This window comes from Pantoea latae (genome assembly GCF_002077695.1).
Classification (GTDB): domain Bacteria; phylum Pseudomonadota; class Gammaproteobacteria; order Enterobacterales; family Enterobacteriaceae; genus Pantoea; species Pantoea latae.
In genome coordinates this window covers 1-112469 of sequence record NZ_MWUE01000004.1, presented here as the reverse complement: position 1 = coordinate 112469, position 112469 = coordinate 1, and the positions used below count along the sequence as shown (strand labels likewise).

Sequence of the window (112469 nt, the reverse complement as noted above, 5' to 3'; positions counted from 1 at the left end):
ATGCGGCGCAGAGCCTGCTGGCGACCTATATCCGTCTTAACGTGGCGCGCCATCAGCAGGGCCAGCCGCTGTCGCTGCCGCTGCACGTTGCCGACGCCTTCCGCGCGGTGCTGCTGGACGACGGGCGCGATCCGGCGCTGACCGCGCTGATCCTGACGCTGCCGAGTGAGAACGAGATCGCCGAGCTGTTCGACGTGATCGATCCGCTGGCGATTTCAGTGGTGCGTGAGGCGCTGGTGCGCACGCTGGCCACCGAGCTGGCGGATGAGTTCTTCGCCGTGTACAACGCGAATCAGCAAGGGGAATACCGTATCGAGCATGAGGCGATGGGGCAGCGCGCGCTGAAGAATATCTGTCTGAGCTATCTGGCGTTCGGCGAAACCGCGCTGGCGGATAAGCTGGTGCAGACGCAGTATCACCAGGCGAACAATATGACGGACGCGCTGGCGGCGCTGGCGGCGTCAGTGGCGGCGCAGCTGCCGTGTCGCGGCGCGCTGCTGGCGCACTACGACGAGCGCTGGCATCGTGATGGTCTGGTGATGGATAAGTGGCTGATGCTGCAGGCGACCAGCCCGTCGCCCGACGCCCTGCAAAAGGTGCGCGAGCTGCTGCATCACCGCTCGTTCACCATGAGCAACCCCAACCGCATCCGTGCGCTGATTGGCGCTTTCGTTTCTGGCAACCCGGCGGCGTTCCACGCCAAAGACGGCAGCGGCTATCAGTTCCTGGTGGAGATGCTGACCGATCTTAATACCCGTAACCCGCAGGTGGCGGCGCGCATGATTGAGCCGCTGATCCGCCTGAAGCGCTACGACGCCGACCGTCAGGCGCTGATGCGTCAGGCGCTGGAGACGCTGCAGGGGCTGGATAAGCTGTCGGGCGATCTCTATGAGAAGATCACCCGCGCGCTGAACGCCTAAACGGCAAAGGCGGGAAATATTCCCGCCTTACAGGCCGCAGAAAAGTATAACACGCGGGTAGCAGAGACCGGAGAGCAAAGCGTCCCGCGCAAGGATGCAATGGACTTTGCGATCGGTCACTGCTACCCGCGTGGGCATCTGAACCCGGTGTTACCGCAAATATTTTTAGCGCTGGTGGGCGTAGCGCACCGGCTGCTCGCTTTCGCTGCGGCGCATCACGCGGTCCAGCACTTCCGCCTCCAGCTCCGGCAGCCGGGCCGAGCCGCGCCGCCGCGGACGCGGCAGGTCGACCATTAAATCCAGCCCAATCTGCCCCTCTTCAATTAGCAGCACCCGATCCGCCATCGCCACGGCTTCGCTGACGTCGTGCGTCACCAGCAGCACGGTAAAGTGATGCTGCTGCCATAGCGACTCGATTAAGCCCTGCATCTCGATACGCGTCAGCGCATCCAGCGCGCCAAGCGGCTCGTCGAGCAGCAGCAGGCCTGGACGGTGGATCAGCGCGCGCGCCAGCGCCACGCGCTGCTTTTGACCGCCGGAAAGCGCGGCGGGCCATTCGCTGGCGCGCTCCGCCAGCCCGACCGCCTCCAGCGCCTCGAGCGCCGCGCTGCGCCATGCGCGTCCCTTCAGGCCGAGACCAACGTTGTCGATCACCCGCTTCCACGGCAGCAGACGCGCGTCCTGAAACATCAGGCGCGTATCGTCGCGCGCCGTCTGCAGCGGCGCGTTGCCCGCCAGCAGTTCGCCCTGCGTGGTCTGCTCCAGACCTGCCAGCAGACGCAGCAGCGTACTCTTGCCGCAGCCGCTGCGGCCGACCACCGCCACGAACTGGCCGGAAGGAATATGCAGATCGATATTATTCAGGATGGTGCGGCTGCCGTACTGCTTGCTGACGCCGTTGACGCCGACCGGCGTGCCGGCATTCAGCCGCGCCGGAGAGAGTGAAGTGCTCATGCGTTCTCCTCCTTCAGTTGATAGGCCGGATGCCAGCGCAGCCAGACGCGCTCCAGCAGCAGCGCGGCGACGTCCGCCAGCTTGCCGAGCAGGGCGTAAAGAATAATGGCAACCACCACCACGTCGGTTTGCAGAAACTCACGCGCGTTCATCGCCAGATAGCCGATGCCCGAGTTGGCGGAAATGGTTTCGGCGACAATCAGCGTTAGCCACATCAGGCCGAGCGCGAAACGCACGCCGACCATAATCGAGGGCAGGGCGCCGGGCAGGATCACCTGAATAAACAGGCTCCAGCCAGAGAGACCATAGCTGCGCGCCATCTCCACCAGACCGCGATCGATATTGCGAATGCCGTGATAGGTATTGAGATAGATAGGAAACAGCGTGCCGAGCGCCACCAGAAAAATCTTCGCCGCTTCGTCAATGCCGAACCAGAGAATGACCAGCGGGATCAGCGCCAGATGCGGCACGTTGCGCAGCATCTGCACCGAGGTATCCAGCAGCCGTTCGCCCAGCCGCGAGGTGCCGGTGATCAGCCCCAGAATCAGCCCGATAGAGCCGCCGATGCTAAAGCCGATCAGCGCGCGCCAGCCGCTGATGGCGAGGTGCTGCCACAGCTCGCCGCTCGCCGCCAGATGCCAGAAGGTGATCACGATATTTTCCGGCGACGGCAGAATGCGCGTCGACAGCAGCCCGGTCTGGGAGGCGATCTGCCAGACCACCACCAGCAGCGCCGGGAAAACCCAGGGCACCAGCTGGTTGGCAATGCGTTTAGAGGTTTTCGCCATCTCTTTTTCCTCAGCTCTGCGACACTTTCTGCGGACGGAAATCATTGGCGACGGTTTCGCCGAACGCCTGCACGTCGCGCGGTTGCGGGATAGACGGCACGTTGAGATCCAGGTGCGGGAACAGCAGCTCGCCGACGCGATACGCCTCTTCCAGATGCGGATAGCCGGAGAGAATAAAGGTTTCGATGCCGAGATCGGCATACTCCTGCATGCGCGCGGCCACCGTCGGACCGTCGCCGACCAGCGCGGTGCCTGCGCCGCCGCGCACCAGACCGACGCCCGCCCACAGGTTAGGGCTAATCTCCAGCTGGTCGCGGCGTCCGCTGTGCAGCGCCGCCATGCGCTGCTGGCCCACCGAGTCGGTGCGGGCGAACGCCGCCTGCGCTTTGGCGATGGTGGCGTCGTCGAGATGGGCGATCAGCCGATCGGCGGCGCGCCAGGCTTCCTCATTGGTTTCGCGCACGATCACGTGCAGGCGAATGCCGAAACGCACTTTGCGTCCCTGCGCTTCCGCCTTTGCGCGTACCTGATCGATCTTCTCTTTCACCAGCGCCGGCGGCTCGCCCCAGGTGAGATAAACGTCGACCTGCTCAGCGGCCAGTTCCTGCGCTGGCTCGGAAGAGCCGCCGAACCAGAGCGGCGGTCGCGGCTGCTGCACCGGATCGAACAGCAGACGCGCGCCGCGCACCTTAACGTGCTTGCCGTCGTAGTCGACCGTTTCCCCTTCCAGCACGCGCCGCCAGACGCGGGTAAATTCCGCTGACTCCACATAGCGCTCATGATGATCGAGGAACACGCCGTCGCCCGCCAGCTCTTCCGGATCGCCGCCGGTCACCAGGTTGAACAGCGCGCGACCGTTGGAGAGACGATCCAGCGTTGCCGCCTGACGTGCCGCCTGAGTTGGCGAAATGACGCCAGGGCGCAGCGCCACCAGAAAGCGCAGGCGCTGCGTCACCGGGATCAGCGAGGCGGCGACCAGCCAGGCGTCTTCGCAGGAGCGGCCGGTCGGGATCAGCACGCCGCCGAAGCCCAGCCGGTCAGCGGCCTGCGCAATCTGCTGCAGATAGCCGTGGTCGACCGGACGCGCCCCTTCCGAGGTGCCGAGATAGTGTCCGTCGCCGTGCGTCGGGAGAAACCAGAATACGGATAAGCTCATTATTCACTCCTTACTGAAGAGGGGCGCTGGGATGCCAGATGCGATCGGCGATCGTCAGTTTCACCGGCACCAGATGACTGGCGTAAAACAGGTCGGCGGTATGCTGCTGCGCCGCTGCGGTTTGCGCGCTGACCGGCGTAATGCGGGTCGGCGGACGATGATCGAGGTAGCTGGCGAGCACTGGCTTCGGCAGGCCCATCGCGGCGGCGAGCAGTTCAATGCTCTGCTCGCGCTGGCTGAGCGTCAGCGCATCCGCCTGGCTAAAGGTGTCCAGCACCTGCTGAACGAAGGCGCCGTTGCGCTCGGCGAACGAACGTGTCGCCAGATAGAAAGAGCCGGTCAGGTTAAGCTGGCTGCCGTCGGCCAGCACGCGCACGTTGCCCTGCTGCTGCGCGGCGGAGTAGTAGGGATCCCAGATCGCCCAGGCGTCCACGTCACCCTGCTGGAAAGCGGCGCGCGCGTCGGCAGGCGTCAGATAAACCGGCTGAATGTCCTTAAAGCTCAGCCCTTCGCGCTGCAGGGCGCGCAGCAGCAGGTTGTGCGAGCTGGAGCCTTTCTGAAACGCCACCTTTTTCCCTTTCAGATCGGCGACGCTGTGCAGCGCGCTGTTCTTCGCCACCAGGATCACCTCGGATTTCGGTTTAGGCGGCTCTGAGCCGACATAGAGCAGATCGGCGCCCGCCGCCTGGGCGAACAGCGGCGGAATGTCGCCGGTGCTGCCCAGGTCGATGCTGTCGACGTTTAACGCCTCCAGCATCTGCGGGCCGGCGGGAAACTCAATCCACTTGATAGTGGTATGAGGAAAACGCTGCTCCAGCAGCCGATGCGATTTCGCCAGCACCATGCTGACGGAGCCTTTCTGGTAGCCGATGCGGATCTGCGCGGGGGCGTCCGCCGCCAGGGTCTGCAGGCTAACAACGGCAAGGGCGGCGAGAAGCCAGCCGATCATCCTTTTCATCTCGGTCGCTTCCTTTTATACAGCCTGAGCCAGGGGTTTGTGATGGCGAGTCAGCGCCAGCCAGAACGCCTCGACCGCTTCATCCAGTCGGCGCGCCAGCGCCGGCTGCAGCTCCGGTTGACGATCGTACTGGGTAATCTGGTGATCTTCGGCGAATACGCCGTGCAGGATCTCCTGCGCCTTAAGGGCGTTCAGCACCGGCTTCAGGGCGTAATCGACCGCGAGCATATGGGCGACGCTGCCGCCGCTGGCAAGCGGCAGGACCACTTTGTGCTCCAGTGCGCGTTCCGGCAGCAAATCGAGCAGCGTTTTCAGCGCGCCGGAAAAAGAGGCTTTATAGACTGGCGTCGCGACGATGACGCCGTCGGCGGCGAGCAGATCCTCGCGTAACGCCAGCAGCGCGGGGGCATCAAAACGCGCGTTGATAAGGTCGTCCGGCTGAAAGTTCTGAATATTCCACGGGATAACCTCAACGCCGCGCGCTTCCAGCGCGTGCTGGCAGAGGATCAGCAGCGAGGTCGAACGTGACGGGAAACGCGGGCTGCCAGCTAGCGTAATAACTCGCATCGTTACTCCTTATAACTGAAAGTTATTGATTAGCTATTGTTGAGAACTGATGCAGACATCCTGACAGAGCGATGAGGAGGGCTTAAATGATTTATCTGGCAATGGAAAGGCAAAATCCGCAAAAAGCACAGCATAGCTAATGAAAGCCGTGGCAGGCGCAGCGGCGGCAGAGTTACGAATAATCTTAAAAGGCGGGGTTAGATCCAGGGGGATAGTTTATAACGGCTAAATGAATAGCAGTGAAAGTATTGGGGAGGTTAAGCAGAAAAGAGAACGTCCTGGCGTGAAGGAAAAGAGGGAAATATGAAGCCAGTTATTTTGATGCCGCGTTTAAGATTCGGGCGATTTACATCGGCAAAAGCCGCAGCCGATGGCCATCGCACTGCCTGTTTATCAGAATATCGCTATCTGCTGGCGCATTATTTGCGCGTCACAATCGCGACAAGATGATAATAACGTCATCACTGTGCAACGTTTTATGACGGTTGTTACCGTTAGCCGCGAGGCAATGCGCGCGGCAGAGGTTAATCCGCGTTAACTAATAGCGTCGCTTTTCATCAGATACTTTACTCAGAGTGATACGTTAAGCGCGCAGGGTCTGACTGAATAAATCACTGGCCCTGTTAATAGAAAAAATCTTCTGCTTATACTAATCCACCATGGAGAGGTTGGTTGTTTAAGCTTCGTTATTTCTTTAGCGCATTGCTTTAACACAATTTTAAAAATTGTGTAACGCTCATGCCTTTTCTTCTAATTGACCCAGAGAAAGATGTATGGCAAAGACGCTATTATCAGTCGTTATTCCCACTTATAACGTGGAAAACTATATTGTCGAATGTGTCGACTCCTTGTTGCGTCAGATTGACGCGCCGAATGAAATCATCATCGTCAACGACAGTTCTACCGACGGAACCCTGGCGCTGGTGCAGCAGCAATATGGCCATCTGCCACAGGTGCGTATTATCACCACCCCCAACGGCGGCGCGGGCAAAGCGCGCGACACCGGCATTGAGGCGGCGCAGGGCGAGTTTCTCTTTTTCTGCGATCCCGACGACATCGTGCCCGACGGCTTTTTCGCCGAGCTGCAGCAGGTGACTGACGCGCATCCCGAGGTTGATCTCTTCTGTTTCAGTTCGCAGATGTTCGAAGATGGCCAGCAGAGCGTTACCCGGCCCAAAGTACGTCATGAGCAGTTCGGCCTGCATTCGCCGCAGGAGGTGCTGGCGCGCCTGCTGAATAACGGCTCCTATACCTCCGCCGCCTGGAACTACGCGGTGAAAAAAAGCATCATCACTCAGCATCAGCTGCGCTTTGTCGACCGCGTGCATGAAGATCATAAATTTACGCTGTCGGTATTTGTTCACGCGCGCCACGCCTGGGTTAGCCAGCAGGTTTACTATCGCCAGCGCGTGCGCAGCGGCTCGTTAACCAATAGCCGCAAAAACGACGACTATTTTCTCCAGCGCTACAACGCCTTTATGCAGACCTACGGCATACTCAAGCATAATTTAGATCGGTCGCCGCTGAAAAACGCGCTGGAAAAAGCCTATTTAATGCACTCTTTCCGCCTGATGATTTATTTGTCGCTCTATAACGGCACGCCGGTGCCAGAATATGTGATTAATGCGATTCGCTTTATGGGCGGCCAGTTCAAGCCCGCCAACGCGAAAGAGTGGCTGCTTATTAATCGCCCGCGCGTTTTTATCCTGCTGCAAAAATATAAAGTTACAAAAGAGCTAAAAAAGGCCGCCTGACCTTTTTACGCATTCTGGCTCGCCTGCCAGCCTGACGGACTCGCTCGCGGATAAAGCGTCGACGCTGGTCGACTTATCCGCGAAATGTCAGATTAAATCTGGCGCGCAGCGCCAGAGATAAATTTAAGACTATGTCTGGTAGGCAGGTCAGAGGATGTATGCCACGCTTGTGACCTCCGAGAAAATTGCCCAGATACAATCATACATATGTCAATAAAACGTAACGCGATCGCCAATTATGTCGGTCAGATTTACCTGACGCTGTCAGGCATTCTGGTCGTACCGCTTTATATTCAACATTTAGGGATGGAAGCTTACGGGCTGGTAGGGTTTTTCTCGATTCTGTTAACCTGGCTTCAGCTGCTCGACGCCGGCGTATCCACCACGCTGATGCGCGAAGCGGCGCGTTACCGCGCCAACCAGGCGGAGTTTATCTGGTTCCCGGCGCTCTTTTCCGCCCTGTCGAAGTTCTTCCTGATCTCCACGCTGATTCTGGTGGTGATCGGCTGGCTGGCGACCCCGTGGATCGCCCATAACTGGCTGGACGCGCGCCATCTGCCTTCGGCGGATGTCACCCTTGCCGTCGCCATTATGGTGATCACGGCGGCGATCCGCTGGCGCACCAGCCCCTATCGCAGCGTGATTGTCGGCTTTGAGCATCAGGTGTGGCTCAACGGCGTCAACCTGGTCATCGTGACGCTGCGCACCTTTGGCGCGGTGCTGGTGATCCAGCTCTTTTCCAATCCGGTGCTGAGCTTCTTTATCTGGCAGCTGGCGGTGTCGATTGCCGAGGCGGTCTGTTTGATCGCCAAATCTTACCAGCTGGTGCCCGCCGCCGCGCGTAAACAGAAGCACGAGAATTTAAAGACGGTCTTAAAGCCCTTTATTCGCTTCGCCCTGAGCGCCGCCTTTGCCAGCGCCATCTGGACCTTTATCTCGCAAATCGACCGTCTGGTGCTGTCGAAAACGCTGCCGCTGAGCGCCTACGGCTCCTTTACCGTGGTCGCCACCGCCGCGACCGGCATTATTCTGCTCAGCAGTCCGATTATGCAGGCGATCGTGCCGCGCATGACCGGCATCAAAACGCGCAAAGAGGGCGACGCCGAGTCTCTGACGCTTTATCGCTACACCACGCAGGCGGTGGCGATCTTTATGGCGCCGCTCAGCATCACCATCGCCATGTTCGCCACGCCGCTGCTGTGGGCCTGGACGCAGAACGCGCAGGTGGTCACCGATATGTCTTTCGTGCTGAGCCTCTATGCGCTCGGCAGCGGGGTGCAGGCAATTTGCGGTCTGCTTTACCACCTGCAGTACGTTAACGGCAACCTTAAGCTGCACCTGAAAGGCTTCTCCTGCTTCGCCGTAATCCTGGTGCCGCTGAATATCTGGGCGGCGATCCACTATGGCGCGCAGGGCACCGGCTGGCTCTGGCTGGGGCAGAACGTCTTCTATCTGGCGGGCTGGGCGTGGCTGGTGCACCGCCGCTTTGCGCCGGGCATCCACTTTACCTGGCTGACGCGCGACGTGCTGCTGATCTGGGCGGTGGCGGCGCTGATCGCCTGGCTCTGCAGCTTCCTGCCTATTGAGTGGAACCAGAACCGCTGGCTTAACCTGCTGTGGCTGGGGCTGATTGGCCTGGTGAACCTCGCGGTGTGCTGCTTGCTGCACAGCCTGGTGATCAAACGCCTGCTGCCCGCGCGCAACAGAGGCTTCAACGTTGAGGAAAGAGAATGAGCACAAGGAACCCTGACAGCCGCGCCGCGACGATCACCGTCATCGTGCCTAACTGGAACTGCGCGCCCTGGCTGCCGGAAGCGATCGACTCGCTGCTGGGCCAGTCCTCTCCGCCGGAGCAGGTGATCGTCATTGACGACGGCTCGACCGACGACAGCGTCGCCTTACTGGAGGCGCTGGCCGCCCGCCATCCGCAGCTGACGCTGCTGCGCGGCGAACGCGGCGGCGTCAGTGCGGCGCGCACCAAAGGGCTGGAGATTGCCCACGGCGACTTTATCTACTTTATGGACGCCGACGATTTCGTCGAAAAAGATCTCTTCGCCGACTTCCGCCGCACCCTGGCGCAGCATCCCGAGATGGAGATGTTCTGCTTCGGCGCGCGCATGTTTACCGATAAGCCGGTCGCCGAGCGTCAGTATGACCTGTTCCATCAGCGCCACGTCGACGCCGTCCTGCCCGGCGGCGCTGAGACGCTGCGCAGCATGATCCCGCACCGTTCGGCCCATCGCACGCTGTGGAGCAGCATCCTTTCACGCGATCTGATCGCGCGTACCGGCGTGCAGTTTCTGCCGATCCAGAACCACGAAGATGCGCCCTATATGTTCGCGCTCTATATGTCGGCGCGACAGATCGGCTTTACCCGCAAGAGCTACTACAACAAGCGCTTTATGCCCACCTCGCTGTCGCAGAGCAAGGCGACCTTCTCCTGGGTAGAGAACTACTATATCGCGCGGCGCAGCAGCGAAAGCTTCCTGCGCGAGCAGGGTCTGCCGCCGGAAGAGAAGCTGCTGGATATCTACTATCAGCCGGTGATGTACGGCTGCCTGATTGAGATCCGCAAAAACAATATTGCGGTGCCCGCCGACTGGCATCCCACCATCGATCAGCTGGTGCGCAAGGTGACGGGCGAAAGTAAGCGTCTCAAACTGCTCTGGTACTATCCGACGCTCTATAGCGGCCTGCAGGCGTGCCGTCGACTGGCGCGCTATGCCAGCAAGCGCTGATCGCGATCAATAATCTCGTCCCGTCAATAATTTACTTTTGCGCCAGAGGCCTTTACCATTCTGGCGCACATTTTCCTGTGCACCCTGACAATTCATCGCTTCCGATCTCCAGGAGAGTGCATGCTTTATCCAATCGTCCGACCCGCATTGTTTAAGCTCGATCCCGAGCGCGCCCACGAACTCACTTTTCAGCAGCTGCGTTTTATCAGCGGCACGCCGCTGGAGGCGCTGATCCGTCAGCGACTGCCTTCTCGTCCGGTCACCTGCATGGGGTTACGCTTTGACAACGCGCTGGGGCTGGCGGCCGGACTGGATAAGAATGCAGAGTGCATCGACGCCTTCGGCGCTATGGGCTTCGGCTTTGTAGAGGTCGGCACCGTCACGCCGCGCGCCCAGGCGGGCAACGACAAGCCGCGCATGTTCCGGCTGGTGGAGGCGGAGGGCATTATCAACCGCATGGGCTTCAACAACCTCGGCGTCGACCACCTGGTTGAGAATGTCAAAAAGGCGCGCTTCAACGGCGTTCTCGGCATTAATATCGGCAAGAATAAAGACACGGCGGTGGAAAACGGCAAAGAGGATTACCTGATCTGCATGGAAAAGGTGTACGCCCACGCCGGTTATATCGCGATAAATATCTCCTCGCCCAATACGCCGGGCCTGCGCTCGCTGCAATATGGCGAGGCGCTGGACGATCTTCTGGCGTCGATTAAAGCGAAACAGAAAGCGCTGGAGCAGCAGCATCTGAAATATGTTCCGGTGGCGGTAAAAATTGCGCCGGATCTTTCTGAAGAAGAATTAATACAAATTGCCGACAGTTTAGTGCGTCATAATATCGATGGCGTGATCGCCACCAACACCACGCTGGATCGCTCGCTGGTCAACGGCCTGAAATATGGCACCGAAAGCGGCGGCCTCAGCGGTCGTCCGGTGCAGTCGCGCAGCACGGCGGTGATCAAGCGGCTGGCGCAGGAGCTAGACGGCGCGCTGCCGATTATCGGCGTCGGCGGCATCGATTCATTAACCGCGGCGCGGGAAAAAATGGCTGCAGGCGCCTCGCTGGTGCAGATTTACTCCGGCTTTATTTATAAAGGGCCGGGATTAATAAAAGATATCGTGACCCATCTCTAAGACATTTCTAATAAAACGACGCCGGGGGGTTTATTTCTGACTTCGGCTCGTTTATATTTTTTCCCTGTTGTGCGTATTTTCAGCTTTTTACCCATAAACAGGGCTTCGCTGAGTCTGTGCAGAGAAACGCGGCGGTTAATGACGAGGCAAATTATGAAAATCAAACCTGACGATAACTGGCGCTGGTATTTTGACGCCGACCATGACCGCATGATGCTCGATCTGGCTGACGGTATGCTTTTCCGCTCTCGTTTTCCCCGCAAAATGTTGACGCCCGACGCGTTCAGCCAGAGCGGCTTCAGCGTTGACGACGCCGCGCTCTACTACACCTTCGAAGAACGCTGCCGGCAGTGCGCGCTAAGCGTCAATCAGCGCGCCGAGCTGACGCTCAATGCACTGGTGGCCAGCCGCTTTCTCAAGCCGCTGATGCCGAAAAGCTGGCACTTCACCGCCTGGACCTGCGTGCTGCAGCCTGAAGCGGGGGATATGGTCGAGGTGACGCTGGCGGAGAACGGCGAGCAGGCGCGACTGCTGGCGGTCGAGAGCGGCGGCAACGCCACGCTCTGCCTGCTGGCCCAGCCTTCGCTGACGCTGGCGGGCAAACAGATGGTACTGGGCGACGCCATTAAAATCATGAACGACCGCCTGGTGCCGCACCACGCCGACAGCGCGCCGCGCTTCGCCTACGCGGTCTGACGGTTACGCCAGTTCGATATCCCCGTCCGGAATACAGCTGCAGCTCAAAATCGTGCCGTCGCCGCGAATAGCGCTCTTCTTCAGCGGCCTGACGTCGCCTGACACCAGCGTCACTTTACAGCTGCCGCACAACCCCGCGCGGCAGGAGTAGGGGATCTTAAACCCCTGCATCTCCAGCTGCTCCAGCAGCACCTGCTGGTTGTCGCCCTGAAACTGCTGCCCCTGATACGCAATCGCCACCGTCGCCGTCGTTTGCTGCTGCGGCTTGAGGGTCTCCACTACCGCGCCTGGCCCATAGGCGCGCGGCGTATGGCGCGCCAGCACCTGCACCTCATCGCCGACGCGCACGATGCCGCTGCTGCGGGCAATAAGATTCAGGCCGAAGTCGATATCGCCGCTGCCATCCTGCGCGCTGCGGAACCTCTGCAGGGTGCTGAGCGGCTCGCCGTCGGGATGTTTGCGGCCGCTTTCGGTGCCGACGGTGGTAAAGACGCAGCGGCTGCACGGCTTCGGCACGTCGAATATCACGCCGCCGATCTGCACTGTCGCCCAGCTGTCCTCATCCCAGGCGGGCGCGCCGCTGACGATCAGGTTGGCGCGAAACTGCTCGGCGCGAACGCTGGCCGGGCAGCGCTGCTGCAGATCCTGCAGCGAGGCGTTATTGATCAGCAGAAAAGGGTAGCCGTCGGCGAACCCCAGCGGCACGTCGGTAAAGCGTTTCACCCGACGTGACGGCTGCGGGCCGACCCAGCGCAGCTGCACCGGGCGGGGGAAAAAGGTGCTCAGCCAGTGATTAACGGCGTCGGGTGCGATACGCGCGGTGAAGTGGTTGCCCCACACTTCGGTCGGCTGCTCCTGCGCGGCGAAATCGCTGAAGCGGATCATCGCCTGGCTGCCGTCGGGCGCCTGCAGAAACAGGCCATCAGTCAGCAGCGCCGGGGTAAAGCGCACCATCTCTGGATACTGACGCGCGGTAATAAAGGTGCCGTCCAGCTCTGTCACCATAAATATGCGGTCGAATGCCAGCCCGCTCTCCAGCACCTGCGCGTGAGAGAGGTGCAAACCGCGCATCGATTTGACCGGATGGATAAACAGACGGGACAGCGTAAGCATAAGAATCTCCAGAGAAACGGGCGGGCGCGACAAAAGAAGCTAACTTTATGATAGCTGGCGTCAGGACGCTATCCCCTTGTGATTGATCGGGTTGCTGCGACAGGCGCGCGGCTTTCCAACAATGGCGCTGATTTAGGGTATAATGCGCAGCAATTTTCTCAAGAGTAATAGTGACGATATGAATTCTCTCTTTGCCAGTACGGCGCGTGGGCTCGAAGAGCTGTTGAAAAGTGAGCTGGACGCGCTGGGCGCGCAGGAACTGCAGGTGGTACAGGGAGGCGTTCACTTTGAAGCCGATGACCGCACGATGTACCAGAGTTTGCTGTGGAGCCGTCTGGCGTCGCGCATTTTGCTGCCGCTCGGCGAATTTAACGTTTACAGCGATCTCGATCTCTATATCGGCGCGCAGAGCATCGACTGGACCGAACTGTTCGGCAGCCAGCACACCTTTGTGGTGCACTTTAGCGGCACCAACGACTCGATCCGCAACAGCCAGTTTGGCGCGTTAAGGGTGAAAGACGCGATTGTCGATGCCTTTACCCGCCAGAATCTGCCGCGTCCCAATGTGGATCGCGAGCAGCCGGATATCCGCATCAACGTCTGGCTGAATAAAGATCGCGTCAGCATCGCGCTGGATCTGAGCGGCGACGCGCTGCATCAGCGCGGCTATCGCCAGCAGACCGGTCAGGCGCCGCTGAAAGAGAACCTGGCGGCGGCGATCGTGATGCGCTCCGGCTGGCAGCCGACCACGCCGCTGCTCGATCCGATGTGCGGATCCGGCACGCTGCTGATCGAGGCGGCGCTGATCGCCTGCGATCGCGCGCCGGGCCTGCTGCGCGGGCGCTGGGGCTTTACCCACTGGCGTCAGCACAACGATGCGCTGTGGCGCGAGGTGAAAGGCGAGGCGCAGCAGCGCGCGCGCGCCGGCACCGCCGCTGCACAGGCGCGCTTCTTCGGCTACGACAGCGACGGCCGCGTGCTGGAGTGGGCGCAGGCCAATGCGCGCCGCGCCGGCGTCGCCGATCTCTTTACCTTCGCGCGTCAGGATGTGCTGCAGCTGAAAAATCCGCTGCCGGGCGAGCAGCGCGGCACCGTGCTGAGCAACCCGCCCTACGGCGAGCGTCTGGAGAGCGAACCGGCGCTGATTGCTTTGCACAGCCAGCTCGGCCGCATTATGAAACAGCACTTTGGCGGCTGGACGCTGTCGCTGTTCAGCGGTTCGCCAGAGCTGCTGAGCTGCCTGCAGCTGCGCGCGGAGCGCCAGTTCAAGGCGAAAAACGGCCCGATTGAGTGCGTGCAGAAAAACTACCAGCTGGCGGAAAACAGCAGCGAAAACGGCGGTCAGATCGCCGAAGACTACGCAAACCGCCTGCGAAAAAACCTGAAGAAACTGGAGAAGTGGGCGCGCCAGGAGGGCATCGCCTGCTATCGCCTCTATGACGCCGATCTGCCGGAGTATAACGTCGCCGTCGATCGCTACGGCGAATGGGTAGTGGTGCAGGAATATGCGCCGCCGAAAACCATCGACGCCGCTAAAGCGCGTCAGCGCCTGTTCGACGTTATCGGCGCCACGCTTAGCGTGCTGGAGCTGCCCGCTAACCGCCTGGTGCTGAAAACGCGCGAGCGGCAGAAAGGCAAGAGCCAGTATCAGAAGCTCGGCGAGAAGGGCGACTTCTTTGAGGTGCAGGAATTTAACGCGCGTCTGCTGGTCAACCTGACGGACTACCTGGACACCGGGCTGTTCCTCGATCACCGCATCGCGCGCCAGATGCTCGGCAAAATGAGCAAGGATAAAGATTTCCTCAACCTCTTCGCCTACACCGGCAGCGCCAGCGTGCACGCCGGGCTGGGCGGCGCGCGCAGCACCACCACGGTCGACATGTCGCGCACCTACCTGGAGTGGGCGGAGCGCAACCTGCGCCTGAACGGGCTGACTGGCCGCCAGCATCGTCTGATGCAGGCCGACTGCCTGGGCTGGCTGCGCGAAAGTAACGAAACGTTCGATCTGATCTTTATCGATCCGCCGACTTTCTCTAACTCTAAACGCATGGAAGAGGACTTCGACGTGCAGCGCGATCACATTATGCTGATGCGCAACCTGAAACGCCTGCTGCGCGCAGGCGGCACCGTGATGTTCTCCAACAACAAACGCGGCTTCAAAATGGATCTTGAGGGGCTGGCGTCGCTGGGCCTCAAGGCGCAGGACATTACCCAGAAAACCCTGTCGCAGGATTTTGCCCGTAACCGTCAAATTCACAACTGCTGGCTGATCACCCACGCCGGTAAGGAATAAGTTCAGATGTCATTAATCAGTATTCACGGCGCCTACCTCTCCTTCAGCGACGCGCCGCTGCTCGACAACACCGAGCTGCATATCGAAGAGAACGAACGCGTCTGTCTGGTCGGCCGTAACGGCGCCGGCAAGTCGACCCTGATGAAGATCATCAACGGCGAGCAGCCGCTGGACGATGGCCGCATCATCTTTGAGCAGGATCTGGTGGTGGCGCGTCTGCAGCAGGATCCGCCGCGCAATATTACCGGCTCGGTGTATGACTTCGTGGCGGAAGGGGTGGAAGAGCAGGCCGAGCACCTCAAGGCCTACCACGCCATCTCCCATGCGGTGATGCTCGATCCCAGCGAGAAAAACCTCAACGAGATGGGGCGTTTGCAGACCATTCTCGATCACCACAACCTGTGGCAGCTGGAAAGCCGCATCAACGACGTACTACAGCAGATCGGCCTGCAGCCCGATACCGAGTTGTCGTCGCTGTCGGGCGGCTGGCTGCGTAAAGCGGCGCTGGGCCGCGCGCTGGTCAGCAATCCGCGCGTGCTGCTGCTCGACGAACCAACCAACCACCTCGATATCGAAACCATCGACTGGCTGGAAACCTTCCTGAAGACCTTTACCGGCAGCATCGTCTTTATCTCCCATGACCGTTCGTTTATCCGCAATATGGCGACGCGCATCGTCGACCTCGATCGCGGCAAGCTGGTCTCCTGGCCGGGCAACTACGACCTCTACCTGGAGGGGAAAGAGGAGGCGCTGCGCGTCGAAGAGATGCAGAACGCCGAGTTCGACCGCAAGCTGGCGCAGGAAGAGGTGTGGATCCGTCAGGGCATCAAGGCGCGCCGCACCCGTAACGAAGGCCGCGTGCGCGCGCTGAAAGCGCTGCGCCGCGAACGCTCCGAGCGCCGCGAGGTGATGGGCAAAGCGAATATGCAGGTGGGCGAGGCGTCGCGCTCCGGCAAAATCGTCTTCGAACTGGAGCACGTCAACTATGGCGTGGACGGCAAGACGCTGGTGCAGGACTTCTCCGCACAGGTGCAGCGCGGCGACAAAATTGGCCTGATCGGCCCGAACGGCTGCGGCAAAACCACGCTGCTGCGCCTGATGCTGCAGCAGCTGAAAGCCGACAGCGGCCGCGTGCACAGCGGCACCAAGCTGGAGGTCGCCTACTTCGACCAGCATCGCGCCGAGCTGGATCCCGACCGCACCGTGATGGATAACCTCGCCGAAGGCAAGCAGGAGGTGATGGTCAACGGCAAGCCGCGCCACGTGCTGGGCTACCTGCAGGACTTCCTGTTTCATCCGAAACGCGCCATGACGCCGGTGCGCGCCCTCTCCGGCGGCGAGCGCAACCGTCTGCTGCTGGCGCGTCTTTTCCTGCGTCCCAGCAACCTGATGATCCTCGATGAACCGACCAACGATCTCGACGTCGAAACCCTGGAGCTGCTGGAAGAGCTGATCGACGGCTATCAGGGCACGGTGCTGCTGGTAAGCCATGACCGTCAGTTCGTCGACAATACCGTGACCGAGTGCTGGATCTTCGAAGGCAACGGCGAAATCGGCAGCTTTGTCGGCGGCTATCACGACGCGCAGCAGCAGCGCGCGGCCTATAAACAGCAGAAGAGCGCCCAGGCGAGCAAGCCTGCTGCCGCGGCGAAACCGGCCGCAGAGAAAAACGAGGCCGGCAAACGCGGCGGCGCTAAGCTCAGCTACAACCTGACGCGCGAGCTGGAGCAGCTGCCGCAGAAGCTGGAGTCGCTGGAGGCGCGCATCGGCGAGCTGCAGGCGAAAATGAGCCATCCCGATTTCTTCAGCCAGCCGCACGACCAGACCCAGCCGGTGCTGGATGCGCTGGCGCAGACGGAGCAGGAGCTGGAAACGGCCTTCGCCCGCTGGGAAGAGCTGGAAGCGCTGAAAAACGGCGCATAAAGAAAAGGGAGTCGGGATGTGTTCAGCCGCTGAAAGTCAGGCGTGGATGCTCTGTCCACAGTGCGATTTAATGGTAAAACTGCCCGATGTGCCGCAGGGCAGCCGTGCGTCCTGCCCGCGCTGCCACTCGGTGCTGACCACCAACTGGCCCGAGCCGCGCAGGCGTCCGACCGGCTATGCGCTGGCGGCGCTGTTTATGCTGCTGCTGGCGAACCTGTTTCCCTTTATCACCATGAAGGTCGCGGGTCTCAGCAGCCAGATATCGCTGCTGCAGATCCCGAAAGTGATGGTGTCGGAGGACTACAGCAGTCTCGCCACGCTGTTTCTGGTGTTTGTGCAGGCGATCCCCGGCCTCTGCATGCTGACCATTATTCTGCTGGTCAACCGCATCAGGATGCCAGCCAGCCTGCGTCTGGGGCTGGCGCGCACGCTGTTTCAGCTGCGCAGCTGGGGCATGGCGGAGATCTTTATGGCCGCCGTGCTGGTCAGCTTCGTCAAGCTGATGGCCTATGGCGATATCGGTCTGGAGACCAGCTTCTGGCCCTGGTGTCTGTTCTGCCTGCTGCAGCTGCGCGCGTTCCAGTGTGTGGATCGCCGCTGGCTGTGGAACCAGATCGCGCCGATGCCGTCGCTGCCCCATGCGCCGGAAAAGGGCGTCAGCGGGCTGCAGCAGAATCTGCGCTCCTGTCCCTGCTGCACCGCCATTCTGCCTGCGCAGCAGCCCGACTGCCCGCGCTGCGGCGTTATCGCCGCGCCGCGCCGCAAACACAGTCTACAATGGACGCTGGCGCTGCTCTTTACCTCGCTGATGATCTACATCCCCGCCAATGTGCTGCCGATTATGGTGACCGAAACCCTCGGCACACCGTATCCGTCTAACATTATGGCGGGCGTGATCCTGCTCTGGAGCGACGGATCCTATCCGGTGGCGCTGGTGATCTTTATCGCCAGCATCATGGTGCCGTCGCTAAAAATGCTGGCGATTGGCTGGCTCTGCTGGAACGCCAGCGGACGCGGCCACCGCGACAGCGAAAGGATGCACCTGGTGTATGAAGTGGTCGAATTCGTTGGCCGCTGGTCGATGATCGACGTGTTTGTTATTGCCGTGCTCTCTGCGCTGGTGCGCATGGGGCAACTGATGAATGTTTATCCCGCGACGGGCGCGCTGCTATTCGCGCTGGTGGTGATCCTGACCATGATCGCCGCCATGACCTTTGACCCGCGCCTGACCTGGGATCGCCTACGGGAACACACTACGAAGGAGCCGCGCCTTGACGGAAAGTAACCACGGCCATGCCAAAGTGGACCAGATAAAACGCTGGTCGCCGGTCTGGATTGTCCCCATCGTGACGCTGTTGATCGGCGGATGGATCCTGTTTTATCACTTTAGCCATCTCGGGCCGGAAGTGACCCTGTTTACGGAAAACGCGGAAGGTATCGAAGCGGGTAAAACCACCATTAAAAGCCGCAGCGTCGATGTCGGCGTGGTGGAAAAAGCGGAGCTGACCGACGATCTGCACCACGTGGAGATCACCGCGCGGCTCAATTCCGGCATGGAAAAGCTGCTGCACGGCGACAGCGTGTTCTGGGTGGTGAAGCCGCAGATCGGCCGCGAAGGGGTCACTGGCCTCAACACGCTGCTTTCCGGCAACTATATCGAACTGCAGCCGGGCACCAAAGCGGAGCCGAAAGAGCAGTATCAGCTGCTGGACGCGCCGCCGCTGGCACCGCCTGACGCGAAAGGCATCCGCATTACGCTCGACAGCAAAAAAGCGGGGCAGCTGAACGCCGGCGATCCGGTGCTGTTCCGCGGCTACCGCGTCGGCAGCGTGGAAACCAGCACCTTCGATACCGACAAGCGCATGATGACCTATCAGCTGTTTATCGCCGCGCCTTACGATCGGCTAGTGACTACCAACGTTCGCTTCTGGAAAGACAGCGGCATCGCGGTGGATATGTCCGCCTCGGGCATGCGTGTCGAGATGGGATCGCTGACCACGCTGTTCAGCGGTGGCGTCAGCTTCGACGTGCCGGACGGCTGGGATTTAGGCCAGGCGGCGGCGAACCACGCCGACTATCATCTGTTCGACGATCAGCGCAGCATTCAGGATTCGCTCTACACCAATCACGTCGATTTCCTGATGTTCTTCACCGACTCGATTCGCGGCCTGCAGGTTGGCGCGCCGGTGGAGTTCCGCGGCATTCGTCTGGGAACCGTCTCGCAGGTGCCGTTTATGACCGAAAGCGTCAATCAGGCGTTGAATAACGACTATCGCGTGCCGGTGCTGATCCGCATCGAGCCGGATCGCTTTATCGCCCGACTGGGTCAGGACTTTAATCTGGAGCAGCATCTGCAGGACGGTAAAAAACGCGGCCTGCGCGCCTCGCTGAAAACCGGCAACCTGCTCTCCGGCTCACTCTATATCGATCTCGACTTCTACGATAATGTGCCGGCCTATAAAGGCCCCAACAAAGTGGCTGGCTACGAGATCATTCCGACCACCAGCGGCGGCCTGAGCCAGATCCAGCAGAAACTGGTGGCGGCGCTCGACAAGATCAACGCCTTGCCGCTCAACAACGTGGTCACCGAGGCGACCGGCACGCTGAAAGAGAGCCAGCGCACGCTGCGTGAAATGCAGGGCACGCTGAAAAACCTCAATCAGATCACCGCCAGCCCGGCGATGAAAACCCTGCCGGAAGATATGCAGCAAACGCTGCGCGAACTGAATCGCAGCATGAAAGGGCTGCAACCGGGCTCTCCGGCTTACACTAAGCTGGTGGGCGATATGCAGCGACTCGATCAGGTACTGCGCGAACTGCAGCCGGTGTTGAAAACCCTCAACACCAAGAGCAACGCGCTGGTCTTTGAGGCCAAACCGGGTCAGGATCCCCAGCCAAAGAGGGCGAAACAGTGAGAAAAGGAGCCGTTTTGTGCGCCGCGCTGCTGTTAGGCGCGTGCAGCAGCACCATTGATAACACTTACTATCAGCTGCCGTCGAAACCGGCGGCGATGCAGGTGCGCACCGGCGGCGAGGCGCAGCCGCCGGCGCTGTGGGTGGAGCAGGTGGCGGTGCCCGATTATCTGGCGGGCAACGGGCTGGTTTATCAGACCAGCGACGTTAAATACGTTATCGCCGCCAATAATCTGTGGGCCAGCCCGCTCGATCAGCAGCTGCAGCAGACGCTGGTCGCCAACCTGAGCAAAGCGCTGCCGGGGCGGCTGGTCTCCGCCGCGCCGCTGGGCGAGAAGCATGACACCCTGAACGTAACGGTTACCGGTTTTCAGGGGCGCTACGACGGGCGCGCCGTGGTCAGCGGCGAATGGGTGCTGCAGCATAATGGCCATGTGGTGAAGCAGGGGTTCGATGTGGCGCTGCCGCAGAACGAAGATGGCTATGACGCGCTGGTGCGAACCCTGGCTATCGGCTGGCAGCAAACCGCGCAGCAGATTGCCAACGCGGCGATAACCACAGAATAAAATGCGCTAAAGATGTCCTCAAGCCCCTGGCGGCCGCAGCAAAACGCAGCGAACGCCAGGGGCTTTTTTTTATTGCCGTCTCAAGGCGATAAGGTCATCAGCCGCTTTTTATGGCGCGACGTTGATGGCGATTTGACGGCAAAACGGTGACAGTGGCGTGAAATTTGCGCATTGACCTTTGCGGCCAGGGCAGGTAGAACTTAACTGTGGCTGGGCACTATTTCGCCACTCTATTTCTTTCCACCAGATTCCACAGACCTGATATGAGGGATACGGAGTATGAAGAGACAGAAACGAGACCGCCTTGAACGCGCTCATGCACGTGGCTACCAGGCCGGTATTACAGGACGCTCAAAAGAGATGTGTCCGTATCAGATGATTGAGGCTAAGTCTCACTGGTTGGGAGGTTGGCGACAAGCCATGGAGGACAGGGCGGTTACGGTGTAATCGACCGTCAGGAAAAGGAAGAAACCTCCGCAGCGGCGGAGGTTTTCATTTACGCTATCAGAAAGCGCTGGCGTCTTTGAACAGACCGACTTTCAGATCGCTGGCAGAGTAAATCAGGTTGCCATCGACAAACACTTCGCCATCGGCGACGCCCATCACCAGCTTACGATTAATGACGCGTTTGAAGTGAATGCGGTAGGTCACTTTCTTCGCCGTCGGCAGCACCTGGCCGGTGAATTTCACCTCGCCAACGCCCAGCGCGCGGCCTTTGCCTTCGCCGCCGAGCCAGCCCAGATAGAAGCCTACCAGCTGCCACATAGCGTCAAGGCCGAGGCAGCCCGGCATCACCGGATCGCCGATAAAGTGGCAGGCGAAAAACCATAAATCCGGATGGATATCCAGTTCAGCTTCCACGAAACCTTTATCGTATTTACCGCCGTCTTCGGTCATTTTGACCACGCGGTCCATCATCAACATGTTGCCTGACGGAAGCGGCGGTCCGTTCTCGCCAAACAGTTCACCGCGACCTGACGCAATCAGGTCCTCTTTGCTATAGGATTCGCGTTTATCAACCATGTTTTCAATAAGCCTTGTTTTAGTAGAGCACGAAGTTTAGCGAACAGCTGTACGCCGGGCAATTTAATCAGCGCTGGTTAAACCAGTTTAGCCAGCGAAGGGGCCAGGGACGATGGCTCGCTTCCTGCTGATTCAGCTGAGCGATGCGATCCTGGATCCTGCGCAGCAGATCGTCAGCGTTCTCCTCTTCGCTGCGCCAGATGACGCCGGTCAGCAGCGGCAAGGCTTCCTCAGCGCGATCGATCGCCCAGATATGGAAGCGCCCCTGTTCGACGGCGTCCACCACCTCCTGGCTCAGACTCAGGTGGCGCACGTTGCTCATCGGGATAATGACGCCCTGCTGGCCAGTCAGCTCACGTTCGTTGCAGATAGTGAAGAAACCTTCAATCTTCTCGTTCAGGCCGCCCACTGGCTGCACATTGCCAAACTGATCGACCGAACCGGTGACGGCGATCTGCTGATTGATCGGCTGGTTCGCCAGCGCGCTGATCAGGGCGCACAGCTCGGCCAGCGAGGCGCTGTCACCGTCCACCTCTGAGTAGGATTGCTCAAACACCAGCGACGCCGAGAAGGGCAGTTGCTGATCCAGCTCCAGCTCGGCGATCAGGTACGCCTGCATGATCATCATGCCTTTGGCGTGGATATTGCCGCCCAGCTCCGCTTTACGTTCGACGTCGGTAAATTCGCCGTCGCCAGGGTGAACCACGCAGGTAATGCGCGACGGTTCGCCCCAGGGACGCGGGTGGCCGGGAAATTCCACCACGGAGAGGCCGTTGATTTGACCGACGACTTCGCCTTCGGTTTCAATCAGGATCTGTTTTAACAGGATTTCGTCACGCATGCGTTCGGCGAGGAACGCCTCGCGCCAGGTGCGCGCCTCAAGCGCGCTGGTCAGCGCCGCTTCGCTCAGCGTGGCTTCCTGCATCACCGCTTCGCGCATCTGACGCAACAGCCAGCGCGGACAGAGCGGCAGCACTTCCTGGTCGCCGGTGTAACGCACCGCTTCGCGGATCAGGGGCGGCCAGAAATCAGCCTGCGGCGCGGGCAGCCCCGCCTGCAGCGCGACATCCTGCGCCCAGCGGCACCAGGCGAGCATATCCTCTTCATCGACCACCTGCATGTTCTCTTCGAACTCGGTATAGGTCGCCAGTTCATGCAGTTCAGGATCGCTCTCCTGAAACGTCGCCAGCGCGTCACGATCGCCGCACAGCACCAGCTTCAGGCTGAGCGGCAGCGGCGGAATGGAAACCGGCAGAGGATGGCGTTCATCCGGCGACTGCCACTCAAGACGTCCCAGCTGGATCGCGCGTTTCAGGCGCAGCCAGAGCAGCGGCTGCGCCTGCAGCGTACGCAGCGACAGCACCAGCGTGCCGCCGTTGGCACGATGGATCAGGCCCGGCTCTAGCTGGAGACGATCGCGATGCAGGCGCACGCAGCCAAACAGCTGGTCGTTCTCAATCCATTCGGCAAAATGGACCTCGCCGCGGCCGGTAAAAGGATGCGAGGCATCGCCGGGCGGCTGAAGGGTGACGTTATCCGCGATGAGATGGTAGTGTCCGCCGAACAGGCCAGCGGGTTGGTCAGCAATACGCGCCATCTGGCGCGCAATCAGCGCCAGATAATCGCTGTTTTCCTGACTGCACACCAGCAGAAGGGGAAAGCCGTCGGTCTGGCTGGCGAGATAGGCCAGCGCATTGAGCAAACGCGGTTGTACCGCCGCCAGGCTATCGGTCTCTTCTTCCTCGATGCGGGAAAAAACAGATGCGTATTCGGTAATATTCGGCTGCAGGTCTTGCCAGGAAAGTTGAGAGCTGGTCAAAATAATCGCATTTGGTTGGTTAAAGAAAAGCGGGATTATACAGGAAAGCCCCTTGTTAAGCACTGCATGGTTCTGAATAACCCTGAGACAATCAACGCCTTTTCCTTGCTGCATCCGGCAGAAAAGCTGTTATTCTTGGTTTGTTACGCGGTCACGATGAGATTCCGATGAAATACCAACAACTCGAAAATCTTGAAAGTGGATGGAAATGGAAATACCTGGTGAAAAAACACCGGGAAGGTGAGCTGATCACGCGTCATCTGGAACGGAGCGCTGCGCAGGCGGCCGTTGAAGAACTGCTTTCAATGGAGAATCGTCCGGTTGATGTCGCGGACTGGATCGCGCAACACATTCATCCGGAGCTGGACAATCGGCTTAAGCAGACGATTCGCGCGCGTCGCAAGCGTCACTTCAATGCCGAGCATCAGCATACGCGCAAGAAGTCGATCGACCTGGAGTATCTGGTCTGGCAACGGCTGGCGGGACTGGCGCAGCGGCGGGCCTGCACCTTATCGGAAACCATCGTTCAGCTGATTGAAGATGCGGAGCGTAAAGAGAAATATGCCACGCAGATGTCGAGCCTGAAGCAGGATCTGCAGGCAATTCTGGGCAAATCCGACACGAGCGGCGAGTAGCCCGGCTCGGTCACTGGTAAACAGCAGCCATAAAAAAACCCCGCTTTGCGGGGTTTTTTCTTACGTCAGAACTTAAGCCTGCGGCTGAGTTACAACGTCTTTGATACCTTTCACGTCGATTTCTACGCGACGGTCCGGACCCAGGCAGTCGATCAGAGCCTGACGGCCTTTCACGCTGTCACAGGTGTTGCCGGTAACTGGGTTAGATTCGCCCATGCCACGTGCAGAGATCTTGTTAGACGGGATACCTTTAGAAACCAGGTAGTCAACCACGGACTGAGCGCGTTTCTCAGACAGTTTCTGGTTGTACTGGTCGGAACCGATGCGGTCGGTGAAGCCCAGAACCACGACTGAACCGTCTTTCGGATCCATTGAGCTCAACTGGCTGTACAGCTGATCCAGAGCCTGCTGGCCTTCCGGCTTCAGGGTAGATTTGTTGAAGGTGAACAGCACGTCAGACTTCAGGGTGAAACGCTTGGTTTCAACAACTGGAGCCGGAGCCGGAGCCGGAGCAACTACCGGTGCAACTTCATCCTGACCGAAGCGGTATGAAACGCCTACGCTCAGCATGCCGTTGTCAGGACGTGCGCCAACGGTCTGCGCGTCACCGATGTTGTTAACCCACTGGTAGTCCAGACGGGTAGCCCAGTTCTGAGTCAGAGCGTATTCAACACCCACTGCTGCCAGCGGAGAAACACCGGTGTCGTGGTCGCTGATGCGGCCGTTGACTGCGTTGTTCTGCGTTGCGTCAGCACGCCATACCATACCACCCAGACGAGTGTAGACATCCAGTTCGTCGGTGATCGGGTAGCTCAGTTTAGCAGCCAGCTGAACGCCTTGTGCTTTGAATGCGCCGTTGTTTACGGTGCCTTTGTTCGGCATACGGCCAAGCCAGTCGTAGCCCAGCTCGAAGCCCAGGTACGGGTTAGCCTGGTAACCCAGGAATGCGCCAGCGCCAAGCTGAGATTCGTGAGTCGGGCCGTTGTTGTTGCCATAACCGTTACCGTAGTAACCAGTATCATGGTACTGAGACCAGCCCAGTTTAGCACCGGTGTACCAGGTGTCATCTTTCGGAGCGGCCTGCGCTACGGTAGCGAAGCCAGCCAGTGCCACTGCAATTGCGATAGCTGTCTTTTTCATTTTGCGCCTCGTTATCATCCAAATAGGCAATGAGCAATAAGGGTTGCTCTTGGTTGTAATCCTTCGCCGGGTTAATACGCTCGCTTATGACTCTACCGATAAAAAACGGAGATTATTGAGCACCCTGGCGAGGTAAAGTCTACAACGAGATTGGAAACTTACAAGTATGATGTGAGGGGATGCTGCAAAAAAACAGGGCTTTATACACATATTCTCACATTTGACCCGGCCTTAATGCCGCCGCGTTTTTCAGCAAAACGCAGCTAAGCCATTGTCAAAGCTGGAAGGAAAAGAATCAGTGGTTTAGCCGAAACAAAAAAGGAAAAAGACCGGAGAAAAATCCTAATTTTACTTAATGAAACAAATCGGACTGAATTTTTAGTCCTTTCTCTGGTCCACGCGAAGCCGATGCGTTGCCGTTAGTGCGCATAATCAGTCCCAGCGCCTGTCCTTCTGCCGCCGCCTGCTCTAATTCACGACGCTCTTCTTCGTCCAGGTCATACGGGATCCATGCCAGCACCACGCTGTAATTGCCTGTACGCAAAGCCTTAATCATCGCTTCCACCGAGGTACAACGCTCGGAATCCGCCACGTGCATGCTCTTCTCCAGCGGCAGGCCAGACTGCTGCAGCCAGGCGCGGTTAAGCTTATGCGCCGGCGTCAGCCAGAGCTGCCAGCGTGACTCCTGGCTCAACTGCTGCAGCAGCGGCAGCAACAACATCTGCATCATGCCCGGTTGTTCGCTGTAGCGCAGTTCTGTGATCCAGCCGCTGTGCTGCGACGGCGTAGAAGAAGAAACGTGACGGTGAGCAAAGCCTGCATTTTTAAAGTGTTGGGTGCGCATAAGGTAACCACTCAGCAATGGACTGTATGGATATACAGTAATGACTTCGTGGATAAAGATCAACCTCAAATTTGGAAAACGCCTCGCAAAAACAGCAGAAGGTCAGGCATCAGGGCAAGAATTAATTGAACCCGTAACCGATTTTTTCTATATCTCTAACGGGCTGATAGCAATGGCTTTTTCGGTTAATTTCGCACAAGGAGAGCGTGCCATGAAAAAACAGCACCCTGTTGTAGAACGGTCCCGTCAACGCCTCGCCGCGCTAGGTCATATTGAGTCGCGCACCCAGTTCGGCGGCTATGCGCTGGCGGTCGAGAAAGTGGTATTCGCGCTGGTGAGCGAGGATGCGCTTTATTTACGCGCCAGCGAAGCGCTGCAGGAGTATGTCGCGCAGCAACCTCTGCAGCCGCTGGTGTTTCGTAAGCGCGGCAGCGCCGTCAACCTTAACTACTACCGCGTCGACGACGCGCTGTGGGACGATGCGCGCCAGCTGCTGGCGCTTTCCGTCGCCTCGCTGCACGCCGCGCGGCAGGATGTGATGGCCAGGCAGGCACCGCGGCGGCTGAAAGATCTGCCCAACCTTAGCCTGCGCATGGAGCTGCTGCTGCACGAAGCGGGGGTGAAAAGCGTCCGGCATCTGGTCGAGCTGGGGGCGAAGCAGTGCTGGCTCAGGCTAAAGGCGATCAACCAGCATATCGGTTTTAAAACCCTGTTGGCGCTGGAAGGCGCCATCGAAGGGCGCCATGAAGCCACCCTGCCGCAGGCGGTCAGGGCGGAACTGAACGCGTGGTATCTTGAGACGCTCAAGCGCGCCGACAGCTAAGATTTCGCCAGCGTACGGCGCAGGCGGGCGATATCCGGCAGCAGCGCCACCAGCAAACCGAGCTGCTGCAGCACCAGCGGCGCGCGCGTCTCCGGGTTCGCAGCCATATCGCTGATGCGCTGCGTCAGGGCGTTCTGCATAGTTTCCGCTTCGCTGTCGCTCACCACGTCGGTTTGCAGCACATCTTCTACATAGCAGACCGTATCATCAAGTAGCGTCAGCAGCGCCGCGTCGCTGATCCTGTCGCGATGCGCGCCCAGCGCGGAGATGTAGCTCAGAAAGGAGTGGTTCAGGCAGAGCAGCTGAAAAGCGGACTCTTTATGCTTCTGATGAGTCCGCGACTCGCCGCTCATATTGGAGACCACGGACGCCAGCTCGGCGTCGGCGTTATGGGCGTCGCGACGCGCGATACGATAGGCAAGGCGATTATCTTTGCCCTGGTGATACTGCTCCATGATCGCATCCAGATAGCGGCAGTTGGCGTTCAGCGTGCGCGCGGCCACCGTCGGCAGCTGACGGAAGCGCCAGTCGGGCCAGATAAACGCCACCGCCAGCCAGGCGAGCGCGCACCCCAGCAGCGTGTCGACGATGCGCGGCAGCGCCACCTCAAACCCCTCTCCCAGCAGATTAAAGCAGAGCAGCACCAGCAGGGTAATGAACAGCGTCGCCTGCGCATACTGCACCTGACGAAACGCGAAAAACAGCACGCCGCTCACCACGATCAGCACCAGCTGCCCTTCGGTGGAGGGCACCAGCCAGAGCACCGGCAGTCCGATGGCAATGCCCGCCAGGGTGCCGCCGATACGCAGTGCCAGCCTGCGGCGCGTGGCGTTATAGTTCGGCTGACAGACGAACAGGCTGGTCAGCAGGATCCAGTAGCCGCGATCCAGGCCGGTGATCTGAATAAACCCGTAGCCGATACAGAGCACCACGGTCATGCGCATCGCATGGCGAAACAGCGCGGAGGCGGGCGTCATATGGCGGCTGAAGCGCAGACGGATGTCACTCCAGCCGCTCAGTCCTTCCCGCGACAGCCGGTTGTCGCCCGGCAAATTCTCGCTGGCCAGCGACTGCTCCGACTCGATAGAAGCGAGCTGCGCATCGATGGCGCGCAGGTTGCGCAACAGCCAGAACAGCGGGCGCAAATGGGGCGCGTCGGGCTCATTCTGCTGCAGCCGCTCCAGCGCGGTTTGCAGACGATCAAACGCGCGCTCGAAGCGGGCATCGTGCTCCCAGCGCTCACGCAGCAAAATGCACTGCGACAGCTGGCGGCACGCCTGCGCCTGCATATTCAGCAGACGCTGGAAGCGGAACAGGATCTCGTTGTAGCGCCAGTCGTCGCGCAGCAGATGGTATTGCAGATGCGACGAGCTGGCGCGCTCGTGGATATCCTGCGCCACAAAATAGTAGTGCAGGCTGCGGCGGGTGCTGCGCGATCCGCGATCGCCGCGCAGCCGGCTTTGCAGCGTGGTTTTGGTTAAATTGAGCTGCGCCACCAGCTGACTATTGACCATCGCGGTGCGGATCAGCGTCGCGTCATCCTGCGCGTCGCCATCGGGATCGAACAGGTTGGCCTTGGCTTCAAGATACTGCGCCAGCTGCGCATAGCTGCCCGCCAGCTGCTCCTGCACCGGCCGTACCGGAAACATCAGATGGCCGAGCAGCGTCAGCAGGTTGTACCAGAGCGCGCCGACCAGCAGCAGGATCGGCTGCATATACCACTGGGAAAAGAGCCCAATGCCCAGCATGGTGTAGACCGCGATCAGCAGCGCGCCGAAGGCGATAGTGGCGTAGCGCTGGCCAAGCGCGCCCAGCAGAATAAAGCCCCAGGTCGACAGCGCCAGCCCGACCATAAACGCCAGCGGATGAGGAAACAGCAGTTCGACCGAGACCGAGGCGATGCAAAAGCAGAGCAGGGTAATCAGCAGATTGCGCAGGCGACCGCTGAGGCGATCGTCGAGATCGGCCAGCGCGGCGGCCACCACGCCGAGCGTCAGCGGAATGGTCCAGTCAATCTGCTGCAGCCACCAGGGCACCGCCGCACAGCCGGTCAGCGCCAGAAAGATGCGCAGCAGATAACGCCAGCTGCTGTTGAACAGGTAGTTGCGCCAGCCCGGCAAGGCTTTCGACATCATGGGGCGACCTCAGTAGCGACGGCGGGCGCTGGCTTCGCGCGCGGCGCGCGCCTCTTCGACCGACACCACGCGGCGGCCGACCGGCCAGAGTGCGATGGCGGCGATTTTAAAGTTGGCGATCCCCACGGGAATGCCGATGATGCTGATGCACTGCACAATCCCGGTGGTGATATGGGTGAGGCAGAGCCACCAGCCGAAGAAGATCAGCCAGAACAGATTCAAAAAGGTGCCGCCGGTATTCAGCAAGGCGCTTTTACTCTCCGGGCGCAGCAGATCCACATGCACCGCCTCGTTGCCGTAGGGCACCAGAGAGAGCTTCGTAATTTCCCAGCAGGAGCGCGTCAGCGGCAGGGTGAAGATCAGGAGGATACTCACCAGCGTGGCGAACAGCCAGCACAGGGTGGTGATAAAGCCGCCGAGAATAAAATTGAGAATGTTCAACACTGTGCGCATGGCGTTCTTTTCCTTTTGCTTTCCGCAAGATGTGCCGCCAAGTTTAGCCTGTTTTAAGGCTGGAGCGCCAAGTGTCTGACAGGTAAACTGCCGATAATCTTTTCCCTGGTTCGACGGTGTGGATATGGAACTTAAAGCGACATCGATGGGCAAACGGCTTGCCCAGCATCCCTATAACCGGGTTCGCCTGCTGGCGGCTGGGGTAGAAGTCAGCGGTGACCGGCATGAATACCTGATCCCATTCAACGAACTGCTAAACATCAGCTGCAGGCGCGGCATGGTGTGGGGAGAGCTGGAGTTTCTGCTGCCGGACAGCAAAGTGGTGCGTCTGCACGGCACCGAATGGCAGGAGACGCAGCGCTTCTACCACTATCTGCTGCAGGCGTGGCAGACGTGGAGCGCGGAAATGAGCGCGATCTGCGTTGAGGTATTAACCGAGCTGAAACAGGCGATCGACCGCTTCGGCGAACAGGATCGCTGGATCCCGCGCGGCGAGCTGCAGGCGCTGCGCGGGACGATAGCGAAACAGTTTGCGGCGCTGCCGTTGCCCCTGGCGCGGCTGACGGAGTTTAGCGACTGCCGCGAGCCTTATCAGGTTTGCCAGCGCTGGCTGGAGCAGGGCGAGGCGGCGCTGCGTCAGCGCAATCGCGACTGGACGGCGCGCATGCTGGAACAACATCATGACTTCTTCGCCAGTGTAGAAACCTCGCCGCTCAACGCGTCGCAGTGCGAAGCGGTGGTTAACGGCGAAGACGCGGTGCTGGTGCTGGCCGGGGCCGGCAGCGGCAAAACCTCGGTGCTGGTGGCGCGCGCGGGCTGGCTGCTGCGGCGCAGGCTGGCCGCGCCCGAGCAAATACTGCTGCTGGCGTTTGGCCGCCAGGCGGCGGAAGAGATGAACGACCGCATCCAGGCGCGGCTCGGCGTCGCCGATATTCAGGCGCGCACCTTTCATGCGCTGGCGCTGCACATTATTCGTGAAGGCAGCAGCAAACAGCCGGTGGTCAGCAAGCTGGAAGGCGATACGGCGGCGCGTCACGCGCTGCTGATCGCCGTCTGGCGTCAGCAGTGCGACGAGAAAAAAGCGCAGGCCAACGGCTGGCGGCAGTGGCTGCGCGACGAGCTGGAATGGGAGCTGCCTGAAGGGCACTTCTGGCAGGACGACAGGCTGGCGAAGCGGCTGGCGTCGCGCCTCGATCGCTGGCTGGGGCTGATGCGCATGCACGGCGGCGCGCAGGCGGCGATGATCGCTGAGGTGCCGGAAGAGGTGCGCGAACTGTTCAGCAAGCGGGTAAAGCTGATGGCGCCGCTGCTAAAAGCCTGGAAAAGCGCGCTGAAAGAAGAGGGCGCGCTCGATTTTTCCGGGCTGATCCATCAGGCGATTGCCATTCTGGACAAAGGGCGTTTTATCAGTCCGTGGAAGCATATTCTGGTGGATGAGTTTCAGGATATCTCGCCGCAGCGCGCCGCGCTGCTGACGGCGCTGCGCCAGCAGAACGCGCGCACCACGCTGTTTGCCGTCGGGGATGACTGGCAGGCGATCTACCGCTTCAGCGGCGCGGAGATGAGCCTGACTACCGCCTTTCACCAGGCGTTCGGCGACGGCGATCGCTGCGTGCTGGACACCACCTATCGTTTCAACGATCGCATCGGTGATATCGCTAACCGCTTCGTCCAGCAAAACCCGCATCAGCTGCGCAAGCCGCTTAACAGCCTGACCAAAGGCACGAAGAAGGCGATCGGCCTGCTGCCGCAAGAGCAGCTGGAGCCGCTGCTGAATAAGCTGAGCGGCTACGCCAGAGCGGATGAGCGCGTGCTGCTGCTGGCGCGCTATCACCATCTGCGTCCGGAGGTGCTCGACAAAGCCAAAACCCGCTGGCCGAAGCTCAATCTCGATTTTATGACCATCCACGCCAGCAAAGGGCAGCAGGCGGACTTTGTTATCCTGCTGGGCCTGCAAACGGGCAAAGAGGGCTTCCCCGCACCGGCGCGCGAATCGGTAATAGAGGTGGGACTGCTGCCGCAGCCGGACGATTTTCCCGATGCAGAGGAGCGGCGTCTGGCTTACGTGGCGCTGACGCGCGCGCGTCAGCAGGTCTGGATGCTGTACGATCGCGAGCGGCCGTCGCCGTTTGTCGAACAATTCCGCCAGCTCGGCGTGCCGCTGCTGCGAAAAGCCTGATTAGCTCAGGCGTGCCTGCAGATAGCGCTGATAGTCCGGGATAGCGATCTCCACCGCCTGCGCAAACAGCGGCGACTGAATAATAAAGTTAGCCGTGGCGCGGTTGGTGGCGACCGGGATATTCCAGACGGTGGCGAGACGCAGCAGCGCTTTGACGTCGGGATCGTGCGGCACCGCGTTAAGCGGATCCCAGAAGAAAATCAGCACGTCGATTTTTCCTTCGGCGATCAGCGCGCCGACCTGCTGATCGCCACCCATCGGGCCGCTCAGCATGGCGTTCACCGTTAATCCAGTGTGGCGGTTGATCAGATTGCCGGTGGTGCCGGTGGCGTAGAGGGTATGAGGTTCAAGCGTGGCCTGATTCTGTTTCACCCAGTCGAGCAGTGAAGCCTTACAGTGATCGTGCGCGACGAGCGCAATATGTTTGCTGAGGCCAAGCGTACGGACGGTCTGTTCCATTCAGGCTTCCTGGTAAAGTCGAGTGCGAAAAAGATGACCCGAGTTTACCCTGCGCCTTTCCCGGCTATCAACTTGTCCGTAGCAATTTGACCAGCGAGAGAAATTGCTGGCGGGTCGCCTGGTCGAAGCGATGAAACCAGCGTTTGAGGGACGGCGACTGCGTCTCTTCGACCCAGACGAACTCCGCCTCGGCGGGCGATATCGCCGCCGCGTCGCTGACGGTGGCGAAATGGGGCACCGAGGCAGCCTGGCCGTTGCGGTTATAGAGGATCATCGCCTTTTCCATATCGCTCTCGGTGGAGAGAGGCAGGCGATCGCGTTTACAGTCAATCTCTACGCCACGTTCGTCAACCAGCTGGAAATTCAGGGTGCGATCGAAGTGGTGTCGCTCGCGGCGGTTCTCCAGCGCGGGCAGGCGGATGGCGATGGTTTTCACCTGCGCATTAAAAGTGACGATCATCGGCACCGACTGATAGCGCAGCGAGGCGTCTTTATGCGCGTCGCGCAGCTGCTCGACGCGAAACAGAAACTGATGTTGCCCGCGCTCCAGCTCCAGGCTGTCGGCGCCTTTCAACAGCGAGCCGGAAATCTTGCGCCCGTCCAGCACCAGCAGATCGATTTGCGGATCCAGCTTGAGCGTAATGGCCTGGCAGGTTGCCGAGACGAGGAGAACAATCAACCCCGTCACGACCAGAGAGAGTTTCATGTAGACTCCAGAAAAGGGCGCAAGGATTTGTATGTAGCAAATTCTTACATTATGGCAGTAAATTTACATTTGAACATATTTTTTCGTGCGCCAGCGCAAAATATCTCTTTCTGGTCCGTCGCGTCGCGTCAGGACGCCACTACATTTAACGCTGTGAAAAGAGGAGAGAAATATGAATGATCAAACTATTCGTGACGTGCTGACGCGCACGCAGCGCATCGCGCTGGTCGGCGCCAGCGATCGTCCCGATCGTCCCAGCTATGGCGTCATGAAATATCTGCTGGATCAGGGCTACGAGGTGATCCCGGTCAGCCCGAAGCTGGCCGGCAAAACCCTGCTGGGGCAGACGGCCTACGCCACGCTGGCGGAGGTGCCGGGCAAAATCGATATGGTGGACGTGTTTCGCAACTCGGAAGCGGCCTGGGGCGTGGCGCAAGAAGCCATTGCCGCGGGTGCGGATACGCTTTGGCTGCAGCTGGGGGTAATAAATGAACAGGCCGCCGTGCTGGCGCAGGAGGCGGGTCTGACGGTGATTATGGATCGCTGTCCGAAGATGGAAATCCCGCGTCTGGGCATTACGCGGCAGTAAGCGATAAATCTCAGGCGGCGCTGGGTTGCCGCCTGCGATTAGTGGCGCAGGCGCGGCGCCTGCAGCTGCTGGCGAATGGACGCGGCCAGCTCATCCATTTCCGGCTGCTCCGGATGTTCGGCGCTGGTTTCGCCGGAAAGCTGGATCTCGGCGATATAGGTGTGCACCTGATCGCCTTCTTCATCTTCCATCACCACGTGATACCAGGGCGCGCTGCGCAGCGTTTCCGCCGCGCCAACCTCGTCCAGCTTCGGCGTATCCAGCGAATACTCCGGATCGACGTCGACAATAACGCCCAGCACGCCTGACAGGCGGTGCCGGACCTGCTGACCAATACCAAATTTAGTGGCAATCATAGTGACCTCCGAAAAAACTGCCTCCTGATCAATATGGCGTCAGAAGGCGCTTTTTCAAGTCACACCACACGACATGCAAAACCTTTAAGATAAAGACCTTCAGGATAGCTGGCGATCACCGGGTGATCGGCCGCCTGGCGGAACTGCTCGATAAACTGCGCTTCGCGACCCGCATCCAGCGCGGCGTCGGCGACGATTTTCTGAAACAGCTCGGTCGCCATCAGGCCAGAGCAGGAGAAGGTCATCAGAATGCCGCCCGGGTTCAGCAGCTGCATCGCCAGCATATTGATATCTTTATAGCCGCGGCAGGCGCCCGCCAGCTGGTTTTTGTTTTCCACGAACTTCGGCGGATCCATCACGATCAGATCGAATTTTTCGCCGGCGTCGCGGTAGCGGCGCAGCAGCTTAAAGACGTCGTCGCGCACAAACTGGGCGCGCGACACGTCCAGCTGATTAAGTTCGACGTTCTGGCGCGCCACGTCCAGCGCCTCCTGCGAGGTGTCCACGCTGATCACTTCGCGACAGCCGCCCATCAGGGCCGAGACGGCAAAGCCGCCGGTGTAGGAGAAGCAGTTAAGCACGCGGGCGTCCTGCGCATAGCGACGCGTCGCCAGACGGCTGTCGCGCTGATCGAGGTAGTAGCCGGTTTTATGGCCGCCCTGGATATCGACCAGCAGCTTCATGCCGTGTTCGGTAATCGGCAGCAGCGGCGGCGGGATTTCGCCGGTAACCGGGCCCTGCGTCAGCTCCAGCCCCTCTTTTTTACGCACCGCGACGTCGGAACGATCGTAGATCGCGCAGTGCGGAAAGCAGTGCTGCAGCGCGGAGAGAATAGCGGGGCGCTGATACTCTGCGCCGGCGGAGAGCAGTTGCAGCACCAGAAAGTTGCCGAAGCGATCGATGGTGACGCCAGGCAGGCCGTCCGACTCGCCGGCGATCAGGCGATAGCTGTCGAGACCGTCTTTCTGCGCCAGCCAGTCGCGCCACTGCCGCGCCTGTTCGAAACGGCGTTCGAAGAAGGCGATATCGATCGATTCATCCTGCTGCCAGCTCCAGACGCGGGCGCGAATTTGCGACTGCGGCGAATACGCCGCGCGCGCGAGAAATTTGCCATTATGGTCACAGACGTCAACGGTTTCACCCAGTTGCGCTTTACCTTCGAGGCGCGCGACGGCACCGGAAAACACCCACGGATGGCGGCGGAACAGGGATTTTTCACGTCCCTTAGCGAGAATCAATCGAACGGTCATAGTTTGCTATGCTTACCTGAAAAAATGAGGCGCCATTGTCGGGCGGAAAGCGGGAAAATGCAACGCGCAGCGGCAGGAGAGAGAGATGACAGCAGCCGGTTTTAAAATCTGGGTACACGGCAAGGTGCAGGGCGTGGGATTTCGCTACAGCACCCAGCAGCAGGCGTCGCAGCTTGGCGTGCTGGGTTACGCGCGTAATCTGGACGACGGCAGCGTCGAGGTGCTGGCGTGGGGCGAGCCGGAAAAGGTCGAGGCGCTCATCGCCTGGCTGAAAGCGGGCGGGCCACGCAGCGCGCGGGTCGATAAGGTATTCACCGAGCCGCATCAGCCGGCAGAGCCGCCGCGCCGCTTTACGACCGGCTGATCAGAGACACTTCGCCGGTTTCGGCAAACCAGCGATTTTCGTCGCCTGCTTCGCCGGGCCATCCGGGAAAAGGCGGAACAGATAGCGGCTGTTGCCTTTCTCTTCGCCATATTTTTGCCCCATCGCTTTTACCAGCATGCGGATAGCGGGTGAGGTGTTGTACTCCAGATAGAACGCGCGCACGAAACGCACCACTTCCCAGTGGGCGTCGCTCAGCGTAATGCCCTCCAGCCGGGCGATCGCCTCAGCCAGCGCTTCGCTCCAGTCGTCGCGGTTTTTCAGATAGCCTTCGCCATCGACCTCAATGTGTTTACCGTTGAATTCCACGTTTGCTCCTTACTGCCCGATACGGCGGCATTCTAGCAAATTGCGCCGTCAGAAAAAGCAAAACCCCGCCGAAGCGGGGTCAGGGGAGGCGAGCCAGCGTCAATGAGGGTCAGTCGTTGCGCGCGAAGCCCAGAATGCTCAGCAGGCTGATAAAGATATTGTAGAGCGAAACGTAGAGGCTGACGGTGGCGCGAATATAGTTGGTCTCGCCGCCGTGAATAATATTGCTGGTTTCCCACAGGATCGCGCCAGCGGAGAACAGAATAAACAGCGCGCTAATCGCCAGGTGCAGCGCAGGCAGCTGCAGAAACAGATTGGCGATAACCGCCACCAGCAGCACCACAAAGCCCGCCATCATCATGCCGCCGAGGAACGACATATCGCGGCGCGTGGTCAGCACATAGGCCGAACAGCAGAAGAACACCAGCGCGGTGCCGCCTAACGCCAGCGCGATGACGTCGCCCATGCCGGCGGCTAAAAACGAGCTGAGGATCGGACCCAGGCAGTAGCCAAGGAAGCCGGTAAAGGCGAAGGCGGCCAGAATGCCCATTGGGCTGTCAGCCAGCTTGTGCGTCAGAAACATCAGACCGTAAAAGCCGACCAGCATCAGGATCAGGCCGGGACCTGGCAGGCCCAGTACGGTGCTGGCGGTGGCGGTGACGGCGGAAAACGCCAGCGTCATGCCGAGCAGGAAATAGGTGTTGCGCAGCACCTTATGGGTGCTGAGCAGGGATGTCCGGGAGGACGAGCTAATAATTCTTTCCATAATGCGCTCCTTTATCAGAACACGACACGAGGTTTGCGCTGAGAATACGCAGCGGCCGCAAAACGGGAAAGGCGTTTTACCCTTCTTTACGCGATAAATCGCTGTTTCTCTGAGCGGAATGGCGATTTTGCCAACGAATAACGCCGTTTTGGCTGTTTTTCAGGCGAATGAATTGGTACGGGGTTTACATCCTTCGGGGGGATGTTTATAGTGCGCCTCATTGCGGAGGGGTGGCCGAGCGGCTTAAGGCAGCGGTCTTGAAAACCGCCGATGGGAAACCATCCGAGAGTTCGAATCTCTCCTCCTCCGCCACTTTCCTGCTCAGTCAGGAACAGGCAATACGGCAGCGACGTTTTGCCCGTGTGAAAAGCATTACCCCGGAGGGATGGCCGAGCGGCTTAAGGCAGCGGTCTTGAAAACCGCCGATGGGAAACCATCCGAGAGTTCGAATCTCTCTTCCTCCGCCACATCAGACAGGCCAGCACAATGTGCTGGCCTGTTGCTTTTCCGGCCTCCTGCTTTCCGACTCTTCTCCTCGTCAGCTCGCTTTCCGCTAACTTTGCTATAGTCCACACAGGGTTTTTGCAATCAGCGGGCGCTTTTCGCCGCCAGCTTGGGTTACACTGTGGGTCACTATGCTCTGCAGAGCTAATCGGTTGATAGCCAGAGTGTTTCTCTACTGAATAAATGGAATAGGCACAATGATCAAGAAACTGAGTCTTTGCGCACTGTCGGTTCTCGCCGCGCTGCCGATCGGCATGACGGCCCACGCGGCCGACGGCGACATGCAGCTGCAACAGGTACTGATGTTCAGCCGCCACAACCTGCGCGCGCCGCTGGCCGACAACGGCAGCGTACTGGAACAGTCGACGAAGAAAAGCTGGCCGCAGTGGAGCGTGCCGGGCGGACAGCTCACCACCAAAGGCGGCGTGCTGGAAGTCTATATGGGCAACTACACGCGTCAGTGGCTGGCGCAGCAGGGGCTGGTGCAAAACGGCAGCTGCCCGGACAGCAGCAATGTCTTTGTTTACGCCAACAGCCTGCAGCGCACCGTGGCGACGGCTCAGTTCTTTATTAACGGCGCCTTCCCGGGCTGCGATATCGCCGTGACGCATCAGGATGCCATGGGCACCATGGATCCAGTGTTTAATCCGGTGATCACCGACGACAGCGAAGCCTTTAACAAGAAAGCGCTGGCGGCGATGACGGCGGAAAACGAAAAGCTGGCGCTGAAGCCTGCGCTGCAGCAGCTGGATAAAATCGTCGATTACAAATCTGCGCCCGCCTGCAACAACAAAAAGCAGTGCGATCTGGCCAGCGGCGACAACGCCTTCAGTGCGGAGAATGGCAAAGAGCCGAACGTCAGCGGGCCGCTTAAAGTCGGCAACTCCCTGATGGACGCCTTTACGCTGCAATATTATGAAGGCTTCCCGCTTGAGCAGGTCGCCTGGGGTCAGATCAAAACGCCAGAGCAGTGGAAAGCGCTGTCGGCGATTAAAAACGGCTATCAGGACGCGCTGTTCACCAGCCCGGATGTCGCGCGCGAAGTCACCGCGCCGCTGGTGGACTACATCCGCAGTCAGCTGGTGGATCAGGACAAAGCCAACGCGCCAAAAATCACCCTGATGGTGGGACACGATTCCAATATCGCCTCGCTGCTGAGCGCGCTGCAGGTCAAGCCTTATGAGCTGCCGGAGACCTGGGAAAATACCCCTATCGGCGGACAGCTGGTGTTTGAGCGCTGGCACGATGCGAAAAATAACAAAGATCTGCTTAAGCTTGAGTACGTCTACCAGACCGCCGATCAGCTGCGCGACGGCGAGGTGCTGAGCCTGAAAAATCCGCCGAAGCGCGTGACGCTGCAGCTGGCAGGCTGCCCGACGGACGGCAACGGCTACTGCAGCTGGGAGCAGTTCACCCAGGCGCTGAACGGCGCGCTGCAGGGCACGCCGATGGCGCCGGCCGCGCAGCCGGTTGCCGCTGACGCCGTCAACGGCGAAGGCGAGAAGTCAGCGGATAAAGCCGCTGCCGACAAGGCCGCAGCGGATAAAGCGACTGCCGACAAAGCCGCGGCTGAGAAAGCCGCCGCCGAAAAAGCTGCCGCGCAGAAGGCCGCTGAGGCGAAAGCCGCCGAAGAGAAGGCAAAAGCGGCCGAGGAGAAAGCGAAGGTTGAACGCGCCGCCGCGCAGAAGGCGGCCGCCGAGAAAGCAGCTGCTGATAAAGCGGCAGCGGACAAAGCTGACGCCGACAAACCTGCCGACGCGCCTGCGCAGAAGCCGGTGGAATCCGCACAGAACAGCGACGCGAAACAGACCGTTACGCAGTAATTTGCAACAGATGAAAAACCCCGCCGCGGCGGGGTTTTTTTATGGCGCGGGCGCGTTAGCCCGCAATCACCACCAGTTTCTGGTTAGCGAACTCTTTAATACCCAAATCCGACAGCTCACGGCCATAGCCGGAACGCTTCACGCCGCCGAACGGCAGCTCGGCGGCGGTATCGCTCTGCGAGTTGATAAACATCATGCCGGTTTCAATCGCCGAGGCGAGACGACGACCGCGCGCGCTGTCGCGCGTCCAGACCGAGCCGCCCAGGCCGTAGTGCGAGTCGTTCGCCAGCGCGACGGCGGCGTTGTCGTCGCCGACCACGTAGACCTGCGCCACCGGTCCGAAGAACTCTTCATAGTAAGCCGGATTGTCTGGCCGGATATCGGTCAAAATTGTCGGCTGGAAGTAATTGCCGACGCCCTCGACCGGCTTGCCGCCGATCAGCAGCGTCGCGCCGTTGCGCACCGCCTCATCGACCTGTTTCGCCAGCCGGTCGCGCGCATCCTTAGAGGAGAGCGGGCCGAGCGTGGTCTGCTCGTCCAGCGGATCGCCCAGCCGTGCGGCCTTCAGCGCAGCGCTGAATTTGTCGATAAAGGCGCTGGCGATCTTTTCATGCAGAATAAAACGCTTAGCGGCGGTGCAGACCTGGCCGCAGTTGCTGAGGCGCGCCTGCGCCCCCTGACGCACCGCCTCGTCGATATCGGCGTCGTCCAGCACCACGAACACATCATTGCCGCCCAGCTCCAGCGTCGATTTCTTCAGGTATTTGCCTGCCTGCTGCGCCACCGCGCTGCCGGCGCGCTCCGAACCGGTCAGGGCGACGCCCTGCACGCGATCGTCGGCGATCAGCTCGGCGACCTGGTCGCTGCTGATAAACAGATTGGTCCAGGCGCCTTCCGGCGCGCCCGCTTCTTTCACCAGCTGCGCGAAGATGTCCGCGCAGTGCGGCACGATATTGGCATGTTTCGCCAGCACCGGATTGCCCAGCGCCAGGTTAGGCGCCAGCACGCGCATCAGCTGGTAGTAAGGAAAGTTCCACGGCTCGACGGCCACCAGCACGCCGATGGGATGGTACTCAACCCAGGCCTCGCCCAGATCGCTGGGGTAGGGCTGCGGCTTCAGGATCGCCGCCGCATGCTCGGCGTAGTAGCGTGCGATCTGCGCGCAGATCTTCACTTCTCCACGGCTCTGACCAATCAGCTTACCCATCTCTTTGCTGGCGATGGCGGCCAGCTCGTCAACCCGGCTTTCCATCAAATCCGCCAGCTTCGCCAGTACCTGCAGACGCGGCTCAATATCACCTTTGCTCCACGACGAGTGGAACAGGCGATCCGCCGTCTCCAGCGCCTGGCCTACCGCAGCGGCGTCGTGAGAAGGCCAGCTTTTTAGCAGCTGATTGTTGGCGGGGTTAATGCTCTGATAGGAAGACATAAATTCTCCTTGGTCAGTAAAAAAGGTGAGGCGGGAAATCCCGCCTCGCAATCAGATGTTTTTGCGCTCTACCGGCGTGTCGTCCCAGGTCAGGACATCGGCTTCTGTTTTGTCAAAAGCGCGAAACAGCACTTCATCGTTGCCCTGCTGACGCCAGATCTCCTCCGCCAGCTTCTCGTCGTAGTTCGCCACTTCGAAAATAGCCTCTGCGATCTCTGGAGAGGTGTGACGCAGCGTGGCCCATTCGCCCACGTGGTGTGCTTTCGCTTGATCGTTAGACATCATTTTCTCCTTAGTGAAACTTACCCTTTGAGTTTTACCGTCAGTCCGGCAACGTGCTCGCCCTGAAAGCGGGCGATATTCAGTTCGGCTTCTGTTGGCTGGCGCGAGCCGTCGCCTCCCGCCAGCGTGGTGGCGCCGTATGGCGTGCCGCCGCGCGTCTGCGAGATGTCGAACAGCTCTTTGGTGCCGTAGCCAATCGGCACGATCACCATGCCGTGATGCGCCAGCGTGGTCCAGACCGAGGTAATGGTCAGCTCCTGGCCGCCGCCGGTGCCGGTGGAGGTAAAGACGCTGGCAACCTTGCCAAACAGCGCGCCAGAGGCCCACAGGCCGCCGGTGCGGTCCCAGAAGGTGCGCATCTGGCCGGACATATTGCCGAAGCGCGTCGGCGTGCCGATAAGAATGGCGTCATACTGCGGCAGGATCTCCGGCGTCGCTTCCGGCGCCGTCTGGTCGGTTTTGCCGCCCACCTGAGCGAAACGCTCGGCATCCATGGTTTCCGGCACACGCCGGATGTCGACTTCGACGCCGGAAACGCGGCGCGCGCCTTCGGCCACCGCGTTCGCCATGGTTTCGATATGTCCATACATTGAGTAATAAAGCACCAGAATTCTGGCCATTGCGCTCTCCTCAGCCTGTGAAAACCTAAGCAGAAGTATAGAAGAGCTTTCCGGGCCTGCGGCGAGATCGCAAAATTTGCGCTTTTTTCTGCTGCATTGCATTCAGGCGGCGACCTGCGCACAATGGCGCCCGTTGAATCACGGAAGGTGTGTTATGTCGGACGTTTCCCGCACGCTGGCGCTGCGCGTATCGCGCGAAGAGCTGGTGCTGATTTTGATTACTATGATCTGGGGCGGCACCTTTCTGGTGGTGCATCGCGCGATGGCCGTTTCAGGGCCGTTCTTTTTCGTCGGCCTGCGTTTCGCCACCGCCGCGCTGATCCTCGCCTGCGTTTTTCGCCGCGCGCTGGCGGGCACCACACGGCAGGAGCTGATCGCCGGCGCGCTGATCGGCCTGTCGATCGCCGGCGGCTACGGCCTGCAAACCTGGGGCATGCAGACCATCTCCAGCAGCCAGTCCGCGTTTCTTACCGCGCTCTATGTGCCGGTGGTGCCGCTGCTGCAGTGGCTGTTTCTGCGTCGTCCGCCGGGCCTGATGGCGTGGTGCGGCATTCTGCTGGCCTTTCTCGGCCTGATGCTGGTGGCCGGGCCGCAGGATGGCCGTATTAGCCTCAATCAGGGAGAAATCGCGACGCTGCTCAGCACGCTGGCGATCGCCGCCGAGATCATTCTGATTAGTCGTTTCGCCGGTCAGGTGGACGTGCGGCGCGTGACGCTGATTCAGCTGGCGGTCGCCTCGCTGTGCGCCTTTGCCCTGATGATGCCGAACGGCGAGTCGATTCCGCCGCTCAGCCCGACGCTGCTGCTGAGCGCGCTCGGCCTCGGCGCCGCCAGCGCGCTGATTCAGGTAACGATGAACTGGGCGCAGCGCAGCGTCTCGCCGACGCGCGCCACGGTGATCTACGCGGGCGAGCCGGTCTGGGCGGGCGTGGTCGGGCGACTCGCCGGCGAGCGGCTGCCGGCGGCCGCTATTCTCGGCGGCGCGCTGATCGTCTGCGGGGTTATCGTCAGCGAGCTAAAGCTGAGGCGCAAAAAAACGGTGCCTGTCGCGCCGCGCGACTAACTATCCCTGCTGGCGCGCCGGACGCTCCGTCAGCGCCGCGCCGCGCCGCTGCAGAATGGCGTTAAGCAGGATGGCGCCGAAAGTGGCGGTGCCGATGCCGCCCAGCGTAAAGCTGCCGATCTTCAGCGAAAAATCGCCCGCGCCCAGCACCAGCGTGGTGGCGACCATAATCAGATTGCCGTTCTGGCTGAAGTCCACATGATTCTGCAGCCAGATGCGCGCTCCCGCCACCGCGATCAGGCCGAAGACCACAATCGAGGCGCCGCCGATCACCGGCGCGGGAATGGCGTGGATCAGCGCGCCGAACTTCGGCGAAAAGCCGAGGATCAGGGCGATTGCCGCCGCCGCGACGAACGCCAGCGTCGAGTAGACTTTGGTTATCGCCATCACGCCGATATTCTCCGCGTAGGTGGTGACGCCGCTGCCGCCCATCGCGCCGGAGACCATCGTTGCCAGCCCGTCGCCGACAAAGGCGCGTCCCATCCAGGGATCGAGATTGCGGCCGGTCATGCCCGCCACGGCCTTCAGATGGCCGAGGTTTTCTGCCACCAGAATAATCGCCACCGGCGCGATCATCACTATCGCCTGCAGATCGAAGCTGGGCGCGGTGGTGTGCGGCATACCGAACCAGGCGGCCTGCGCCACGCCGCTGAAGTCCACCGGCTTGCCGAAGCCCAGCACGTTGGTCAGCAGGGCGTAAATCGCCCAGGCGACGATCAGCCCCACCAGAATCAGCAGGCGCTGCACCATGCCGTGGGTAAATACCGCCACCAGGCCGATGGCGAGCACCGTCATCACCGCCATCCAGCTGTCAAAGCCGGACGCCGCTACGCTGTGCACCGCAATGGGCGCAAGGTTAAGCCCGATCGCCATCACCACGGCGCCGGTCACCACCGGCGGCATCAGCCGCTCGATCCAGCGCGTGCCGACTTTCATCACCACCAGACCGATCAGCGTATAGAGCGCGCCGCAGGCGATAACCCCGCCGAGCGCGACGCTGAGATGCGGGTTGAGTCCCTGACCGTTAAAGCCGGTCACGGCGATCACCACGCCGACAAAGGCCGCGCTGGAGCCGAGATAGCTCGGTACACGTCCCCCGGTGACGACAAAAAAGAGCAGGGTGCCGATGCCCGACACCAGAATCGCCAGGTTGGGATCCAGCCCCATCAGCAGCGGCATCAGCACGGTGGCACCGAACATCGCCACCGCATGCTGTAAACCGAGGATCGCCGTTTGTCCAAAGGGCAGCGTCTCATCCGGGGCGATCAGCCCGCCGTCCGATACCGCCGACTTTTTACGCCATTGAGGAAACCAGGAACTCGCCATCGTTATCTCCAGAAAAAAGGGGGGATCAGGCCGCGCAGGGCGGATTAGCGGGCATCCTGCCGCTGCAGGGGTAAATAGCCGCGATCGAACCAGGCCAGCCCGTGCAGATTGTGGCTAACGGTCAGCGCCAGCACCTCGCAAAACAGCACGTCATGGGTGCCGACCTGCGCGATCTCGCTGATGCGGCAGTCGAACGAGGCCAGCGCGCCCTCCAGTCGCGGCGAACCTGTGGCGCCCGTGCGCCACTGCGCCGCCTGAAAGCGCGTCTCCATCGGCGTTTTGCCGCCGAACAGCGTCGAGATCGCCGCCTGATCGGCCGCCAGCGTATTGACGCAAAGCTGGCGGTTGGCGGTGAAAACGGACCATACCGAGGCCGAGCGGTTCAGGCAGACCAGCAGGGTCGGCGGGGTATCGGTGACGCTGCACACCGCCGAGGCGGTAAAGCCGGCGCGACCCGCCGGGCCGTCGGTGGTGATGATATTCACCGCAGCGCCAAGGCACGCCATGCCGTCGCGAAACGCCTGCTTCTCGACCCGTTCGATGTCAGGTAAAACAGAAAGGGTGCTCATCGTTGTCTCCTCAGCTCGCCGCGCGCTGCGGCGCGGTCTCGTTCCGGTTAAGCCACTGCAGCAGCAGCGAATTAAAGCCTTCCGCGTCGGTCACGCTCATGGCGTGGCCGCCCCAGCACATGGCGATCTGCTGCGCATTGGGCAGCGCGTCGGCCAGCTGCGCGTTGCAGCTCCAGGGCACCAGCAGGTCGTCCTGGCTGCAGATCGCCAGTACCGGCTGCGTAATGCGCGCGGCATGGGCGGTAAAGTCGGCGCACATCAGGGCGTTCAGGCGGCGCAGCAGGTTGTCGCGCCCCTGAAAGTGGGCGATATGCGCCGCTTCCTCTTCGGCGAGACGCGGCTGATGCTGCGCCATCCACTCTGCCGGATAGAGAAACAGCGGCTGCGCGCGCACAAACGCCTCGACGCCGACGTGCAGCAGCAGATCCTGTCGCACCTGAAAACAGCGCCGCGTATGCGGATGCAGCCGCAGCCAGCCGTTGATCACCGCCACGCGCTCGACGCGCTCAGGGTAGTCAAGCGCCAGCTGCAGCCCCACCAGCCCGCCGAGCGCATGGCCGATAACGCCAAAGCGCTCAATGCCGCGCTGCGCCAGCGCCTGCGCCAGCTCGGCCGCTATCATCGCCATCGAATAGTCAGCCGGCAGCGGCTGCGCGCTGCGGCCGGTGCCGCGCTGGTCGTAGCGCACCACGCGATAGCCGGCGTTCAGCGCCGCCAGCTGCGGCTGCCAGAAGCCCGCCACGCCGCCCAGACCCGACGACAGCACCAGCGTCGGCGCCGCATTATCCTGACGTCCCGTGATCTCCAGATGCATTACGCCTCCCGCTGGCCGATATGCGCCACGCTGGCGATCTCCACCAGCGCGTCAGGTTTCACCAGACCGCACTGGATGCAGAAGCGCGCCGGCTTGTCGCCGGGGAAATAGTCGGCGTAGACCTGATTAATCGCGGCGTAGTGCTGCCAGTCGGTGAGAAAAATCGAGTTGAAGGTGACGTCGTCGAGCGTGCCGCCCGCGGTTTCAATCACCGTTTTAATGGTTTCCAGCACGTGACGCGTCTGCGCGGCGGCGTCGCCAACGTGCACCACGTTGTTCTGTTTGTCGAACGGCAGGGTGCCGGAGACGTAAACCACGCCGTCGGCCAGCGTGCCGGGCACGAAAGGGGCGATCGGCGTCGTGGTGCCCGGTGGGATAATCACAGATTTCGGCATGGCATTACTCCTTATGGCCCTTCAGGCTTTCGCAAAAAACATCCACGCTGGAGACCCAGCCAAAAAAGGTTTCGATATTGAATATCGCCGCCTGCTGGGCGAACGCCGGGCCCGCCTGGTAGGTCGCGTCTTCCAGCACCACGCCGAAATACTCGAGGAAGAAGCCGTCGCGCAGCGTCGACTCGACGCAGACGTTGGTGGCGATGCCGGTGAAGATCAGATGACGAATGCCGCGGCTGCGCAGCATGCTGTCGAGCGGCGTGTTGAAAAAGCCGCTGTAGCGCGGTTTCGGCAGCACGATGTCGCCCGGCTGCGGCTGCAGCGCGTCTACCAGCGCATAGTCCCAGCCCCCTTTCGCCAGCAGCGAGCCCTGCAGTTCAGGTCGCTTGCGCATGGTTTTCAGCGCGTTCGACTTATGAAAATTGGGCGAACCGGCGTCGCCCGCTTCGACATAGTCCGCGTCCCAGCCGTTCTGAAACCAGATAATCTGCACGCCCGCGGTGCGCGCGGCGGTGACGGCCTGATGGATCTTCTCAATTACCGGCGCGGTGGCGGAGACGTCGAATCCGGCCAGATCGAGGTAGCCGCCCGGCGTGGCGTAGGCGTTTTGCATATCCACCACGATCAGCGCGCTTTGCGTCGGCGGGAAGGCGATCGCTTCCGGGCGCGCGGGCAGTTCAACCTGCGGCAGCGCAGGGGTGTGGGCGCAGTAAATGGTGCTCATCAGGCGACCTCTCTGTTGTCATTAATCTGGCTGCGGCACTGCATCAGCGGCTGAATATGCTGGCCGAAATCTTCGATGCCCTGCAGGAAGTCATCAAAGGTGAGCAGCACGCCCTCGGCGCCTTCAACCAGCGCCACCTCGTCGAGCATGCGCGCCACGCTGGCGTAAGAGCCGACCAGCGTGCCCATATTGATATTGACGGCAGAGGTGGGGTCGGCCATCTGGCGCACGTTGGTGTCGCTGCCGGAGCGTTTGTCCTGCTGGCTCTGGGTGGTCAGCCAGGCGAGCGCCTCTTCGTCGGCGCCTGCTTTGTAGTGTTCCCACTTATCGCGCGCCGCCTCGTCGCTGTCGGCGGCGATAATCATAAACAGCACGTAGGAGCCGACGTCGCGGCCCGCCTTATCCGCTGCCTGCTTCATGCGCGCGGCGGTCGGCGCAAAGGCGGCCGGCGTGTTGACCCCTTTGCCGAAGCAGAAGTTGTAGTCGGCGTGCTGCGCGGAAAAGGCCATACCGGCGTCGCTCTGGCCGGCGCAGATCACCTTCATCGGACGCTGCGGCTGCGGGCTGACGCGGCAGTCGTTCATGGTGAAGAACTCCCCTTTAAAATCAGACTGGCCGCTGCCCCATAGATCGCGCAGCACGGTGACGTACTCCGTCAGGTAGTCGTAGCGGCGGCTGAAGTACTCATCGCCCGGCCAGATGCCCATCTGCTCATATTCCGGCTTCTGCCAGCCGGTTACCAGGTTGACGCCGAAGCGGCCGCCGGAAATAGAGTCGATGGTCGAGGCCATGCGCGCCACGATAGCGGGCGGCAGCGTCAGGGTGGCGGCGGTGGCGTAGATTTCAATGCGCGAGGTGACGGCGGCCAGGCCGGCCATCAGGGTGAAGGATTCCAGATTGTGATCCCAGAACTCGGTTTTGCCGCCAAAGCCGCGCAGCTTGATCATCGAGAGCGCAAAATCAAAATGGTAATGCTCCGCGCGCTGCACGATCGCCTTATTCAGTTCGAAGGTCGGTTTGTACTGCGGAGCGTGGGTGGAAATTAGCCAGCCGTTGTTACCAATTGGAATAAAAACGCCAATCTTCATGTCAAACCCTCTTTGTCAGGTAGTAAAAGATATGGTGCGCGGCGCGGCATCCTGCTTCATCCCTGATGGCGGCGCTTGCTGACAAATTTGCAAAGGTTGTGCCACAAAATAAAAAATTATGATTAACAATTGGTTAAATAAAAAGGGCATCGAAAAACCAGAGCAGCTGGTCCGTTTTGGACCAGTTGGTCAAAAATCGCTGCACGTTTTGCAGGCAGGTTGAGCGAAAAAGGTGCAGCGGCGCGATTGGGCAGGGCGGAGCGGCTTTGCTATGATGCCAGTACGCTTAAGGAACGAGGCAACGCTGTGAAAACAGATGAAAAACAACCGACGCGTCGATCGCGCGCCACCGCGGCGAAACGCGCCGCCATTCTGGAGGCGGCGCTGGCGCTCTTCTCACAGTTTGGCATTCATGGCACACGTCTGGATCAGGTCGCCGAGCGCGCCGACGTGTCGAAAACCAATCTGCTCTACTATTTCCCGTCAAAAGAGGCGCTCTACGTCGCGGTGCTGAAAGAGATCCTCGACGTCTGGCTGGCGCCGCTGCGCGCGCTGCAGCACGATATGGATCCGCTTAGCGCCATCCGTCGCTATATCCGCCTGAAGCTTGAAGTCTCGCGCGACCATCCGCAGGCGTCGCGTTTGTTCTGTCTGGAGATGCTGCAGGGCGCGCCGCTGCTGAAAGGCGAACTGGCGGGCGACCTTAAACAGCTGGTGGATGACAAGGCGGCCATCGTCGAACGCTGGATCAATGAAGGGCGTCTGGCGGGCGTTCAGCCGCAGCACCTCTTTTTTATGCTGTGGGCCGCGACCCAGCACTACGCGGATTTCGCCAGCCAGGTCGAGGCGATTACCGGCCAGACGCTGAGCGATGCGCGCTTTTTTGATGAAACGGTCGAGAATGTCCAGCGCATGATTATCGAAGGCATTCGCGTGCGCTGATTTTCCGGCGGCTGTCACCGCCTGTTCTGTCCTGGAGTCACCGATGGATTCAGTTTCACAACTGGTATTGGGCGCGTCGGTCAGCGTCGCGGTCATGGGGCGGCGTGTGCCGCTCTGGCAGGCGGCGGCGGTGGGCGCGGCGTGCGGCACCTTGCCCGATCTCGATGTGTTTATCGATCACGGCGATGCGATCCGCAATATGACTCTGCACCGCACCGAAAGCCATGCGCTGCTCTGGCTGACGCTGGCCTCGCCGCTGCTCGCCTGGCTTATCGCCGGACTGTTTCGGCGCGGCGTGCGCTGGCAGCAGTGGTGGCTGGCCATCTGGCTGGCGCTCATTACCCATCCGCTGCTGGATCTGATGACGGTCTACGGCACGCAGCTGGGCCTGCCGCTCACCGATCACCCCTTTGCCGTCGGCAGCATCTACATCGTCGATCCGCTCTATACGCTGCCGCTGCTGATCGGCCTTGCGGCGGCGTTTTGGCGCGGCGGCGCGGGCGGTTTGCGCTGGAATCGCGCCGGGCTGGCGCTCAGCACCCTCTATCTCGGCTGGAGTATGGCGATTCAGGGCGTGGCAAGCTGGCAGATCGCGCAGTCGCTGGCGCAGCAGCGTATGCCTGACGACAAGGTGCTGGTGACGCCCACCGCGTTTAATACCCTGGTGTGGCGCACGGTGATTATCGACGGCGATCGCTACGGCGAAGCTTACTGGTCGCTGCTGTCGCCGAGGCGGCCGCTGCAGATCAGCTGGCATGCGCGTCATACCGCGCTGTTCGCGCCGCTAAAGGGCAACTGGCACGCCGAGCGCGTTGCCTGGTTTAGCCACGGTTTTTATGCGCTGCGCGAGCAGGCGGGGCAAGTCACGATTGCCGACTTACGCATGGGGGAAGGGGGAAACTATACCTTTACTTTTGGGCTGGGCACGCCACAGGCGCCCGCCGCGCATCCTGAGCGGCTGCCTTCTACGCGGCCTGCGCTGGGGCAAAGCTTTAAGGCCATCTGGGAGCGGCTCTAAGCGCGCTGTCGTCCCGGTCAGGCGACCGGGACGTTATCCTTTTACCGTGCGGCGCGACGGCGCAGCAGCCAGCCCATGGTCAGCATCACAAACCACAGCGGCGTTACCATCAGCGCCTGGCGGGTATCTTCCTGCAGGGTGAGCAGCACCAGCACAAAGGCGAAGAACGCCATCACCACCCAGCACATTACCTTGCCGAGCGGCATTTTGAAGCCTGAGGCGGCATGACGCTCCGGATACTTCTTACGGTAGGCCAGGTAGCTGCAGAGGATAATGGTCCAGACGAACATAAACAGGATCGCCGACACCGTGGTCACCATGGTGAACACCGTCATCACGTCCGGGATCAGATAAATCAGCGCGACGCCCGCCAGCAGGCAGAGGCAGGAGAAGAACAAACCGGCGGTCGGCACCGCGCGCGCGGAGAGCTGACCAAAGGCGCGATGCGCCACGCCCTGCTGCGCCAGACCGTAGAGCATACGGCTGGTAGAGAAGATGCCGCTGTTGGCGGAAGAGGCCGCCGAGGTCAACACCACGAAGTTAACGATGCTGGCTGCGGCGGGCAGGCCGATCAGCACAAACATCTCAACAAAGGGGCTGCGATCCGGCAGCACCTGGGTCCAGGGCGTCACCGCCATGATCACCATCAGCGCCAGCACGTAAAACATAATCACGCGCAGCGGAATGGCGTTGATGGCGCGCGGCAGCACCTTATGCGGATCGTGCGTTTCCGCCGCCGCGGTGCCCACCAGCTCAATGCCGACAAAGGCGAAAACCGCTATCTGGAATCCGGCGAAAAAGCCGCTCAGCCCTTTCGGGAACAGGCCGCCGTGATCCCAGATATTGCTCAGCGACGCGGTGCCGCCGCCAGGCGAGGGATAATGCAGGCTGACCAGCACCACGCCGGTCACAATCAGCGCCACGATGGCGACAATCTTGATAATGGCGAACCAGAACTCCATCTCGCCGAACATCTTGACCGTGGCAATATTAAGCGCCAGGAAAACAAACACGCAAAGCAGGGCGCTCATCCACACGGAAAAGCCAGGAAACCAGAGCTGGAAATAGGCGGAGATCGCCACCACGTCGGCGATGCCGGTCACCACCCAGCAGAACCAGTAGGTCCAGCCGGTAAAATAACCCGCCCAGGGCCCAAGCAGATCGGCAGCGAAATCGCTGAACGATTTATATTCCAGATTGGAGAGCAGCAGCTCGCCCATGGCGCGCATCACAAAAAACAGCATAAAGCCGATGATCATATAGACGAAAATGATCGAGGGGCCCGCCAGGCTGATGGTTTTACCGGAGCCCATAAACAGGCCGGTGCCGATGGCGCCGCCGATGGCGATAAGCTGAATGTGGCGGTTATGCAGATTACGCCGGAGCTTGTCAGGATTCTCCTGCGCAGCGGCGACTTCTTTTGTTTGATCAACCATAAAATTGTTATTCCTGTCTGGATGTTGTGTCAGCTCTGCTGGCTGTTTGTGGTGCCTGCCTGGAGGCAAGTTGGCATAAGATAGAGGAATAAGACAAAAGCCCGCTAATGGTTTTTGTCTAAACCTGGGCTTTACGTCTTAGTAACATGTCAGAAAATCTTTACGCGGCACAAACTTGCGGCACAACGCTGCTGTTTTAAACGAAATGCGCCGTTAACGGCGCTAAACCGGCGCGTAGCTTCTACACTTTTGTTCTCTAAATCAAGCTGCTGCGAGAGGGATAATGCGCGCGATTATTTTGTTGCTGATACTGGCTGCGGCGGGCTGGTGGAGTCTGCCCTGGTTAAAACAGCATTTGCCGCCTCAGTTTAATCCCTTCACGCCGCTGGCGGTGACCGATCCGCCCGGCTGGATGACGCGCTACAAGCTTAAGCGGCTGGCAAACAACCCCGCGGCCTGTCTGGATGTGATGCGTCGCGCTCAGCAGGCGGGTTTCGTCACCTTTAGCCCACGGCCCGCCGTTACCGGCGCCTGTCCGCTGCCCGCTCCGCTGCGCATCCAGCGCTTCGGCAAGGTCAGCTTAAGCAGCAGCTTTCTCGCCAGCTGTCCGCTGGCGGTGGCCAGCACCATGTATGTGCTGCGCAGCCAGCAGCAGCTGGCGCAGCGGCAGCCCGGCGCCTCGCTGGCGCGCATCACCCATGTCGGCAGCTACGCCTGTCGCAATATCTATCACCGCGCCGAGGGGCGGCTGAGCGAACACGCCAGCGCCGACGCCTGGGACGTGACGGGATTTCAGCTTGGCGACGGGCAAAGGCTGGAGGTAGGGAAAAACTGGACGCAGCCGGAAAATAAATCCCTGCTGCTGCGCCAGCTCTGGCAAGAGGGCTGTAATAATTTCGGCAATGCGCTTGGCCCGGATTATAACGCCGCGCACGCCAGCCATTTTCATTTCGGCATGCGCGGAACGGGATACTGCCGATAAATTACACCGCCGGGTTCAGGCCGCGTTTAATCAGGAAATGGTTGGCTGGCCAGGAAAATATAAATCCGGTCAGCATCGCCAGCTGCAACATAAACCAGAACGCCGCAACCAGCGGGTTTATTTGTTGGTTAAGCACAAATTTCAGGGCCAGCCCCATAAAGAGAAAAATACCCGCCTGATAAACCAGCAGCGGAAAGGCTTCGGTGCGAAACGCCACCAGCAAGGCGCGCCACATCGATAGCGCCTCACGCTGTTTAATCGCCAGAAATTGTAAAAACAAGCCGCTAAACAGCGAAATAGCGAGACAAATAATCGCCTGCATCCAAAATGGCGTCGCAAAATGGTAATGGTTGAGAAGAGTGATAATCGGAAGTGTAATCAGTTCGCTGAAGATACAGGCCGCCGCCGTTAATGAGGTGGTGATAAATATGGTTGGCCAGCCTGCGTAGCGGTGAATTTTTTGCGGCGCCAGCAGCGCCAATTTAAGCTGACGGGAGGGTTTTCGCCCCAGATACCACCAGGCCAGCCAGCCGAAGAACGGCATGTAGAGGCCGGTAAGCGGCCAGATCAGGTTCATTACCCTGACGGGATGGGGATGGCGAAATATATCCTTCAGGATCATTAAAGCGGTACAGCCCCCCAGCAACAGAAAGGGTAATGCCAGCTGATTCAACATAGGGTCTCCCACCTGCAAATGTTAACGTGCATCCGCCCGTTCGTCCGACGCAACCAGCTTGCGCATACCGTACGAAAGTCAGAAAAATGTGAAGGCTTGAGCTGTTAAGCGTAGCCTCGATTGCGTCGCGCTGACATGCGAAATCGATAAGCGAGGCGGCAAGAAGGTGCGCTAATTTCATTCACGGCTGGTACGCTTTCTTTAGAATGGCTTAACTCTATGTTTACAAATAAATTACGAGTTATGCTAATTTTACTTAATGGCTATGCTAAATGGTGATCAATGTATGGAAAATTTATTGTGTTGGTGATGATTGAATCTCTATCAGAAAAATCTTATTCTGTTTTTTTTGGCGCTATAATGCTGTGAATGAGATCACTTTTCGGGAAGCGCATGCGACAGGCTTTTAGTAAAACACGAACAACCGGACGTCACGTGGTTTTTACTTGCATACCTGTTTTTCTCAATAAAACTTTTTTCTCTTATAAATTTATTTTTTTGCAAATGAATAACCTCAATAACCAGACGCATCAGCGTGAGGATAACGCCGAGGCAATATGACTAACGACAATTATTTCGTCTGGCGCAGAGAGACGGAAAAACAATTTCAGGCTATCACTTCAACCGCGCAATTGAAGACGCTTATTCAGACGCTGGTGGTGTCATTAGGCTTCGATAGCTATTCCTTTTTGATTCAGCATCCTGTGCCTTTTACCCGTCCGCGCATTTTTTTGCACCACACTTATCCCAAAGCCTGGATGAAACGCTATGAGGAACAAAACTATTACGCCGTCGATCCGGTGTTATTGCTTTGCCAGCAGCCGGGACGAGGGCTGGAGTGGACGGATGACATCTTCACTGGGGCCGGGGATTTGTGGAAAGAGGCGCAGGAGTATGGGTTAATCAGCGGATTTTCCTGCTCCGCGATGGCGTCAAATCGCGCCATTGGTATATTATCTATAGCATCTCGCCTGGCAAGAAAGACGCAGCATTTGCACACCGAGCTGGAAGTGAAACTGCACTTTCTGGCGGAACTGAGCTTGCGCGCCCTGCAGCGCTTTTCAGATGATGCGCTGATGGTGCTAAAAAATGATTTCAGCCAGCGCGAGCTGGAGATTTTGAAATGGACCGCCGAAGGGAAAACCTCGGCTGAAATTTCGCTTATTTTGTCTATTTCGCAACACACGGTCAATTTTCACCAAAAAAATATGCAAAAGCGATTTAATGTTTCCAATAAAACGCAAATTGCCTGTTATGCGGCGGCAATTGGACTGATATAGAAAATGACAACTACTAATTTTAGTAGTTACGTTACCGGAGGCAGTTGTCTACCCTGCGCCGGGACGTTGCCAGGCTGGCGTAGCGTAAATCAGTGCAAACATGAGGATGTCAGGGGCGCATGATGAAAATAATTCAAACCCAGTTAAAGGATATGCCGTCCTCTCTGCTGGCCGAGTTAGGCAGCTACCGATATAGCGTATTTGCGCGTGGAGAAGGTTGGTCAATTCCGCCGCGTCTGAGCACGCCGGGCCAGGAGTATGATCGTTTCGATCGTTCGGACGTCACCTGGCTGCTGGCCTGGAACGCGCGCGACGGCATCAGCGGCTGCGCGCGTCTGATGCCGTGGCAGGAACCAACCCAAAACGAAGGGCTGGTGGTGCCGTTCAGTCATGAGAAGGTGTGGGAGATGTCGCGCTTCTCAGCGAAGCTGGAGCTGGATGCAGAACTGCCGTTCAACCTGTTGTGGCACGCCGTGCAGCTCGCCGAACTCAACGGCATGGAGTATTTGATCAGCTCGGCGACGCCGATGCTGGAGAAGATGTTTGAAGAGCATCAGGTGGCGTATGAGCCGCTTACCCCGGGCTTAATCCAGTCGGAAGACAACCTGTTCGCTATTCGTATCCCGGTCGAGCAGCCGGCGCTGGCGGAAAAATATCGCGGTACGCGCCGCTTTAGTCCTGAAGAGGTGCTGCCGTCGCTGGGCGTCTCGGTAAACTGGCAGTCGCACACCTGACGGCGCGCCCCCGCTGTAGCGGGGGCGAACGCATCACTGACGATACGCGGTTTTAATCTGCTTAATGGTGTTGCTGAACACTTCTGCCTGGGGTTTGTCGCCCAGCGTCTGCACGTAGCGCTCCATATTAATAATCACTTTACCGGCGTCCGCCTGGCCCATTCCTTTCAGAATCAGCGTAACCATCATCTTCAGGCAGGCGACCTCATCGGCCAGCTTCAGCGTGTCGTGCGAGGTGACGAATTCTTCATCGCTCATTGTAATCTCCTTGGGGGTGAATGATCGTGCCGGCATGTTCCGCGCAGCCGTGCGTGAGTATATCACATCACCGCTTTTCCCTGTAAAAGCGAAGCGTGACGGCGCTCGGCTCACAACCGGATATTATTTAACGTAGATGATGAATAATTTTCACAGGGGCGCGTCAACGCATTTATCCAGTAAAATAACTTTACGCGGCGTTATAATTTAACTGATTGAAAATAAATAACTAGTTATAAAAACTTTCGCCTGAATTTTATCCATTCAACATATTTTTTGAACGAAAAGAAAAGCTTTGATGTAAATCATTGAATACGGTCTTACATTCAGCCCGTTGATGTTCATTATCCTGAAAAGCAGGTATCATGCGCGCATTCACTACTCGTTTTATTCCCCCTTTTTGCTTGCGGAGTGCTCCCCGTTGATCAGTGTTCTTCTTGTGGATGACCATGAACTGGTACGCACCGGTATTCGACGCATACTGGAAGATATGAAAGGTCTTGTGGTCGCGGGAGAGGCCTGTTGCGGCGAGGACGCGGTGAAATGGTGTCGCGCCCATCCGGTTGATGTGATCCTGATGGATATGAATATGCCCGGCATCGGCGGGCTGGAGGCGACGCGCAAAATCGTGCGCTTTAATCCCGACATCAAAATCATTATGCTGACCATCCACACCGAAAACCCGCTGCCCGCTAAAGTGATGCAGGCGGGCGCGGCGGGCTACCTCAGCAAAGGCGCCGCGCCGCAGGAGGTGGTGAACGCAATTCGTTCGGTGCACGCCGGCCAGCGCTACATCGCTTCAGATATCGCGCAGCAGATGGCGCTGAGCCAGATTGAGCCGCAAAAGGCAGAATCGCCCTTCAGCTGTTTGTCGGAAAGGGAATTGCAGATTATGCTGATGATCACCCGGGGGCAAAAGGTGACGGAAATTTCCGAGCAGCTCAATCTCAGTCCTAAAACCGTTAACAGCTACCGTTATCGCATGTTCAGCAAGCTGAACATCAGCGGTGACGTAGAGTTAACGCATCTGGCCATTCGACATGGCCTGTTCAATGCGGAGCCGTTAATCAGTAGTGAGTGAAGTTTTCGACGCCAAAGCCTTTCTCAGCACGGTGACCAGTCAGCCGGGCGTGTACCGCATGTACGATGCCTCGGACACCGTGATCTATGTAGGAAAAGCCAAAGATCTTAAAAAGCGCCTCAGCAGCTACTTTCGCAGCCACGTCGGCAGCCGAAAGACTGAGGTGCTGGTCAGTAACATCCATCATATAGACGTCACCGTCACGCATACCGAAACGGAAGCGCTGCTGCTTGAGCACAACTACATCAAGCTCTATCAGCCGCGCTACAACGTGCTGATGCGCGACGATAAGTCCTATCCCTTTATCTTTCTCAGCAGCGACACCCATCCGCGCCTGGCCTACCATCGCGGCGCGAAACACGCCAAAGGCGAATATTTTGGCCCGTTCCCCAACGGCTACGCGGTGCGTGAAACCCTGGCGCTGATGCAGAAGGTGTTTCCGATTCGCCAGTGCGAAAACAGCGTCTACCGCAATCGTTCCCGACCCTGTCTGCAGTATCAGATTGGCCGCTGCCTTGGGCCGTGCGTTGCCGGTCTGGTGAGCGAAGAGGAGTATGCGCAGCAGACCGAGTATGTGCGGCTGTTTTTGTCCGGCAAGGACGATCAGGTGCTGAACATGCTGGTGAAGCGGATGGAAGAGGCGAGCGTCGGGCTGCGCTTTGAAGAGGCGGCGCGTCTGCGCGACCAGATTCAGGCGGTGCGCCGCATCACCGAAAAGCAGTTTGTCTCGAATCAGGGCGACGATCTCGACGTGATGGGCGTGGCCTACGACGCCGGTATGGCCTGTCTGCACGTGCTGTTTATTCGTCAGGGCAAGGTATTAGGCAGCCGCAGCTACTTTCCAAAAGTGCCGGCCGACACCGAGCTGGCGGAAGTGGTGCAGACCTTTGTCGGCCAGTTCTATCTGCAGGGCAGCGAAGCGCGCACCCTGCCGGGCGATATCCTGCTCGACTTCGACCTGCCGGAGCGCGAGCTGCTCTCCGCGTCGCTGAGCGAGCTGGCAGGGCGGCGCGTGGCCATCCAGAGCAAGCCGCGCGGCGATCGCGCGCGCTACCTCAAGCTGGCGCGCACCAACGCGGCAACGGCGCTCACCACGCGGCTGTCGCAGCACTCCACGATCCAGCAGCGGCTGGCGGCGCTGGCGCAGTTCCTCGAACTCGACAAAATCAACCGCATGGAGTGTTTCGACATCAGCCACACCATGGGGGAGCAGACCATCGCCTCCTGCGTGGTGTTCGACGCCAACGGCCCGCTGCGCAGCGACTACCGCCGCTACAATATTGAAGGCATCACCCCAGGGGATGACTATGCGGCGATGAATCAGGTGCTGCGTCGCCGCTACGGCAAGGCGCTAGACGAGGATAAAATTCCCGACGTTATTCTCATCGATGGCGGCAAAGGCCAGCTGTCGCAGGCGAAGCAGGTATTTGCTGAGCTGGAGGTGGAGTGGGACAAATCTCGGCCGATCCTGTTAGGGGTGGCGAAAGGCAGCGATCGTAAAGCGGGGCTGGAAACGCTGTTCTTTGAGGCGGAAGGCGAGGGGGTTTCTCTGCCGCCGGACGCGCCTGCGCTGCACGTCATTCAGCATATTCGTGATGACGCTCACAATCATGCAATTTCGGGCCACCGTAAAAAACGGGCGAAAGTGAAGAACACCAGCGCGCTGGAGAGCATCGAAGGCATCGGTCCGAAACGTCGCCAGCAGCTGCTGAAGTACATGGGAGGCCTGCAACCGCTGATGAACGCGACGGTAGAGGAGATCGCCAATGTGCCTGGCATTTCGTTCGCGCTGGCCGAAAAAATATACCATTCGCTAAAACACTAGCATTGAAACAGGTGAGGCAATGTAGGAACATAGGGGAAATTCTACCCATTCCAGACAGTTACCGGCATATGCAATATAACATTCCGACGTGTCTCACCCTGTTTCGAGTCGTCCTGATCCCTTTTTTCGTGCTGGCTTTCTATCTGCCGTTCTACTGGGCGCCTTTCGCCGCCGCGCTGATCTTCGTGATCGCCGCCGTGACCGACTGGTTCGACGGCTTTCTGGCGCGCCGCTGGAAGCAAACCACGCGCTTCGGTGCCTTTCTCGATCCCGTAGCCGATAAGGTGATGGTGGCGATTGCGCTGGTGCTGGTAGCGGAATACTTTCATTCCTGGTGGATTACCCTGCCGGCCGCGACCATGATCGCGCGCGAGATTATTATCTCTGCGCTGCGCGAATGGATGGCGGAAATCGGCAAGCGCAGCAGCGTGGCGGTCTCCTGGATCGGCAAGGTCAAAACCACGGCGCAGATGCTGTCGCTGGTGGCGCTGCTCTGGCGTTACGACACCACCGTGGTGGCGGTGGGCGTAGTGGCGCTCTATATCGCCGCCGTGCTCACTTTCTGGTCGATGTTTCAGTATTTGAGCGCGGCGCGCGGCGATCTGCTCGATAGCTGATCGATGCGACTTAAAAAGCAGCAAACGGACGCATTGTGAGGATAATTCTGTTGACTCAATGCGTCAGGTCAGTAGAATGCATCGCATCGAACGACAGCAAGGCTGTCAGAAGATAAAGAAAATCAGCAAGTTCCATCGGATTGCTGGCTAATGCGGGAATAGCTCAGTTGGTAGAGCACGACCTTGCCAAGGTCGGGGTCGCGAGTTCGAGTCTCGTTTCCCGCTCCAGATTTGCAGGTCAGGATAGCCTGACGGCACAGCGGATAAAGGCGCGTTGGCAGAGTGGCCATGCAGCGGATTGCAAATCCGTCCACCTCGGTTCGACTCCGGGACGCGCCTCCACTTTACACCCTGCCCGGGTGGTGAAATCGGTAGACACAAGGGATTTAAAATCCCTCGGCTTATGGTCGTGCGGGTTCAAGTCCCGCCCCGGGCACCATTTCTGTCTACCAGAAAAAACAAATTAAAACAAAGCAATATAAGCAATGTCGTGACCGCCTTCTGGGCGGTTTTTTTGTGCCTGCGTATCAGGCGCCCGACGCCAGCCCTTCGGTTATCCTGCATCCCCTTTGAAAACAACTCTGGTTCGCCACTTACCGACTGGTACAGCGCGAGCGACGCCACTCTTCCTCTCCTTCAGTATTGACCCGAGAGACTCTTTAAAGCGGCCTGTTAAATAAGCCTGCTGGGTTAAATTGATCTAGATCATTTTAATTCGCTCTCCCTGAAAAGCTCTTTATCCCCTCACTTTCAATTTCTAAAAGGCGGTTCATCAATAGAAAATAAAAATTGAGCGTGTTTCGCGCATGCTAATCGCCGTTGCTAGCCCCAAATTGCTAATAAGATGTTAATAAAAAATAGATACAGGTAAATTTCACAGGGTATTTATTAACAGTATAACTCTCTGAATTTCAATTGTTTATGTAATATCAGGTTATATAAAGGATCTATTTGCGGCAAAAATCACTTTCAATTAATAGGTTATGGCTATGGGTTTTGCCACTATTGCTGCTATTAATTTTGTTGTGCGACAACAGGCTTTAATTTATAAAGAGCGCAACAAAAAAAGGGACGTAATAAGAGGGCGAATTTGTTGACTCGCTGTTTAATAAGTCAAAGGCAAAATGAAACGGTGATAATAACGGAAGTCCTCAAGCCAGACTCTCATTCTGGTTAAGAAAGCAGGCGTAGTTAAATAAAGAGTAAACGTTATGCCTGCTATCTACATTTATGAGTCGCTACGCTGTCGAACAAATAACTCTGTTTTGTCAGACTATCCTGTAGCAAGGGACCGGCAATAAAGTTTTGCATTGATATGCCATTTTCATACTTGAAATTGTTTTGGCATAAGGTTTTTTGCAGTGTCAGGGGATTGATGCTCAATCAATCAAAAGTAATCCTCTTTCTCGTGCCTGAATGAAAGCCGGGTAGGGCGATTAAGCGATATTCATATATCAGAATATATAGCCAGAGTCAGGTGAACCTTTATCGTGCCGCTCTGAATAAACCATCCCTCTATAACCAATGCCCTAACCGGCAGGAGTAGATATGTTCACTAAACTGAATAAGCAAAATATGATGCGCAGCGTTTTATTCGCCGCAGCCTGTGTTGCCTCAACGTCTGTATTTGCTGATGGCGGCATCTCTATTCAGGGAACACGCATTATCTATCCGCAAAATGCAGAACAGGTCAGCGTGGCGTTAAATAATTCGTCGAAAACGGATATGTATCTTATCCAGTCATGGACAGAAGACGCACAGGGCCACAAAAGCCACGACTTTGCCGTTACGCCGCCGCTGTTTGTCAGCCATGCCGGGGACGAAAATATTCTTCGTCTGATGTATACCGGCCATCAGCTGCCGCAGGATCGCGAATCGCTCTATTACTTTATTGAAAAAGCCATTCCGTCGGTGGAAAAAAACAAGGCGAAAGACGAGAACGTATTAATGATGGCAGCGGCAAACCGCATCAAATTATTCGTGCGTCCGGCAGGCCTGACGCCGTCGGTAACGGAAGCGCCGACAAAATTGCGCTTTCACCGTGCTGGCAGCACGCTGCAAATCGATAACCCGACCCCTTATTACATTACGCTGACCGATATGAAGGCTGGCAGCGCCGTGCTGAAAGATATTATGGTGCCACCGCGTGGCAATATTTCTGAAGCGTTACCGTCTGGTAGCGGCACCACAGTCACATTCCATACGATTAATGACTATGGCGCAATAACAAAAGCCCAGACCGCTTCAATGCAGTAAACCGGCAGTAAAATATCGTTGACTATTTTATCAGGCAAATATCATGAACCAGCAGCATAAATCAGTTTATAAAAGCCCTTGCTCCACGCGCCAGCGCCGGTATTTACGCATTGCGCTGACGCCGCTGGCCGCTTTTATTTTTTCCGTGCTGCCGGCACATGCGGAAGTCTGGTTCGATCCGTCAATGATCTCCGGGAATGCGCAGGATGTCGCCGACCTTTCCCGCTTTGAACAGGCTCAGCAGCCCGCCGGAGAATATAAGGTCAGCATTCTGGTGAATAATGTCAATGTGGCTAACCGTAACGTGAATTTTAAAGCGAGAAAGCCCGCTGACGGCGATAATCAGGCGCAGCAGGATATTCGCGACGATACCGGTTTAATTGCCTGCCTGAGCGCGAAGGATCTGGCGTCGATGGGTATTATTCTGCCCACCTCGCCCGAACTTACGGCAGCCACCGCCGCTGGGGAGTGTATTTCGCCTGGGCGGTTTATTCCCGGCGCGTGGAGCACCTTCAATTTCCCCAAAATGCAGCTGGAAATAAACGTGCCGCAGGCGGCAATGCAGAATCACGCGCGCGGCTGGATTGCGCCGGAACGCTGGGATGAGGGCATTAACGCTCTGATGTTCAATTACAACCTGAGCGGCAGCGATAACCGCGCCAGCTTCGGGGATAGCCGCAACAACTTTTTAAGCTTAACCAGCGGCGTGAATATTGGGCCGTGGCGGCTGCGCGACAACAGCACCTGGCAGGATATTGAAAGTCGTTATACCCATCAGCGCCGCTGGCAGCATCTGAACACCTATGCCGAGCGCGCCATTATTCCGTGGCGCAGCGAACTGACCATGGGCGACGGCTCGACTAATGGCGACGTCTTCGACACGCTCTCGTTCCGCGGCCTGCAGATGGCGACGGACGACAGCATGTATCCCGACTCCCTGCACGGCTTCGCCCCGGTTATCCGCGGCGTCGCGCACAGCAATGCGCACGTAAACGTGCGGCAGAACGGCAATATCATTTACCAGACCACCGTTTCGTCGGGCGCGTTCGCCATTACCGATCTCTACCCGACCTATAGCGGCGGCGATCTGGAAGTCAGCGTCACCGAGGCCGACGGCAGTGTGCAGCGTTTTACCGTGCCCTATTCGTCAGTACCGGTATTACAGCGTGAACACCATTTCCGCTACGCGGTGACTGCCGGTCGCTATCGCAGCACCAGTAGCAGCTATAGCGACCCTGAGTTCGTACAGGGCACGCTGCTGTGGGGATTGCCGCATAGCGTCACCGCATACGGTGGTCTGCAGTATGCGCAGCGTTATCAGGCCATCGCGCTGGGCGCGGGGATGAACTTAGGTCACTGGGGCGCCTTTTCTGCTGACCTGACCCAGGCGAACAGCACGCTGGCCGACGATTCCCGGCATAGCGGACAGTCGCTGCGTTTCCTTTATTCACGCGTCTTCAGCCTGACCGGCACCAGCGTGCAAATCGCCGGCTATCGCTACTCCACCCGTGGCTTCCATACCCTGGATGAAACGGCACTGCGAGGCATGAAGGGGTGGCTTTACGAAAATCAGGAAACAGATGCGGCCGGTCGCCCCGTCGCTCGTCCCTACAGCGATTTTTACGATCTCGGCAGCAGCAAACGCGAGCGGGTGCAGCTCAATCTCTCGCAGCATCTCGGCAGCCTCGGCGCCCTGTCGCTGACCGGCAGCCGTCAGACCTACTGGAACAGCAGTCAGGCCAGCGATTCGCTGCAGGCCGCGTTCAGCAGCTCCATAGGGCGGGTTAACTACAGCCTGAGCTGGGCCTACAGCAAGGCGAGCACGCAGCCGCGCGCCGATAAAACGCTGTTCCTGTCGCTCTCTATGCCGCTTGACGCCCTCTGGTCAACAGAAGAGCGCGCGCATCCGATCTGGGCCTCGGTCAGCAGCAGCCGCGACAGCAGCGGCAACATGACCGTGCAGACCGGACTGAACGGCACCGCGCTGGAGGATGGCAACCTGAGCTGGGATATCGCCCAGGGTCATAGCCGCGCCGACGGCAACAGCCTTAGCGCCGCCGCCAGCTATCAGGGCAGCAAAGGCAGTGGTTCGCTCGGCTGGAACCAGAGCCGCAACTATCGCCAGCTCACCTGGGGCGCATCCGGCGGCATGCTGCTGCACTCAGGCGGCGTCACCTTTGGCCAGCTGACCGGCGACACCGCCATTCTGGTCGCTGCGCCTGGCGCGGCTAACGTTCCGGTCGATGGCGTCTCCGGCGCACGCACCGATGGACGCGGCTACACCCTGTTGCCCTACGCCAGCCTTTATCGCGAAAACCGCGTCGCGCTGGATGTCAGCCGCCTCGACGCGCACACCGAAATTGAGAACACGGTGGTGCATGTCGTGCCCACTCGCGGCGCGGTGGTCAGAGCGACGTTTAAAGCGCGTCAGGGCGCGCGCGTCATGATGACGCTGACGCATAACGGTAAGCCGCTGCCGTTCGGCGCCACGGTGACCGTGAAAGACAATGCCAGCATTGTCGGCGACGACGGCGAGGTGTACCTCTCCGGCCTGCCAATGCGCGGCACGCTGAATGCGTCATGGGGCGCAGACAGCGACCAGCAGTGCAAAGTGAATTTCCAGCTGCCGCAGGCGGCGCTCAGCGCCGCGCTGTATCAGATGAAAGCAGAATGCCGCTAAGCGGCAACCCAACATGTCGGGCGACTGTCCCGTCTTATCAAGTGAGGAATGAAAATGAAGATGACTAAAACCGGCGCACGTCTGAGCGCTATCTGCCTGGCTGTGGCTTCTCTGATGAGCGTTTCGCACGCGACATTCGCCGCCGACGACAGCGCCACCATCAACGTGACCGCCACGGTAAAAGACAACACCTGTACACCGGGCTGGGACACCAACGGCACCACGGTTGATCTCGGCAACCTGAACGGCGCGCACCTGACCGCCAAAGGCGCTGAAGTGGGTAAAAAATCCTTTACTCTGGCGCTGAAAGAGTGCGGCAAAGGGGCAAAAACCGTGAAAGTCACCGCCGCCGGCACGGCAGACAGCAGCGATGCGGATGGTTTCGCTGTTGACAGCGGCGACGGTGCGGCGACGGGCGTGGATGTCTATCTCTACGCTACCGGCAGCGACGGTAAAGAAGTGGCGCTGAAGCCGGACGGCAGCAACTCGGTGGAAGAGTCCATTGCTCAGGGCGACAGCACGCTGAACTTTGCCGCCTCGGTGAAACAGTCGTCTGATACGGCGATCACCACCGGTAGCATCAACAGCAACGTTACGCTGAACATGGATTACGAATAAGGCTCAGCCAGCGGCCGAAAACCTGACGCTGTTTTTCGGCCAGTTTAACCATCAGGCGTGGCAAAGCGGACGCTTTACGCGCCCTGATGGTGACGCAACGGCGTTGACGCTTTTAACGCTCTTTTTATTTTGACGATGACAGGCGCACAGTGAGCCGACAGTGAGGTAACCAATGATGTGGAAAACCCGGTTAAAGAAAATAGTGCCGCTGAGTGGGATCTCACTGCTGCTTACGGCCGCGCCTGTTTTCGCGACCGTAACGGTTAACGTTGCCGCAAGCGGAAATTACCAAAACAATACCCTTGTCACCGTGCCATTTACCGCCACGGCCGACGCAACCGATGCCTATCTTGACTGTGGCTTGACTCAGACCGATCTCTCGGAAATCTTAGATTTAGGCGAAAGCAATATGCCGCGCTGGCAGTTGAAGAGTACCGGTCTGACAAACTCGACCGTCAAGGGGCAGCTCGTGCAGGCAAACACCCGTCTTTACAGCTTTTATACTTCGGATACCGCGCATAGCACGATGAGCGCCGCAATCTGGTGTCAGTTAAAAACCAGCAGCGGGACGCCTGTCTCTGCCGTTACGCCGGTCAATATTACTATCCACGCGGTGCCGAAACCGACGCTCTCTTTATCGGCAAAAACGCTGGATTTAGGCAGCTGTCGGGTCGATCACCCGCAGACGCTGAGCGGTCAGTTTACCGCCACCACCGCCGCCACGGGCGATTTTCCGACCAATACTGTCACGCTGAAAGCCAGCGTGACCGGCGGCAGCGGCACGGCGGACACGGTAAAAATTCTCGACGGCAATAATAACGATATTGTGCAAAGCCCGGCGGATATTACCGCCACGGCGAATGGTGACCATCCGCTGACGGTGTCTGTTCCTTGCCCGGCTGAAGCGGGCGCCTATAGCTGGCAGGTGACGGTCACGGAAGAGATAGAATAGCGTGGTGGCAAACAAACAACGCTTGTCAGCGAAAAATCGATAACAAACTTCGCTGGTGATAAACGCTGAGGTCTGGTAAAGCATTTGGGTCGCGCATCGTTTCTTTACATATTAAACCCAGTCTAAACAGGGTTAGGTTATTAGTTAGCATTTTCAACGGGTTGTAAATAAATTTCTGTCGGAAAGCTGTGCGTTTTTAACATGTTTTTTTCTTTGGCGGCGTCATGCTGACTTATTGCCGGAATTTAATGTCGTTTCTTTCTGCTTATTATTGTTTGGCGCGTTATATCTTTATTAATGCGTTTTCCTGATAGTATTGACCTATTGCTGATAATTATTTTAGCGCCGGGATGATATTGTTTTGCTGATTATTTTCCTCTATAAATAATTCGTCTTATTAAATGGGCAGCGTATTTAAATATCTAAGAATAATGACAAGGAGGAGAAATGATCAATGATTATTGTCATGAGGGAAAGTCAGGGAAGCGTTTTCTCTATAATCTGAACGTGCGAGCCGACTATGAGGCGAAACTGCTGATCGAAGAGATTTGCCACAAGGAAAGATGTACACGCAGCGAGCTGATCGTCAAATGCGTGCGGCTCTACGCGGAGTTAAGCGAGAACTATCTCGATATGCCAGCCCCAGCGACGCGCGATAACCTCAAGATGCTGCTTGAACTGCGGCAGGCGTGTGAAACCACGCTTGAGACGGTAGAAGGAATGCTGTCAAAGAAAACGCTAACCTGACGCGAGCGGGCTATGTCGAAGGCGGCAAAGCCCCGCCGTAGCGGGGCGAAGTCTTGCTGTTACTCGCCCAGGTTGCCGGTCAGGCGGCGATGAAAATCGCTGCTGCGGCTGTCCAGCCCGACAATGGTCACCTGCGCGCCGTGGCGCTGATAGCGATACTCAATGCCGTCAAGGGCCGCCACCGAGGAAGCATCCCAGATTTGCGCATGAGTGAGATCGATAGTGACCTGCGCAGGATCATGCCCGTAGTCGAAGTGCTCGAACAGATCGTTGCTGCTGGCGAAGAACAGCGGCCCGCGCACGGTGTAGCGCACCGATGTGCCGTCGGCGCTCAGCTCGCGCTCGGCATGGATCACATGCGCGATACGGCGCGCGAACAGCAGCATGGCGGCAATTACGCCCGCCAGCACGCCCAGCGCCAGGTTGCCGGTCCACACCGTGACCCCAATCGTCAGGACCATTACCAGCGTCTCTGACCAGGGCATCCGTTTTAGCGTGGCGGGCTGCAGGCTATGCCAGTTCACCGTTTTCGCGGCAACGACCATCATAATGCCCGCCAGCACCACCATCGGAATTTGCGCCATCAGCGCGCTCAGGCCGGTGACCAGCAGCAGCAGCACCAGCCCGGCGACCACGGTTGAGACGCGGGTGCGCGCTTTGCCCAACTCGACGTTGACGATGGTCTGACCGATCATGGCGCAGCCAGCGATGCCGCCGTAGAAAGCGGCGAAAATATTCGCCACGCCCAGGCCCCAGGATTCGCGTCGCTTACTGGAGAGCGTGTCGGTGAGGTCGTCAACCAGCTTGGCGGTCAGCAGCGACTCCATCAGTCCGACAAAAGCGATGCTGAGCGCTGTTGGCCAGACGATCTGCAGCGTCTGCCACGTCAGCGGGACCTGCAGCGCGTTCAGGCCGGGCAAACCGGCGCTCATCGGGCCTTCATCGCCCACGTTGGGCACGCGCCAGCCCAGCAGCAGCGCCACGGCGGTCACCGCCACGATGGCGATCAGCGGCGAAGGCACGCTTTTCAGCACGCGCGGCAGCAGCAGGACAATCGCCAGCGTGACGGCGAACAGCAGCCACACCAGCGCGCTCTGACCCCAGACGTGCGGCACCTGGGCAAAGAAGATCAGCACGCCCAGCGCGTTAACGAAGCCGAGCATCACCGAGCGCGGAATATAGCGCATCATGCGCGCCAGGCCGGCGACGCCGAACAGGATCTGGATCACGCCGCCCAGCACCACCGCCGGCAGAATATATTCCACGCCGTGCGCATGCACCATTGGGCCGATCACCAGCGCCACCGAACCGGCCGCGGCGGTTACCATCGCCGGGCGTCCGCCCAGCACCGACAGCGTCAGGCAGAGCACCACAGAGGCGACCAGGCTGACCTTCGGGTCAACGCCGGCAATCACCGAAAACGAGATCACTTCAGGGATAAGCGCCAGCGCGGTAATCACGCCGGCAAGGCACTCTCGGGTGAGCAGGGCAGGGGAGCGCAAAACGCGACCCACGCTCAGATCGTTGTCCACGGCGTGAGGCGTGGCAACGTCGTTGGATTGACTCATACAGGTGCAGGCTCTTTTTAATCATGGTTCTCAGGGCAGGCCGGGAGAACAGGGAAGGATCAGGCTGAGAAGGGTACTGGTTAGCGAGGAAATTTGCCAGCGATCACAAAATGGCAGGGTGACTCCGTCCCTGGAGTCGGGCGCTACACCGACAAATCGTCAGGCGTTTTATGCACAACCAGCTCAAGCAGCTGACGGTAGATGTCGAGCGACACCCCATCCGTCTCCAGCTCCAGCCGGTGAATAAGCTTAGAGATAATGGCTTTATTGGTGACAGGCTTGCCCGCTTGCAAAATTTCAGCGACCACCAGGCCCAGCATTTCCATTTCGCTGGCTGCCGTATTCGCCGCGGTGTTGAAGTAGTCAGCAATCTCTTGATCGGTTTGTGGAACAGCGTTTTGCATGTGTCAGCCCTTAAAACAGCCCGAATCTCAGCTCGGATACCAGGACGATTGATGTTGAAAATCCCCTTACATGGACAGATGTAAAGGGTCCCGAATCATATCGAAATAAAAAAAGGACCTCTGAAGGTGGAAATCCACTGACACCTTCAGAGGCGACGCAAGCGCATCATTCGTTACGGAATCGTTATCCGATTCATGGGAGCTAAAGTTATACAAAGAAGGTGTACAGACACAAGGAGAAAGATAAGCTATTTGTGCTATTCATTATAAAACAATGGATTATAACTGTACGAATTAGGACAAATCTGTACAGGTTTATCTGTACAGCCGGGTAATTTTCTAAGAGTAGGGGAAAAAAGCACGTTTTCTTTCCTGCTAAGATTTAGCTAAATAGCCTTAACTTTGAGGTGAGTTTTCGCACCGCTTGTTTCTCGCCGACCAGCGCCAGGCCCAGCAGGCGCCACGCCGGCGCCGGGATGGCGCGCATCGCCGCGCTAAACGCCGCATAGTCGGTGGTGGTTTGCCCCTGTTCAGGAAACAGCACAAGGTCACACGCCGTCTCCGCGCAGCGGGCGCGCAGGCGATCCATCTCTTCATGGCTTGCCGCCAGCACCGGAATGCCCAGCGGGATAAGGCCGGGAAAGCGGCGTTGTTCCGCATCCTGCAGCGCTTCGCCCACCAGCGCAGGATGGCGCTGGCCGAGGGTTAACGCGATCACCGCCGCAGCGTTGGCGGCTTTTCCCGGGGCGAGATCGGTGTGTAAAATCATGACGCAACGAGGGTCTTGCATAGCGCTTCTCCAGACAGAAAAGGCTATTGTGAACCGCGCCTCAGCCGGGGTCTGGAAGATTTGTGCAGGCCTGTTGATAGCGTGCCGGCGTCAGGTGACAGGCGCGCTTAAACCAGCGGCCGAGATGGCTCTGATCGGCGAAGCCGAGCGTGGCGGCGACATCGGCTGCGGCGCTGCCCGTCGCCAGCAGGCGACGCGCCTGCGAAAGGCGCCACTGCACCAGCCAGGCGTGCGGCGGCAATCCCCACTGCGCCTGAAACAGACGCGAGAGGCGAAAACGATCGACCTTCAGCGCGTCCGCCATCGCCTGGAGACCGGGATTAGAGGCGTGATGCGCAATCAGCCAGTCGCGCGCCTGCTGCGCCAGCAGTCGGTCGCGATCCGCCGGACGTGTCTCGCTGCGCCAGAGAGGATGCGCGGCCAGCTGCATAAACAGCCGGTCCAGCGTCGCCTCTTTGATCAACGCGGGATGATCGTGCCACAGCGCGTCGAAACAGTGCCAGACGGCGTAGGCGAGCTGCTTATCGTCGCGCAGTGTGGCGGCAAAATGCAGCTCGCCGTCGCTCTCGCGAGCTAACTGCTGGCGCAACTGCTGCGGCGACAGGTAGAGCATGCGATAGGTAAAGCCCTGCGCGTCCACCGCGTCGCCGTCGTGCAGCTCCTCTGGCTCCAGCATAAACACCGTGCCGGGACGGCTCTGATGCCGTTTGCGGCGCGAATGAAACTGCTGGACCCCTTGCTCCGTGACGCCAATCAGGTAGCTGTCGTGCCAGTGGGGATCGTAGGCGTGGCCGGTGAAATGCGCGCGAAGGGTTTCGATGCCGCGCGTCGGGTCGCGGCGCAGATCTATCCAGTTGCTGTTGCGATCGGGCATGCTGTTCTCCGCTTTTGGCCGCTTTAAGCACTAATATGGCCTTAAAAAGGGGGCGGGCAGCACGCCTTTTTTTAACGCCATGTGCTATTTTCTTTAGCAATTTGCTCTGCGTATAATAACGCACTCATTTAGTTAGAAGTCTAACAATTAGGTCGCTACGCTTTGACTCTCCACTATAAAACATTCACTCATCTGCTCTATCAGACGGCGCACGCCTGGCGACTCGCCGTGGACCGGCATCTTAAACACAGCGGCCTGAGCATGAGCAGCTGGATGGCGATTGGGCTTATCGCCAGCGAAACGCGGCCGCTGACCCAGACGGAGCTGGCGCAGATGCTCGGTCTGGAAGACGCCAGCATGGTGCCGCTGATCGATCGTCTGGTGAAGCAGGAGCTGCTGTCACGCGTGCAGCCGCCGGAAGATCGCCGCAAGCGGCATCTGGTGCTGACGGAAAAAGGCAATCAGGCGTTCGCCTTAGTGAAAAACGAGGCGGACGCGCTGCGCGCCGATCTGCTGGGCGATATCGATCCGCAGGCGCTGGCGACCACGGAGCAGGTGCTGCAACAGCTGCTGACGCGCATGGGAAATATGTAACGTGGCCAGACGCAACCCCTACGCGCAGCGTGAATGGTTGCCGCATGAAAAGCCGATGCTGCCGGGATCGCCCTCGACGCCGCTGCATTCGCCGCCGAAACGCATCGCCTTTGGCCTGATCGGCCTGCTGATCTCCCTGACCGGCGCGCTCAGCAACGCGCTGGTCACCGCCAATCTGACCAATCTGCAGGGCACCTTCGGTGCCTACTCTAACGAGATCGCCTGGCTGCCCGCGGTCTATGTGATGGGCAATATCTCTATCAACCTGCTGCTGGTGAAGTTTCGTCAGCAGTTCGGCCTGCGCGTCTTTACCGAGGCGTTTCTGGTGCTCTATGTGCTGGTGGCCTTTTTTCATCTCTTCGCCAACGATCTCAGCTCCGCGATTATTGTGCGCACCGCGCACGGCATGGCGGGCGCGGCGCTCAGCTCGCTGGGGATCTACTATCAGGTGCAGGCGTGGCCGGCGAAACACCGGCTGAAGGCGCTGGTGATTGGCCTTACCGTGTCGCAGTTCGCCATTCCGATGGCGCGGCTTTTTTCCACCGAACTGCTGCAGCTGGAGGAGTGGCGCGGGCTCTACCTGTTTGAGCTGGGGCTGGCGATGATCGCGCTGGGCTGCGTGCTGGTGGTGAAGCTGCCGCCGGGCGACCGCATCAAAGCCTTTGAAAAACTGGATTTCGTCACCTTTATGCTGCTGGCGCCCGGCATGGCGCTGATTTGCGGCGTGCTGTCGCTGGGACGCATCGAGTGGTGGTTCACCACGCCCTGGCTCGGCGTCTGCCTCGCTATCGCGCTGGTGCTGATCGTCGCGGCGATCGTTATTGAGCACAATCGAAAAAATCCGCTGATCAACACACGCTGGCTCAGCAGCGGCATGATGGTGCGCCTCGGCATCGTGATGATTATGATCCGCATCGTGCTGGCGGAGCAGAACACCGGCGCGGTGGGCTTTTTGCAGCAGCTGGGCCTGCTGAACGACCAGATGCGCGGCCTGTCGCTGGCGATTATCGGCGGCATGACGCTCGGCATCGCCACCAGCGCGCTGACCATCAAGCCTGCGCACCTGAACTGGCCGATCGTCACCTCGCTGGCGGTAATGATCGTCGCCTCGCTGATGGATGCGCAGGCCAGCCCGGTCACGCGGGCCAACAATATGTACCTCAGCCAGTTCCTGCTCGGCTTCAGCAGCACCTTTTTTATGGCGCCTGCCATGCTGATCGGCATCGGCAGCGTGGTGACGCAGCCGAAAAATCTGGTGAGCTTCGTGGTGCTGTTCGGCATGAGCCAGAACCTCGGCGGCCTGATCGGCTCCGCTATCCTTGGCACCTTTCAGGTCTGGCGCGAAAAATATCACTCCAGCCTGCTGGGAGATCAGCTCTCGCTGCTCGATCCCAACGTCACGGAGCGCCTGAGCCAGTACAGCGCGCTGTTCAGCAGCCAGCTGGGCGATCCGGTGCTGCAGAGCGCGCAAAGCACCAGCCAGCTGCAGGTAGTGGCGACGCTGCAGGCCAACGTGCTGGCCTATAACGATACCTATTTACTGACGGCGGCGCTGGCGCTCATCACCCTGATGTGGGCGCTGTGGCGGCTTTCCCGTCAGCGCTACCTCAACTGGCGACAGGCGCGCTTTAATCTGATGGAACAGCGTCTGGCAGCCGCGTCACAAGAATCTATGGAGTCACGATGAGTCAGCAGGATGAACTACAGGTCGCGGAGCGCGAGCGCGCCAGCCGTCGGCGCATACTCTCTATCGCCGCAGGCAGCGGCATCGTTATTCTTGGCGTGCTGATTATTCTCTACGCCTGGCAGCTCTGGCCGTTTACCAGCGCCATTCAGAGCACCGAGAACGCCTATGTGCGCGGCCAGGTGACTTTTATCAGCCCGCAGGTCAGCGGCTATCTCACCTCGGTAGAGGTGGTCGATCTTCAGCCGGTGCAGAAAGGGCAGCTGCTGATGACCATCGACGACCGCATCTATCGCCAGCGCGTGCATCAGGCGCAGGCGCAGCTGGCGATGAAGCAGGCGGCGCTCAGCAATAACCTGCAGCAGCGCCGCAGCGCGGAAGCGACTATCGCCAGCAATAAGGCTGCGCTGGAAAACGCGAAAGCGCAGGCGCTGAAAGGGGGCTTTGACCTGAAGCGCGTGGAAAATCTCGCCGCCGACGGTTCGCTCTCGGTGCGTGAGCGCGACGCGGCGCGCGCCGCCAACGCGCAGGCGCAGGCGGCGGTGCGCCAGGCGGAGGCGCAGGTGGCGGTGGCGCAGCAGAATCTGCAAACGGTTATCGTCAATCGCGCCTCGCTGGAAGGGGATGTTGCCAGCGCGCAGGCGGCGCTGGAGCTGGCGCAGATCGATCTGGCAAATACGCGCATCGTCGCGCCGGATGCCGGTCAGCTTGGCCAGCTGTCGGTGCGCAAAGGCGCCTATGTTACCGCGGGCACGCGACTCACCTCGGTGGTGCCGGACCATAAGTGGATTATCGCCAATATGAAAGAGACGCAGCTGGCGGCTATCCGTCCTGGCCTGCCGGCGACCTTTCGCGTCGATGCGCTCAACGGCAAACGCTTCAGCGGCCACGTGGAGTTTATCTCGCCGGCCGCCGGTTCGGAGTTCAGCGCGATTTCGCCGGATAACGCCACCGGCAACTTCGTTAAAATTGCCCAGCGTATTCCGGTGCGCATCGCCATTGACGCGGAAGATATGCGCGAGCTGCGGCCCGGCATGTCGGTTGAGGTCAGCATCGACACCGCCGCGCAGCCGCGCAGCAAGGCGGTGGAGTGATGCGTCGGCTGCTACTCGCCAGCCTGACCGCGCTGACGCTGGCCGGCTGCGCCACCGAGGTAGAGAAAGCGCCCGCGTCGCTGCCGATCCCGCTGCAGTGGCGTAATCAGGTCGGCCCGGCGGCCGCGCCGGAAGCGGAGTGGTGGCGCGCCTTCGGCGACGACAACCTCAACCGGCTGGTGACGCAGGCGCTGCGCAATAACCTCGATATTCTGGCCGCGCGTTCGCGCGTCGAGCAGTATCGCGCCCAGCTGCGCGCGGCGCAGGGCGACAATTTCCCGACGCTAAGCGCCGGCGTCGGGGTGACGCACCAGCGCACGCTGTCGTCGGTAACCGGTCAGCCCTATGAGAACGCGGTGTATCAGGGACTGCTGCAGGCCAGCTACGATGTCGATCTCTGGGGGGCGCGCAGCAGCAGCATCGCCGCCAGCGAGGCGTCGCTCGAGGCGCAGCGCGCGGCGGCCGCGGCGGCGGAACTCACCGTCGCCAGTTCGGTAGCGTCAGGCTATCTGAGCCTGGTGGCGCTGGACGAGCAGCTGCGCGTCACCGAGGCGACGCTGGCCACGCGCGGCAACTCGCTCCAGCTGGCGCAGCGTCAGTTCGAGACCGGCTATAGCTCGCGGCTGGAATGGATGCAGGCGGCCTCCGAATTTCAAACCGCGAAAGCGCAGGTGCCGCAGCTGAAGCACCAAATCGCCCAGCAGGAGAACGCGCTGAGCATTCTGGTGGGGATGAACCCGCACGAGATCGCCCGTCGACCGCAGTTCAACCAGATTATGCCGCAGCAGATGCCGCAGCTGCTGCCGTCGCAGCTGCTGAACCGGCGTCCCGATATCGTGCAGGCGCAGCGCCTGCTGCTGGCGGCCGACGCCACGCTCGCCTCTTCACAGGCGAAGCTGCTGCCGTCGCTGAACCTCACCGCCAGCGGCACCCTGCAAAGCAGCGAGCTGCATCAGCTGATCGACGATCCGTTCCGCCTCTGGAGCATTGGCGGCAGCGTGCTGGCGCCGCTGCTGAACCGCGAAGCGCTGACGGCGCAGGTCGATGTATCGATGGCGTCGCGTAATCAGGCGCTCTACAGCTACGAAAAGGTGGTGCGCAACGCCTTCTCCGAAGTTAACGACGCGATAGACGCGATTCAGCAAGGGCAGGCGCAGCTGGCGGAGCTGCAAAAGCAGGAGGAGTATGTCTCAGAGGCGCTGCGCATTGCCCGCAACCGCTATCAGAACGGCTACGCCTCCTATCTTGACGAACTGGACGCGCAGCGCACGCTGTTCAGCACTCAGCTCAATCTGGTCTCGGTGAAAAACGACCTGCTGCTGGCGCAGATTGCGCTTTATCGCGCGCTGGGTGGCGGCTGGCAGGGGCGTTAACGGCATGGTGCCGCGTGCCGCTAGCAGTAAATTCCGTCGTCATTCCATTAATAAATGGCTGTTTACCAGGTATACTTTTGCTTACAGGTCTTTACATAAGCTGGTAACATAGCGCCCTTTCGAACGTGCCTGAGCAGAAAAGTGTGGATCGCTACGATACACGCTCAGGACGCGTATGGAGATTTCCGCCTGGCTGAAACAGGCATAACAGGGATAAACCATGTCTAAGCGCTCTCTTATTGTAATGACTATTGCGGCCACGTTATTAACAGGCTGCGCGCGTACCGCGCCCGTGCACAATGTCGATCAGTCGCTAACCCAGCGCTACTCTGACAGTGAGATGAAAACCGCCATTATCGAGGCGGGCCTCGGCCGCAAATGGATCATGACGCCTGTAGCACCCGGCGTGATTAATGGTCGCTATGCGCAGCGCGAATTTGTTGCCAATATCCGCGTCACCTATACGGCGCAAAGTTATTCTATTCAGTATGTCAGCAGCCAAAACCTGAAAGCCAGCAACGGGAAAATTCATGCCAATTACAATCGCTGGGTGAATAATCTCGACCAGGATATTCAATTGCGTCTGGCGGCGCAGGCGCTGAAATAAGCGTGCGCCCGGCGGTGCCGGGCGTTTTACTAAAGAATCATTGATGTTTGTCGATAGTATTCTCGCGGCTTTCTTACTCTTCTGACCTGTCAGAGCGATGCGAGGAAACGCGAAAACGCACCGTTTTCAACCAGGACAGCCTGACGCTGGCTTCGCAAGACACAAGATAAGAACGCAGTTATGAATTTGGCATATTCGCTTGTTGCATGGCAGGCGCTGGCGCCGGGACTGGACAGTCGAGATGTCTGGCAACGCTGGGCGCAGCAACCTCCTGTTTTAGATCCGACCCTTCCTGTGGCCAAACCGCAATTTTTGCCGATGATGACGGCGCGACGCCTGAGCGGCGGCAGCCGGGCGGCCGTTGAATGCGGTCTCGCCTTGCTGGCACGCCAGCATGTTGACGCGGTGGTGTTTACCAGCCGCCATGGCGAACTGGAACGCAATCTGCGTATCCTGACGGCGCTGGCGGATGAGCAGGCACTTTCGCCCACGGATTTTGCCATGTCAGTACATAATTCAGCGGTGGGCAGCCTGACGATCGCCGCGCAACAGCCGCTGGTGTCGACCTCTGTCTCGGCCGGCATCGACTCTTTTCAGCAGGGCCTTATCGAAGTCACCGCGCTGCACCAGGCGGGATACCAGCAGGTAATGCTGGTAGATTTTGACGGCGCGGTGCCGGATTACTATCGTCCCTGGCTGCCCGCGCACGTCGGGCAAACGCCTTATGCGGTCGGACTGGTGCTTGGCGCGGGTGAGTCGTTGCGCTGTCGCGCCTGCCCGCAGATCGGTACGCCGCCCGACGTGCTGCCTCAGAGCCTGGCCTTTCTGCATGGGGTGTTAGGCGATGCGGCTGAATTTACCCTGCCGGGCGAGCGCATGAGCTGGCGATGGGAGAAGAGCCATGGCTGATTCTTCACTGATTTTGCGTCGTCGGCTCAGCGTTAACTATTACTGGCGGCTGATGATGACCGCTGTCAGCTTCAGCCTGTTCAGCGTTGGCGGCCTGCTGCTGTCGCTTATCTGGTTCAATTTGCTGCTGCTCATTCAACGTAATACCCTGCAACGTCGCGCGCTGGCACGCCGCAGCATTGCCTGGAGCTTCCGCTGCTTTCTACGTTTCTGCCGCTTTGTCGGCGTGTATGACTATCGCATTATCGGCGCGGAGCTGCTGCGGCAGGACAGGGGCTGTTTGATTGTCGCCAACCATCCTTCGCTTATCGACTATGTCATGATCGCCTCGGTATTGCCGGAGATGGACTGCCTGGTAAAGGCTGATCTTCAGCGCAACTTTTTTTTCCGCGGCGTGATACGCGCGGCGGATTATCTGATCAACAGCGAAGCGGAAACGCTACTGCCCGACAGCCAGCAGCGCCTGGCGCGCGGCGAGACCATTTTGATCTTCCCGGAAGGGACGCGCACACGCTACGGCGAAGCGCTTAAGCTGCAGCGGGGCGCCGCCAATATCGCGGTGCGCGCGGGCTGCGGGCTGCGCGTCGTTCACATCAGCTGCACGCAGCGTATGCTCGACAAGCAGAGCCGCTGGTATCAAATTCCGCCGGTGAAACCCCTGTTTACCGTGCGCGTACAGGCGCAAATCAGCAGCCAGCCTTTTCGCGCCGCCAGCGAAGATGCGCAGCCTCTGGCGGCGCGTCGTCTGACCCGCTATCTGCAGCAGGCGCTGGTACCCCACGAAGAAGACGTTTGACGGAAATATAATGGACGCACTTATCAACACCCTTAAACAGATGATCATTGAGACGCTCAATCTCGAAGACATCACGCCCGATGATATTGAAACCGATGCGCCGCTCTTTGGCGAAGGCCTGGGGCTGGACTCTATCGATGCGCTTGAGCTGGGTCTGGCGGTCAAAAACCGCTACGGCGTGGCGCTTTCAGCAGAAAGCGAGACGCTGCGCGCGCACTTTTTCTCTGTCGCCACGCTGGCGGCATTTATTAAGCAGCAACAGGCGTAAGCGCCAGGAGCCAACCTGTGATGAATAAAGACGAAATTTACCAGGAGGTCGCGTCGTTGCTGACCAGCCTGTTTGAAACCGACCCGGCGGCGATCCGCCCGGAGGCGCGGTTATATGAAGATCTGGAGCTTGACAGCATCGACGCGGTCGACATGGTGGTGCACCTGCAAAAGCGAACCGGGCGTAAGATCAAGCCCGAAACCTTTCGCTCCGTGCGTACCGTGCAGGATGTCGTGGATGCGGTTGAGCTGCTGATGCGAGAGAGCGCCTGAGCCGATGGGAGTTGCCGCGCTGCGTCTGCTGAACGGTCTGTCGCTGCTGATGTGGCCGTTTATCGTGCTGCTGGCAGCGACGCATCCGCAGTGGCAGTGGTTGTTCTGGCCGCTCAGCGCGCTGTTTGCGCTGCGCGCGTGGATGCTGCGTGGCGCCACCACCGACATGGGTCGGCTCGGCGTCAGGCTGGCGCTGTTTGGCGCCATCTTTGCCTTGAGCGCCGGCGCGCTGCGCAGCTTCCATCTGCTGCTGTGGTATCCAGTGCTGGTGAATCTGCTGCTGCTGATGCTGTTCGCCGGATCGCTGCGCGGCCCAATGCCGCTAGTGGAGCGTATCGCGCGCCTGCGCGAACCCGATTTGTCGCTGCAGGGCATCGCCTACACGCGGCGCGTCACCCAGCTCTGGTCGCTGTTTTTCCTCTGTAATGGCGGCGTCGCCGTCGCGACCTGTCTGGCAGGAAATCTGCACTGGTGGACGCTGTGGAACGGCGGCGTCAGCTATCTGCTAACAGGCTTGCTGATGGCGGGCGAGTGGCTGGTGCGGCAGCGTATCAGACAGGAAACATGAAGATATTACCGGTCAGCTTATGGCTTAACGCGCCAGAGGCCGAGGTTGCCTTTCGCGGCGACCGGCCGCTAATGCGCAGCACGCTGCGTCGGCAGGTCGCCGCGCTCGCCACGCGCCTTGCCGCCGCGCCGGGAAAACGCTGGGCGCTCTGTTTCGACGACAGCTATCACTTTTGCGTGGCGCTGCTGGCGGCCTGGTATGCCGGCAAGACGCCGGTTATTCCCGGCCACTGTCGCGCCCGGCCGCTGGAGGAGATGCGCGCGGCGCTGGACGGCGTGGTCAGCGATATGCCGCTGGACATTACCCTGCCGCATCTGCTGTGGCGCGAGGACGAAAGCAGCGACGCGCTGCCGCCGCTGCCCGACGATGCTGCGCTGGTGCTGTTTACCTCCGGCTCGACCGGCGTGCCGCGCGCCGTGCATAAGCCGCTGGCGGTGATGGAGCGCGAGACGCAATGGCTGGCCGAACGCTGGGGCGAGCAGGCGACGGCGTGCCGGTTTATCGCCTCTGTCAGCCATCAGCACCTGTATGGCCTGAGCTTTCGTCTGTTTCTGCCCATGGCGCTGTCGCGGCCGTTTGCGGCACAGCAGATAGTTTACAGCGAGCAGCTGACGCAGCTGGCACGCCATGCGCCTTACGCGTTTATTAGCAGTCCCGCTTTTTTGCGTCGTCTTGATGCGCCGCTCGCCGCGCCGCCGTGTGCGCTGGTTATGTCCGCCGGCGGCGCGCTGGAAGAGGAGGCTGCGCGCAGCGCACAGCAGGCGCTGGGCTGCTGCGTCAACGAAATCTACGGCAGCACGGAAACTGGCGTAATCGCCTGGCGTCAGCGCGACGGCGACGATGGCGACTGGCGCGCGTTTCCTGCGGTGCATCTGGAGAAAACCGCGACCGATCGCTGGCATGTGCGCTCAGCATTGATCCCCGACCCTGGCGGCTGGCCGCTTGACGATCGTCTGGTGATGGGCGACACGGGACGCTTTCAGCTGGCGGGGCGACACGATCGCGTGATGAAAATCGAAGAGAAACGCGTTTCGCTAAGCGAAGTCGAACGTCGGGTTATGGCGCTGCCGGGCGTCATCGACGCCGCCGCACTGACGATAACGCGCGGAGGCCGCTGCGCCGTTGCCGTGGTGGTCCAGCTTGACGTGCCGCTGCCCGCTGCCGAGCTTAGTCGGCTAAAAAGACGCTGGCGCGGGCAGCTTCATCCCTGGCTGGAGCCAGTAGCGCTACCGCGCTACTGGCGCGTCGTGGAGAGCATTCCCGTCACCAGCCAGAGCAAACGCGCCTGGACACAAATTGAGGAGCTTTTTCATGTTGCCGGTTGAACGTAGCTGCGAAGTCAGCGGCTCGCAGGCTCTGTTACATTTTCAGGTTGAAGCTGACCTCTTTTGGTTTCAGGGTCATTTCCCCACGTTGACGATTCTGCCCGGCGTAGCGCAGCTCGACTGGGTGATGCATTATGCAACCACCTTGCTGACGCCTGGTCAAGTCTTTAGTGCGCTGGAAAACATTAAGTTTCAACAGCCGGTGCCGCCGGGTTCGCATCTTCAGCTTGAACTCGAGTGGAATGAAAGCACATCCCGCATCAGCTTCCGCTACCTGCTGCTGCGTGACGGTGAGCGGCTTACCGCCAGCAGCGGGAAGATTTTGTTGTGCTGAACGCCGACTTTTCCCCCTGCGTGGTGATCCCCTGTTATAACCACGGCGCAACTATGGCGTCGGTGCTGGCGCGCCTGGCGCCTTTCGCCTTGCCGGTTATCGTCGTGGATGACGGCAGCGATCTCTCGACGCAGCAACAGCTGGCACAGCTACACGCGGAAGATCTCCATATTCTGCGCTTGCCCGTCAATCAGGGCAAAGGCGCGGCGGTGATCGCTGGGCTGCAGGTAGCGCGACAAAAAGGGTACACCCATGTCCTGCAGCTCGACGCCGACGGTCAGCACGCTATTGAAGATGTGCCTCGGCTGTTAGAGGAGGCGCGACGCTATCCCGACAGCCTGATCTCGGGTCGCCCTCGTTATGACGACTCAGTGCCGAAAGCGCGGCTTTACGGACGTTATATCACCCACTTTTGGGTGTGGGTGGAGACGTTGTCGTTTTCGATCAAAGACAGCATGTGCGGCTTCCGCGTCTATCCTCTGACGTCAACGCTGGCGCTGTGCGATCGGCGCGCCATCGGCCAGCGGATGGACTTCGATACCGAGATTATGGTGCGGCTTTACTGGCAAGGCACCCCGAGCCGGTTTCTTGTCACGCGCGTCACCTATCCCGAAGCGGGGCTCTCCCATTTTGACGCGCTGCGGGACAACTTGCGAATCTCATGGATGCATACCCGACTTTTTTTCGGCATGTTGCCGCGCATCCCCAGGCTGCTGACGATGCGTAAGCAGCAGGCACACTGGTCTGGCGAGCCGGAGCGGCGCGGTCAGGCCGGGCTGCGTTTTATGCTGGCGCTATGGCGTTATGGCGGACGTTTGCCTTTCACGCTGCTGCTCTGGCCTGTGGTGGCGGTCTACTGGCTGACGGGACGAAACGCGCGTCGCGCGTCGCAGGCATATCTGCAGCGCATCGCCGCCTGCGCACAGCGCCGTCACGTTACGCTTTCGCAACCGCTTAACAGCTACCGCCACTTTTTGCGCTTCGCCGAGGCGATGCTGGACAAGGTGGCCAGCTGGCGCGGCGAGCTGCGCTGGGGCAAAGAGATCGACTTCGCCCCTGGCGCTGAGGCGGCAATCCGCCAGGCGGAAGGAAAAGGGCAGCTGATACTGGCCTCTCATCTTGGCGATATTGAAGCCTGCCGCGCCATGGCGCAGCAGGTGAGCGGGCTGGTGATCAATGCGCTGGTGTTTACCGACAACGCGCAGCGTTTTCGCGCGGTGCTGGAAACCATCGCGCCGCACGCCGGCGTGAACCTGATGCCGGTATCGGATATCGGGCCGGACACCGCTATTTTGCTGCAGCAAAAAATAGATGCAGGCGAATGGGTGGCGATTGTCGGCGATCGCACTGCGGTGCACCGTCAGCGCGGCGGCGAGCCGCGCGTGGTCTGGAGCGAATTTCTTGGTCAGCCCGCCCCGTTTCCTCAAGGACCTTTTGTGCTGGCGTCAGCGCTGCGCTGTCCCGTTATGCTGATGTTCGCGCTGCGTGAGCAGGGAAAGCTGCGCGTCTACTGCGAGCCTTTCGCCGATCCGCTGCGGTTGCCGCGCGCGACGCGTCAGCAGGCGCTGCAGGCGACGGTAGACTGCTATGCGCAACGGCTGGAAACCTACGCGCTGAAGGCGCCGCTCGACTGGTTTAATTTTTTCGATTTCTGGACGCTGCCTGCCCATCCGGCGCGCCGCGAGGAGCCCTCTGATGAATAACAATCTGCACGCCGTCGAGGTGACGATTACGGTCTCTTTCCACGACTGCGATCCCATGGGCGTAGTCTGGCACGGCCACTACTTTCGCTTTTTTGAACAGGCGCGCGAAGCGCTGCTGCGCCAAGTCGGCTACAGCTACGCTGAAATGGCCGCCAGCGGCTATGTCTGGCCGGTGGTCGATACCCACGTCAAATACCGCCAGCCGCTGCGCTGCGAAGAGGTCATCCGCGTTTGCGCGCGCATCACGGAATATGAGAATCGTCTGCGCATCGACTATGAGGTCAGAAACGCCGCGGGGCAGGTGACAACGCGCGCCCATACGCTGCAGGTGGCGGTGCGTCAGCAGACGCAAGAGATCTGCTTTGTTTCGCCTGACGTTCTGCTGGAAAAACTGGGAGTGAAGGGATGTTGAAATATCTGCTCGCCGCGCTGCTGCTGGCGACCCACGCCGCCGGCGCGGTCACGCTGGCGCAGCTGCAAGAGCGGTTCGCCAGCCAGCCGGTGATACGCGCTGATTTCACTCAGACGCGTCAGATTGCCGGCATGGCGCAGCCGCTGACCTCGCGCGGCGAGCTGCTGATTGCCCAGCAGCAGGGACTCTGGTGGCATCAGCGCGCGCCTTTCTCCATGACGCTGCTGCTGGACGATAAGCGCATGGTCCAGATCCTGAACGGCCAGCCGCCGCAGGTGGTCACCGCCGAGGCCAACCCGCAGATGTTTCAGTTCAATCACCTGCTGCGCGCGCTGTTTGAAGCGGACGCGCGCGTGCTGCAGGAGAACTTTACCCTCGATTTTCAGGCAAAGGGCGACGCGCGCTGGACGCTGGCCCTGACGCCAAAGGCGCCGCCGCTGAATAAAATTTTCACGCGTATCGATTTAGCCGGCGACACCTTCCTGCAGCAAATCGATCTGAAGGATACGCAGGGCGATCGCACCCATATTGAACTCAGCAATACGCGTACCCAACCGCCGCAGCTCAGCGCCGAGGAGCGCGCGCGCTTTGCCCCGTAACGCACGCCTGCTGGCGGGCCTCTGGCTGGCTCTCTGCGTCGCGCTGGCGGTCGCCCTGGCGCTGCTGCTGCCGCGCAGCCCGCTTAACAGCAGCGTACTGGCGCTGCTGCCGCAGCAGACGCTGGGCGCCGCGCCGGCTGAGCTGCAGCAGGGCTTTATGCAGCGTCTCGATCGCCAGCTGGTGTGGCTGGTCACGGCGGACGGCGACAGCGGCAGAGAGGCGGCCATCTGGTGGCAGGCGCAGCTGCAGGCGCTGCCTGAGCTGAAAGCGGTAGAGGGCGCGCTCGATGAAAAGCGCCAGAGCGAGTGGGGGCGCTTCGCCTGGTCCCATCGCAACGGCCTGATTGACGATGCCACGCGCGAACGGTTGCGCACTCAGACCCAGGCCGACTGGATACTCGCGCAGCTTTTCTCCGCCTTTGCCGGCGTCAGCAGCAAAGAGATACAGGGCGATCCGCTAATGCTGACGCGCGGTTCTCAACTCGCTCTGCAGCAAAATGCCGATCGTATGGTGCTGCGCGACGGCTGGCTGACGGTGGAAGGAAGCGAGGGTGCGCGCTGGTATTTTCTGCACGGCGAGCTGGCGAACAACGCTTTCAGCATCAAAGAGAATCATGCGCTGGTGGCGCGGCTGCAGGCGCTTGAGCGGCAGCTGGAAGCACGTTGGCCTGGCGCGCAGCTGCTGACGCGCGGCACTGTGCTGTTTAGCGACGACGCCAGCCAGCGGGCGCAGCGGGATATGGAAACCCTGGGTGCGGCGACGCTCGGCGGCGTGGTGTTGCTGGTGCTGCTGGTCTTCCGTTCGCTCCGCCCGCTGCTGCTCTGCATCTTCTCGGTCGGCGTTGGCGCGATGGCCGGCGCCACGGCGACGCTGCTGCTTTTTGGCGAACTGCATCTGATGACGCTGGTGATGAGCCTTAGCATCGTCGGCATCTCGGCGGACTATACGCTTTACTACCTGACGGAGCGCATGGTGCATGGCGCGCACGCCTCGCCGTGGGAGAGTCTGCGCAAAGTGCGCGGCACACTGCTGCTGGCGTTGGGCACCACGGCAATCGCCTGGCTGCTGATGCTGCTGGCGCCGTTTCCAGGCCTGCGCCAGCTGGCGGTATTTGCCGCCAGCGGCCTGACAGCCTCCTGCCTGACGGTGATTCTGCTCTATCCCTGGCTGGTGCGCGGGCTGCCTGTGCGTCCCGTGCCGATGATGGTCTGGCTGGCGCGTTGGCTGGCGGCGTGGCGCCGCAACCGCACTCTGCGCGTCGGACTGCCGCTGGGCCTGATTATCTACGCCATTCTGGGCGTCAGCCAGCTGCGCGTCGATGACGATATTGCGAAATTGCAAAGCGCGCCGCAGGTATTGCTGGCGCAGGATCGTCAGATCGCGGCGCTGACCGGTCAGCGGGCTGATCAGACCTGGTTTGTGGTCTGGGGCGATACGCCAGAGCAGACGCTGCAGCGGCTGGCGAAGCTGTCGCCTGCGCTGCAGCAGGCGAAGCGGTCGGGCTGGCTGGAGACGGCGCGCATTCTGCCGCTCCGTTCGCTGCGGCAACAGCGGGAAGACGCGGCGCTGCTGGGCGAGATGGCGCCGCAGATCGTTGCCAGGCTGCAACAGGCGGGCATCACCTTGCCGGCGCCCTCTGTTGACCCGATGCTCGTTACGCCGCAGGACTGGCTTGCCAGTCCACTTAGCGCAGGCTGGCGGCTGCTCTGGCTGTCGCTGCCGGATGGGCGTAGCGGCGTGCTGGTTCCGGTGAGCGGCGTGCATAACAGCGAGGCGCTGCGGCATCTGGCCGAACAGCAACCGGGCGTCAGCTGGGTTAATCGCAAGGCGACCTACGATGCCCTGTTCAGCTTCTGGCGTACGTTGCTGAGTAGCCTGCTGGCGCTGGCGCTGTTGTTCATCGCGCTGAGCTATGTGCTGCGCCTGGGGGTCACGGCGGGCTTGCGCAGCGTCGTGCCTTCTGCGCTGTCGCTGGCGGCGGCACTCGCAACGCTTGGCTGGAGCGGCGCATCGCTCAATCTTTTCGCGCTGCTGGCGCTGATCCTGGTGCTCGGCATCGGCATCAATTACACCCTGTTTTTCAGCAATCCAGACGGCACGCCGCTGACTTCATTGCTGGCGGTGTCGCTGGCGATGATTACGACCTTGCTGACGCTGGGGATGCTGGTCTTTAGCAGCACCCGTGCAATATCCAGTTTCGGCGTGGTGCTGTGCAGCGGCATTTTCAGTGCCTTTTTACTGTCGCCGCTGGCGCTGCGGCCATCCAAATCGAGGAAAAGATAATGTGGCGAGTCGTCCTGCTGTTTTTATCGGCTTTAATGCTGAGCGGTTGCGCCAGTCAGGCGCCGGATAGCGCGCGACCGACTGCCTGGCTCAGGCCGGGCGTTCGCGTTACGCTGCCGCCGCCGGGCATCACGCCGGCGTTTCAGCAACAGCAGCTGCTGACCGGCGAGGTCGGCGGCAAAAGCGAGTCGCTACTGGTGCTGTTAAGCGCAAACGGCGAAAAGATCGAACTGGCAGGGCTCTCCTCGGTAGGCATCCGCCTGTTTCGCGTGACCTATGATGCGCAGGGGATCCACAGCCAGCAGCTGATGCCGCTGCCGCAGCTGCCGCCAGCCAGCCAGGTGCTGGCGGACGTTATGCTCAGCCAGTGGCCAGTCGCGGTGTGGCAGCGTGAGCTGCCGTCGGGCTGGACGCTGAAGGATGCGGGCATGACGCGCCTGCTGCGCGACGCGCAGGGCGACATCGTCACCGAAATCGACTATCTGCAACGCGGCGGCCAGCGCGAACCGGTCAGCATCCGACAGCGCGCGTTCGGCTACCTGATACGTATTCAACATCTGGATGCATCATGATTTACATTTCCGCTTTTGGCATGCTCAGCGCCCTGGGTAACGATTTAGCCACCATCGCGCGCAATCTGGTGCGCGGCGTCGCGCCAGGCATGCAGCCGCGCGACGGCTGGCTGAGCGGGGGACGACGCTGCTGGCTTGGCGCGGTAGAGGGCAAGCTGCCGCCGGTGCCGTCGCATCTGGCGACGCACAACACGCGTAACAATCAATTGCTGCTGGCGGCGCTGGCGCAGATTCGTCCGGCGCTGGAGGCGGCAGTGGCGAACTATGGCGCCGGACGCGTGGCAATTGTGCTCGGCACCAGCACCTCAGGGGTTGATGAAGGGGATCGCCACAGACGCGCGCCCTATAGTGGCTATCACTATCAGATGCAGGAGTTGGGCGATCCGTCGCGCTTCCTGGCGAACTATCTGCAGCTTAACGGCCCGGCTTACACCATTTCAACCGCCTGTTCGTCGAGCGCACGGGCTATCATTAGCGGCCAGCGGCTGATTGCCGCCGGACTGGCGGACGTGGCGCTGGTTGGCGGTGCAGACTCGCTGAGCCGCATGCCGGTTAACGGGTTTGACAGTCTGGCGTCGCTCTCCGGACAACGCTGCGCGCCTTTTAGCCGCGATCGTGACGGCATCTCCATCGGCGAAGGCGCCGCGTTGATGCTGCTGACGCGCGAGCCGCAGCCGCTGGCGCTGCTGGGCGTCGGCGAGTCATCGGACGCCTGGCATATGTCGGCGCCGCATCCCGAAGGCGAGGGCGCGCAGCGCGCCATGGAGATGGCGCTGAGCAGCGCGGGCCTGACGGCGCAGGAGGTGGGCTATATCAACCTGCACGGCACGGCGACGCCGCTTAACGATCAGATTGAGTCAAAAGTCGTGCATCGCCTGTTTGGCGATCGCGTTCCCGCCAGCTCAACCAAACATCTAACCGGCCATACGCTAGGGGCGGCGGGCGTTATCGAGGCGGCTATCGCCGCGTTAATTTTGCGTGACGGATTACCTTTGCCGCCACAAGACTTCTCAACCGCAGCGCAGGATAGCAACCTGCCCGCCTGCGGGCTGTTGCTGGCGCCGCAGCCGCTGCAAAAACCGGTTATCGCGTCAAATTCCTTTGCGTTTGGCGGGAATAACAGCTGCCTGATTTTAGGACGTACATGATGAGTAAAGCGCTTAACGCCCGCGACTATTTGCCGCATCAGACGCCGATGATTTTAGTTGATCGCGTCATTGCCGTTGATGACGAGAGCGTACATTGTCAGGTGTCTACTGCGCCTGACGGCGTGCTTGCGCCTTTCCTGAACGCGCAGGGCGAGCTACCAGCCTGGTTTGGCGTCGAGATCATGGCACAAACCGTCGGGGTCTGGTCTGGCTGGCACGCCAGACGCGCAGGCGCGCAAAAAATTCAGCCCGGCATGCTGCTGGGCGGCCGAAACTGGCGCGCGACAACCGCCGCTTTTCCCGCCGCGATTACGCTGGATATCCGGCTGCGCCTGCTGATGCGTGACGACCGCATGGGCAGTTTTGAGGGCGATATCCGCTACAACGATCGCCTGCTCGCCAGCGGCAGACTGACTACCTATCAACCTAACGAACACGAGTTACAACAACTGATGTCACAAGGAAAACAGCCATGACGCGCTCCGTACTGGTTACCGGCGCAAGTAAAGGAATCGGCCGCGCCATCGCGCTGCGGCTGGCGCAGGACGGCTTTCAGATCGCGGTGCATTTTAACCGCGACCGCGAGGGCGCTGGACAGACCCTGGCGCATATCCAGGCCGCGGGCGGCAGCGCACGACTGCTGGGTTTCGACGTGTCGGATCGTGCCGTGACGCGCGCCGCGCTGGAACAGGATATGCAAGTGCATGGCGCCTATTATGGCGTGGTCAGCAACGCAGGTATCACGCGAGATGCTGCCTTCCCAGCGCTAACCGACAGCGAATGGGACAGCGTTATCCATACCAATCTCGACAGCTTTTACAATGTTATCCAGCCCTGCGTGATGCCGATGATCGGCCTGCGCCAGGGCGGACGCATTATTACGCTCTCGTCTGTTTCCGGCATCGCGGGCAACCGAGGCCAGGTCAACTATAGCGCAGCGAAAGCGGGCATTATTGGCGCCACGAAGGCGCTGGCGATCGAACTGGCGAAACGGAAAATCACTGTAAACTGCATCGCGCCTGGTCTGGTGGATACCGGCATGGAAGGGCTGGAGCCGCATGTGGTCGAGGAGGCGCTAAAAATCGTGCCTATGAAGCGTATGGGCGCGGCAGAAGAGGTGGCCGGACTGGCAAGCTATTTGATGTCTGATATTGCGGGTTATGTGACGCGCCAGGTTATTTCCATCAATGGAGGTATGCTGTGACGCGTCGTGTGGTAATCACCGGAATGGGCGGCGTCACGGCGTTTGGCGAACAGTGGCAGGAGATAGCGACGCGGCTACGCGCAGGTAAAAACGCGGTGCGCCGCATGCCGGAATGGCAGGTTTACGACGGCCTTCACACGCTGTTGGGCGCGCCCGTCGATCGCTTCACGCCTCCGGCGCACTATACCCGAAAACGTATTCGCTCTATGGGCCGCGTGTCGCTTCTGGCGACGCGTGCCACCGAACTGGCGCTGGAGCAGGCGAGACTCATCGATCACCCTGCGTTGGTCAGCGGCGAAACCGGCATCGCCTATGGCTCCTCAACCGGCAGCACCGGTCCGGTCAGCGAATTTGCCACCATGCTGACCGAAAAGCATACCAATAACATTACCGGCACCACATACGTGCAGATGATGCCGCACACCACAGCGGTCAATGCCGGCCTGTTTTTTGGGCTGCGCGGGCGTGTTATTCCCACTTCCAGCGCCTGTACGTCAGGCAGTCAGGCTATCGGCTATGCCTGGGAAGCCATCCGCCATGGCTACCAAAACGTGATGGTGGCGGGCGGGGCGGAAGAACTTTGTCCTTCGGAAGCGGCGGTGTTCGATACTCTGTTCGCTACCAGTCAACGCAACGATGCACCCGATAGCTCGCCTGCGCCGTTCGATCAGCAGCGCGATGGCCTGGTTATCGGCGAAGGCGCCGGCACGTTGATTCTTGAAGCTTTGGAGCACGCACAGGCGCGTGGCGCGACAATTTATGCCGAGCTGGTGGGATTCCATACCAATTGCGATGCGGCCCACATTACGCAGCCGCAGCGCGAAACCATGCAAATTTGTATCGAGCGCGCGTTGCAGAGCGCGGGTCTGACGCCGCAGCAGATCGGCTATATCAGCGCGCACGGCACCGCCACCGATCGCGGCGATATCGCGGAAAGCCAGGCGACAGCGGCGGTGTTCGGCAGCGGCACGCCGATTTCCTCGCTGAAAAGCTATTTCGGCCATACGCTGGGCGCCTGCGGCGCGCTGGAGGCGTGGATGAGTATTGAGATGATGCGCGAAGGCTGGTTTGCGCCGACGCTTAATCTGCAGCAGCCGGCAGCCGAGTGCGGCGACCTGGACTACATCATGGGCGAGCCGCGGCAACTGGAAACGGATTATATCCAGTCAAATAACTTTGCCTTTGGCGGCATTAATACCTCGCTGATCTTTAAGCGCTGGCGCGGCGTCTGACGCCGCTTTGCGCAGCCCTGCCTGCAGGCGCAGACGGGGCTGCGATCTCCTCTTGTTTATCGTTCCTGACTTTCCAGCCTGGTAATACGTAAGATTTTGCTTGCATTAAAGGCGAGGCTGCGCATAATCGCAAACCGCAATAATAATGATTATCAATAACCTTCGTATTAGGGATCGACTATGCGCCGTTCGCTTTCTTCTCACGGATGTAAACCGACGCTGCTGGCCTTGCTGGTCAGCACCGGTTGTTTGCCAGTGATGGCTGCGACTACCAACACCAGTGACACCGCTTCAACCACCAGCAACAGCGAGCAGACGCTGACCGTAACCGCCGCGCCGCAAAGTGATTTCAAACCCGGCGGCGACCAGCTGGTGCCTGCTTACCTTGACGGTCAGGTGGCGCACGGCGGCCGTCTCGGCATGCTGGGCGAGCAAAACGCCATGGACGTGCCGTTTAACGTCATCGGCTTTACCTCGAAGATGATTCAGGATCAGCAGGCGAAAACCATCGCCGACGTGGTGAAAAACGACGCGGGCGTGCAAAGCCAGCAGGGCTACGGCAATTTTGCTGAAACTTACCGCATTCGTGGATTCACACTGGATGGCGACGACATGACCTTCGGCGGCCTGCCAGGCATCGTGCCGCGCCAGGTCATGGACGCCTCGCTGATCGATCGCGTGGAAATTTTTAAAGGCGCAAACGGTCTGCTCAATGGCGCGGCCAGCAGCGGTGTGGGGGGCATGATCAACCTGGAGCCGAAACATGCTGACGATGTGCCGCTAACCCGTGTCGGCATTGACTACACTTCGGCACAGCAAATTGGCACCAGCACCGATATCAGTCGCCGCTTCGGCGACAATAACCAGTTTGGCGTGCGTCTTAACGCGGTGCATCGTGAAGGAGAGACCGGCGTCGACGGCGAGCAGAAACGCACCACCGCCGCCTCCATCGGACTGGACTATCGCGGCGATCGCCTGCGCACCTCGCTCGACCTGGGTTATCAGAAAAAAACCTTCCACGACGCGGACAACGGCGTCAACATCAGCGGCATCGACTTTATTCCCTCGCTGCCTTCTAACAGCCACAACTACAGCCAGGACTGGGTCTACAGCGATATCGAATCTGAGTTCGGCATGGCGCGCGCGGAATATGACGTCAGCGATAACTGGACGCTCTACGGTGCAGTAGGCGCTCAGCATTCGCACGAGCTGGGCGACTACGCGTCGCCGAAACTCACCGACGCCGACGGCAATGCGCAAATCGGCCGTCTCGACACCAACCGCATCATTAATAACTTTAGCGGCATGGCGGGCATTCGTGGCCAGTTTGATACTGGCTTTATCAGCCACAAAGTGAATTTCGGCTACTCCGCCTATACCACGCGTAATAATACCGCATGGCGTATGGCTTACGGCACCAACACCGAGTCGACCAATATTTACAGCACTAGCAAGGTGGCGAACCCGACCAACAACCTGACGGGCGGCAACTACAGCGATCCGTTAACCACCGGCCGCAACCGCACCCAGGGCTATCTGCTGAGCGATACGCTGGGCGTGCTGGACGACAGCGTGCAGCTGACGCTGGGCGCGCGCCATCAGAAAGTGGTGGTACGCAACTACAGCAACGCCACTGGGGCTGAAGACACCTCGAGCCGCTACACCGACAGCCGCTGGATGCCGACCTACGGCATCGTTTACAAGCCGCTTGAATCGCTGGCACTCTATGCCAACCATACCGAATCGCTGCAGCCGGGCGACGTGGCACCGAACAACGCCACCAACTACGGTACCACTACCGGCATTGCGCATGCGAAGCAGAACGAAGTGGGCGTGAAAGTCGATTTTCAACGCGTGGGCGGTTCGCTGGCGCTGTTTGAAATCAAAAAGCCGTCCGGCATTCTTAACAGCGACGGCAGCTATGGACTGGACGGCGAGCAGCGCAATCGAGGCGTTGAGCTAAACATCTTCGGCGAGCCGGTGTTAGGCGTGCGTCTCAACGGCAGCGCGACCTGGATCGATCCTGAAATGACCAAAACGGAAAATGGCACCTACAACGGCAAGGATGCGATCGGCGTACCGCGCTACAACGTGGTGCTGGGCGCTGAGTATGACATCAGGCCGGTAGAGGGCCTGACGGCGACGGCGCAGCTGGAGCATACCGGTTCGCAGTGGGCCGATTCCGCCAACACGAAAAAGATCGATAGCTTTACCACGCTGGACCTGGGCATGCGCTACCGCATGAAGGTCAACGAAAACGATCTGGTATGGCGCGCCGGCCTTGATAACGTGACCAATGAAAAATACTGGTCTTCCGTTGACGACACCGGTACCTATCTGTTCCGCGGCGACGGACGCACCCTGAAAGTCGGCGTCAGCTACGACTTTTAATGCATCAACGGGGCGCACAACGCGCCCCGTCTCTTTTGCTGCAAGAAAACGCTGGCGGGCCGGTGGCTTTCGATTACACTGGTCGGCGTCGCAAGCCTGCGGCGATCCCCGTTTTCTGTTGAGAATGTATGCTTCCACCGTCACCGCACGATCCGCAAGATGAGCCCCTTCGCCAGTCGCTGGACGATGCGCACTTCGCCATCGTGGTGCTTGCGGTGACCTCCGTTACGCTTATAATCGTCGTCCTGATGGTGACGCTCTGGATGAGCTAAAGCGAACGGCAGGATGTTCAGAAGGAGAAAGTATGGAGTCGCGAGATGACAAACTGATCGCCATTATCGGCCTGCTGGCAGCCTGCCTGATTGGCGTAGTGTTCCTCTTCGCCATGACCTGGCTCACCGATGTCCGCCATCCCGCCGATCCCTCGCTTGAAGTTCAGAGCTGCACGCCGAAAAAACCGCCGGTTCACCGCAGCTGAAATTTTGTCTGAAATTTAATCTGCTGACTGCGCAGCACCAGTGCCAGGCCCTCGTGCAGCGTGCGGTTGCCGTTGGGATCGCCCAGCCCAAACAGCGCGCCTGGCGAGCGGCGGTCGTCCGCCCAGGCAGGATACTCCACCACCGGATAGAGCGAAATTCCCTCCAGCCCGATTCCCTGATCCAGCGCCAGCATCGCCTCTTCGCTGACGTGCTGCAGCCAGGCGGCGCGCGCGTCGCCTTCCGCGCCGGTTTCCGCCAGCAGCAGCGGGCGCTGGTAGCGCTGCCAGCACTGCGCCAGCAGACGATGCAGCGGCTGGCGCAGCGGATGGGCCGCGGGCATCGGCTCGCCGGGGAAGAACCAGTGATTATCGGGATAGTAGTTCAGGCCGAGGATATCCAGACAGGCTTCGCTGCCGCCCAGTTCGCTGTCGATGCGGCCCGCCAGCATATCCCAGGCTTCAAACTGCGCCTGATGCTGCGCGTCGGCGTAGGGTTTGCTGTCGAGGTTGTGCGGATCGCTGGCGATCTGCACCAGCGGATCGGTCAGCACGAAGCGCGCCTCAGGATAGACGTCGCGGATGGCGTGGATCGCCGCCAGCGATGCGCGCACCAGCTGGCGCTTTAGCTCTTTGCCCCGGTTGGCGACGTGCGGATTGAACCAGGCGACGTCGGCGCCGGCCCAGGCCCAGAATGAAATCTGATTGACCGGCGTAAAAAAGGGCTGGGTGATGCCTTCATCGCGCATCACCTGCGCCATCGCGCGGGCGAATCGGGCGAAATGATCGATAAACGCGGCCTTCCAGATGTTAAGGTGATCGGGATAGCCGAAGTGCGCCAGCTCCCAGATAATCTGCATCTCATGCTGCTTCGCCGCGCGCACCATCGGCAAAAAGCTGCTCCAGTCGTAGCGGTCCGGCTCTTTTTCAATCAGATACCAGCGCCCGCCGTCGCGCGCCGTCTGCAGGCGCTGCGCCGCCAGCGCGGCGTAATCCTTCTCCAGCAGCATATCGTGGCCGCTGCTGATCACCATGTCGAGCCGTTTGCCAGGCGTGCGGCAGGCGGTAGAGCAGGGAAAGCTGCCCTGAAAAAAGGTGTTAAACAGCTGGGGATGGTGGCGCTGAAGCCGGGATGAATCTGACGTCATGGTCCGCTCCTCTGGCTGGCCGGTCGCGATAGTCTGGCTAAGTCTAGTTGAAAAGTGCGGCAGTTGGCCGCTCTCGGACTCCGCGTATAGCCATATTCGGCGAAGCGTTAAATAATAAGAGCGTGTCGATTATCCAGGGAACCCCAATGACCGAAGCGTTAAACCTGTCGCCTGACCTCTCCGACGTCAGCTGGCTCGAGGAGATCGTCGGCCCGCGCAGCGCGCGCCATCCGGGCCTGAGCGGCATTCACCCGCTGGCCGACGGGCTGGACGCCTTCGCCGCGCGCTATCTGCTGATGGGCAAAGCGGAGCGCACGCTCGATGTGCAGTACTATATCTGGCAGAACGATATGTCGGGACGGCTGCTGTTCAGCGCGCTGCTGGAGGCGGCCGGGCGCGGCGTAAAGGTGCGGCTGCTGCTCGACGACAACAACACGCCGGGCCTGGACGACACCCTGGCCCGGCTCGATCGCCATCCGAACATTACCGTTAAGCTGTTTAATCCCTTCTCCTTCCGCACCCTGCGCGCGCTGGGCTATCTCTCCGATTTCGCCCGTCTCAACCGACGCATGCACAATAAAAGCTTCACCGTGGACGGCGTGGCGACCATCGTCGGCGGACGCAACGTCGGCGACGAATATTTTGCCACCGGCAGCGAGCCGCTGTTCGCCGATCTCGACGTGCTGGCCATCGGCCCGGTGGTTGCCGAGGTGTCGAACGATTTTGAGCGCTACTGGCAGAGCAAGCCGGTGGCGCCGCTGAAAAGCGTGCTGGACGAGAGCGAGCAGCAGGATGGCTCGGTGGCGCTGCCGCCCGACTGGCGCGACAGCGAGGCGGTGCAGCGCTATCTGGCGCGCCTGGAAAGCTCGCATTTCGTCAGCCAGCTTGAGCAGGGCACGCTGCGCATGACCTGGGCGAAGGCGCGTCTGCTGAGCGACGACCCGCGTAAGGGGCTGGGGCGGGCGAAGCGCAAAAGTCTGCTGCCGCAGCGCATGCTGGAGGTGATCGGCGCGCCGCAGCGGCAGTTCGATATTATCTCCGCCTATTTCGTGCCGACGCGCGCCGGCGTCGCCCAGCTGCTGGCGCTGAAGCGGCGCGGGGTAAAAATCGCCATCCTCACCAACTCGCTGGCGGCCAACGACGTCTCGGTGGTGCACGCCGGCTACGCCAAATGGCGCAAAAAGCTGCTGCGGCGCGGCATTGAGCTGTATGAGCTAAAGCCGCAGTCCGGCGTGCCGGACGCGCCGCACGATCGCGGCCTGACCGGTAACTCCGGCTCCAGCCTGCACGCCAAAACCTTTACCGTCGATCAGGAGACGCTGTTTATCGGCTCCTTCAACTTCGATCCGCGCTCGGCGGTGCTGAATACCGAGATGGGGCTGGTGATCGAGAGCGAAGCGCTGGCGCGGCAGACCCATCAGCGTTTTAGCGCGGCGATGCGCGATCGCGCCTGGGCGCTGCGCCTCGATAAATGGGGACGCGTCAACTGGGTGGAGTACGCCGGCGAGGCGCGGGAGATCGTGCACAAGCATGAGCCGCGCTGTACCTGGGTGCAGCGCCTGCTGGTGCGGCTGGTGTGGCGGCTGCCGATCGAGTGGCTGCTGTAGCTGGAAAGGGCGCAGCTTCTGCTGCGCCCCCGATGCGCTATTTTTTTTGCGCTTTGCCGGAAAACAGAAAGCGCAGCAGCGGAATACGCAGGTGGATCTCATACAGCAGGAACGCCACGCCGAACACCAGCGCCAGCCCGACGAAAAAGCCCAGCGTGTTGTTGCCGATCAGCGGCGTAATAAAGATGCCGTACAGCAGCGTTAGCGGATGGTGCACCAGGTAGATAAACAGCGAGGCGTTGACCAGGTACATAATGCGCGGCGAGTGAGCGTTAAGCATGCGATGGCCGAAGCTGAAGCAGACATTGAGCATGCAGAGCCCCATCAGCGTGGTGATTAACGCATCCAGCTCATAGAGCCAGCCGTCGCCGCTGCTGTAGCGCTGGTTAAGGCTGTAGGCGATAAACACCAGAATCGCGCCGAAGCACATCACCGGATTAAAGCGCACGAACAGCTGCTTCAGGGCAGGGTGCTTCCACGCCAGCGCGCCGAGCATAAAGAACGGCAAAAACAGCAGCGTCTGCATCACCATAATGCTGAACAGGCCATCCATCAGCAGCGCGGGGAAAAAGGTGAACACCGCGCGGCGGAAAATATCCCACAGCAGCGCATAGCCCATGATCCCCAGCGTGACCTTGCCCCAGCCGATGCGGCTGTAGTCGAGGTGATGCTGCTGCCGACGCAGCCTGTTAAAGGTCACCATGCCCAGCGCGGTGAGGATCACCAGCACCACGAGGAACCACAGATGGGAGATCAGCTCCCACATCAGGTTATTGAACTTGCCGTAAAGCGTCAGGCTGTCCCAGTCGGCCATCTTGTCCGACAGCGCGCGCAGCATAAAAAACTGCGGCAGGGTGATCAGCGGCACGGCGGTCAGCAGCGGAATGCCGACGCGCTCCATGCGCACCTTGAGCCAGCGCTGCGGCTCGTAGCGCAGATAGAGCATGTAGGAGAAATAGCCGGAGATAACAAAAAAGACCTGCATGCGGAAGGCGTGAATAAAATCGTTCAGCACCGTCAGCCAGAGCGACGCCTCCTGGCTGTTGACCGCCCATTTCTGCGTGGAATAGATGAGGGAAACGTGAAACGGCACCCCCAACAACATCAGACAGGCCCGAATTGAATCGAGGAAATATTCACGTTCAGGTTTTGCTGTGCTCATAACGTCCCATTATGTTCGCTGTTTGGCCAGTTTCGCCCTGAAACCGGAGTATACCGGGGTGAAATTCTACCCGCAGTAAACAGGGTATACTATCAGTTGATTCTGGAACGTTTAATTGTCCTAAAAGCGGGGCGCTTGCTGACGAAACCACGGAACAATCTTTTGGATATGCTGTCGGAAAACCGAATAATCCTTTAAGATAAATGGGTTTGTACTTAGCACACGAAAGGGGGGGATGTGCTGATTAAAGTGGAAAATAAAGGCGGGCTGATGAAGATGCGCTGGGTTGGCGCGGCAGTTCTGCTGGCGTTGTACGCCAATAATAGCTGGGCGTTTAACCTTGATGATGTCGCCAAACAGGCGAAAACGCTGGCAGGGAAAAGTTTTGAAGCGCCTAAGAGCAATTTACCCTCTCAGTTTCGTGAAATGAAATTTGCTGACTATCAGCAGATCCAGTTTAACCACGATAAAGCGTACTGGGGCAAACTGCGTACGCCGTTCAAACTTGAGTTTTACCATCAGGGCATGTATTTCGACACGCCGGTAAAAATCAACGAGGTCGCGGCTAACGCGGTGCGCGAGATCAAATACAGCCCTGACTATTTCAACTTCGGCAACGTCAAGCACGACGCCGATGCGGTGAAAAACTTAGGGTTCGCCGGTTTTAAAGTGCTTTATCCGCTTAATAAGCGGGACAAAGACGACGAAATCACCAGCTTCCTCGGCGCCAGCTACTTCCGCGTCATCGGCGGCGATCAGGTTTACGGTCTCTCTGCGCGCGGCCTCGCCATCGACACGGCGCTGCCGTCCGGCGAAGAGTTCCCGCGTTTCAAAGAGTTCTGGATCGCGCGTCCGAAGCCGCAGGATAAACAGCTGGTGATCTACGCGCTGCTCGACTCGCCGCGCGCCACGGGCGCCTATCGCTTTACCGTACATCCGGGCAAAGAGACCACCGTCGACGTGCAGTCGAAGGTCTATCTGCGCGATAAAGTCGGCAAACTGGGCGTGGCACCGCTGACCAGCATGTTCCTGTTTGGCGCCAACCAGCCGTCGCCGGTGACCAACTTCCGTCCGGAGCTGCATGACTCTGACGGGCTGTCGATTCACAGCGGCAACGGCGAATGGATCTGGCGGCCGCTCAATAATCCGCGCCATCTGGCGGTGAGCACCTACACCATCGAAAGCCCGAAAGGCTTCGGCCTGCTGCAGCGCAGCCGCGACTTCAGCCGCTATCAGGATCTCGACGACCGTTACGACATGCGTCCGAGCGGCTGGGTTGAACCGCAGGGCGACTGGGGCAAAGGCCGCGTCGAGCTGGTGGAGATCCCGACCGCAGACGAAACCAACGACAACATCGTTGCCTTCTGGACGCCGGAAAACCTGCCGGATCCAGGCAAAGAGATGAGCTTCAGCTATCGCCTGCACTTTACGCGCGACGAAAGCCAGCTCCACTCTGACGACGTCGCGTGGGTGAAAAACACGCTGCGCTCGGCGGGCGACGTCAAGCAGTCGAATCTGGTGCGTCAGCCGGACGGCTCGATCGCCTTTACCATCGATTTCGTAGGTAAAGCGATGAGCGAGATGCCGGACAACAGCCAGGTCGCGCCGCAGGTGAGCGTGGGCGACAACGGCGAAGTGGTTGAGCAGAGCGTGCGCTATAACCCGGTCACCAAAGGCTGGCGTCTGGTGCTGCGTCTGCGCGTCAAAGATAACAAACAGCCTACCGAAATGCGCGCCGCGCTGGTTAGCGGCGACAAGACATTGACGGAAACCTGGAGCTATCAGTTACCTGCCAATGAATAATCCGACATTAATCCCTAAAAACTACGTGGAAGCCCTGCCGCTGGATGCGGCAGGGAAGGCCCGGTTAAGCGCCTCGCTGCAGCACGCCGAGGCGTTTCACTTCATCCACGAGACGCTTGGCCAGGATGTCGCCGCCAGCGATCGTCCCGACGATGCGCCGCTTAAGTCGGTCTCCGCCCGCGTCAAAATGGCGTGGCCGGATTCGCTGGCCGACGGCGAGCAGTTCGGCAAGGATTACCTTGACCGCACCACGCTGAAGGCGATGCCGAAGGTGAAGCGCTCGCTGATGTTCCCGGAAGCCTGGCGCACCAACCCGCTGGTGCGCGCCTGGCGTTCGCTGCGCGGCGAAAAGCTGACGCATCGCTACGCCACGGCGGAAGAGCAGCGCGCCGAGGAGAAGTGGCGTCACGTCGGCTCGATTCGCCGCTACGTGCTGCTGATCCTCACGGTGTTCCAGACCGTTATCGCCACCTGGTACATGAAAACCATCCTGCCTTATCAGGGCTGGACGCTGCTCGACCCGATGGAGATGCTTAACCAGAACTGGCAGCAGTCGGTGATGCAGATCCTGCCTTACGTGTTGCAGACCGGGATCCTGTTCCTGTTCGCGATCCTCTTCTGCTGGGTCTCGGCGGGCTTCTGGACCGCGCTGATGGGCTTCCTGCAGCTGTTGATCGGCCGCGACAAGTACAGCATCTCCTACTCAACGGTGGGCGACGAAGCGCTGAATCCCGAGCACCGCACCGCGCTGATCATGCCGATCTGCAACGAAGACGTGGAACGCGTTTTCGCCGGCCTGCGCGCGACCTGGGAATCGGTGGTGCGCACCGGCAACGCAGACCATTTCGACGTCTACGTGCTGAGCGACAGCTACGATCCCGATATCGCCATCGCCGAGCAGAAAGCCTGGATGGAGCTGGTGCGTGACGTGGGCGGCGCAGGCAAGATTTTCTACCGCCGTCGCCGTCGCCGCGTGAAGCGTAAAAGCGGCAACATCGACGACTTCTGCCGTCGCTGGGGCAGCAACTACAGCTACATGGTGGTGCTGGACGCGGACAGCGTGATGAGCGGCGAGTGCCTTACCGGCCTGGTGCGCATGATGGAAGCGAACCCGAACGCCGGGATTATCCAGTCGTCGCCGAAGGCGTCGGGCATGGATACGCTCTACGCGCGCTGTCAGCAGTTTGCCACGCGCGTTTACGGCCCGCTCTTCACCGCCGGTTTGCACTTCTGGCAGCTGGGCGAGTCGCACTACTGGGGGCACAACGCCATTATCCGCGTGAAGCCCTTTATTGAGCACTGCGCGCTGGCGCCGCTGCCGGGCGAAGGCTCCTTTGCCGGGTCGATTCTGTCGCACGACTTCGTCGAAGCCGCGCTGATGCGTCGCGCCGGCTGGGGCGTCTGGATCGCCTACGATCTGCCGGGCTCCTATGAGGAGCTGCCGCCGAACCTGCTGGACGAGCTGAAGCGCGACCGCCGCTGGTGTCACGGCAACCTGATGAACTTCCGCCTGTTCCTGGTGAAAGGGATGCATCCGGTGCACCGTGCGGTGTTTCTGACCGGCGTGATGTCCTATCTTTCGGCGCCGCTCTGGTTTATGTTCCTGGCGCTCTCCACCGCGCTGCAGGTGGTGCACACGCTAATGGAGCCGACCTACTTCCTGCAGCCGAGGCAGCTCTTCCCGGTCTGGCCGCAGTGGCGTCCTGAACTGGCGATCGCGCTGTTCTCGACCACCCTGGTGCTGCTGTTCCTGCCGAAGCTGCTCAGCGTGGTGCTGATCTGCTTCAAGGGCGCGAAACCGTACGGCGGTGCGTTCCGGCTGTTTATTTCCCTGCTGCTGGAGATGCTCTTCTCTGTGCTGCTGGCACCGGTGCGCATGCTGTTCCACACCGTGTTTGTGGTCAGCGCCTTCCTGGGCTGGGAAGTGGTATGGAACTCGCCGCAGCGCGACGACGACGCCACGCCGTGGAGCGAAGCCTTCCGTCGTCACGGCTCGCAGATGCTGCTAGGCATCGTCTGGGCGGTTGGTATGGGCGTGCTGGATCTTAACTTCCTCTGGTGGCTGTCGCCGATCGTCTTCTCGCTGATCCTCTCGCCGTTTGTCTCGGTGATGTCGAGCCGCGCCACGGTAGGGATGAAAAGTCGACGCGCGAAGCTGTTCCTGATCCCGGAAGAGTATGAGCCGCCGAAAGAGCTGGTGGACACCGATCGCTATCTGCAGCTCAACCGCGAGCGCGCGCTGAAGCATGGCTTTATGCATGCGCTGTTCCATCCGGCGTTTAACGCGCTGGCCACCGCGCTGGCGACGTCGCGTCACAGACAGAGCCAGCTGCTGGACTACGCGCGCGACCGCCGCGTCGACCAGGCGCTGAGCGACGTGCCTGAGAAGCTGAACCGCGAACAGCGGCTGCAGCTGATCAGCGACCCGGTGGTGCTGGCGCGCGTGCACTCGCGCCTGTGGGAAAACAGCGACAAGTATCATCAGTGGGTAGAGAGCTATCAAAAGCTCGCGCTTAACCCGCTGGCGTTACCGCCGCAAACGCGTTAAGGTTCGAGATGATAAAGCGGCAGCAATGCCGCTTTTTTTATGGACGCGGTTTTAACGCCCTCATTACGTTTTTCTGGCGTAAAATAGCGATAAAAGCCTCGCGGCATTGATTACAATAGCCGCTGTTTGAATTAGGTATCGCGTGTGAAGAGTGTGCTGAAAATAACGGTTGTCGCGCTGATGGCGCTATTATTGAGCGGATGCGGCAGCATTATCAGCCGCGCCGTGCCCGGACAGGGACACGGCAACCAGTACTATCCTGGCGTGCAGTGGGATGTGCGCGACGGCGCATGGCGCGTCCTCACTATCCTCGATCTGCCGCTGTCGCTGGTTGTGGACACCCTGCTGCTGCCGGTGGATGCCCAGCACGGCCCCTACGAGTAGTTACAGCAGGCGGTCAGACTCGCTGTTGTCATCTTCCCACTCCTGCGCCGCCGCTTCGCCCTCTTCGCTGTCGAGGGGAGGCTCAAGCTGGAACTCGCCTTCATCCCATTCGTGCAGGGTGTTTTCGGCTAACCACTCCTGACGCAGCTCCACTTCGTCGAAATCGCCATCAAAAATGGCCTGCGCCGCCTCGCCGCTGCGGATCGGCAGACATTCGCCACTTTCACCTTCATCTTCGAAGAATTCCGCCTGCCACATAATATCGCCATCCTGCATCACATACTTCTGCAGGCCGAACTGACTCACGCTGACATCCTCTTCCTCGATGTCGGGATGATCGGCGAGAAACTCTTCACGTGCAGCATCAATGGCTTCCTCTAAGGTACTGAACATGCTCATCACTTTTCTCCTTGCCTGATTAACGGGATGTAGGAGAAGGATAGACGAAATTTTTCAGGGGAAAGGAGAAAAAGAGGGGCGGGAGAGAAAGTCGTCCCGCCGCCGCCGGTCAGAGCGATTTCTGCGGGAAGTGCAGCACCGGCCGCACCGTTTCGCGGATAACCGGCGCAGAGTAGCGAATACAACATTTAATACAGGGTTTGACCTTTTTAAAGTTAATTCGCGCAATAGATAATGCCTGATTCAGGTTATATAACGTACCGATAAAAACCATGTCGTTTTTATCCGGCATACGCTTACACTCTTTGCGGTGTAAATAATGATAATTTTCCTGATCGGTGCTGATTGTCACGTAGTAATAGATGCCTTTATTCATTTTATGTTCCTGCTAGAGATTTGCTGTGTGTAATCTTTTTATATTTTTAGACGAGCGGTGAAATAACTAACTTTCAGGGTCGAAATTACCGAGGTATGTCTGGGTTTACAAATTCCATAAAGGTATAAAGCCTTAAGTTAAATTGCATAATGAGTATATGTGACGCGCTTAATAAGACAATGCCTTGTAAAATAAGTTAATTTTACTGCATACATAAGCTAAAGCAAAGAATTGTCAATGAATAAATAAGAAAAGGCCTGGAATCAATATAAATCAGGGCCAATTAAGATAAACCTCAAACATTAATTTCGCAGCCTGTTATTTCTCTTGTTCCGGCCTCTGTTCCTGTTTTCGCCTTAATTAATGTAGCCGCCGTAAACATTTAATAAAGATCGGTAATCGTTATCAGACACGCTTGAGTTTAGGCTGGCCTGTTTAGCCAATAATACAATATATAACTCTTTAAAAACAAAGAGTTATAGAGGTTATTCTCATGGCGTAAGGGTAAGCGGCAGTGATGCTTATCGCCGGCGAGCAGAGCGCCGCTCGCCGGCAAAAGGTTAATAACGTGAGGGCTCGCCTTCGGGGCGGGTTTTAAAGCGACGGTGCAGCCACATATATTGTTCCGGTGCCAGCAGGACGCCTTCTTCCACCACTTTATTCATCGCGGCGGCGGTGGCGACGTCGCTGTCGAGCGGCATCTGCTCGCTGACGTCCGGTAAAATCAGCATCTGATAGCCGCGGCCGTGCGGCAGGCGGCGCGGCACAAAGGGCACCACGTGCGGCTTGCCGCTGCGGATCAGCAGATAGGTGCCGACCGTGGTCGCGGCTTTCTCGACCGCGAAGAAGGGAACGAAGACGCTGCTGCGCGGGCCGTAGTCGTGGTCAGGCGCGTACCAGATGATATCGCCGTTTTTCAGCGCGCGGATCATGCCCTTCAGGTCTTTGCGATCCAGCATGCTTTTGTTGGAGCGCATGCGACCCCAGGTTTGCAGCCAGTCGATCAGCTTGTTGTCGTTGGGACGATAGACGCCGATGCCGGGGTTATAGATGCCGAAAATACGCGCGCCCAGCTCCAGCGTCAGAAAGTGCATGCCGATAAGCAGCACGCCGCGCTGCTCATCTTTCGCTTTTTGAATATGCTCAAGGCCAGACACGTCAAACCACTTCTTAATGCGCCAGTCGGGCCAGAACCACGCCATGCCGGTTTCAATCAGTCCCATGCCTACCGACTCGAAGTTGTGCTTGACCATCGCTTCGCGTTCGCTGGTGGGCATTTCGGGAAAGCAGAGTTCCAGATTGCGCTGGGCGATGGCGACGCGGCGCTTTAAGAAGCGCATGGCGATACGGCCTAAACCGCAGCCGAGCACATAGAGCAGCGGATAGGGCAGCAGCACCAGCAGGTAGAGGAACGCGATGCCCAGCCAGGTCAGCCAGTAACGGGGATGCAGAAGTTCTCGGGAAAATTGCGGCAGTTGAGTCATAGGAAAAAGCTTATCCTGCGTAATGCGCCTGATGGCACCAATATCTCGTTGATTTTCCCCTATTGTGCCAGCTTTTCTTCTGCGCTGAAATAAAGGCAGACGCATTGCGCAGGCGACGAATTGAAAATCCGCCGCCCGACAGGCGGGATGAAAAGCCGCGTCAGATCAATTTTCTTTGCATCCTGGCGCATTGCTGTATCATGTGCGGCGCAATTTTTATCCCCAACAGGAACGAACACCATGCCAGTGTTACACAACCTTGTTAACAATAAAGAGCTGAAGGCGCGCATGCTGGCGGAGACCGAACCGCGCACCACCGTCTCATTCTACAAATACTTTCACATTGCCGATCCCAAGGCCTTTCGCGACGCGCTCTATCTCGGCCTGACCGAACACAAGGTGTTTGGTCGCGTTTACGTGGCCAAAGAGGGCATTAACGCGCAAATTAGCGTGCCGGCCAGCCGCTATGAGCAGATGAAAGCGTTTCTCTACGGCTTTGATCCTGCGCTGGACAAACTGCGCATGAATATCGCCCTCGACGACGACGGGAAATCCTTCTGGGTGCTGCGCCTCAAGGTGCGCGACCGCATCGTAGCGGACGGCATTGAAGATGAGAGCTTTGACGCCAGCGATGTCGGCACCTATCTGAAGGCGGCGGACGTCAACGCGATGCTCGACGATCCCGACGCGGTGTTTGTCGATATGCGCAACCACTACGAGTATGAAGTGGGTCGTTTTGACAATGCGATGGAGATCCCGGCTGATACCTTCCGCGATCAGCTGCCGATGGCGGTCGAGATGCTGCAGGAGCAGAAAGATAAAAAAATCGTGATGTACTGCACCGGCGGCATTCGCTGCGAAAAGGCGAGCGCCTGGATGCGTCACAACGGTTTCGACGATGTCTATCATGTCGAAGGCGGCATTATCGAATATGCGCGTCGCGCGCGTGAACAGGGATTGCCGGTGCGTTTCAAAGGCAAAAACTTCGTGTTCGACGAGCGTATGGGCGAGCGCATCTCTGATGACGTGCTGTCGCAGTGTCATCAGTGCGGCGCGCCGTGCGACACCCACACCAACTGCGTCAACGACGGCTGCCATCTGCTGTTTATTCAGTGTCCGAGCTGCGCCGAGAAGTTTCACAACTGCTGCAGCCCGCTCTGTATGGAAGAGTCGCAGCTGTCGCCGGAAGAGCAGCGCGCGCGCCGCGCCGGTCGCGAAAACGGCAACAAAATTTTCAACAAGTCGCGTGGCCGCCTGACGATGGCGATCCCATCGCCGGATAAAGAGTAACGCGTAGAGCCTGACGCCGGTGCGTCAGGCTTTTTGCGTTTAGCGGTCGAAGCGGGAGAGTGAGAAGGGCGCGAGGTCGAACGAGAACGGTTTATCGAGCGCGAACTCCGTCGCCAGTTCGCCCAGCACGCTGGCGAACTTAAAGCCGTGGCCGCTCAGCCCGGTGATAATTAACCGATTCGGCTCATCCGGCAGCGTATCGATAATAAAATCTTCGTCGGGGCTGATGTCATAGCTGCACGCCTCGCCGTGCAGACAGACGCCGACTCCTGGCAGGAATTTCCGCAAAAAGGCAAAAGCGTCGCTGCCATCTTCGGCGTAGCTGCCGAAAGGTTTGCGCTCTTCCGGCGCCCTCATCGGCTGACCGCCGTCGTGGCGCCCCAGCTTTAACGCGTTATTGTCCGCCGGGAAGCCGTAGAACTGGCTGCCGTTCTCCATCTCCACCGTAAAGCCGGGAAACTGATTGTTTTCGCTGTAGCGCCCGTCTGCCTGATACCAGGCGAAGACTTTGCGCGTCGGCTTCAGCGGCAGATTGGGCACCAGCTGGCCCACCCAGGTGCCGGCGCTGATCAGCAGCTTGCGCGCGCGGAAGGTGCCATCCGCCGTCACCACCTGCTGCAGATCGCCGTCGCGGCCGATGTGCGACACGCCGCAGTTAAACAGCTGCGCGCAGCCCGCCCGTTCGGCAAGGGCGATCCAGCTGCGTACCGCCTGCTCGCACTTCAGATAGCCCGACTGCGGTTCAAACACGCCGATATAGCCGTCCGGCACGGCAATCTGCGGCCAGCGCTGACGCACCTCGTCCGCCTGCAGCACCTGTACGTCCAGCTTCCAGGCCTGCGCGCTCTCAATGACGTTGCGAATAAACGCAGAGTGAACGGGCGCGAGGTTGATAATGCCGCTGCGGTGCATAATGCGTTCGCCGGCCAGCTGCTCCAGCTCATCCCACAGCGTCTGCGCGCGTAGCACCAGCGGAACATAGCGCTCGCCTTCACCGTAGGCGTGACGGATCAGGCGCGTTTCGCCGTGATGCGCGCCCTGGGTATGCGGCGGATGGGCGGAATCGATCATCAGCACCGACAGGCCAGCCTGGGTGGCGTAAAAGCCCGCGGCGGCGCCGACGGAGCCGCTGCCCACCACAATCAGATCATAAATCATTGAAGGGTAAACTCCTGAAAGCCGTAACACGCCCAGCAGCATACCAGAATCAGAAATGAAAAAGGCACCCCTGAGGGTGCCCGTTTACCTGGCTGAGGCTAATGTTTGGACTGGTAACGTTCCATCTGCTCAGCCGATTCGATCTTGGCAATGCCAGCTTCAAGAATCGAGATAAATTGCCTTGCCACGTCTGTTGTCAGCCAGTAGGTTGGTCCGACGTCTGCTTCTTCTTCTTTTTGATCCTGCGAGGAGAGCGAATGTAAGCGGATCATCATGGCGTCGTAGCTGTCTACGGTACTGATATCCCAGCCCACCAGCGGGTGAGTCTGAATAACGTCTTTATTTCTGTCCATTATAACCTCCTTATTACTCGTTAAACGAAGTGCATGATGAGGTTCAATGCGGCTTTTTTATCCAGTAGCGAGACAATTATAACAGAAAATATGTGATCTCCGATTAAAAAATGCGGCGAACAAAAAGTGAGCGAAATAATCGGCGTTAAAAAGGGCGTTCAAAAAAATAAAATGCCTGACGCATCAGGCAGTTTTTTTCAGGCGCTAAAATCAGGCCACAGGGTCAGCAGGCTGCGCGCCGGGATGCTTTTGCAACACCTGCGCCAGACGAGCAAAGTGCTGCTGCAGATGTTCATCATGATTCTGGTTTTGCGCTTCAAGCGTCAGGTGATGCACCATCAGCTGAGCGGCGCGCTCGTCCAGGCAGAAGGTCAGGCTGGAAAACGCGCTTTCCAGCACCGTCAGGCGACGTTGCTGCTCGGCGATCAGCGCCAGCAGTTCGCCGAAGGTCATGGCCTCTTCCGGATTGTCTGTCATCATTTCGTCTCACCTCCTGTTAAGCATAACGAGCGCAAGAATAGGCGATTGATCGATCAGAGTCTAGATGCAGGAAAATGTTCTGGCGAGGGGGGAGAGTGATAAAAAAGCCGGATGGCGACACCCGGCAAAAACTGCGCAGTGGCGGTTAATCGGTAACAAACCAGTCGTCAGCGCTCTCCCAGGTTTCCTGCAGGATATCGCTGACCCGATCGCGCGTCTCTTTACCGCCGCCCAGCACGCTGAGCTGGTTTGCGGTGGCATAGCGCACTTTGACGTGGTTCTGGCCGTCGGGAAACTCTTCATCGAGACGGCGGGAAAGTTCTGCCGTCAGCGCCTCCATGGCGCCAGACGGAAGCGGGGACGTTTTGGCAACGGTAATTTCAACACGCATAGCAGCCTCCGGATTAGATACTGTATATATCTACAGTATAATTGCGCCGGAGGCAAGCGAAAGCGCAGATTAGATTTTCACGCGCCAGTTTAGCGTCTCGCCGGCGAGGAAAGGCACCAGCGCGTGTTCGCCCATGCTGATGCGCTCCTCCACCGTCCAGGGTTCGCGCACCAGGGTGATGGAGCCCTCGTTGAGCGGCAGGCCGTAAAAGCGCGGGCCGTTCTCTGAACAGAACGCCTCAAAATGCTGCAGCGCGCCCAGCTCCTCAAAGACGGTGGCGTAGGCGGACAGCGAGGTCGGCGCGTTGAATACGCCTGCGCAGCCGCAGCTCGCCTCTTTCAGGTGACGCAGATGCGGCGCGGTATCGGTGCCGAGGAAGAAGCGTGGATGGCCGCTGGCGACCACCTTGCGCAGCGCCTCCTGATGCACGTTGCGCTTCAGGATCGGCAGGCAGTAGAGATGCGGACGCACGCCGCCGACCAGCATATGGTTGCGGTTGAACATCAGGTGCTGAGGCGTAATGGTGGCGCCGAGCTTGTCATTACCCGCCTCGACATACTGCGCCGCCTCCTGGGTGGTGATGTGCTCGAAGACGATCTTCAGCTCTGGATACTGTTTGCGCAGCGGCTCCATGACCGTTTCGATAAAGCGCGCCTCGCGGTCGAAAATGTCGATGTCGGCGTGGGTCACTTCGCCGTGGATCAGCAGCGGCATGCCGATTTTCTGCATGCGCTCCAGCACGCTGCTGATGGCGGCGATACTGGTGACGCCGTGGCTGGAGTTGGTGGTGGCGTGCGCCGGATAAAGTTTCGCCGCGGTAAACACGCCAGCGCTAAAGCCCTGTTCAATTTCGTCAGGATCGAGCGAGTCGGTAAGGTAGCAGGTCATCAGCGGCGTAAACGCGTGTTCCGCCGGCAGTGCGGCCAGAATGCGATCGCGGTAGGCGACGGCGGCGGCGACGCTGGTAACCGGCGGCACCAGGTTGGGCATCACGATGGCACGTCCGTTAACCGCGCTGGTGTAAGGCAGGACCGTTTTAAGCATCGCGTCGTCGCGCAGATGGATATGCCAGTCGTCAGGGCGGCGGATAGTGAGTTGTTGAGGCTGTGCAGTCATCAGTGAAGCTCCGGCTTGTCAGGAAACGTAGAGGCGCGTTTTGGCCGGGTACAAAGCATAAGGTGTCGGGCAACCGTTTGCACTTCTTTTCTTACAGGGAAGGGGAAAAGGACAGCGGGCACGGCTCCAGACCGCAAATGAGCTTACAGCGCGGGTGACATGGACCGAAGAGCAAAGCGTCCCGCGCAAGGGACAAAAACGCCTGGAGCGTTTTTGAACAACGCAGCGCGTTGGCCCGTTTACGGGCGCACCTCAGGGAGGAGGTGCGTATCCACGCGGGCCGAGCCGCCAGGGATGGCGCTTTTGCGTCTTTGCGATCGGGCCATGTCACCCACGCCTGCACCTTGTTACTGCGTAAACGGAATCACCAACTGGCCCGGCTCAACCTTCAGCCCTTTAGCGAATTTCTTCGCCAGCGCCTCGCCTTTGCTGCGATCGGTGCTCAGCACCCAGGCGGGCTTTTGATCAAAGTAGCTTTTCAGCGACTGATTAAGATAGGGCGTCAGGCTTTTCATCACCGCGGCCATCTTCTCCGGCTGCACCTGGGCGTCGACGATCTCCAGATCGCGCAGGAAGACCGCACCCTGCTGCGCGTCGAACACCGGCCGCGCCTTCATCTTCAGCTGCATATCCGCCTCCTGCGGGCCGAACAGCGAGGTGACATTGATTTTCGCCTTACCGGTCAGCGTAACGCGGTCCGGCTCCTCGCGACCAATCTGGCTGCTGAGATCGGTTAACAGAATATGGGCGTTCACCAGACCGGCGACGCCAATATCTTTTTCATAGTTGTTGTGCTTCGCCAGCGCCTGATTCACTTCCTGCTCGCTGATGGTGTACTGCGTGAGCTGATTGCAGCCGCTAACCAGCACGGCGAAAAACAGGGCCGACAGCCCAAGAAATACCTTTTTCATCTTGTCCTCATCCAGATGGGTGCTTATGCAGCGCATAGGGTGCCTGAATGCGGAAAGGGTGTCATTAAGAAGGCGATGAGAAACGCAGGCGCGCCTCTCATCGCATCGCGTCAGAGGGCGATAGAGGAGAGCAGGTTGACCTGCGTCTGTTTCGCCATATTGTCGCGGTAGTCTGCGACGCGGCTCGGCCAGTCGATGCCGGCCACCAGCGTCAGCGAGCGCAGCAGCGGAAAGAGATGAATATCATCTTCCGACAGCTCGCCGTTGACCGCATTCGGCTTGACGATCAGCTTGTCGAGCTGGCGCAGATCGTCGCTGACGTTTTTGATCAGGCCGGGCGCATGGCGCTTCAGCTCGGCGAAGTCGCCGATCGCCGCCTCTTTTTTGCTGCGGAAGTAGCTGCGCGCCTCTGGCGTGGCAAATTCGGCAAACGCGGCGTCAGCGATGCGCGGCAGCAGCAGCTTGTTAATGTAGCTATTGGTATGGCGCAGCCAGTCGCTGATAGCCGGATTGGCCTTGCCGGTCAGCAAAGGTTCGCCGTCGCTTTTATCGATCAGGCGCACAATATCGAGGCTCTCCGGCATCGCGCTGCCGTCATCTTTTTGCAGAATGGGCGCCATTTTCTGACCCACCAGTTTTTTCGGCGTCGCTTCGTCGTCGTTAAGCATCACGATCAGCTCGACCGGCAGGTTTTTCAGGCCAAAAATCATGCGCGCTTTGACGCAAAAGGGGCAGTGGTCGTAGATGTAGAGTTTCATCCCGGTCTCCTTTGGTGTTCAGAGTGACGGGCGTCACCCTGAATGAGGACGTGCCGGAAGTATGGAAGAGATTCAGGCCCAGGGCAAACCCGAGCCGGGCGCGAACGGCGAAGGGCCAGTGCGCATCAAGAGGTTTCCGCCTGAGCGTTAACGAATATTTTACCGAAGCAGAGGCGACGGTTATAGTGAAAGCCATGTGACTGGCCCCGCTTTCTCTAAGCCTCAGATTTCAGGAGTCATGATGTTTGGCTATCGTTCTGCCGCGCCCAGGGTGCGATTGACCACCGACAGGCTGGTGGTTCGTCTGGTCCATGAGCGCGACGCCTGGCGGCTGGCGGATTACTACGCCGAGAACCGCACCTTCTTAAAACCCTGGGAGCCGGTGCGCGATGAGAGCCACTGCTATCCCTCCGGCTGGCAGGCGCGTCTGGGCCTGATCACCGATATGCATAAAAGCGGTTCCGCCTATTACTTTGTTTTAATGGATCCCGAAGAAGGCGAAATTCGCGGCGTGGCCAACTTCAGCAACGTGCTGCGCGGCTCGTTTCACGCCTGCTACCTCGGCTACTCGCTGGGCGAGAAGTGGCAGGGGCAGGGGCTGATGTTTGAGGCGCTGCAGAGCGCAATCCGCTATATGCAGCGTCAGCAGCACATTCACCGCATCATGGCGAACTACATGCCGCATAACCAGCGCAGCGGCGATCTGCTGGCGCGCCTCGGCTTCGAAAAAGAGGGTTATGCGAAGGATTATCTGTTGATCGACGGTCGCTGGCAGGATCACGTGCTGACCGCGCTGACCAGTCAGGAGTGGACGCCGGATCGGCGTGGTTAATAAGGAGATCAAAATGAAAATGGCGCTATCGCCGCTGGCGTTGCGTATTCTCGGCTGCCTGCTGGAAAAGCAGGTCACCACGCCGGAGCAGTATCCGCTGTCGTTAAACGCGGTGGTCACCGCCTGCAATCAAAAATCGAACCGCGAGCCGGTGATGAACCTGAGCGAAAGCGAGGTGCAGGACGAGCTGGATCGACTGGTGAAGGCCCATCTGGCAACTGCTAACAGCGGCTTCGGCCAGCGCGTGGCGAAGTATGAGCAGCGCTTCTGCAACTCGACCTTTGGCAACCTGCAGCTCAGCAGCGCCGAGGTGGCGGTGCTGACGCTGCTCTTTCTGCGCGGCGCGCAAACGCCGGGCGAACTGCGCACGCGCAGCGGCCGGCTGCACGAGTTCGCCGAAGTGGCGGAAGTAGAAGCGACGCTGGCCGATCTGGCCGAGCGTGAGATGGTGGCGCGCCTGCCGCGCGAGCCGGGCAAGCGCGAGAGCCGCTACGTCCACCTGTTTGGCGACGAGACGGCGGCGGCCGCCGAGGAGACGCCGCTGGAGGATAACAGCGATCTCAGCGCGCGCGTCGCCGTGCTGGAGCAGTCGCTTGCTGCGCTACAGGCGCTGGTGCAGTCGCTGCTGCATAAAGGAGGCTGAGATGAGTTTACGCATTGGCGTCGTCGGGCTGGGATCGATCGCGCAGAAGGCCTGGCTGCCGGTCCTGACGCAGGCGGAGAGCTGGACGCTGGCGGGCGCGTTTTCCCCCGACCAGCAGAAGGCGAAAGCGGTGTGCGACAGCTACCGCATGGCCTGTTTTTCCTCCCTGAACGCGCTGGCCGACGCCTGCGACGCGGTGTTTGTCCACAGCAGCACCGCGACCCACTATGAGATCGTGAACGCGCTGCTGCTGGCGGGAAAAGATGTGCTGGTCGACAAGCCGCTGGCGGAGACGCTGGATCAGGCCGAGGCGCTGGTGGCGCTGGCAGAGAAGCGCGGACGCCGGCTGATGGTCGGCTTTAACCGCCGCTTCGCGCCGCGTTATCAGCAGCTGCGGCTGGCGATGCCGCAGGCCGCCAGTCTGCGTCTGGAGAAGCACCGCAGTGACAGCGTCGGTCCGCGCGATCTGCGCTTTACGCTGCTGGACGACTATCTGCACGTGGTGGATACCGCGCTGTGGCTGGCGGGCGGCCGCGCGACGCCGCGTCATGGCACTATCAGCACCAACGAACGCGGCGAAATGCTTTATGCCGAGCACCACTTCGCCGCCGGCGCGTTGCAGATCGCCACCAGCATGCATCGCCGCGCCGGCAGCCAGCGCGAGCGCGCCAGCCTGATCGGCGACGGCCGCTGCATCGACGTGCTGGAGATGCGCGACTGGCAGGAAGAGCGCGGCGACGGCGTTCGCTTCGATCCGCCGCCCGCCTGGCAGAGCCATCTGACCCAGCGCGGCTTTAGCGGCGCGGCGCACCATTTTATCCAGTGTGTGCAAAATCAGACGATGCCTGAAACAGGGGGCGAACAGGCGCTGCTGGCGCAGCGCGTGGTAGAAAAACTGTGGCGCGAGGCGGAAAGGGAATAACGCCTTGTAACACTCCGCGCTGGTCATTTCCCGCCGTGACAGTAGACTATCGCCGGGCGCCGCTGGGCGCCCGCGCTAAGTAGCTCATTTTGCCGACTCTTTTCAGGACGCGCGCCAATTATGAATCTGTTGAAATCGCTGGCAGCGGTCAGTTCCATGACCCTGTTTTCCCGCGTATTGGGTTTTGCCCGTGACGCCATCGTGGCGCGGGTGTTCGGTGCCGGGATGGCCACGGACGCCTTCTTCGTCGCTTTTAAACTGCCTAACCTGCTGCGGCGTATTTTCGCCGAGGGCGCCTTTTCCCAGGCTTTCGTGCCGATCCTCGCCGAGTACAAGAGCAAGCAGGGCGAAGAGGCGACGCGGCTGTTTATCGCCTATGTCTCGGGGCTGCTGACGCTGGCGCTGGCGCTGGTGACGGTAGCGGGAATGGTCGCCGCGCCCTGGGTGATTCTGGTGACCGCGCCTGGCTTTGCCGACACCGCCGACAAGTTCGCGCTCACCAGCGCGCTGCTGCGCGTCACCTTTCCCTATATTTTGCTGATTTCGCTGGCGTCGCTGGCGGGGGCAATACTCAATACCTGGAACCGCTTCTCGGTGCCCGCGTTTGCGCCCACGCTGCTGAATATCAGCATGATCGGTTTTGCGCTCTTCGCTGCGCCGCACTTCCATCCGCCGGTGATGGCGCTGGCGTGGGCGGTGGTAGCGGGCGGCGTACTGCAGCTCTTCTATCAGCTGCCGCACCTGAAGAAGATCGGCATGCTGGTGCTGCCGCGCCTTAACCTCAAGGATGCGGGCGTCTGGCGCGTGATGCGTCAGATGGGGCCGGCGATCCTTGGCGTCTCCGTCAGCCAGATTTCGCTGATCATCAATACCATTTTCGCCTCGTTTCTCGTCTCCGGCTCGGTCTCCTGGATGTATTACGCCGATCGCCTGATGGAGTTCCCGTCGGGCGTGCTGGGCGTGGCGCTCGGCACTATCCTGCTGCCGTCGCTGGCGAAGAGCTTTTCCAGCGGCAACCACGACGAGTACTCGCGTCTGATGGACTGGGGCTTGCGCCTCTGTTTCCTGCTGGCGCTGCCGAGCGCGGTGGCGCTGGGCATTCTTTCCGGCCCGCTGACCATCGCGCTGTTTCAGTACGGCAAGTTCACCGCCTTTGACGCCCTGATGACGCAGCGCGCGCTGATCGCCTACTCCGTCGGGCTGATGGGACTGATCGTGGTAAAAGTGCTGGCGCCGGGCTTCTATTCACGTCAGGACATCAAGACGCCGGTGAAGATCGCCATGATTACCCTGTTGATGACGCAGCTGATGAACCTGGCCTTTATCGGCCCGCTGAAGCATGCCGGTCTGTCGCTCTCTATCGGCCTGGCGGCCTGCCTCAACGCTTCGCTGCTCTACTGGCAGCTGCGCAAGCAGCGTATTTTTCAGCCGCAGCCGGGCTGGGCGAGCTTTTTGCTGCGTCTGCTGATTGCGGTGGTGGTGATGGCAGCGGCGCTGGTGGGCATTCTCTGGCTGATGCCGGCGTGGGAGCAGGGCGCGATGGTCTGGCGTCTGGTGCGGCTGGCGGCGGTCTGCGCGGTAGGCGGCGGCGCCTACTTCCTGACCTTAGGGCTGCTCGGCTTCCGCCCGCGCGATTTTGCGCGCCGGGCGCACGCGTAGCAGTGCATTAAAAATGAGGTAATAGCGCAGTCGGGTGCCGCTCAGGGGCGGGCGGTCCTCGCGCCGCTGACGCGGTTCCTTCACGCCACTCGTCTGCCTGACGGACCGGTGGGGATGGAACATCCCTGTTCCAGCCCCACCTTTCGCCCGCATCCATGCGGGCTCTCCTGGCAGCCTCATTCTGTTCAGCGCTGCGAAATGCCCGCCCCTGAACGGCACCAGCCTGCTGGCCAGCTTCCGTGTGCGCTGCTGGAAAAGGACGGCAGCGTTTTTACTGCTGCAAAGGGCACCGTGCCTGAGGCCACTGCGACTCCTCTGCTGTAGAGGGCTATTCGCAGCGCTGAGGCGGAAACGTTGTGCCAGGAGCCTGTCGCAGGGATGCGACAGGCAGTTCGGGTAGGCCTGGATGGCCGTACCCGAACGGTCCGTCCGGCACGACGTTGCAGCCGAAGGCACCGCGAAGCGGCGCGAGGACGGCCCGGCAGCAGA

Annotated in this window: 112 protein-coding genes and 5 tRNA genes (1 of these 117 running past the window's edge); 71 read left to right on the top strand and 46 right to left on the bottom strand. The window is 59.7% G+C overall.

The window, feature by feature from the left end; all coding sequences use genetic code 11:
* Window positions 1–920 carry the end of an aminopeptidase N gene (gene pepN / locus B2J69_RS02035; RefSeq protein WP_081135784.1) on the top strand. Its footprint begins 1696 nt before the window's first position, so the window shows 920 of its 2616 coding nt (coding positions 1697–2616); its start codon lies beyond the left edge, outside the window; it ends in the stop codon at window positions 918–920.
* Between the two features lie 165 nt (window positions 921–1085).
* Here the strand turns inward: pepN and ssuB are convergent, their stop codons facing one another.
* Genes ssuB through ssuE form a run of 5 tightly spaced genes read right to left on the bottom strand, consistent with a single transcriptional unit; the run spans window position 1086 to window position 5343 of the window.
* A complete protein-coding gene (ssuB, locus tag B2J69_RS02030; protein ID WP_081135781.1) occupies window positions 1086–1874 on the bottom strand; it encodes an aliphatic sulfonates ABC transporter ATP-binding protein in 789 nt (262 codons plus the stop codon).
* A complete protein-coding gene (gene ssuC, locus B2J69_RS02025; protein ID WP_081135777.1) occupies window positions 1871–2662 on the bottom strand; it encodes an aliphatic sulfonate ABC transporter permease SsuC in 792 nt (263 codons plus the stop codon). The genes ssuB and ssuC overlap by 4 nt, the downstream gene beginning before the upstream one ends.
* 10 nt (window positions 2663–2672) lie before the next feature.
* The gene (gene ssuD, locus B2J69_RS02020; protein ID WP_081135773.1) at window positions 2673–3818 is read right to left on the bottom strand and encodes an FMNH2-dependent alkanesulfonate monooxygenase; all 1146 of its coding nucleotides are present in this window, start codon (window positions 3816–3818) and stop codon (window positions 2673–2675) included.
* Between the two features lie 10 nt (window positions 3819–3828).
* The gene (locus B2J69_RS02015) at window positions 3829–4776 is read right to left on the bottom strand and encodes a sulfonate ABC transporter substrate-binding protein (protein WP_081135769.1); all 948 of its coding nucleotides are present in this window, start codon (window positions 4774–4776) and stop codon (window positions 3829–3831) included.
* 15 nt (window positions 4777–4791) lie between these two features.
* A complete protein-coding gene (gene ssuE / locus B2J69_RS02010; RefSeq protein WP_081135765.1) occupies window positions 4792–5343 on the bottom strand; it encodes an NADPH-dependent FMN reductase in 552 nt (183 codons plus the stop codon).
* 303 nt (window positions 5344–5646) lie between these two features.
* On the opposite strand from ssuE, the gene B2J69_RS24030 reads away from it, so the two are divergent.
* From B2J69_RS24030 to B2J69_RS01985, 6 genes are all read left to right on the top strand, one after another.
* Window positions 5647–5793, top strand: a complete 147-nt coding sequence (locus tag B2J69_RS24030; RefSeq protein WP_158083413.1) for a hypothetical protein — start codon at window positions 5647–5649, stop codon at window positions 5791–5793.
* A gap of 323 nt (window positions 5794–6116) precedes the next feature.
* On the top strand, window positions 6117–7097 hold the full coding sequence (locus B2J69_RS02005) for a glycosyltransferase family 2 protein (RefSeq protein ID WP_081135761.1): 981 nt from the start codon (window positions 6117–6119) through the stop codon (window positions 7095–7097).
* A gap of 207 nt (window positions 7098–7304) precedes the next feature.
* Window positions 7305–8831: a lipopolysaccharide biosynthesis protein gene (locus B2J69_RS02000; RefSeq protein WP_081135756.1), complete on the top strand. Its 1527-nt coding sequence runs from the start codon at window positions 7305–7307 to the stop codon at window positions 8829–8831.
* Window positions 8828–9835, top strand: coding sequence for a glycosyltransferase family 2 protein (locus B2J69_RS01995; RefSeq protein WP_081135752.1), 1008 nt, complete (start codon window positions 8828–8830; stop codon window positions 9833–9835). The genes B2J69_RS02000 and B2J69_RS01995 overlap by 4 nt, the downstream gene beginning before the upstream one ends.
* A 120-nt stretch (window positions 9836–9955) precedes the next feature.
* Window positions 9956–10966: a quinone-dependent dihydroorotate dehydrogenase gene (pyrD, locus tag B2J69_RS01990; protein WP_081135747.1), complete on the top strand. Its 1011-nt coding sequence runs from the start codon at window positions 9956–9958 to the stop codon at window positions 10964–10966.
* A gap of 153 nt (window positions 10967–11119) precedes the next feature.
* Window positions 11120–11662, top strand: coding sequence for a cell division protein ZapC (locus B2J69_RS01985; protein ID WP_081135743.1), 543 nt, complete (start codon window positions 11120–11122; stop codon window positions 11660–11662).
* A gap of 3 nt (window positions 11663–11665) precedes the next feature.
* On the opposite strand, the gene B2J69_RS01980 is transcribed toward B2J69_RS01985, so the two are convergent.
* Window positions 11666–12775, bottom strand: coding sequence for a YcbX family protein (locus B2J69_RS01980; protein WP_081135739.1), 1110 nt, complete (start codon window positions 12773–12775; stop codon window positions 11666–11668).
* Between the two features lie 178 nt (window positions 12776–12953).
* On the opposite strand from B2J69_RS01980, the gene rlmKL reads away from it, so the two are divergent.
* The 6 genes from rlmKL to rmf all read left to right on the top strand — a co-directional run bounded on the left by rlmKL (window position 12954) and on the right by rmf (window position 20916).
* Window positions 12954–15068, top strand: coding sequence for a bifunctional 23S rRNA (guanine(2069)-N(7))-methyltransferase RlmK/23S rRNA (guanine(2445)-N(2))-methyltransferase RlmL (rlmKL, locus tag B2J69_RS01975; protein ID WP_081135735.1), 2115 nt, complete (start codon window positions 12954–12956; stop codon window positions 15066–15068).
* Window positions 15069–15074: 6 nt separating this feature from the next.
* Complete coding sequence (locus B2J69_RS01970) at window positions 15075–16991, top strand: ABC transporter ATP-binding protein (protein WP_081135731.1); 1917 nt, start codon at window positions 15075–15077, stop codon at window positions 16989–16991.
* A 16-nt stretch (window positions 16992–17007) separates the two neighbouring features.
* Window positions 17008–18276 carry a membrane integrity-associated transporter subunit PqiA gene (gene pqiA, locus B2J69_RS01965; RefSeq protein ID WP_081135728.1) on the top strand — a complete coding sequence of 423 codons (1269 nt, stop codon included), beginning with the start codon at window positions 17008–17010 and terminating at the stop codon, window positions 18274–18276.
* The gene (gene pqiB / locus B2J69_RS01960) at window positions 18263–19906 is read left to right on the top strand and encodes an intermembrane transport protein PqiB (protein WP_081135723.1); all 1644 of its coding nucleotides are present in this window, start codon (window positions 18263–18265) and stop codon (window positions 19904–19906) included. The genes pqiA and pqiB overlap by 14 nt, the downstream gene beginning before the upstream one ends.
* Window positions 19903–20469 carry a membrane integrity-associated transporter subunit PqiC gene (gene pqiC, locus B2J69_RS01955; protein ID WP_081135718.1) on the top strand — a complete coding sequence of 189 codons (567 nt, stop codon included), beginning with the start codon at window positions 19903–19905 and terminating at the stop codon, window positions 20467–20469. Before pqiB ends, pqiC begins: the two co-directional genes overlap by 4 nt.
* 279 nt (window positions 20470–20748) lie before the next feature.
* Entirely contained in the window at window positions 20749–20916 is a 168-nt protein-coding gene (gene rmf, locus B2J69_RS01950; protein ID WP_072010433.1) for a ribosome modulation factor, read from the top strand.
* A 57-nt stretch (window positions 20917–20973) separates the two neighbouring features.
* Here rmf and fabA read toward each other — a convergent pair whose 3' ends face one another.
* Both fabA and B2J69_RS01940 read right to left on the bottom strand, forming a co-directional pair.
* Window positions 20974–21492, bottom strand: coding sequence for a bifunctional 3-hydroxydecanoyl-ACP dehydratase/trans-2-decenoyl-ACP isomerase (gene fabA / locus B2J69_RS01945; protein ID WP_081135713.1), 519 nt, complete (start codon window positions 21490–21492; stop codon window positions 20974–20976).
* 67 nt (window positions 21493–21559) lie between these two features.
* Window positions 21560–23425, bottom strand: coding sequence for an AAA family ATPase (locus B2J69_RS01940; protein WP_081135708.1), 1866 nt, complete (start codon window positions 23423–23425; stop codon window positions 21560–21562).
* A gap of 53 nt (window positions 23426–23478) precedes the next feature.
* On the opposite strand from B2J69_RS01940, the gene matP reads away from it, so the two are divergent.
* Window positions 23479–23946 (top strand): macrodomain Ter protein MatP, encoded by a 468-nt coding sequence (gene matP / locus B2J69_RS01935; protein WP_143806239.1) that lies wholly within the window; start codon window positions 23479–23481, stop codon window positions 23944–23946.
* 72 nt (window positions 23947–24018) lie between these two features.
* Here matP and ompA read toward each other — a convergent pair whose 3' ends face one another.
* Both ompA and sulA read right to left on the bottom strand, forming a co-directional pair.
* Entirely contained in the window at window positions 24019–25086 is a 1068-nt protein-coding gene (ompA, locus tag B2J69_RS01930) for a porin OmpA (protein ID WP_081135698.1), read from the bottom strand.
* Between the two features lie 352 nt (window positions 25087–25438).
* Window positions 25439–25930 (bottom strand): SOS-induced cell division inhibitor SulA, encoded by a 492-nt coding sequence (sulA, locus tag B2J69_RS01925; RefSeq protein WP_081135694.1) that lies wholly within the window; start codon window positions 25928–25930, stop codon window positions 25439–25441.
* 211 nt (window positions 25931–26141) lie between these two features.
* Here sulA and B2J69_RS01920 point away from each other — a divergent pair, with 211 nt between their 5' ends.
* Complete coding sequence (locus B2J69_RS01920) at window positions 26142–26753, top strand: TfoX/Sxy family DNA transformation protein (protein WP_081135689.1); 612 nt, start codon at window positions 26142–26144, stop codon at window positions 26751–26753.
* On the opposite strand, the gene yccS is transcribed toward B2J69_RS01920, so the two are convergent.
* Together yccS and B2J69_RS01910 are read right to left on the bottom strand one after the other, a co-directional pair.
* Complete coding sequence (gene yccS / locus B2J69_RS01915; RefSeq protein ID WP_081135684.1) at window positions 26750–28888, bottom strand: YccS family putative transporter; 2139 nt, start codon at window positions 28886–28888, stop codon at window positions 26750–26752. The two genes, B2J69_RS01920 and yccS, sit on opposite strands and share 4 nt — an antisense overlap.
* A 9-nt stretch (window positions 28889–28897) precedes the next feature.
* On the bottom strand, window positions 28898–29341 hold the full coding sequence (locus B2J69_RS01910; RefSeq protein WP_081135681.1) for a YccF domain-containing protein: 444 nt from the start codon (window positions 29339–29341) through the stop codon (window positions 28898–28900).
* A 124-nt stretch (window positions 29342–29465) separates the two neighbouring features.
* On the opposite strand from B2J69_RS01910, the gene helD reads away from it, so the two are divergent.
* Window positions 29466–31520 carry a DNA helicase IV gene (gene helD / locus B2J69_RS01905; protein WP_081135678.1) on the top strand — a complete coding sequence of 685 codons (2055 nt, stop codon included), beginning with the start codon at window positions 29466–29468 and terminating at the stop codon, window positions 31518–31520.
* Here helD and mgsA read toward each other — a convergent pair whose 3' ends face one another.
* Complete coding sequence (gene mgsA / locus B2J69_RS01900) at window positions 31521–31979, bottom strand: methylglyoxal synthase (RefSeq protein ID WP_081135675.1); 459 nt, start codon at window positions 31977–31979, stop codon at window positions 31521–31523.
* A 67-nt stretch (window positions 31980–32046) separates the two neighbouring features.
* Window positions 32047–32685, bottom strand: a complete 639-nt coding sequence (locus tag B2J69_RS01895) for a DUF2057 family protein (protein WP_081135672.1) — start codon at window positions 32683–32685, stop codon at window positions 32047–32049.
* Between the two features lie 172 nt (window positions 32686–32857).
* Between B2J69_RS01895 and B2J69_RS01890 the strand changes: the two genes are divergently transcribed.
* A complete protein-coding gene (locus B2J69_RS01890; protein ID WP_081135668.1) occupies window positions 32858–33274 on the top strand; it encodes a CoA-binding protein in 417 nt (138 codons plus the stop codon).
* Between the two features lie 38 nt (window positions 33275–33312).
* On the opposite strand, the gene hspQ is transcribed toward B2J69_RS01890, so the two are convergent.
* Window positions 33313–33630, bottom strand: a complete 318-nt coding sequence (gene hspQ / locus B2J69_RS01885) for a heat shock protein HspQ (protein WP_081135665.1) — start codon at window positions 33628–33630, stop codon at window positions 33313–33315.
* Window positions 33631–33689: 59 nt separating this feature from the next.
* Entirely contained in the window at window positions 33690–34880 is a 1191-nt protein-coding gene (gene rlmI, locus B2J69_RS01880; RefSeq protein ID WP_081135661.1) for a 23S rRNA (cytosine(1962)-C(5))-methyltransferase RlmI, read from the bottom strand.
* Window positions 34881–34965: 85 nt separating this feature from the next.
* Here rlmI and yccX point away from each other — a divergent pair, with 85 nt between their 5' ends.
* Complete coding sequence (yccX, locus tag B2J69_RS01875; protein WP_081135657.1) at window positions 34966–35244, top strand: acylphosphatase; 279 nt, start codon at window positions 34966–34968, stop codon at window positions 35242–35244.
* Here yccX and tusE read toward each other — a convergent pair whose 3' ends face one another.
* A complete protein-coding gene (gene tusE, locus B2J69_RS01870) occupies window positions 35245–35571 on the bottom strand; it encodes a sulfurtransferase TusE (RefSeq protein ID WP_081135653.1) in 327 nt (108 codons plus the stop codon).
* 109 nt (window positions 35572–35680) lie between these two features.
* Window positions 35681–36337, bottom strand: coding sequence for an FtsH protease modulator YccA (gene yccA, locus B2J69_RS01865; RefSeq protein ID WP_081135648.1), 657 nt, complete (start codon window positions 36335–36337; stop codon window positions 35681–35683).
* Between the two features lie 224 nt (window positions 36338–36561).
* On the opposite strand from yccA, the gene B2J69_RS01860 reads away from it, so the two are divergent.
* The 3 genes from B2J69_RS01860 to agp all read left to right on the top strand — a co-directional run bounded on the left by B2J69_RS01860 (window position 36562) and on the right by agp (window position 38664).
* Window positions 36562–36649, top strand: a tRNA-Ser gene (locus tag B2J69_RS01860).
* 67 nt (window positions 36650–36716) lie between these two features.
* Window positions 36717–36804, top strand: a tRNA-Ser gene (locus B2J69_RS01855).
* 234 nt (window positions 36805–37038) lie between these two features.
* Window positions 37039–38664, top strand: coding sequence for a bifunctional glucose-1-phosphatase/inositol phosphatase (gene agp, locus B2J69_RS01850; protein WP_081135638.1), 1626 nt, complete (start codon window positions 37039–37041; stop codon window positions 38662–38664).
* A 55-nt stretch (window positions 38665–38719) separates the two neighbouring features.
* Here the strand turns inward: agp and B2J69_RS01845 are convergent, their stop codons facing one another.
* From B2J69_RS01845 to wrbA, 3 genes are read right to left on the bottom strand one after another with little or no spacing between them, the layout of a single operon-like run.
* Entirely contained in the window at window positions 38720–40093 is a 1374-nt protein-coding gene (locus tag B2J69_RS01845) for an NAD-dependent succinate-semialdehyde dehydrogenase (RefSeq protein ID WP_081135635.1), read from the bottom strand.
* A 51-nt stretch (window positions 40094–40144) separates the two neighbouring features.
* Complete coding sequence (locus tag B2J69_RS01840; protein ID WP_033751138.1) at window positions 40145–40375, bottom strand: YccJ family protein; 231 nt, start codon at window positions 40373–40375, stop codon at window positions 40145–40147.
* Window positions 40376–40395: 20 nt separating this feature from the next.
* Entirely contained in the window at window positions 40396–40995 is a 600-nt protein-coding gene (gene wrbA / locus B2J69_RS01835) for an NAD(P)H:quinone oxidoreductase (protein WP_081135630.1), read from the bottom strand.
* 154 nt (window positions 40996–41149) lie between these two features.
* Here wrbA and B2J69_RS01830 point away from each other — a divergent pair, with 154 nt between their 5' ends.
* Window positions 41150–42058, top strand: a complete 909-nt coding sequence (locus B2J69_RS01830) for a DMT family transporter (protein WP_081135626.1) — start codon at window positions 41150–41152, stop codon at window positions 42056–42058.
* Here B2J69_RS01830 and rutG read toward each other — a convergent pair whose 3' ends face one another.
* The 6 genes from rutG to rutA are packed head-to-tail and all read right to left on the bottom strand — an operon-like array spanning window position 42059 to window position 46974.
* A complete protein-coding gene (gene rutG / locus B2J69_RS01825; protein WP_081135622.1) occupies window positions 42059–43384 on the bottom strand; it encodes a pyrimidine utilization transport protein G in 1326 nt (441 codons plus the stop codon).
* Between the two features lie 44 nt (window positions 43385–43428).
* Entirely contained in the window at window positions 43429–43953 is a 525-nt protein-coding gene (gene rutF / locus B2J69_RS01820) for an NADH-dependent FMN reductase RutF (RefSeq protein WP_081135617.1), read from the bottom strand.
* Window positions 43954–43963: 10 nt separating this feature from the next.
* The gene (gene rutD / locus B2J69_RS01815) at window positions 43964–44767 is read right to left on the bottom strand and encodes a pyrimidine utilization protein D (protein ID WP_081135612.1); all 804 of its coding nucleotides are present in this window, start codon (window positions 44765–44767) and stop codon (window positions 43964–43966) included.
* Window positions 44767–45162, bottom strand: a complete 396-nt coding sequence (rutC, locus tag B2J69_RS01810) for a pyrimidine utilization protein C (RefSeq protein WP_081135607.1) — start codon at window positions 45160–45162, stop codon at window positions 44767–44769. The genes rutD and rutC overlap by 1 nt, the downstream gene beginning before the upstream one ends.
* A gap of 4 nt (window positions 45163–45166) precedes the next feature.
* On the bottom strand, window positions 45167–45886 hold the full coding sequence (gene rutB / locus B2J69_RS01805) for a pyrimidine utilization protein B (RefSeq protein WP_081135604.1): 720 nt from the start codon (window positions 45884–45886) through the stop codon (window positions 45167–45169).
* Window positions 45886–46974 carry a pyrimidine utilization protein A gene (gene rutA / locus B2J69_RS01800; RefSeq protein ID WP_081135601.1) on the bottom strand — a complete coding sequence of 363 codons (1089 nt, stop codon included), beginning with the start codon at window positions 46972–46974 and terminating at the stop codon, window positions 45886–45888. The genes rutB and rutA overlap by 1 nt, the downstream gene beginning before the upstream one ends.
* Before the next feature lie 306 nt (window positions 46975–47280).
* On the opposite strand from rutA, the gene rutR reads away from it, so the two are divergent.
* Both rutR and B2J69_RS01790 read left to right on the top strand, forming a co-directional pair.
* Window positions 47281–47916, top strand: a complete 636-nt coding sequence (gene rutR, locus B2J69_RS01795; protein ID WP_081135598.1) for an HTH-type transcriptional regulator RutR — start codon at window positions 47281–47283, stop codon at window positions 47914–47916.
* Between the two features lie 43 nt (window positions 47917–47959).
* Entirely contained in the window at window positions 47960–48934 is a 975-nt protein-coding gene (locus tag B2J69_RS01790) for a metal-dependent hydrolase (RefSeq protein WP_081135595.1), read from the top strand.
* Between the two features lie 41 nt (window positions 48935–48975).
* On the opposite strand, the gene cycA is transcribed toward B2J69_RS01790, so the two are convergent.
* Window positions 48976–50370, bottom strand: a complete 1395-nt coding sequence (cycA, locus tag B2J69_RS01785) for a D-serine/D-alanine/glycine transporter (protein WP_081135592.1) — start codon at window positions 50368–50370, stop codon at window positions 48976–48978.
* 283 nt (window positions 50371–50653) lie between these two features.
* On the opposite strand from cycA, the gene B2J69_RS01780 reads away from it, so the two are divergent.
* Window positions 50654–51352 carry an extensin-like domain-containing protein gene (locus B2J69_RS01780; protein ID WP_081135584.1) on the top strand — a complete coding sequence of 233 codons (699 nt, stop codon included), beginning with the start codon at window positions 50654–50656 and terminating at the stop codon, window positions 51350–51352.
* Between the two features lies 1 nt (window position 51353).
* Here the strand turns inward: B2J69_RS01780 and B2J69_RS01775 are convergent, their stop codons facing one another.
* Window positions 51354–52028, bottom strand: coding sequence for a DUF4396 domain-containing protein (locus tag B2J69_RS01775; protein ID WP_081135578.1), 675 nt, complete (start codon window positions 52026–52028; stop codon window positions 51354–51356).
* 557 nt (window positions 52029–52585) lie between these two features.
* Here B2J69_RS01775 and sdiA point away from each other — a divergent pair.
* Window positions 52586–53308 carry a transcriptional regulator SdiA gene (gene sdiA, locus B2J69_RS01770; protein ID WP_081135573.1) on the top strand — a complete coding sequence of 241 codons (723 nt, stop codon included), beginning with the start codon at window positions 52586–52588 and terminating at the stop codon, window positions 53306–53308.
* A 122-nt stretch (window positions 53309–53430) separates the two neighbouring features.
* Window positions 53431–54042, top strand: a complete 612-nt coding sequence (locus tag B2J69_RS01765; protein WP_081135569.1) for an acyl-homoserine-lactone synthase — start codon at window positions 53431–53433, stop codon at window positions 54040–54042.
* A 33-nt stretch (window positions 54043–54075) separates the two neighbouring features.
* On the opposite strand, the gene B2J69_RS01760 is transcribed toward B2J69_RS01765, so the two are convergent.
* Window positions 54076–54300, bottom strand: a complete 225-nt coding sequence (locus B2J69_RS01760; RefSeq protein ID WP_033751095.1) for a DUF2594 family protein — start codon at window positions 54298–54300, stop codon at window positions 54076–54078.
* Window positions 54301–54721: 421 nt separating this feature from the next.
* Here B2J69_RS01760 and uvrY point away from each other — a divergent pair, with 421 nt between their 5' ends.
* The 11 genes from uvrY (at window position 54722) to B2J69_RS01700 (ending at window position 65076) form a co-directional block, all read left to right on the top strand.
* Window positions 54722–55381 carry a UvrY/SirA/GacA family response regulator transcription factor gene (gene uvrY, locus B2J69_RS01755; protein ID WP_081135564.1) on the top strand — a complete coding sequence of 220 codons (660 nt, stop codon included), beginning with the start codon at window positions 54722–54724 and terminating at the stop codon, window positions 55379–55381.
* Entirely contained in the window at window positions 55374–57206 is a 1833-nt protein-coding gene (gene uvrC, locus B2J69_RS01750; RefSeq protein WP_081135560.1) for an excinuclease ABC subunit UvrC, read from the top strand. The genes uvrY and uvrC overlap by 8 nt, the downstream gene beginning before the upstream one ends.
* A 68-nt stretch (window positions 57207–57274) precedes the next feature.
* Complete coding sequence (pgsA, locus tag B2J69_RS01745) at window positions 57275–57823, top strand: CDP-diacylglycerol--glycerol-3-phosphate 3-phosphatidyltransferase (RefSeq protein ID WP_081135556.1); 549 nt, start codon at window positions 57275–57277, stop codon at window positions 57821–57823.
* Window positions 57824–57975: 152 nt separating this feature from the next.
* Window positions 57976–58051, top strand: a tRNA-Gly gene (locus tag B2J69_RS01740).
* A gap of 40 nt (window positions 58052–58091) precedes the next feature.
* Window positions 58092–58165 (top strand) — tRNA-Cys (locus B2J69_RS01735).
* Window positions 58166–58176: 11 nt separating this feature from the next.
* A tRNA-Leu gene (locus tag B2J69_RS01730) sits at window positions 58177–58262 on the top strand.
* A gap of 1109 nt (window positions 58263–59371) precedes the next feature.
* A complete protein-coding gene (locus B2J69_RS01720) occupies window positions 59372–60079 on the top strand; it encodes a fimbria/pilus periplasmic chaperone (protein WP_081135548.1) in 708 nt (235 codons plus the stop codon).
* Between the two features lie 43 nt (window positions 60080–60122).
* Window positions 60123–62759, top strand: coding sequence for a fimbria/pilus outer membrane usher protein (locus B2J69_RS01715; protein WP_081135544.1), 2637 nt, complete (start codon window positions 60123–60125; stop codon window positions 62757–62759).
* Between the two features lie 54 nt (window positions 62760–62813).
* Window positions 62814–63377: a fimbrial protein gene (locus B2J69_RS01710; protein ID WP_158083412.1), complete on the top strand. Its 564-nt coding sequence runs from the start codon at window positions 62814–62816 to the stop codon at window positions 63375–63377.
* A gap of 172 nt (window positions 63378–63549) precedes the next feature.
* A complete protein-coding gene (locus tag B2J69_RS01705; protein ID WP_081135534.1) occupies window positions 63550–64329 on the top strand; it encodes a hypothetical protein in 780 nt (259 codons plus the stop codon).
* Window positions 64330–64776: 447 nt separating this feature from the next.
* Complete coding sequence (locus B2J69_RS01700; protein ID WP_081135529.1) at window positions 64777–65076, top strand: hypothetical protein; 300 nt, start codon at window positions 64777–64779, stop codon at window positions 65074–65076.
* Window positions 65077–65135: 59 nt separating this feature from the next.
* Here B2J69_RS01700 and B2J69_RS01695 read toward each other — a convergent pair whose 3' ends face one another.
* The 4 genes from B2J69_RS01695 to B2J69_RS01680 all read right to left on the bottom strand — a co-directional run bounded on the left by B2J69_RS01695 (window position 65136) and on the right by B2J69_RS01680 (window position 68712).
* Complete coding sequence (locus B2J69_RS01695) at window positions 65136–66644, bottom strand: SulP family inorganic anion transporter (RefSeq protein WP_081135524.1); 1509 nt, start codon at window positions 66642–66644, stop codon at window positions 65136–65138.
* 143 nt (window positions 66645–66787) lie between these two features.
* Window positions 66788–67048 carry a biofilm/acid-resistance regulator YmgB/AriR gene (locus B2J69_RS01690; RefSeq protein WP_081135519.1) on the bottom strand — a complete coding sequence of 87 codons (261 nt, stop codon included), beginning with the start codon at window positions 67046–67048 and terminating at the stop codon, window positions 66788–66790.
* A gap of 382 nt (window positions 67049–67430) precedes the next feature.
* Window positions 67431–67838, bottom strand: a complete 408-nt coding sequence (locus tag B2J69_RS01685) for a DUF2000 domain-containing protein (protein WP_081135514.1) — start codon at window positions 67836–67838, stop codon at window positions 67431–67433.
* Window positions 67839–67878: 40 nt separating this feature from the next.
* The gene (locus tag B2J69_RS01680) at window positions 67879–68712 is read right to left on the bottom strand and encodes an AraC family transcriptional regulator (RefSeq protein ID WP_081135509.1); all 834 of its coding nucleotides are present in this window, start codon (window positions 68710–68712) and stop codon (window positions 67879–67881) included.
* Between the two features lie 162 nt (window positions 68713–68874).
* On the opposite strand from B2J69_RS01680, the gene B2J69_RS01675 reads away from it, so the two are divergent.
* The 24 genes from B2J69_RS01675 (at window position 68875) to B2J69_RS24155 (ending at window position 90559) form a co-directional block, all read left to right on the top strand.
* Complete coding sequence (locus tag B2J69_RS01675; RefSeq protein ID WP_081135504.1) at window positions 68875–69306, top strand: MarR family winged helix-turn-helix transcriptional regulator; 432 nt, start codon at window positions 68875–68877, stop codon at window positions 69304–69306.
* A gap of 1 nt (window position 69307) precedes the next feature.
* Window positions 69308–70993: an MFS transporter gene (locus B2J69_RS01670; RefSeq protein ID WP_081135499.1), complete on the top strand. Its 1686-nt coding sequence runs from the start codon at window positions 69308–69310 to the stop codon at window positions 70991–70993.
* Window positions 70990–72084: an HlyD family secretion protein gene (locus tag B2J69_RS01665; protein WP_081135495.1), complete on the top strand. Its 1095-nt coding sequence runs from the start codon at window positions 70990–70992 to the stop codon at window positions 72082–72084. The genes B2J69_RS01670 and B2J69_RS01665 overlap by 4 nt, the downstream gene beginning before the upstream one ends.
* Entirely contained in the window at window positions 72084–73457 is a 1374-nt protein-coding gene (locus B2J69_RS01660; protein WP_081135490.1) for an efflux transporter outer membrane subunit, read from the top strand. The genes B2J69_RS01665 and B2J69_RS01660 overlap by 1 nt, the downstream gene beginning before the upstream one ends.
* 220 nt (window positions 73458–73677) lie before the next feature.
* Window positions 73678–74064: a hypothetical protein gene (locus B2J69_RS01655; RefSeq protein ID WP_081135485.1), complete on the top strand. Its 387-nt coding sequence runs from the start codon at window positions 73678–73680 to the stop codon at window positions 74062–74064.
* A 180-nt stretch (window positions 74065–74244) separates the two neighbouring features.
* A complete protein-coding gene (locus B2J69_RS01650; RefSeq protein ID WP_081135481.1) occupies window positions 74245–74973 on the top strand; it encodes a beta-ketoacyl synthase chain length factor in 729 nt (242 codons plus the stop codon).
* Entirely contained in the window at window positions 74966–75769 is an 804-nt protein-coding gene (locus B2J69_RS01645; protein WP_081135477.1) for a lysophospholipid acyltransferase family protein, read from the top strand. The genes B2J69_RS01650 and B2J69_RS01645 overlap by 8 nt, the downstream gene beginning before the upstream one ends.
* A 10-nt stretch (window positions 75770–75779) precedes the next feature.
* Window positions 75780–76037 (top strand): phosphopantetheine-binding protein, encoded by a 258-nt coding sequence (locus tag B2J69_RS01640; RefSeq protein ID WP_081135472.1) that lies wholly within the window; start codon window positions 75780–75782, stop codon window positions 76035–76037.
* A 20-nt stretch (window positions 76038–76057) separates the two neighbouring features.
* Window positions 76058–76309 carry an acyl carrier protein gene (locus tag B2J69_RS01635; protein WP_407944729.1) on the top strand — a complete coding sequence of 84 codons (252 nt, stop codon included), beginning with the start codon at window positions 76058–76060 and terminating at the stop codon, window positions 76307–76309.
* Between the two features lie 4 nt (window positions 76310–76313).
* The gene (locus B2J69_RS01630; RefSeq protein WP_081135463.1) at window positions 76314–76877 is read left to right on the top strand and encodes a COG4648 family protein; all 564 of its coding nucleotides are present in this window, start codon (window positions 76314–76316) and stop codon (window positions 76875–76877) included.
* A complete protein-coding gene (locus B2J69_RS01625) occupies window positions 76874–78202 on the top strand; it encodes an AMP-binding protein (RefSeq protein WP_081135459.1) in 1329 nt (442 codons plus the stop codon). Before B2J69_RS01630 ends, B2J69_RS01625 begins: the two co-directional genes overlap by 4 nt.
* Entirely contained in the window at window positions 78189–78536 is a 348-nt protein-coding gene (locus tag B2J69_RS01620; protein ID WP_081135454.1) for an ApeI family dehydratase, read from the top strand. The genes B2J69_RS01625 and B2J69_RS01620 overlap by 14 nt, the downstream gene beginning before the upstream one ends.
* Window positions 78530–80239: a glycosyltransferase family 2 protein gene (locus tag B2J69_RS01615; RefSeq protein ID WP_081135450.1), complete on the top strand. Its 1710-nt coding sequence runs from the start codon at window positions 78530–78532 to the stop codon at window positions 80237–80239. The genes B2J69_RS01620 and B2J69_RS01615 overlap by 7 nt, the downstream gene beginning before the upstream one ends.
* Window positions 80232–80651 carry an acyl-CoA thioesterase gene (locus B2J69_RS01610; protein WP_081135446.1) on the top strand — a complete coding sequence of 140 codons (420 nt, stop codon included), beginning with the start codon at window positions 80232–80234 and terminating at the stop codon, window positions 80649–80651. The genes B2J69_RS01615 and B2J69_RS01610 overlap by 8 nt, the downstream gene beginning before the upstream one ends.
* Entirely contained in the window at window positions 80645–81250 is a 606-nt protein-coding gene (locus B2J69_RS01605; protein ID WP_081135442.1) for an outer membrane lipoprotein carrier protein LolA, read from the top strand. Before B2J69_RS01610 ends, B2J69_RS01605 begins: the two co-directional genes overlap by 7 nt.
* Window positions 81240–83534 carry an MMPL family transporter gene (locus B2J69_RS01600; RefSeq protein WP_081135433.1) on the top strand — a complete coding sequence of 765 codons (2295 nt, stop codon included), beginning with the start codon at window positions 81240–81242 and terminating at the stop codon, window positions 83532–83534. Before B2J69_RS01605 ends, B2J69_RS01600 begins: the two co-directional genes overlap by 11 nt.
* A complete protein-coding gene (locus B2J69_RS01595; RefSeq protein ID WP_081135430.1) occupies window positions 83534–84106 on the top strand; it encodes a DUF3261 domain-containing protein in 573 nt (190 codons plus the stop codon). The genes B2J69_RS01600 and B2J69_RS01595 overlap by 1 nt, the downstream gene beginning before the upstream one ends.
* Window positions 84103–85254 (top strand): beta-ketoacyl-[acyl-carrier-protein] synthase family protein, encoded by a 1152-nt coding sequence (locus B2J69_RS01590; protein WP_081135425.1) that lies wholly within the window; start codon window positions 84103–84105, stop codon window positions 85252–85254. Before B2J69_RS01595 ends, B2J69_RS01590 begins: the two co-directional genes overlap by 4 nt.
* Window positions 85254–85730 (top strand): ApeP family dehydratase, encoded by a 477-nt coding sequence (locus B2J69_RS01585; protein ID WP_407944731.1) that lies wholly within the window; start codon window positions 85254–85256, stop codon window positions 85728–85730. The genes B2J69_RS01590 and B2J69_RS01585 overlap by 1 nt, the downstream gene beginning before the upstream one ends.
* On the top strand, window positions 85727–86458 hold the full coding sequence (locus B2J69_RS01580; RefSeq protein WP_081135416.1) for a 3-ketoacyl-ACP reductase FabG2: 732 nt from the start codon (window positions 85727–85729) through the stop codon (window positions 86456–86458). Before B2J69_RS01585 ends, B2J69_RS01580 begins: the two co-directional genes overlap by 4 nt.
* The gene (locus B2J69_RS01575) at window positions 86455–87690 is read left to right on the top strand and encodes a beta-ketoacyl-ACP synthase (protein ID WP_081135413.1); all 1236 of its coding nucleotides are present in this window, start codon (window positions 86455–86457) and stop codon (window positions 87688–87690) included. The genes B2J69_RS01580 and B2J69_RS01575 overlap by 4 nt, the downstream gene beginning before the upstream one ends.
* 180 nt (window positions 87691–87870) lie before the next feature.
* On the top strand, window positions 87871–90081 hold the full coding sequence (locus B2J69_RS01570) for a TonB-dependent receptor (RefSeq protein ID WP_081135409.1): 2211 nt from the start codon (window positions 87871–87873) through the stop codon (window positions 90079–90081).
* Between the two features lie 128 nt (window positions 90082–90209).
* Window positions 90210–90353, top strand: a complete 144-nt coding sequence (locus B2J69_RS24160; protein WP_167376549.1) for a hypothetical protein — start codon at window positions 90210–90212, stop codon at window positions 90351–90353.
* A 32-nt stretch (window positions 90354–90385) separates the two neighbouring features.
* On the top strand, window positions 90386–90559 hold the full coding sequence (locus tag B2J69_RS24155) for a hypothetical protein (RefSeq protein WP_167376548.1): 174 nt from the start codon (window positions 90386–90388) through the stop codon (window positions 90557–90559).
* On the opposite strand, the gene B2J69_RS01565 is transcribed toward B2J69_RS24155, so the two are convergent.
* Window positions 90547–91704 carry a beta-glucosidase gene (locus B2J69_RS01565; protein WP_081135404.1) on the bottom strand — a complete coding sequence of 386 codons (1158 nt, stop codon included), beginning with the start codon at window positions 91702–91704 and terminating at the stop codon, window positions 90547–90549. The two genes, B2J69_RS24155 and B2J69_RS01565, sit on opposite strands and share 13 nt — an antisense overlap.
* Window positions 91705–91850: 146 nt before the next feature.
* Between B2J69_RS01565 and B2J69_RS01560 the strand changes: the two genes are divergently transcribed.
* Window positions 91851–93311, top strand: coding sequence for a phospholipase D family protein (locus tag B2J69_RS01560; RefSeq protein ID WP_081135401.1), 1461 nt, complete (start codon window positions 91851–91853; stop codon window positions 93309–93311).
* 37 nt (window positions 93312–93348) lie between these two features.
* Here B2J69_RS01560 and mdoC read toward each other — a convergent pair whose 3' ends face one another.
* A complete protein-coding gene (mdoC, locus tag B2J69_RS01555) occupies window positions 93349–94473 on the bottom strand; it encodes a glucans biosynthesis protein MdoC (protein ID WP_081135397.1) in 1125 nt (374 codons plus the stop codon).
* A 267-nt stretch (window positions 94474–94740) separates the two neighbouring features.
* On the opposite strand from mdoC, the gene B2J69_RS01550 reads away from it, so the two are divergent.
* The 3 genes from B2J69_RS01550 (at window position 94741) to B2J69_RS01540 (ending at window position 99208) form a co-directional block, all read left to right on the top strand.
* On the top strand, window positions 94741–96276 hold the full coding sequence (locus B2J69_RS01550; RefSeq protein WP_174580886.1) for a glucan biosynthesis protein G: 1536 nt from the start codon (window positions 94741–94743) through the stop codon (window positions 96274–96276).
* Window positions 96269–98824 carry a glucans biosynthesis glucosyltransferase MdoH gene (gene mdoH / locus B2J69_RS01545; protein ID WP_081135390.1) on the top strand — a complete coding sequence of 852 codons (2556 nt, stop codon included), beginning with the start codon at window positions 96269–96271 and terminating at the stop codon, window positions 98822–98824. The genes B2J69_RS01550 and mdoH overlap by 8 nt, the downstream gene beginning before the upstream one ends.
* Window positions 98825–98980: 156 nt before the next feature.
* Window positions 98981–99208 carry a YceK/YidQ family lipoprotein gene (locus B2J69_RS01540; protein ID WP_081136353.1) on the top strand — a complete coding sequence of 76 codons (228 nt, stop codon included), beginning with the start codon at window positions 98981–98983 and terminating at the stop codon, window positions 99206–99208.
* On the opposite strand, the gene B2J69_RS01535 is transcribed toward B2J69_RS01540, so the two are convergent.
* From B2J69_RS01535 to B2J69_RS01525, 3 genes are all read right to left on the bottom strand, one after another.
* On the bottom strand, window positions 99209–99607 hold the full coding sequence (locus tag B2J69_RS01535; RefSeq protein WP_081135385.1) for a MysB family protein: 399 nt from the start codon (window positions 99605–99607) through the stop codon (window positions 99209–99211).
* Window positions 99608–99716: 109 nt separating this feature from the next.
* Window positions 99717–99983: a hypothetical protein gene (locus tag B2J69_RS01530; protein ID WP_081135381.1), complete on the bottom strand. Its 267-nt coding sequence runs from the start codon at window positions 99981–99983 to the stop codon at window positions 99717–99719.
* Between the two features lie 560 nt (window positions 99984–100543).
* Window positions 100544–101467 carry a Kdo(2)-lipid IV(A) acyltransferase gene (locus B2J69_RS01525; protein WP_081135376.1) on the bottom strand — a complete coding sequence of 308 codons (924 nt, stop codon included), beginning with the start codon at window positions 101465–101467 and terminating at the stop codon, window positions 100544–100546.
* 240 nt (window positions 101468–101707) lie between these two features.
* Between B2J69_RS01525 and trhO the strand changes: the two genes are divergently transcribed.
* Window positions 101708–102757, top strand: a complete 1050-nt coding sequence (gene trhO, locus B2J69_RS01520) for an oxygen-dependent tRNA uridine(34) hydroxylase TrhO (RefSeq protein ID WP_081135371.1) — start codon at window positions 101708–101710, stop codon at window positions 102755–102757.
* A 39-nt stretch (window positions 102758–102796) separates the two neighbouring features.
* Here the strand turns inward: trhO and solA are convergent, their stop codons facing one another.
* The 7 genes from solA to grxB form a co-directional block, all read right to left on the bottom strand.
* Window positions 102797–103915 carry an N-methyl-L-tryptophan oxidase gene (gene solA / locus B2J69_RS01515; RefSeq protein WP_081135367.1) on the bottom strand — a complete coding sequence of 373 codons (1119 nt, stop codon included), beginning with the start codon at window positions 103913–103915 and terminating at the stop codon, window positions 102797–102799.
* A 98-nt stretch (window positions 103916–104013) separates the two neighbouring features.
* Entirely contained in the window at window positions 104014–104268 is a 255-nt protein-coding gene (gene bssS, locus B2J69_RS01510; RefSeq protein ID WP_081135362.1) for a biofilm formation regulator BssS, read from the bottom strand.
* A 210-nt stretch (window positions 104269–104478) separates the two neighbouring features.
* Complete coding sequence (locus B2J69_RS01505) at window positions 104479–104748, bottom strand: hypothetical protein (RefSeq protein WP_081135357.1); 270 nt, start codon at window positions 104746–104748, stop codon at window positions 104479–104481.
* A 145-nt stretch (window positions 104749–104893) separates the two neighbouring features.
* A complete protein-coding gene (dinI, locus tag B2J69_RS01500; protein ID WP_081135352.1) occupies window positions 104894–105139 on the bottom strand; it encodes a DNA damage-inducible protein I in 246 nt (81 codons plus the stop codon).
* Between the two features lie 69 nt (window positions 105140–105208).
* Entirely contained in the window at window positions 105209–106255 is a 1047-nt protein-coding gene (pyrC, locus tag B2J69_RS01495) for a dihydroorotase (protein WP_081135348.1), read from the bottom strand.
* A gap of 347 nt (window positions 106256–106602) precedes the next feature.
* Window positions 106603–107166 (bottom strand): lipoprotein, encoded by a 564-nt coding sequence (locus B2J69_RS01490; protein ID WP_081136351.1) that lies wholly within the window; start codon window positions 107164–107166, stop codon window positions 106603–106605.
* 110 nt (window positions 107167–107276) lie between these two features.
* Complete coding sequence (gene grxB, locus B2J69_RS01485; RefSeq protein ID WP_081135344.1) at window positions 107277–107924, bottom strand: glutaredoxin 2; 648 nt, start codon at window positions 107922–107924, stop codon at window positions 107277–107279.
* A gap of 241 nt (window positions 107925–108165) precedes the next feature.
* Between grxB and rimJ the strand changes: the two genes are divergently transcribed.
* From rimJ to murJ, 4 genes are all read left to right on the top strand, one after another.
* On the top strand, window positions 108166–108756 hold the full coding sequence (gene rimJ / locus B2J69_RS01480) for a ribosomal protein S5-alanine N-acetyltransferase (RefSeq protein ID WP_081135340.1): 591 nt from the start codon (window positions 108166–108168) through the stop codon (window positions 108754–108756).
* Between the two features lie 13 nt (window positions 108757–108769).
* Complete coding sequence (locus tag B2J69_RS01475; RefSeq protein WP_081135336.1) at window positions 108770–109399, top strand: YceH family protein; 630 nt, start codon at window positions 108770–108772, stop codon at window positions 109397–109399.
* Window position 109400: 1 nt separating this feature from the next.
* Complete coding sequence (locus tag B2J69_RS01470; protein WP_081135332.1) at window positions 109401–110321, top strand: Gfo/Idh/MocA family protein; 921 nt, start codon at window positions 109401–109403, stop codon at window positions 110319–110321.
* A gap of 120 nt (window positions 110322–110441) precedes the next feature.
* Entirely contained in the window at window positions 110442–111980 is a 1539-nt protein-coding gene (gene murJ, locus B2J69_RS01465; RefSeq protein ID WP_081135327.1) for a murein biosynthesis integral membrane protein MurJ, read from the top strand.
* The last annotated feature ends 489 nt before the right edge of the window (window positions 111981–112469 follow it).

Bases quoted from the DNA above. Each gene is read 5' to 3' on its own strand.
- ssuB (WP_081135781.1), bottom strand. From the start codon at position 1,874: ATGAGCACTTCACTCTCTCCGGCGCGGCTGAATGCCGGCACGCCGGTC.
- ssuC (WP_081135777.1), bottom strand. From the start codon at position 2,662: ATGGCGAAAACCTCTAAACGCATTGCCAACCAGCTGGTGCCCTGGGTT.
- ssuD (WP_081135773.1), bottom strand. From the start codon at position 3,818: ATGAGCTTATCCGTATTCTGGTTTCTCCCGACGCACGGCGACGGACAC.
- B2J69_RS02015 (WP_081135769.1), bottom strand. From the start codon at position 4,776: ATGAAAAGGATGATCGGCTGGCTTCTCGCCGCCCTTGCCGTTGTTAGC.
- ssuE (WP_081135765.1), bottom strand. From the start codon at position 5,343: ATGCGAGTTATTACGCTAGCTGGCAGCCCGCGTTTCCCGTCACGTTCG.
- B2J69_RS24030 (WP_158083413.1), top strand. From the start codon at position 5,647: ATGAAGCCAGTTATTTTGATGCCGCGTTTAAGATTCGGGCGATTTACA.
- B2J69_RS02005 (WP_081135761.1), top strand. From the start codon at position 6,117: ATGGCAAAGACGCTATTATCAGTCGTTATTCCCACTTATAACGTGGAA.
- B2J69_RS02000 (WP_081135756.1), top strand. From the start codon at position 7,305: ATGTCAATAAAACGTAACGCGATCGCCAATTATGTCGGTCAGATTTAC.
- B2J69_RS01995 (WP_081135752.1), top strand. From the start codon at position 8,828: ATGAGCACAAGGAACCCTGACAGCCGCGCCGCGACGATCACCGTCATC.
- pyrD (WP_081135747.1), top strand. From the start codon at position 9,956: ATGCTTTATCCAATCGTCCGACCCGCATTGTTTAAGCTCGATCCCGAG.
- B2J69_RS01985 (WP_081135743.1), top strand. From the start codon at position 11,120: ATGAAAATCAAACCTGACGATAACTGGCGCTGGTATTTTGACGCCGAC.
- B2J69_RS01980 (WP_081135739.1), bottom strand. From the start codon at position 12,775: ATGCTTACGCTGTCCCGTCTGTTTATCCATCCGGTCAAATCGATGCGC.
- rlmKL (WP_081135735.1), top strand. From the start codon at position 12,954: ATGAATTCTCTCTTTGCCAGTACGGCGCGTGGGCTCGAAGAGCTGTTG.
- B2J69_RS01970 (WP_081135731.1), top strand. From the start codon at position 15,075: ATGTCATTAATCAGTATTCACGGCGCCTACCTCTCCTTCAGCGACGCG.
- pqiA (WP_081135728.1), top strand. From the start codon at position 17,008: ATGTGTTCAGCCGCTGAAAGTCAGGCGTGGATGCTCTGTCCACAGTGC.
- rmf (WP_072010433.1), top strand. From the start codon at position 20,749: ATGAAGAGACAGAAACGAGACCGCCTTGAACGCGCTCATGCACGTGGC.
- fabA (WP_081135713.1), bottom strand. From the start codon at position 21,492: ATGGTTGATAAACGCGAATCCTATAGCAAAGAGGACCTGATTGCGTCA.
- B2J69_RS01940 (WP_081135708.1), bottom strand. From the start codon at position 23,425: ATGCAGCAAGGAAAAGGCGTTGATTGTCTCAGGGTTATTCAGAACCAT.
- matP (WP_143806239.1), top strand. From the start codon at position 23,479: ATGAAATACCAACAACTCGAAAATCTTGAAAGTGGATGGAAATGGAAA.
- ompA (WP_081135698.1), bottom strand. From the start codon at position 25,086: ATGAAAAAGACAGCTATCGCAATTGCAGTGGCACTGGCTGGCTTCGCT.
- sulA (WP_081135694.1), bottom strand. From the start codon at position 25,930: ATGCGCACCCAACACTTTAAAAATGCAGGCTTTGCTCACCGTCACGTT.
- B2J69_RS01920 (WP_081135689.1), top strand. From the start codon at position 26,142: ATGAAAAAACAGCACCCTGTTGTAGAACGGTCCCGTCAACGCCTCGCC.
- yccS (WP_081135684.1), bottom strand. From the start codon at position 28,888: ATGATGTCGAAAGCCTTGCCGGGCTGGCGCAACTACCTGTTCAACAGC.
- B2J69_RS01910 (WP_081135681.1), bottom strand. From the start codon at position 29,341: ATGCGCACAGTGTTGAACATTCTCAATTTTATTCTCGGCGGCTTTATC.
- helD (WP_081135678.1), top strand. From the start codon at position 29,466: ATGGAACTTAAAGCGACATCGATGGGCAAACGGCTTGCCCAGCATCCC.
- mgsA (WP_081135675.1), bottom strand. From the start codon at position 31,979: ATGGAACAGACCGTCCGTACGCTTGGCCTCAGCAAACATATTGCGCTC.
- B2J69_RS01895 (WP_081135672.1), bottom strand. From the start codon at position 32,685: ATGAAACTCTCTCTGGTCGTGACGGGGTTGATTGTTCTCCTCGTCTCG.
- B2J69_RS01890 (WP_081135668.1), top strand. From the start codon at position 32,858: ATGAATGATCAAACTATTCGTGACGTGCTGACGCGCACGCAGCGCATC.
- hspQ (WP_081135665.1), bottom strand. From the start codon at position 33,630: ATGATTGCCACTAAATTTGGTATTGGTCAGCAGGTCCGGCACCGCCTG.
- rlmI (WP_081135661.1), bottom strand. From the start codon at position 34,880: ATGACCGTTCGATTGATTCTCGCTAAGGGACGTGAAAAATCCCTGTTC.
- yccX (WP_081135657.1), top strand. From the start codon at position 34,966: ATGACAGCAGCCGGTTTTAAAATCTGGGTACACGGCAAGGTGCAGGGC.
- yccA (WP_081135648.1), bottom strand. From the start codon at position 36,337: ATGGAAAGAATTATTAGCTCGTCCTCCCGGACATCCCTGCTCAGCACC.
- agp (WP_081135638.1), top strand. From the start codon at position 37,039: ATGATCAAGAAACTGAGTCTTTGCGCACTGTCGGTTCTCGCCGCGCTG.
- B2J69_RS01845 (WP_081135635.1), bottom strand. From the start codon at position 40,093: ATGTCTTCCTATCAGAGCATTAACCCCGCCAACAATCAGCTGCTAAAA.
- B2J69_RS01840 (WP_033751138.1), bottom strand. From the start codon at position 40,375: ATGTCTAACGATCAAGCGAAAGCACACCACGTGGGCGAATGGGCCACG.
- wrbA (WP_081135630.1), bottom strand. From the start codon at position 40,995: ATGGCCAGAATTCTGGTGCTTTATTACTCAATGTATGGACATATCGAA.
- B2J69_RS01830 (WP_081135626.1), top strand. From the start codon at position 41,150: ATGTCGGACGTTTCCCGCACGCTGGCGCTGCGCGTATCGCGCGAAGAG.
- rutG (WP_081135622.1), bottom strand. From the start codon at position 43,384: ATGGCGAGTTCCTGGTTTCCTCAATGGCGTAAAAAGTCGGCGGTATCG.
- rutF (WP_081135617.1), bottom strand. From the start codon at position 43,953: ATGAGCACCCTTTCTGTTTTACCTGACATCGAACGGGTCGAGAAGCAG.
- rutD (WP_081135612.1), bottom strand. From the start codon at position 44,767: ATGCATCTGGAGATCACGGGACGTCAGGATAATGCGGCGCCGACGCTG.
- rutC (WP_081135607.1), bottom strand. From the start codon at position 45,162: ATGCCGAAATCTGTGATTATCCCACCGGGCACCACGACGCCGATCGCC.
- rutB (WP_081135604.1), bottom strand. From the start codon at position 45,886: ATGAGCACCATTTACTGCGCCCACACCCCTGCGCTGCCGCAGGTTGAA.
- rutA (WP_081135601.1), bottom strand. From the start codon at position 46,974: ATGAAGATTGGCGTTTTTATTCCAATTGGTAACAACGGCTGGCTAATT.
- B2J69_RS01790 (WP_081135595.1), top strand. From the start codon at position 47,960: ATGGATTCAGTTTCACAACTGGTATTGGGCGCGTCGGTCAGCGTCGCG.
- cycA (WP_081135592.1), bottom strand. From the start codon at position 50,370: ATGGTTGATCAAACAAAAGAAGTCGCCGCTGCGCAGGAGAATCCTGAC.
- B2J69_RS01780 (WP_081135584.1), top strand. From the start codon at position 50,654: ATGCGCGCGATTATTTTGTTGCTGATACTGGCTGCGGCGGGCTGGTGG.
- B2J69_RS01775 (WP_081135578.1), bottom strand. From the start codon at position 52,028: ATGTTGAATCAGCTGGCATTACCCTTTCTGTTGCTGGGGGGCTGTACC.
- sdiA (WP_081135573.1), top strand. From the start codon at position 52,586: ATGACTAACGACAATTATTTCGTCTGGCGCAGAGAGACGGAAAAACAA.
- B2J69_RS01765 (WP_081135569.1), top strand. From the start codon at position 53,431: ATGAAAATAATTCAAACCCAGTTAAAGGATATGCCGTCCTCTCTGCTG.
- B2J69_RS01760 (WP_033751095.1), bottom strand. From the start codon at position 54,300: ATGAGCGATGAAGAATTCGTCACCTCGCACGACACGCTGAAGCTGGCC.
- pgsA (WP_081135556.1), top strand. From the start codon at position 57,275: ATGCAATATAACATTCCGACGTGTCTCACCCTGTTTCGAGTCGTCCTG.
- B2J69_RS01720 (WP_081135548.1), top strand. From the start codon at position 59,372: ATGTTCACTAAACTGAATAAGCAAAATATGATGCGCAGCGTTTTATTC.
- B2J69_RS01715 (WP_081135544.1), top strand. From the start codon at position 60,123: ATGAACCAGCAGCATAAATCAGTTTATAAAAGCCCTTGCTCCACGCGC.
- B2J69_RS01710 (WP_158083412.1), top strand. From the start codon at position 62,814: ATGAAGATGACTAAAACCGGCGCACGTCTGAGCGCTATCTGCCTGGCT.
- B2J69_RS01705 (WP_081135534.1), top strand. From the start codon at position 63,550: ATGATGTGGAAAACCCGGTTAAAGAAAATAGTGCCGCTGAGTGGGATC.
- B2J69_RS01700 (WP_081135529.1), top strand. From the start codon at position 64,777: ATGATCAATGATTATTGTCATGAGGGAAAGTCAGGGAAGCGTTTTCTC.
- B2J69_RS01695 (WP_081135524.1), bottom strand. From the start codon at position 66,644: ATGAGTCAATCCAACGACGTTGCCACGCCTCACGCCGTGGACAACGAT.
- B2J69_RS01690 (WP_081135519.1), bottom strand. From the start codon at position 67,048: ATGCAAAACGCTGTTCCACAAACCGATCAAGAGATTGCTGACTACTTC.
- B2J69_RS01685 (WP_081135514.1), bottom strand. From the start codon at position 67,838: ATGCAAGACCCTCGTTGCGTCATGATTTTACACACCGATCTCGCCCCG.
- B2J69_RS01680 (WP_081135509.1), bottom strand. From the start codon at position 68,712: ATGCCCGATCGCAACAGCAACTGGATAGATCTGCGCCGCGACCCGACG.
- B2J69_RS01665 (WP_081135495.1), top strand. From the start codon at position 70,990: ATGAGTCAGCAGGATGAACTACAGGTCGCGGAGCGCGAGCGCGCCAGC.
- B2J69_RS01660 (WP_081135490.1), top strand. From the start codon at position 72,084: ATGCGTCGGCTGCTACTCGCCAGCCTGACCGCGCTGACGCTGGCCGGC.
- B2J69_RS01655 (WP_081135485.1), top strand. From the start codon at position 73,678: ATGTCTAAGCGCTCTCTTATTGTAATGACTATTGCGGCCACGTTATTA.
- B2J69_RS01650 (WP_081135481.1), top strand. From the start codon at position 74,245: ATGAATTTGGCATATTCGCTTGTTGCATGGCAGGCGCTGGCGCCGGGA.
- B2J69_RS01645 (WP_081135477.1), top strand. From the start codon at position 74,966: ATGGCTGATTCTTCACTGATTTTGCGTCGTCGGCTCAGCGTTAACTAT.
- B2J69_RS01640 (WP_081135472.1), top strand. From the start codon at position 75,780: ATGGACGCACTTATCAACACCCTTAAACAGATGATCATTGAGACGCTC.
- B2J69_RS01635 (WP_407944729.1), top strand. From the start codon at position 76,058: ATGAATAAAGACGAAATTTACCAGGAGGTCGCGTCGTTGCTGACCAGC.
- B2J69_RS01630 (WP_081135463.1), top strand. From the start codon at position 76,314: ATGGGAGTTGCCGCGCTGCGTCTGCTGAACGGTCTGTCGCTGCTGATG.
- B2J69_RS01625 (WP_081135459.1), top strand. From the start codon at position 76,874: ATGAAGATATTACCGGTCAGCTTATGGCTTAACGCGCCAGAGGCCGAG.
- B2J69_RS01620 (WP_081135454.1), top strand. From the start codon at position 78,189: ATGTTGCCGGTTGAACGTAGCTGCGAAGTCAGCGGCTCGCAGGCTCTG.
- B2J69_RS01610 (WP_081135446.1), top strand. From the start codon at position 80,232: ATGAATAACAATCTGCACGCCGTCGAGGTGACGATTACGGTCTCTTTC.
- B2J69_RS01605 (WP_081135442.1), top strand. From the start codon at position 80,645: ATGTTGAAATATCTGCTCGCCGCGCTGCTGCTGGCGACCCACGCCGCC.
- B2J69_RS01595 (WP_081135430.1), top strand. From the start codon at position 83,534: ATGTGGCGAGTCGTCCTGCTGTTTTTATCGGCTTTAATGCTGAGCGGT.
- B2J69_RS01590 (WP_081135425.1), top strand. From the start codon at position 84,103: ATGATTTACATTTCCGCTTTTGGCATGCTCAGCGCCCTGGGTAACGAT.
- B2J69_RS01585 (WP_407944731.1), top strand. From the start codon at position 85,254: ATGAGTAAAGCGCTTAACGCCCGCGACTATTTGCCGCATCAGACGCCG.
- B2J69_RS01580 (WP_081135416.1), top strand. From the start codon at position 85,727: ATGACGCGCTCCGTACTGGTTACCGGCGCAAGTAAAGGAATCGGCCGC.
- B2J69_RS01570 (WP_081135409.1), top strand. From the start codon at position 87,871: ATGCGCCGTTCGCTTTCTTCTCACGGATGTAAACCGACGCTGCTGGCC.
- B2J69_RS24160 (WP_167376549.1), top strand. From the start codon at position 90,210: ATGCTTCCACCGTCACCGCACGATCCGCAAGATGAGCCCCTTCGCCAG.
- B2J69_RS24155 (WP_167376548.1), top strand. From the start codon at position 90,386: ATGGAGTCGCGAGATGACAAACTGATCGCCATTATCGGCCTGCTGGCA.
- B2J69_RS01565 (WP_081135404.1), bottom strand. From the start codon at position 91,704: ATGACGTCAGATTCATCCCGGCTTCAGCGCCACCATCCCCAGCTGTTT.
- B2J69_RS01560 (WP_081135401.1), top strand. From the start codon at position 91,851: ATGACCGAAGCGTTAAACCTGTCGCCTGACCTCTCCGACGTCAGCTGG.
- mdoC (WP_081135397.1), bottom strand. From the start codon at position 94,473: ATGAGCACAGCAAAACCTGAACGTGAATATTTCCTCGATTCAATTCGG.
- mdoH (WP_081135390.1), top strand. From the start codon at position 96,269: ATGAATAATCCGACATTAATCCCTAAAAACTACGTGGAAGCCCTGCCG.
- B2J69_RS01535 (WP_081135385.1), bottom strand. From the start codon at position 99,607: ATGAGCATGTTCAGTACCTTAGAGGAAGCCATTGATGCTGCACGTGAA.
- B2J69_RS01530 (WP_081135381.1), bottom strand. From the start codon at position 99,983: ATGAATAAAGGCATCTATTACTACGTGACAATCAGCACCGATCAGGAA.
- B2J69_RS01525 (WP_081135376.1), bottom strand. From the start codon at position 101,467: ATGACTCAACTGCCGCAATTTTCCCGAGAACTTCTGCATCCCCGTTAC.
- trhO (WP_081135371.1), top strand. From the start codon at position 101,708: ATGCCAGTGTTACACAACCTTGTTAACAATAAAGAGCTGAAGGCGCGC.
- solA (WP_081135367.1), bottom strand. From the start codon at position 103,915: ATGATTTATGATCTGATTGTGGTGGGCAGCGGCTCCGTCGGCGCCGCC.
- bssS (WP_081135362.1), bottom strand. From the start codon at position 104,268: ATGGACAGAAATAAAGACGTTATTCAGACTCACCCGCTGGTGGGCTGG.
- B2J69_RS01505 (WP_081135357.1), bottom strand. From the start codon at position 104,748: ATGATGACAGACAATCCGGAAGAGGCCATGACCTTCGGCGAACTGCTG.
- dinI (WP_081135352.1), bottom strand. From the start codon at position 105,139: ATGCGTGTTGAAATTACCGTTGCCAAAACGTCCCCGCTTCCGTCTGGC.
- pyrC (WP_081135348.1), bottom strand. From the start codon at position 106,255: ATGACTGCACAGCCTCAACAACTCACTATCCGCCGCCCTGACGACTGG.
- B2J69_RS01490 (WP_081136351.1), bottom strand. From the start codon at position 107,166: ATGAAAAAGGTATTTCTTGGGCTGTCGGCCCTGTTTTTCGCCGTGCTG.
- grxB (WP_081135344.1), bottom strand. From the start codon at position 107,924: ATGAAACTCTACATCTACGACCACTGCCCCTTTTGCGTCAAAGCGCGC.
- rimJ (WP_081135340.1), top strand. From the start codon at position 108,166: ATGTTTGGCTATCGTTCTGCCGCGCCCAGGGTGCGATTGACCACCGAC.
- B2J69_RS01475 (WP_081135336.1), top strand. From the start codon at position 108,770: ATGAAAATGGCGCTATCGCCGCTGGCGTTGCGTATTCTCGGCTGCCTG.
- B2J69_RS01470 (WP_081135332.1), top strand. From the start codon at position 109,401: ATGAGTTTACGCATTGGCGTCGTCGGGCTGGGATCGATCGCGCAGAAG.
- murJ (WP_081135327.1), top strand. From the start codon at position 110,442: ATGAATCTGTTGAAATCGCTGGCAGCGGTCAGTTCCATGACCCTGTTT.